This window comes from Aeromonas sp. XH (genome assembly GCF_033348475.1).
Taxonomy (GTDB): domain Bacteria; phylum Pseudomonadota; class Gammaproteobacteria; order Enterobacterales; family Aeromonadaceae; genus Aeromonas; species Aeromonas sanarellii.
This window is the reverse complement of record NZ_CP137630.1, coordinates 3,872,302-3,984,160: the sequence shown is the minus strand read 5'-3', so window position 1 is coordinate 3,984,160 and position 111,859 is coordinate 3,872,302. Positions and strand designations below refer to the sequence as shown.

Annotated in this window: 108 protein-coding genes, 1 pseudogene and 1 riboswitch (2 of these 110 running past the window's edge); of the genes and pseudogenes, 63 read left to right on the top strand and 46 right to left on the bottom strand. The window is 65.3% G+C overall.

All coding sequences use genetic code 11. From position 1 onward, the window contains the following. From mshE to tldD, 18 genes are all read left to right on the top strand, one after another. Positions 1–875, top strand: partial view of an MSHA fimbrial ATPase MshE gene (gene mshE / locus R2B70_RS18410; RefSeq protein WP_318162187.1) — the 3' portion only. The gene continues 838 nt to the left of window position 1, outside the view; only the last 875 of its 1,713 coding nucleotides appear in the window; its start codon lies beyond the left edge, outside the window; its stop codon occupies positions 873–875. A 59-nt stretch (positions 876–934) separates the two neighbouring features. Beyond that, positions 935–2,155, top strand: a complete 1,221-nt coding sequence (locus R2B70_RS18405) for a type II secretion system F family protein (RefSeq protein ID WP_318162186.1) — start codon at positions 935–937, stop codon at positions 2,153–2,155. A gap of 516 nt (positions 2,156–2,671) precedes the next feature. Continuing rightward, positions 2,672–3,130, top strand: coding sequence for a hypothetical protein (locus tag R2B70_RS18400; RefSeq protein ID WP_318162185.1), 459 nt, complete (start codon positions 2,672–2,674; stop codon positions 3,128–3,130). 77 nt (positions 3,131–3,207) lie between these two features. Next, positions 3,208–3,855 (top strand): type II secretion system protein, encoded by a 648-nt coding sequence (locus R2B70_RS18395; RefSeq protein ID WP_318162184.1) that lies wholly within the window; start codon positions 3,208–3,210, stop codon positions 3,853–3,855. An 18-nt stretch (positions 3,856–3,873) separates the two neighbouring features. Then, the gene (locus R2B70_RS18390; RefSeq protein ID WP_209793778.1) at positions 3,874–4,311 is read left to right on the top strand and encodes a prepilin-type N-terminal cleavage/methylation domain-containing protein; all 438 of its coding nucleotides are present in this window, start codon (positions 3,874–3,876) and stop codon (positions 4,309–4,311) included. Positions 4,312–4,379: 68 nt separating this feature from the next. Continuing rightward, the gene (locus tag R2B70_RS18385) at positions 4,380–4,856 is read left to right on the top strand and encodes a prepilin-type N-terminal cleavage/methylation domain-containing protein (RefSeq protein ID WP_318162183.1); all 477 of its coding nucleotides are present in this window, start codon (positions 4,380–4,382) and stop codon (positions 4,854–4,856) included. Beyond that, entirely contained in the window at positions 4,843–5,415 is a 573-nt protein-coding gene (locus tag R2B70_RS18380) for a prepilin-type N-terminal cleavage/methylation domain-containing protein (RefSeq protein ID WP_318162182.1), read from the top strand. The genes R2B70_RS18385 and R2B70_RS18380 overlap by 14 nt, the downstream gene beginning before the upstream one ends. 110 nt (positions 5,416–5,525) lie before the next feature. Further along, positions 5,526–6,290 (top strand): PilW family protein, encoded by a 765-nt coding sequence (locus tag R2B70_RS18375; RefSeq protein ID WP_244462938.1) that lies wholly within the window; start codon positions 5,526–5,528, stop codon positions 6,288–6,290. Beyond that, positions 6,280–6,747, top strand: coding sequence for an MSHA biogenesis protein MshP (locus R2B70_RS18370; RefSeq protein WP_412055152.1), 468 nt, complete (start codon positions 6,280–6,282; stop codon positions 6,745–6,747). Before R2B70_RS18375 ends, R2B70_RS18370 begins: the two co-directional genes overlap by 11 nt. Continuing rightward, entirely contained in the window at positions 6,744–10,217 is a 3,474-nt protein-coding gene (locus R2B70_RS18365) for a DUF6701 domain-containing protein (RefSeq protein WP_318162181.1), read from the top strand. Before R2B70_RS18370 ends, R2B70_RS18365 begins: the two co-directional genes overlap by 4 nt. A gap of 216 nt (positions 10,218–10,433) precedes the next feature. Continuing rightward, entirely contained in the window at positions 10,434–11,474 is a 1,041-nt protein-coding gene (locus tag R2B70_RS18360) for a rod shape-determining protein (protein WP_005308111.1), read from the top strand. A 41-nt stretch (positions 11,475–11,515) separates the two neighbouring features. Next, positions 11,516–12,403, top strand: coding sequence for a rod shape-determining protein MreC (mreC, locus tag R2B70_RS18355; protein WP_318162180.1), 888 nt, complete (start codon positions 11,516–11,518; stop codon positions 12,401–12,403). Beyond that, a complete protein-coding gene (gene mreD / locus R2B70_RS18350) occupies positions 12,403–12,888 on the top strand; it encodes a rod shape-determining protein MreD (protein WP_010672635.1) in 486 nt (161 codons plus the stop codon). The genes mreC and mreD overlap by 1 nt, the downstream gene beginning before the upstream one ends. A 51-nt stretch (positions 12,889–12,939) precedes the next feature. Further along, positions 12,940–13,527, top strand: a complete 588-nt coding sequence (locus R2B70_RS18345; protein WP_128342118.1) for a Maf family protein — start codon at positions 12,940–12,942, stop codon at positions 13,525–13,527. 79 nt (positions 13,528–13,606) lie between these two features. Next, complete coding sequence (gene rng, locus R2B70_RS18340; protein WP_039040432.1) at positions 13,607–15,076, top strand: ribonuclease G; 1,470 nt, start codon at positions 13,607–13,609, stop codon at positions 15,074–15,076. Further along, positions 15,077–18,979, top strand: coding sequence for a YhdP family protein (locus tag R2B70_RS18335; RefSeq protein ID WP_318162179.1), 3,903 nt, complete (start codon positions 15,077–15,079; stop codon positions 18,977–18,979). Between the two features lie 102 nt (positions 18,980–19,081). Continuing rightward, positions 19,082–19,888, top strand: a complete 807-nt coding sequence (locus R2B70_RS18330) for a carbon-nitrogen hydrolase family protein (protein WP_216991199.1) — start codon at positions 19,082–19,084, stop codon at positions 19,886–19,888. 57 nt (positions 19,889–19,945) lie between these two features. Then, positions 19,946–21,394 (top strand): metalloprotease TldD, encoded by a 1,449-nt coding sequence (tldD, locus tag R2B70_RS18325; protein ID WP_318162178.1) that lies wholly within the window; start codon positions 19,946–19,948, stop codon positions 21,392–21,394. A gap of 109 nt (positions 21,395–21,503) precedes the next feature. Here tldD and R2B70_RS18320 read toward each other — a convergent pair whose 3' ends face one another. The 3 genes from R2B70_RS18320 to R2B70_RS18310 all read right to left on the bottom strand — a co-directional run bounded on the left by R2B70_RS18320 (position 21,504) and on the right by R2B70_RS18310 (position 24,036). Further along, on the bottom strand, positions 21,504–21,707 hold the full coding sequence (locus R2B70_RS18320; protein ID WP_042077957.1) for a hypothetical protein: 204 nt from the start codon (positions 21,705–21,707) through the stop codon (positions 21,504–21,506). A gap of 159 nt (positions 21,708–21,866) precedes the next feature. Next, positions 21,867–22,586 carry a MarC family NAAT transporter gene (locus R2B70_RS18315; RefSeq protein WP_209793770.1) on the bottom strand — a complete coding sequence of 240 codons (720 nt, stop codon included), beginning with the start codon at positions 22,584–22,586 and terminating at the stop codon, positions 21,867–21,869. A gap of 133 nt (positions 22,587–22,719) precedes the next feature. Then, positions 22,720–24,036, bottom strand: a complete 1,317-nt coding sequence (locus R2B70_RS18310) for an MFS transporter (protein WP_318162177.1) — start codon at positions 24,034–24,036, stop codon at positions 22,720–22,722. Positions 24,037–24,237: 201 nt separating this feature from the next. On the opposite strand from R2B70_RS18310, the gene R2B70_RS18305 reads away from it, so the two are divergent. Next, positions 24,238–24,915 (top strand): adenine nucleotide alpha hydrolase, encoded by a 678-nt coding sequence (locus R2B70_RS18305; RefSeq protein ID WP_128271402.1) that lies wholly within the window; start codon positions 24,238–24,240, stop codon positions 24,913–24,915. Between the two features lie 66 nt (positions 24,916–24,981). Here R2B70_RS18305 and R2B70_RS18300 read toward each other — a convergent pair whose 3' ends face one another. Continuing rightward, positions 24,982–25,827, bottom strand: a complete 846-nt coding sequence (locus tag R2B70_RS18300; protein ID WP_128271401.1) for a neutral zinc metallopeptidase — start codon at positions 25,825–25,827, stop codon at positions 24,982–24,984. A gap of 73 nt (positions 25,828–25,900) precedes the next feature. Continuing rightward, positions 25,901–26,164 carry a hypothetical protein gene (locus tag R2B70_RS18295; protein ID WP_042077947.1) on the bottom strand — a complete coding sequence of 88 codons (264 nt, stop codon included), beginning with the start codon at positions 26,162–26,164 and terminating at the stop codon, positions 25,901–25,903. Positions 26,165–26,316: 152 nt separating this feature from the next. Here R2B70_RS18295 and R2B70_RS18290 point away from each other — a divergent pair, with 152 nt between their 5' ends. Next, a complete protein-coding gene (locus R2B70_RS18290) occupies positions 26,317–26,838 on the top strand; it encodes a GNAT family N-acetyltransferase (RefSeq protein ID WP_209793766.1) in 522 nt (173 codons plus the stop codon). 65 nt (positions 26,839–26,903) lie between these two features. Here the strand turns inward: R2B70_RS18290 and R2B70_RS18285 are convergent, their stop codons facing one another. Together R2B70_RS18285 and R2B70_RS18280 are read right to left on the bottom strand one after the other, a co-directional pair. After that, complete coding sequence (locus R2B70_RS18285) at positions 26,904–27,080, bottom strand: hypothetical protein (RefSeq protein WP_010672653.1); 177 nt, start codon at positions 27,078–27,080, stop codon at positions 26,904–26,906. A 476-nt stretch (positions 27,081–27,556) separates the two neighbouring features. Further along, positions 27,557–28,834: a cation:proton antiporter gene (locus R2B70_RS18280; RefSeq protein ID WP_042077943.1), complete on the bottom strand. Its 1,278-nt coding sequence runs from the start codon at positions 28,832–28,834 to the stop codon at positions 27,557–27,559. A 205-nt stretch (positions 28,835–29,039) separates the two neighbouring features. Here R2B70_RS18280 and metH point away from each other — a divergent pair, with 205 nt between their 5' ends. Both metH and rimK read left to right on the top strand, forming a co-directional pair. Beyond that, a complete protein-coding gene (gene metH, locus R2B70_RS18275) occupies positions 29,040–32,735 on the top strand; it encodes a methionine synthase (RefSeq protein WP_318162176.1) in 3,696 nt (1,231 codons plus the stop codon). A 238-nt stretch (positions 32,736–32,973) separates the two neighbouring features. Continuing rightward, positions 32,974–33,870 carry a 30S ribosomal protein S6--L-glutamate ligase gene (gene rimK / locus R2B70_RS18270; RefSeq protein WP_042077940.1) on the top strand — a complete coding sequence of 299 codons (897 nt, stop codon included), beginning with the start codon at positions 32,974–32,976 and terminating at the stop codon, positions 33,868–33,870. Positions 33,871–34,097: 227 nt separating this feature from the next. Here rimK and R2B70_RS18265 read toward each other — a convergent pair whose 3' ends face one another. Then, positions 34,098–35,360 carry a HAMP domain-containing sensor histidine kinase gene (locus R2B70_RS18265; RefSeq protein WP_318162175.1) on the bottom strand — a complete coding sequence of 421 codons (1,263 nt, stop codon included), beginning with the start codon at positions 35,358–35,360 and terminating at the stop codon, positions 34,098–34,100. After that, a complete protein-coding gene (locus R2B70_RS18260; RefSeq protein ID WP_318162174.1) occupies positions 35,357–36,025 on the bottom strand; it encodes a response regulator transcription factor in 669 nt (222 codons plus the stop codon). Before R2B70_RS18260 ends, R2B70_RS18265 begins: the two co-directional genes overlap by 4 nt. A gap of 90 nt (positions 36,026–36,115) precedes the next feature. Here R2B70_RS18260 and R2B70_RS18255 point away from each other — a divergent pair, with 90 nt between their 5' ends. The 9 genes from R2B70_RS18255 to R2B70_RS18215 all read left to right on the top strand — a co-directional run bounded on the left by R2B70_RS18255 (position 36,116) and on the right by R2B70_RS18215 (position 45,960). Further along, the gene (locus R2B70_RS18255; RefSeq protein ID WP_318162173.1) at positions 36,116–36,544 is read left to right on the top strand and encodes a hypothetical protein; all 429 of its coding nucleotides are present in this window, start codon (positions 36,116–36,118) and stop codon (positions 36,542–36,544) included. Between the two features lie 78 nt (positions 36,545–36,622). Beyond that, complete coding sequence (locus R2B70_RS18250) at positions 36,623–37,108, top strand: hypothetical protein (protein ID WP_318162172.1); 486 nt, start codon at positions 36,623–36,625, stop codon at positions 37,106–37,108. A 66-nt stretch (positions 37,109–37,174) separates the two neighbouring features. Further along, a riboswitch (TPP riboswitch) is annotated at positions 37,175–37,288 on the top strand. A 261-nt stretch (positions 37,289–37,549) separates the two neighbouring features. Continuing rightward, positions 37,550–39,592, top strand: coding sequence for a phosphomethylpyrimidine synthase ThiC (gene thiC / locus R2B70_RS18245; protein WP_318162171.1), 2,043 nt, complete (start codon positions 37,550–37,552; stop codon positions 39,590–39,592). Then, positions 39,589–41,208, top strand: coding sequence for a thiamine phosphate synthase (thiE, locus tag R2B70_RS18240; protein WP_318162170.1), 1,620 nt, complete (start codon positions 39,589–39,591; stop codon positions 41,206–41,208). Before thiC ends, thiE begins: the two co-directional genes overlap by 4 nt. Beyond that, complete coding sequence (locus R2B70_RS18235; RefSeq protein ID WP_318162169.1) at positions 41,198–41,956, top strand: HesA/MoeB/ThiF family protein; 759 nt, start codon at positions 41,198–41,200, stop codon at positions 41,954–41,956. The genes thiE and R2B70_RS18235 overlap by 11 nt, the downstream gene beginning before the upstream one ends. Further along, the gene (gene thiS / locus R2B70_RS18230; protein ID WP_318162168.1) at positions 41,953–42,159 is read left to right on the top strand and encodes a sulfur carrier protein ThiS; all 207 of its coding nucleotides are present in this window, start codon (positions 41,953–41,955) and stop codon (positions 42,157–42,159) included. The genes R2B70_RS18235 and thiS overlap by 4 nt, the downstream gene beginning before the upstream one ends. An 85-nt stretch (positions 42,160–42,244) precedes the next feature. Beyond that, on the top strand, positions 42,245–43,012 hold the full coding sequence (locus R2B70_RS18225; protein WP_318162167.1) for a thiazole synthase: 768 nt from the start codon (positions 42,245–42,247) through the stop codon (positions 43,010–43,012). Next, a complete protein-coding gene (thiH, locus tag R2B70_RS18220) occupies positions 43,009–44,280 on the top strand; it encodes a 2-iminoacetate synthase ThiH (RefSeq protein WP_318162166.1) in 1,272 nt (423 codons plus the stop codon). Before R2B70_RS18225 ends, thiH begins: the two co-directional genes overlap by 4 nt. Before the next feature lie 639 nt (positions 44,281–44,919). Continuing rightward, positions 44,920–45,960 carry an IS481-like element ISAs19 family transposase gene (locus R2B70_RS18215; protein ID WP_318161979.1) on the top strand — a complete coding sequence of 347 codons (1,041 nt, stop codon included), beginning with the start codon at positions 44,920–44,922 and terminating at the stop codon, positions 45,958–45,960. A 94-nt stretch (positions 45,961–46,054) separates the two neighbouring features. On the opposite strand, the gene R2B70_RS18210 is transcribed toward R2B70_RS18215, so the two are convergent. The 4 genes and pseudogenes from R2B70_RS18210 to R2B70_RS18195 all read right to left on the bottom strand — a co-directional run bounded on the left by R2B70_RS18210 (position 46,055) and on the right by R2B70_RS18195 (position 48,702). Beyond that, on the bottom strand, positions 46,055–47,362 hold the full coding sequence (locus R2B70_RS18210) for a DUF3644 domain-containing protein (RefSeq protein WP_201901666.1): 1,308 nt from the start codon (positions 47,360–47,362) through the stop codon (positions 46,055–46,057). Positions 47,363–47,621: 259 nt separating this feature from the next. Next, positions 47,622–47,843 (bottom strand): annotated as a pseudogene (locus tag R2B70_RS18205) (GNAT family N-acetyltransferase); the annotation flags it as partial. An 81-nt stretch (positions 47,844–47,924) separates the two neighbouring features. After that, positions 47,925–48,386, bottom strand: coding sequence for a hypothetical protein (locus tag R2B70_RS18200; protein WP_318162165.1), 462 nt, complete (start codon positions 48,384–48,386; stop codon positions 47,925–47,927). Next, positions 48,367–48,702, bottom strand: coding sequence for a hypothetical protein (locus R2B70_RS18195; protein ID WP_104451985.1), 336 nt, complete (start codon positions 48,700–48,702; stop codon positions 48,367–48,369). Before R2B70_RS18195 ends, R2B70_RS18200 begins: the two co-directional genes overlap by 20 nt. Positions 48,703–48,844: 142 nt before the next feature. Between R2B70_RS18195 and R2B70_RS18190 the strand changes: the two genes are divergently transcribed. The 3 genes from R2B70_RS18190 to R2B70_RS18180 all read left to right on the top strand — a co-directional run bounded on the left by R2B70_RS18190 (position 48,845) and on the right by R2B70_RS18180 (position 51,097). After that, positions 48,845–49,165 carry a hypothetical protein gene (locus R2B70_RS18190; RefSeq protein WP_104453191.1) on the top strand — a complete coding sequence of 107 codons (321 nt, stop codon included), beginning with the start codon at positions 48,845–48,847 and terminating at the stop codon, positions 49,163–49,165. 215 nt (positions 49,166–49,380) lie between these two features. Continuing rightward, the gene (locus R2B70_RS18185) at positions 49,381–49,965 is read left to right on the top strand and encodes a penicillin-binding protein activator LpoB (protein ID WP_219143379.1); all 585 of its coding nucleotides are present in this window, start codon (positions 49,381–49,383) and stop codon (positions 49,963–49,965) included. Positions 49,966–50,206: 241 nt separating this feature from the next. After that, positions 50,207–51,097, top strand: coding sequence for a sensor domain-containing diguanylate cyclase (locus R2B70_RS18180; RefSeq protein ID WP_209793755.1), 891 nt, complete (start codon positions 50,207–50,209; stop codon positions 51,095–51,097). Positions 51,098–51,172: 75 nt separating this feature from the next. Here R2B70_RS18180 and R2B70_RS18175 read toward each other — a convergent pair whose 3' ends face one another. After that, positions 51,173–51,811, bottom strand: coding sequence for an exopolysaccharide biosynthesis protein (locus tag R2B70_RS18175; protein ID WP_318162164.1), 639 nt, complete (start codon positions 51,809–51,811; stop codon positions 51,173–51,175). Positions 51,812–52,033: 222 nt separating this feature from the next. Here R2B70_RS18175 and R2B70_RS18170 point away from each other — a divergent pair, with 222 nt between their 5' ends. Further along, the gene (locus tag R2B70_RS18170; protein ID WP_412055171.1) at positions 52,034–52,630 is read left to right on the top strand and encodes an outer membrane beta-barrel protein; all 597 of its coding nucleotides are present in this window, start codon (positions 52,034–52,036) and stop codon (positions 52,628–52,630) included. 12 nt (positions 52,631–52,642) lie between these two features. Here the strand turns inward: R2B70_RS18170 and R2B70_RS18165 are convergent, their stop codons facing one another. Then, positions 52,643–52,948 (bottom strand): monooxygenase, encoded by a 306-nt coding sequence (locus R2B70_RS18165; protein WP_318162162.1) that lies wholly within the window; start codon positions 52,946–52,948, stop codon positions 52,643–52,645. 120 nt (positions 52,949–53,068) lie between these two features. Between R2B70_RS18165 and R2B70_RS18160 the strand changes: the two genes are divergently transcribed. Next, entirely contained in the window at positions 53,069–53,425 is a 357-nt protein-coding gene (locus tag R2B70_RS18160; RefSeq protein WP_318162161.1) for a helix-turn-helix domain-containing protein, read from the top strand. Here the strand turns inward: R2B70_RS18160 and R2B70_RS18155 are convergent. The 3 genes from R2B70_RS18155 to R2B70_RS18145 form a co-directional block, all read right to left on the bottom strand. Beyond that, the gene (locus R2B70_RS18155; RefSeq protein ID WP_318162160.1) at positions 53,397–54,431 is read right to left on the bottom strand and encodes an acyltransferase; all 1,035 of its coding nucleotides are present in this window, start codon (positions 54,429–54,431) and stop codon (positions 53,397–53,399) included. The two genes, R2B70_RS18160 and R2B70_RS18155, sit on opposite strands and share 29 nt — an antisense overlap. 161 nt (positions 54,432–54,592) lie before the next feature. Next, positions 54,593–55,213: a PepSY-associated TM helix domain-containing protein gene (locus R2B70_RS18150; protein ID WP_318162159.1), complete on the bottom strand. Its 621-nt coding sequence runs from the start codon at positions 55,211–55,213 to the stop codon at positions 54,593–54,595. A gap of 56 nt (positions 55,214–55,269) precedes the next feature. Then, positions 55,270–57,312, bottom strand: coding sequence for a TonB-dependent siderophore receptor (locus R2B70_RS18145; protein WP_318162158.1), 2,043 nt, complete (start codon positions 57,310–57,312; stop codon positions 55,270–55,272). Between the two features lie 272 nt (positions 57,313–57,584). On the opposite strand from R2B70_RS18145, the gene R2B70_RS18140 reads away from it, so the two are divergent. Further along, the gene (locus tag R2B70_RS18140) at positions 57,585–58,064 is read left to right on the top strand and encodes a GNAT family N-acetyltransferase (protein ID WP_318162157.1); all 480 of its coding nucleotides are present in this window, start codon (positions 57,585–57,587) and stop codon (positions 58,062–58,064) included. An 88-nt stretch (positions 58,065–58,152) separates the two neighbouring features. Here the strand turns inward: R2B70_RS18140 and R2B70_RS18135 are convergent, their stop codons facing one another. Further along, the gene (locus R2B70_RS18135) at positions 58,153–59,211 is read right to left on the bottom strand and encodes a porin (RefSeq protein ID WP_318162156.1); all 1,059 of its coding nucleotides are present in this window, start codon (positions 59,209–59,211) and stop codon (positions 58,153–58,155) included. Between the two features lie 219 nt (positions 59,212–59,430). On the opposite strand from R2B70_RS18135, the gene glpX reads away from it, so the two are divergent. Together glpX and R2B70_RS18125 are read left to right on the top strand one after the other, a co-directional pair. Further along, positions 59,431–60,441 carry a class II fructose-bisphosphatase gene (glpX, locus tag R2B70_RS18130; RefSeq protein ID WP_039040467.1) on the top strand — a complete coding sequence of 337 codons (1,011 nt, stop codon included), beginning with the start codon at positions 59,431–59,433 and terminating at the stop codon, positions 60,439–60,441. A 141-nt stretch (positions 60,442–60,582) separates the two neighbouring features. Further along, positions 60,583–60,834 (top strand): YkgJ family cysteine cluster protein, encoded by a 252-nt coding sequence (locus R2B70_RS18125; protein WP_318162154.1) that lies wholly within the window; start codon positions 60,583–60,585, stop codon positions 60,832–60,834. Positions 60,835–60,989: 155 nt separating this feature from the next. Here the strand turns inward: R2B70_RS18125 and R2B70_RS18120 are convergent, their stop codons facing one another. From R2B70_RS18120 to hemC, 4 genes are read right to left on the bottom strand one after another with little or no spacing between them, the layout of a single operon-like run. Continuing rightward, positions 60,990–62,153 (bottom strand): heme biosynthesis HemY N-terminal domain-containing protein, encoded by a 1,164-nt coding sequence (locus tag R2B70_RS18120; RefSeq protein WP_318162153.1) that lies wholly within the window; start codon positions 62,151–62,153, stop codon positions 60,990–60,992. 10 nt (positions 62,154–62,163) lie between these two features. Then, positions 62,164–63,240: a uroporphyrinogen-III C-methyltransferase gene (locus R2B70_RS18115; protein WP_219143387.1), complete on the bottom strand. Its 1,077-nt coding sequence runs from the start codon at positions 63,238–63,240 to the stop codon at positions 62,164–62,166. Continuing rightward, positions 63,237–63,971 carry a uroporphyrinogen-III synthase gene (locus tag R2B70_RS18110; RefSeq protein WP_219143388.1) on the bottom strand — a complete coding sequence of 245 codons (735 nt, stop codon included), beginning with the start codon at positions 63,969–63,971 and terminating at the stop codon, positions 63,237–63,239. The genes R2B70_RS18115 and R2B70_RS18110 overlap by 4 nt, the downstream gene beginning before the upstream one ends. A gap of 46 nt (positions 63,972–64,017) precedes the next feature. Further along, on the bottom strand, positions 64,018–64,947 hold the full coding sequence (gene hemC / locus R2B70_RS18105) for a hydroxymethylbilane synthase (protein WP_318162152.1): 930 nt from the start codon (positions 64,945–64,947) through the stop codon (positions 64,018–64,020). 322 nt (positions 64,948–65,269) lie between these two features. Here hemC and R2B70_RS18100 point away from each other — a divergent pair, with 322 nt between their 5' ends. After that, a complete protein-coding gene (locus R2B70_RS18100; protein WP_318162151.1) occupies positions 65,270–67,789 on the top strand; it encodes a class I adenylate cyclase in 2,520 nt (839 codons plus the stop codon). Between the two features lie 89 nt (positions 67,790–67,878). Here the strand turns inward: R2B70_RS18100 and R2B70_RS18095 are convergent, their stop codons facing one another. Together R2B70_RS18095 and cyaY are read right to left on the bottom strand one after the other, a co-directional pair. Next, positions 67,879–68,532: an alpha/beta hydrolase gene (locus R2B70_RS18095; RefSeq protein ID WP_318162150.1), complete on the bottom strand. Its 654-nt coding sequence runs from the start codon at positions 68,530–68,532 to the stop codon at positions 67,879–67,881. Further along, positions 68,529–68,843 carry an iron donor protein CyaY gene (gene cyaY, locus R2B70_RS18090; protein ID WP_042077902.1) on the bottom strand — a complete coding sequence of 105 codons (315 nt, stop codon included), beginning with the start codon at positions 68,841–68,843 and terminating at the stop codon, positions 68,529–68,531. Before cyaY ends, R2B70_RS18095 begins: the two co-directional genes overlap by 4 nt. A 73-nt stretch (positions 68,844–68,916) precedes the next feature. Here cyaY and lptM point away from each other — a divergent pair, with 73 nt between their 5' ends. The 7 genes from lptM to R2B70_RS18055 all read left to right on the top strand — a co-directional run bounded on the left by lptM (position 68,917) and on the right by R2B70_RS18055 (position 74,332). Beyond that, positions 68,917–69,123 (top strand): LPS translocon maturation chaperone LptM, encoded by a 207-nt coding sequence (gene lptM / locus R2B70_RS18085; RefSeq protein ID WP_219143391.1) that lies wholly within the window; start codon positions 68,917–68,919, stop codon positions 69,121–69,123. 20 nt (positions 69,124–69,143) lie between these two features. Continuing rightward, positions 69,144–70,394 (top strand): diaminopimelate decarboxylase, encoded by a 1,251-nt coding sequence (gene lysA, locus R2B70_RS18080; RefSeq protein ID WP_318162149.1) that lies wholly within the window; start codon positions 69,144–69,146, stop codon positions 70,392–70,394. A 64-nt stretch (positions 70,395–70,458) separates the two neighbouring features. Then, the gene (gene dapF, locus R2B70_RS18075; protein WP_209793743.1) at positions 70,459–71,289 is read left to right on the top strand and encodes a diaminopimelate epimerase; all 831 of its coding nucleotides are present in this window, start codon (positions 70,459–70,461) and stop codon (positions 71,287–71,289) included. 81 nt (positions 71,290–71,370) lie between these two features. Beyond that, on the top strand, positions 71,371–72,051 hold the full coding sequence (locus tag R2B70_RS18070) for a DUF484 family protein (protein WP_042077897.1): 681 nt from the start codon (positions 71,371–71,373) through the stop codon (positions 72,049–72,051). Beyond that, positions 72,044–73,018 carry a tyrosine recombinase XerC gene (gene xerC, locus R2B70_RS18065; RefSeq protein WP_042077896.1) on the top strand — a complete coding sequence of 325 codons (975 nt, stop codon included), beginning with the start codon at positions 72,044–72,046 and terminating at the stop codon, positions 73,016–73,018. The genes R2B70_RS18070 and xerC overlap by 8 nt, the downstream gene beginning before the upstream one ends. Positions 73,019–73,110: 92 nt before the next feature. Further along, a complete protein-coding gene (locus R2B70_RS18060; protein ID WP_318162148.1) occupies positions 73,111–73,821 on the top strand; it encodes an HAD-IA family hydrolase in 711 nt (236 codons plus the stop codon). A 106-nt stretch (positions 73,822–73,927) separates the two neighbouring features. Further along, positions 73,928–74,332 carry a hypothetical protein gene (locus R2B70_RS18055; RefSeq protein WP_042077893.1) on the top strand — a complete coding sequence of 135 codons (405 nt, stop codon included), beginning with the start codon at positions 73,928–73,930 and terminating at the stop codon, positions 74,330–74,332. On the opposite strand, the gene R2B70_RS18050 is transcribed toward R2B70_RS18055, so the two are convergent. The 3 genes from R2B70_RS18050 to R2B70_RS18040 form a co-directional block, all read right to left on the bottom strand. Next, on the bottom strand, positions 74,329–75,099 hold the full coding sequence (locus R2B70_RS18050; RefSeq protein WP_042077892.1) for a gamma-glutamyl-gamma-aminobutyrate hydrolase family protein: 771 nt from the start codon (positions 75,097–75,099) through the stop codon (positions 74,329–74,331). The genes R2B70_RS18055 and R2B70_RS18050 overlap by 4 nt on opposite strands. 365 nt (positions 75,100–75,464) lie before the next feature. Next, a complete protein-coding gene (yidA, locus tag R2B70_RS18045) occupies positions 75,465–76,274 on the bottom strand; it encodes a sugar-phosphatase (protein WP_042077890.1) in 810 nt (269 codons plus the stop codon). Positions 76,275–76,399: 125 nt separating this feature from the next. Next, a complete protein-coding gene (locus R2B70_RS18040) occupies positions 76,400–78,064 on the bottom strand; it encodes a FapA family protein (RefSeq protein WP_318162147.1) in 1,665 nt (554 codons plus the stop codon). 393 nt (positions 78,065–78,457) lie between these two features. Between R2B70_RS18040 and R2B70_RS18035 the strand changes: the two genes are divergently transcribed. Continuing rightward, positions 78,458–78,973, top strand: a complete 516-nt coding sequence (locus R2B70_RS18035) for a metal-dependent hydrolase (RefSeq protein WP_318162146.1) — start codon at positions 78,458–78,460, stop codon at positions 78,971–78,973. A 9-nt stretch (positions 78,974–78,982) separates the two neighbouring features. On the opposite strand, the gene R2B70_RS18030 is transcribed toward R2B70_RS18035, so the two are convergent. Together R2B70_RS18030 and R2B70_RS18025 are read right to left on the bottom strand one after the other, a co-directional pair. Further along, entirely contained in the window at positions 78,983–80,146 is a 1,164-nt protein-coding gene (locus R2B70_RS18030) for a CinA family nicotinamide mononucleotide deamidase-related protein (protein ID WP_318162145.1), read from the bottom strand. 28 nt (positions 80,147–80,174) lie between these two features. Beyond that, positions 80,175–81,413, bottom strand: coding sequence for an HD-GYP domain-containing protein (locus R2B70_RS18025; RefSeq protein WP_209793737.1), 1,239 nt, complete (start codon positions 81,411–81,413; stop codon positions 80,175–80,177). 144 nt (positions 81,414–81,557) lie between these two features. Between R2B70_RS18025 and metA the strand changes: the two genes are divergently transcribed. Next, positions 81,558–82,508, top strand: coding sequence for a homoserine O-acetyltransferase MetA (metA, locus tag R2B70_RS18020; protein WP_042077510.1), 951 nt, complete (start codon positions 81,558–81,560; stop codon positions 82,506–82,508). A 4-nt stretch (positions 82,509–82,512) separates the two neighbouring features. Here metA and R2B70_RS18015 read toward each other — a convergent pair whose 3' ends face one another. Beyond that, positions 82,513–83,031, bottom strand: coding sequence for a tyrosine-protein phosphatase (locus R2B70_RS18015; protein ID WP_318162144.1), 519 nt, complete (start codon positions 83,029–83,031; stop codon positions 82,513–82,515). Positions 83,032–83,186: 155 nt separating this feature from the next. Between R2B70_RS18015 and R2B70_RS18010 the strand changes: the two genes are divergently transcribed. The 3 genes from R2B70_RS18010 (at position 83,187) to R2B70_RS18000 (ending at position 85,868) form a co-directional block, all read left to right on the top strand. Next, complete coding sequence (locus tag R2B70_RS18010; protein ID WP_042077514.1) at positions 83,187–83,657, top strand: Lrp/AsnC family transcriptional regulator; 471 nt, start codon at positions 83,187–83,189, stop codon at positions 83,655–83,657. Between the two features lie 197 nt (positions 83,658–83,854). Then, positions 83,855–84,127, top strand: coding sequence for a DUF2442 domain-containing protein (locus R2B70_RS18005; RefSeq protein WP_318162143.1), 273 nt, complete (start codon positions 83,855–83,857; stop codon positions 84,125–84,127). A 124-nt stretch (positions 84,128–84,251) separates the two neighbouring features. Then, positions 84,252–85,868: an alpha-amylase family protein gene (locus R2B70_RS18000; RefSeq protein WP_318162142.1), complete on the top strand. Its 1,617-nt coding sequence runs from the start codon at positions 84,252–84,254 to the stop codon at positions 85,866–85,868. A 57-nt stretch (positions 85,869–85,925) separates the two neighbouring features. Here the strand turns inward: R2B70_RS18000 and R2B70_RS17995 are convergent, their stop codons facing one another. Continuing rightward, on the bottom strand, positions 85,926–87,365 hold the full coding sequence (locus R2B70_RS17995) for a RimK family protein (RefSeq protein WP_318162141.1): 1,440 nt from the start codon (positions 87,363–87,365) through the stop codon (positions 85,926–85,928). A gap of 186 nt (positions 87,366–87,551) precedes the next feature. Between R2B70_RS17995 and R2B70_RS17990 the strand changes: the two genes are divergently transcribed. From R2B70_RS17990 to R2B70_RS17975, 4 genes are all read left to right on the top strand, one after another. After that, the gene (locus R2B70_RS17990) at positions 87,552–88,025 is read left to right on the top strand and encodes an N-acetyltransferase (protein WP_318162140.1); all 474 of its coding nucleotides are present in this window, start codon (positions 87,552–87,554) and stop codon (positions 88,023–88,025) included. Beyond that, positions 88,022–88,258, top strand: coding sequence for a DUF3624 domain-containing protein (locus R2B70_RS17985; protein ID WP_318162139.1), 237 nt, complete (start codon positions 88,022–88,024; stop codon positions 88,256–88,258). Before R2B70_RS17990 ends, R2B70_RS17985 begins: the two co-directional genes overlap by 4 nt. Before the next feature lie 42 nt (positions 88,259–88,300). Then, on the top strand, positions 88,301–89,047 hold the full coding sequence (locus R2B70_RS17980) for an SDR family oxidoreductase (protein WP_318162138.1): 747 nt from the start codon (positions 88,301–88,303) through the stop codon (positions 89,045–89,047). A gap of 194 nt (positions 89,048–89,241) precedes the next feature. Further along, positions 89,242–89,670: a hypothetical protein gene (locus R2B70_RS17975; protein ID WP_042077531.1), complete on the top strand. Its 429-nt coding sequence runs from the start codon at positions 89,242–89,244 to the stop codon at positions 89,668–89,670. Between the two features lie 102 nt (positions 89,671–89,772). Here R2B70_RS17975 and R2B70_RS17970 read toward each other — a convergent pair whose 3' ends face one another. Continuing rightward, the gene (locus R2B70_RS17970; RefSeq protein ID WP_318162137.1) at positions 89,773–90,357 is read right to left on the bottom strand and encodes a hypothetical protein; all 585 of its coding nucleotides are present in this window, start codon (positions 90,355–90,357) and stop codon (positions 89,773–89,775) included. Between the two features lie 191 nt (positions 90,358–90,548). On the opposite strand from R2B70_RS17970, the gene R2B70_RS17965 reads away from it, so the two are divergent. Beyond that, positions 90,549–91,724, top strand: coding sequence for an iron-containing alcohol dehydrogenase (locus R2B70_RS17965; protein WP_318162136.1), 1,176 nt, complete (start codon positions 90,549–90,551; stop codon positions 91,722–91,724). Positions 91,725–91,855: 131 nt separating this feature from the next. On the opposite strand, the gene R2B70_RS17960 is transcribed toward R2B70_RS17965, so the two are convergent. From R2B70_RS17960 to R2B70_RS17950, 3 genes are all read right to left on the bottom strand, one after another. Beyond that, entirely contained in the window at positions 91,856–92,485 is a 630-nt protein-coding gene (locus R2B70_RS17960; RefSeq protein WP_318162135.1) for a glutathione S-transferase family protein, read from the bottom strand. A gap of 106 nt (positions 92,486–92,591) precedes the next feature. Then, entirely contained in the window at positions 92,592–93,860 is a 1,269-nt protein-coding gene (locus R2B70_RS17955; RefSeq protein WP_318162134.1) for an O-acetylhomoserine aminocarboxypropyltransferase/cysteine synthase, read from the bottom strand. Between the two features lie 138 nt (positions 93,861–93,998). Then, the gene (locus R2B70_RS17950) at positions 93,999–94,175 is read right to left on the bottom strand and encodes a hypothetical protein (RefSeq protein WP_084202829.1); all 177 of its coding nucleotides are present in this window, start codon (positions 94,173–94,175) and stop codon (positions 93,999–94,001) included. 100 nt (positions 94,176–94,275) lie between these two features. Between R2B70_RS17950 and sgrR the strand changes: the two genes are divergently transcribed. Genes sgrR through R2B70_RS17935 form a run of 3 tightly spaced genes read left to right on the top strand, consistent with a single transcriptional unit; the run spans position 94,276 to position 97,190 of the window. Beyond that, positions 94,276–96,015 (top strand): HTH-type transcriptional regulator SgrR, encoded by a 1,740-nt coding sequence (sgrR, locus tag R2B70_RS17945; protein WP_318162133.1) that lies wholly within the window; start codon positions 94,276–94,278, stop codon positions 96,013–96,015. A gap of 50 nt (positions 96,016–96,065) precedes the next feature. Further along, on the top strand, positions 96,066–96,461 hold the full coding sequence (locus R2B70_RS17940; RefSeq protein WP_042077546.1) for an acyl-CoA thioesterase: 396 nt from the start codon (positions 96,066–96,068) through the stop codon (positions 96,459–96,461). 30 nt (positions 96,462–96,491) lie between these two features. Continuing rightward, a complete protein-coding gene (locus tag R2B70_RS17935; protein WP_209793725.1) occupies positions 96,492–97,190 on the top strand; it encodes a hypothetical protein in 699 nt (232 codons plus the stop codon). Between the two features lie 51 nt (positions 97,191–97,241). On the opposite strand, the gene R2B70_RS17930 is transcribed toward R2B70_RS17935, so the two are convergent. Both R2B70_RS17930 and R2B70_RS17925 read right to left on the bottom strand, forming a co-directional pair. Then, a complete protein-coding gene (locus tag R2B70_RS17930) occupies positions 97,242–97,997 on the bottom strand; it encodes a lipase secretion chaperone (RefSeq protein ID WP_318162132.1) in 756 nt (251 codons plus the stop codon). Next, on the bottom strand, positions 97,994–98,905 hold the full coding sequence (locus R2B70_RS17925; RefSeq protein ID WP_318162131.1) for a triacylglycerol lipase: 912 nt from the start codon (positions 98,903–98,905) through the stop codon (positions 97,994–97,996). Before R2B70_RS17925 ends, R2B70_RS17930 begins: the two co-directional genes overlap by 4 nt. A 280-nt stretch (positions 98,906–99,185) precedes the next feature. Between R2B70_RS17925 and R2B70_RS17920 the strand changes: the two genes are divergently transcribed. Beyond that, positions 99,186–99,611, top strand: a complete 426-nt coding sequence (locus tag R2B70_RS17920) for a hypothetical protein (protein WP_318163376.1) — start codon at positions 99,186–99,188, stop codon at positions 99,609–99,611. A 21-nt stretch (positions 99,612–99,632) separates the two neighbouring features. Continuing rightward, a complete protein-coding gene (locus tag R2B70_RS17915; RefSeq protein WP_318162130.1) occupies positions 99,633–100,247 on the top strand; it encodes a superoxide dismutase in 615 nt (204 codons plus the stop codon). Between the two features lie 58 nt (positions 100,248–100,305). On the opposite strand, the gene R2B70_RS17910 is transcribed toward R2B70_RS17915, so the two are convergent. The 8 genes from R2B70_RS17910 to R2B70_RS17875 form a co-directional block, all read right to left on the bottom strand. Next, positions 100,306–101,268, bottom strand: a complete 963-nt coding sequence (locus R2B70_RS17910) for a vancomycin high temperature exclusion protein (protein ID WP_318162129.1) — start codon at positions 101,266–101,268, stop codon at positions 100,306–100,308. A 166-nt stretch (positions 101,269–101,434) separates the two neighbouring features. After that, a complete protein-coding gene (locus tag R2B70_RS17905; RefSeq protein ID WP_318162128.1) occupies positions 101,435–104,179 on the bottom strand; it encodes a collagenase in 2,745 nt (914 codons plus the stop codon). A gap of 177 nt (positions 104,180–104,356) precedes the next feature. Continuing rightward, positions 104,357–105,775, bottom strand: coding sequence for an o-succinylbenzoate--CoA ligase (gene menE, locus R2B70_RS17900; protein ID WP_318162127.1), 1,419 nt, complete (start codon positions 105,773–105,775; stop codon positions 104,357–104,359). Further along, positions 105,768–106,697, bottom strand: a complete 930-nt coding sequence (menC, locus tag R2B70_RS17895) for an o-succinylbenzoate synthase (RefSeq protein ID WP_318162126.1) — start codon at positions 106,695–106,697, stop codon at positions 105,768–105,770. Before menC ends, menE begins: the two co-directional genes overlap by 8 nt. Then, positions 106,697–107,557, bottom strand: coding sequence for a 1,4-dihydroxy-2-naphthoyl-CoA synthase (menB, locus tag R2B70_RS17890; RefSeq protein WP_209793719.1), 861 nt, complete (start codon positions 107,555–107,557; stop codon positions 106,697–106,699). The genes menC and menB overlap by 1 nt, the downstream gene beginning before the upstream one ends. Beyond that, complete coding sequence (gene menH, locus R2B70_RS17885; RefSeq protein ID WP_318162125.1) at positions 107,550–108,311, bottom strand: 2-succinyl-6-hydroxy-2,4-cyclohexadiene-1-carboxylate synthase; 762 nt, start codon at positions 108,309–108,311, stop codon at positions 107,550–107,552. Before menH ends, menB begins: the two co-directional genes overlap by 8 nt. Beyond that, positions 108,301–110,034, bottom strand: coding sequence for a 2-succinyl-5-enolpyruvyl-6-hydroxy-3-cyclohexene-1-carboxylic-acid synthase (menD, locus tag R2B70_RS17880; RefSeq protein WP_318162124.1), 1,734 nt, complete (start codon positions 110,032–110,034; stop codon positions 108,301–108,303). Before menD ends, menH begins: the two co-directional genes overlap by 11 nt. Before the next feature lie 34 nt (positions 110,035–110,068). Further along, on the bottom strand, positions 110,069–111,400 hold the full coding sequence (locus R2B70_RS17875) for an isochorismate synthase (protein WP_318162123.1): 1,332 nt from the start codon (positions 111,398–111,400) through the stop codon (positions 110,069–110,071). A gap of 209 nt (positions 111,401–111,609) precedes the next feature. Between R2B70_RS17875 and R2B70_RS17870 the strand changes: the two genes are divergently transcribed. Then, positions 111,610–111,859: the beginning of a 1,4-dihydroxy-2-naphthoate polyprenyltransferase gene (locus R2B70_RS17870; protein WP_318162122.1), read on the top strand. 656 nt of this gene lie beyond the right edge of the window; 250 of the gene's 906 nt are visible here — the first part of the coding sequence; the start codon lies at positions 111,610–111,612; its stop codon lies off the right edge, out of view.

Genomic DNA, 111,859 nt, shown 5'->3' with positions numbered 1-111,859 from the left:
ACGGCGAGTCCGTGGTGATGCGCCTGCTGGATCAATCCTCCGGCATACTGTCCCTGATCGAGACCGGCATGCCGCCGGCCATACTGACGCGCTTTCGCCGCCAGTTGCGGCGTCCCCACGGCATGATCCTGGTGACGGGCCCCACCGGCAGCGGCAAGACCACCACCCTCTATGGCGCGCTCTCCGAACTCAACCAGGCGAGCCACAAGATCATCACGGTGGAGGACCCGGTAGAGTACCGATTGCCCCGCATCAACCAGGTGCAGGTCAATCCCAAGATAGGCCTGACCTTCTCCCAGGTGCTGCGCTCCACCCTGCGCCAGGATCCGGACATCCTGCTGGTGGGGGAGATGCGTGACAGCGAGACGGTGGAGATCGGCCTGCGCGGCGCCATCACCGGCCACCTGGTGCTGACCACATTGCACACCAACGACGCCGTCACCAGCGCCCTGCGCCTCATCGACATGGGAGCCCCCGGCTACCTGGTGGCGAGCGCCCTGCGGGCCGTGGTGGCCCAGCGCCTGGTGCGGCGAGTGTGCGAACACTGCGCCTGCGAGACGGCGCCGGACGAGGGTCAGGCCACCTGGCTCTCCGTATTGTCTGGGGAGGCGCCCGGCCAGCACAGCTATCGCAAGGGGCGCGGCTGCCAGAGCTGCAACTTCACCGGCTACTCGGGCCGGATCGGGGTCTACGAGCTGCTGGAGCTGGATCAGCCCATGATGGACGCCCTGCGGCGCAATGACGCCGAGGGCTTCGCCCGGGCGGCGCGGGAGCACGAACACTACAGGCCCCTGGCCCTCACGGCGCTCGACTATGCCCGGGAGGGGATCACCTCGGTGGACGAGGTGCTCAGGCTGGCGGAGGATCTGGGGTAAGTCATGACTCACACCCATAGCAGTGAATCACAGTGCCCCCCGGGCGATCGAGGTCGCCCATGAGCCGCTTTGCCTACAAGGGGCGCGACAGCCAGGGGCAGGCCGTCAGCGGCGTGGTGGAGGCCGCCAGCGAGCTGGCCGCCGCCGAGCAGCTGATGCGCCGCGGGGTCATGCCCACCGAGTTGAAGGCCGGCCAGGCCAGGTCTGCCGCCATCGACTGGTCCCTGCTGCTGGAGGGGAGCGTCAAGCTGGAGGAGCTGGTGGTGTTCAGCCGCCAGATGTATGCCCTGACCCGGGCGGGCATTCCCATACTGCGCGCCATCGCCGGGCTGGAGGAGAGCGCCCACAGCAAGCCCCTCAAGCGGGCGCTCCACGCCCTGGGAGAGGATCTCGGCAATGGCCGGCCGCTCTCGAGCTCCATGCAGGCCCACCCCAGGGTGTTCAGCAGCCTGTTCGTGGCCATCATCCACGTGGGGGAGAATACCGGCCAGCTGGAGGAGGCCTTCCTGCAGCTCGCCAACTACTTCGATCTGGAGCTGGAGACCCGCAAGCGGATCAAGACCGCCATGCGCTACCCCAGCTTCGTGATGATCGCCATCGCCGTCGCCATGGTGATCCTCAACATCATGGTGATCCCGGTCTTTGCCAACATGTTCGCCAAGTTCGGGGTGGAGCTGCCGCTGGCGACCCGGATCCTGCTCGCCACCTCCCACTTCTTCGTCCACTACTGGTGGCTGCTGCTGGCCATCCTGGTGGGGGCTGTCGTCGGCTGGCGCCGCTGGGTTGCCACGACCAGGGGCAGGCTGGCCTGGCACAGATGGCAGCTCAGACTGCCCATCGTCGGCTCCATCATAGAGCGCTCCCTGCTGGCCCGCTTCGCCCGCAGCTTCTCCATGATGCTCAAGGCGGGGGTGCCGCTGAACACGGCGCTGACCCTGGTGGCCGATGCGGTGGACAATGCGTATATGGCGGGGCGGATCCGCGACATGCGGGGCGGCATCGAGCGGGGTGAGAGCCTGCTGCGCACCGCCGGGGCCAGCGGCCTGTTCACCCCCCTAGTGATGCAGATGATCGCGGTGGGGGAAGAGACGGGCCAGGTGGACGAGTTGCTGCACGAGGCGGCCGAATATTACGAGCGGGAGGTGGACTACGACCTCAAGAGCCTCACCGCCCGCATCGAACCCATCCTGATCGGCATAGTGGCGGTCATGGTGCTGGTGCTGGCGCTCGGCATCTTTACGCCCATGTGGGACATGATGCGTGCCGTGCGCGGTCAGTGATGTGGTCCGGCATCTTCACTCCTCCTGGTGGGGGACATGATGCGTGCCGTGCGCGGTCAATGATGTGGTTCGGCATCTTCACTCCTCCTGGTGGGGACATGATGCGTGCCGTGCGCGGTCAATGATGTGGTCCGGCATCTTCACTCCTCTTGGTGGGGGTCATGATGAGGGCCGTGCGCGGTCAATGATGTGGTCCGGCATCTTCACTCCTCTTGGTGGGGGACATGATGCGAGCGGTGCGCGGTCAATGATGTGGTTCGGCATCTTCACTCCTCCCGGTGAGGGGCATGATGCGAGCGGTGCGCGGTCAGTGATGTGGTCCGGCATCTTCACTCCTCCTGGTGGGGGTCATGATGCGTGCCGTGCGCGGTCAATGATGTGGTCCGGCATCTTCACTCCTCTTGGTGGGGGTCATGATAAGGGGCGTGCGCGGTCAATGATGTGGTCCGGCATCTTCACTCCTCCTGGTGGGGGACATGATGCGAGCGGTGCGTGGTAGACAAGGGGCGGGAAGGCATGAGCAGACAGTCGGAGCAGGATCAGCGTTGGCTGGGAGGATACAGGCGGATGGTCGCCCTCGTCCTGCTGCTGGTCATCCTTACCACCCTGGCCACGAGCTATCGCAGCCACCGGGAAGAGGCGCTGGCGGTCAGCCTGAGCCTGCTCGGGGAGCAATTCGCCGAGCGGGTCCAGCGGCTGCACGGGCGCTGGCTCGATGAGCGGCGCCCCGCCGTGCTCCATGCCGAGGGGCTGGCCTGGCAGTTCGACGATCGGGGCTGGCCCCTGGCGGTCCTGCCGCTGGGCTCGCCATCCGAGAACTGCCGCCGGTTGTGGCTGGCCCTGATCGGCCCAGAGGATCGGGCCCTGCCAGCCTGGCAGGCCCTCGCCAGCCGGGATGGGGGGGGGTGCGAGTTTGGCTGGGAAGGCCAGTGGCTGAGCTACCGTTTTCGCGATGGCCGGGTGGGCAAGCCTTGAGCCGGTACGCTCAAGTGCTTCAGCGGCATGATTTTTTTCTGTTCACATGAAATAATGCGGACCATTACGGAGGCAGCATGGCAGCAAAGAGAGTGAGTCCTGGCCGGATGGCCGGTTTTTCCCTGATCGAGCTGGTGATCGTCATCGTGATCCTGGGGATCCTGGCCGTCACCGCCTTGCCCCGCTTCCTCGACGTGACCGACGAGGCGAAGAAGGCGAGCGTGGAGGGGGTGTCCGGCGGTTTCGCCACCGGGGTCTCCCTGGTGCGGGCCCAATGGGAGGCCGAAGGACGGGCCAAGCAGGACGGGCTCAATACGGTGCTCTATGACGGCTCCCGTTTTTACCTGACGACGCCAACCGACAGCCAGGTCAGCAATGGCGAGCTCTCTCCGGGGTATCCCATGGACACGGCGGCGAGCGGCGCTCCCGATGTGGATCCGGCCAATCTGACGGCGGCCCGCTGCCTCAATATCTGGGAGGGACTGCTGCAGAATCCTCCCAAGGCGACTGCCAGCTTTGACGAGGTGCGCGGTAGCGGCAATGACCTGAAGTTCTATGCCACCGTGAGCAACAACGGGCTGGATTCGGTCTGCCGTTACTATCTGGTCAACAGCCTGAGCAAGGGCAGTGATGGGCGCTATCAGGACCCGCAAGGGAGCACCGATGCCTACATGAGTTTCAGTTATCGCCCGGCCTCAGGCCAGGTGACCACCCATATCAATTGATAAACCGAGGAAAACGCAATGAAGAAGCAATCGGGTTTTACCCTGATCGAACTGGTGATCGTGATCATCATCCTGGGCATTCTGGCGGTCACCGCCGCGCCCAAGTTCCTGAATCTGCAGGATGATGCCAAGAAGTCTGCCGCGCAGGGCGTGCAGGCTGCCGTAAGCAGCTCCGCTCAGCTGGTCTATAGCAAATCTGCGTTGGAAGGTGAAGAGCGAGTGAGTAGTGCGTCTGTAACCGGTTCTGATGGTACGGCCATTGAAACAGCTTATGGCTATCCGAAAGCATCTGATGCAGGGATCAAGAATGCGGTGACAATCGATGGCTCCTGGAGCGGCAAGGTTTCCAGTGCTCCGGGTAACTATGTCTTCTCTACCAGTAGCTCCAAATGCACCGTGAACTACAAAGAAGCGAGTGATACCTCTGCTGCCGTAACAACGCTCAGCGGTTGCTAATCGTTTTGCTCTGGCGAGGCTTCGGCCTCGCTTTTTCTTTATCCCTGATATTCCCGATGAGAGCGTGAATGACGACAACCAAGGGTTTCACCCTGATTGAACTGGTGATCGTGATCCTGTTGCTCGGGATTCTGGCCGCCTTTGCCGTGCCCAAGTGGCTGGGCAAAGGCGGCTTTGAAACCCATACGCTGCGCGACGAGCTGGTGGCCCGGCTGCGGCTGGTGCAGACCATGAACATGCAGGAAGGGGAGGCGCGCTGCACCCAGCTGGTATTGGAGGCGGGGCGCTTTGGCCATCTGACCAGGGCGAGCTGCGCCCCCGCCCCCATCTCCGGCTGGAGTGCGGATGAGCAGACCCGTGGGCGTCTGGTCACGGCCTCCGGTGGCGTCTCCCTCCCCCAAGGCAGCTTCTCTTTCGACAAGCGAAGCGGTCGTCCGCTCTCACCCTCAACCTGCATCAATGGCTGCAATCTGGTGGTGAGCAGCGGGCAGGAGAGCGCCCGGCTGCGCATCGAGCCGGAAGGTTATGTCCATGCGATCCCTTAAGGCCCGGCGCGGCTTCACCCTGATAGAGTTCGTGGTCGGCATGGTGCTGCTGGCCGTGGCGTTGACCGGTATTCTGGGGCTGCTCATCAACCAGGCGCCCCAGTCGGTGGATCCGGTACAGCAGGTGCGGGCGGCCCAGCTGGCCCAGCGCATCCTGAACGAGGTGCTGGAGAAGTCCTTCGATGAGCATTCCGATCACAACGGCGGCCGTTTTCGCTGCGGCGAGACCGCCGGCACGCCTCCCATAGCCCATGCCCCCTGCACGGCGAGTGCCGACTATGGCCCGGACGGCGGCGAGACCCGTCCCTATGAATTCAACGACGTGGACGATTTCGACACCGGGGGCAGCTGGGTGGCGGCCAACCGCTTTACCCAGACCGCGGCCGGTGTCAGCGAGGAGGAGTATCGCCACTATCGGGTGAAGATCGCGGTCGTGCCGGACGCGCTCTTTGGCAGCACGGGCCATGGTGCCGAGTCCATCGGCAAGCGCATCGAGTTGGCCGTGCGGCTGCCGGATAAGAGCGAGCTGGCCTTTGCCCTCTATCGGGGGAACTATTGATGGACAAGCCGCATTCCCCTTATGCCGCGTCCGATTGCGCATTGGTTACCACAACCCGTTACCGCGTCCGATCAGGCTTCGCTCATCGAACCTGCGCCCAACCCAGGCGTATGCAGGGCTTCACCCTGGTCGAACTGGTGATGGTGATCCTGCTGCTCGGGGTCATGGCCACCTTCTCCAGCCAGTTCATCGGCATCGGCACCCAGATCTACGGGGACGCCAGCCGCCGCGAACAGCTGATGAGCGATGCCCGCTTCGCCCTGGAGCGGCTCAATCGCGAGGTGCGGGACGCCGTGCCGGGCTCGGTGCGCATCGAGGACGAGGGTGGCAGCGCCATGGAGCAGGGGGTCTGCCTGCGCTTCTGGCCCATCGTCACCGCCAGCCGCTACCTGGGCACCGGCCTCGGCAGCGATCTCGCCATAGTGACGCCGACCGTGCTTCCCAGGCAGGATCAAGACCTTGCCATCGTCTATCCCCTCGCCGATCCCCTGCTGACCCTGGATCAGGGCTGCCTGCACGGCAGGTGCGTGGCCAAAGTCGATACCGTGGGGAGCCCGGTCTCGGGGGCGCTGCCGCTGACGGTGCAGGGCACCTTCGCCAAGGGCTCCCCGGGGCAGCGCATCTATTTTGCCAGCCGGCAGGTGCGCTACTGCGTGGCGGGAAGCCGGCTGATGCGGGCCAGCGCCGCCATCGGAACCGATATCGCCGCCAGCACGCCGGTTTTGATGGCCGAGCATGTCCGCCCGGCGGCTCACTACTTCTACCGGGAGCCCGCCGCCTTCAGCCAGAGCGAGGTGGGGCTGAGGCTGGAGTTCGAGCAGCGCGGCGAGCGCGTCCTCTTCAACCACAAGCTGGAGACGCTCAATGTCCCCTGACGCCCGCCCCCTTCCCCCCGGCACCCAGCGTGGCAGCGCCATCATGATCGCCCTCTTCGTCATCGTCATCATGGCGCTGCTGGCCGCGGCCATGGGGCGCTTCCTGGTGGACAGCGGCGAGAAGCACGGGGTGGAGGTGCGCGGAGTGCGGGCCCTGATGGCGGCCCAGAGCGGGCTGGAGATCGCGCTGTACCGGCTCTATCCCAATGACGAGTGGACCGCCCAGCGGTGCGATGCATCGACCACGACCGCCTTTGCGCTGCCCGGACTGGCGGATTGCGAAGCCGAAGTGAGCTGTCAGCAGATCACCGTGAGCGCGGCCGGCGGGACCCAGACCGGCTACAGATTTCGCAGCGAAGGGCGCTGCGGCGATCCGGGTGTGAACAGTGGCCCCAACCCGGACTTTGCCGTGAGCCGTACCCTGGTGGCGGAAGCCTTCGATGGAGGGAATCCATGATCCTGCGTTTCTGTGGCGCCATGCTCCTGTTACTGTTCGACCTGCCGGCTCATGCGGTGCTGAACTGCAATAGTGTCTTTCCTGGCCCTATTCAGAGTCACGATGCGGCGGGCACCCTCTACATGCAGTCCGGCGCCCGTGTTGAGAGTTACAAGGGGTTAGAGGTCTGTTTCAAGCGGGTAACGGGTTACGACTATGAGATGAGCCCGCAGGCCTGCGGCACAGGCAAGTGCCAAGTGACCGGGGTAGCCAGCCTGAAGCAGAGCAGACCCACCTTCCCCGGCAGCACGGATCCCGCCAGCTATACCGTCGCCAACTGGACGACCCCCAGCGTCATGCTCGGGACCACCCCCAACTACGGCAAGGCGGCCAGCAGTAGTCGCTGGGATCTCGGCAACCTGACCATAGACGGCTCGGTCGCGGCGAATGGCTCGGGAGAGGTCAGTTTCTCGGACGCTTACTCAAGCTATGTGATGAAGAACGTGACGTTGCAAAACAACGGTGTGATGACGTTGACTGCGGGCAAGACCTATATCATCGAGGGGGATCTGACCCTGAGTTCCGGCACCATCAGGTTGGTGGGCCTGGGTATCACCTCGCTCTATATCAAGGGAAACTTCACAGTTCACAACGACGCGCGATTCCAGACTGGCGCCGGACTCAATGTATATGCGGTTGGTAATCTGCTGTTTACCGGCAATGGCCAGCTGGAGGGGCGTTATTATGCGGAAGGGGACGCTACCTTCGAGAATCAGGTGGTGCTGAGAGGCCAACTAAGTGCCAGGCACGTCAACTTGAAGGGCGACAGCAGGGTCATCTACGACGTGGCTTCCTCCACCTGCAAGGATATCTTTACCGATCCCCCGACGGAGGGGGCCAGCATGACACCGCCCCCCGGTGTGCTGGTGCCCCCCCTTGGGGATCTGGTGTGCAGCAAGCAGGGGAGTGGCACCAGCTGCACCGGCCACAGCGGCAACAGCTTCGGACCCGGGGATCACGACTTCGACGACGGCACCATCAGCAACCAGGCCGAGATCATCGCCACCGGCGTGACGGCGAGGCTCTATTTCAACAACCTGGATCTGAACAACGCCAGGCTCAACCTCCAGAATCCGCCCGAGCATCTCTTCATCTACGTGAAGGGGGATCTCTCCATCGCCGGCCAGAACCAGATCAATGCCGTCGTCTATGTGGCGGGCAATGTCCGCATGGCCGGCAACGCCACGCTCGAAGGGGCGCTGGCGACGGGAGGCAATGTCGATATCAGCGGAAACGGTGACTACTACTTCGATCAGGATGCCGTCGACAAGGTGGACCTCGGTGGTAACACCTGCGGGGGGAGCACGGGCGGGTCCCAGATCGATCACTTCGAGCTCAGCCACTCCGGCCAGGCGCTCACCTGCAACCCCGAGACTGTGGTCATCAAGGCCTGTGCCGATGCGAACTGTTCCCGGCTCGTCGCCGAGCAGGTCAGCGCGTCCCTGAGCCTCACCCCCGATACCGCCAGCAATGGCTGGGTGGGGGGCAGCCAGCTGACCTTCAGCGGCGGCTCGACCACGACACGGCTGCACAACAACACGGCGGGCACGGTGACCATGGGCGTGGCCAGCTCGACGCCGGCATTCCAGCACCCGACCCTGTGCCAGGCGGGCGGCGGAGTGCCTAGTGTCGCCGCCTGCACACTCAGCTTCGCCGACAGCGGCTTCCTGTTCGATGTGCCGGATACCCTGGCGAACAAGCCGCAGGATGTGGTGATCAGCGCCGTCAAGAAAGACGATGCGACCAAGCAGTGCGTCCCCGGCTTCGCCGGCGTGAGCAAGCCGGTCAGCTTCTGGGGGTCTTATGTCACCCCCAATGCCAATGCATTTGGCAGTCAGATCCGGATAGATGGCAACCCTGTCTCGACTTATGCCGCCAATGTGGCTTCGCCGGCGGGCACTGTCATCAACGTGAACTTCGACAGCCAGGGCAAGGCGACGCTGAAGCGAGTGAACTACCCGGATGCGGGCCAGATGCGGCTCAATGCCCGCCACGATGGCAGCGGCGACACGGCAGGCCTGGTGATGACGGGGTCGGATCTGTTCGTGAGCCGCCCGGTCGGGCTCTGCATCACGCCAACTCAGGGGGCCTGCGCGGCAGGGGATGCCAGTTGTCCGGTGTTCAAGAAGACGGGGGAGGATTTCCAGCTGAATATCGCGGCCGTGGCCTGGCAAGCGGACGATGACAAAGACTTGTGCCGCGACAACCTGGCGACCCCCAACTTCGCGCTGGCCAATATTGCGCTGGGCAGCGAGCTGGTGGCCCCCAAACCAGGGGAAGAGGCGGTGGTCGGTACGGCCAGTTATGACCACTCAAACGCGAAAGGCAGCAACAACCTCAACCCCGTCGGCCAATCGGTCAACGAGGTCGGGGTCTTCCGGATGACGGCGACCCCCCCGGCAGCAGGCTATTTCAACTACACCATCCCCGCCGCGACCAGCGTGCCGTTGGGGCGCTTCGTGCCCTGGGACTTCCACCTGGTGAGCGGCACCGTCACCCCGGCCTGCGGCGGCTTCAGCTACATGAGCCAGCCGTTTGGGGTGCAGACGACGGTACAGGCGCGCAACAAGGAGGGGGGGATTACGAAGAACTACCGTGGGGCCTTTGCCAGGGGCACGCTCTCCCTGGTGGCCGCCAACGACCAGGACGGGGTGGATCGCTCCAACCGGCTGGATCCCCTGGTGACCAGCTGGTCCGCTGGCGTGGCGGACTTCACCGGCCAGAGCCGCTTTATGCGATTGCGCGAGCTGACCCCGGGCCTGACAGCACCAGAGGAGCCCCTGCGGGCTCTGCGGCTCGGCCTCAGGGTGGCGGACGGTGAAGCTCCCGAGACCAGCTTCCTCGCGGATCGGGACATGAATCCGGCCGTGACGGGTGACTGCCAGGCCGGGGTGAGCTGCACCGCGAAGCAGCTGCAGATCCCGCAGGGAACGAGCGACACCATGATCGCCTACTACGGCCGGCTGCTCGCCAGCACTCGTCAGGGGGAGGCCAGCGCCCCGCTGGCGCTGCCGCTCCAGGTGCAGTATTTCGAAGGGGGCCGGTGGCGCGTCAACCAGCAGGATCTCTGCACCCGGCTGTCCCTGGCGGGGGACGGCATTCTCTTCACCGATCCCGAGCAGCATTATGACGCCGCGACCGGGGACCTGAGCCTCAAGGATGGCACCCGGATCCGCCTCGGCCTGGGTCAGGTCGCTCCCGGCGGCAGCCAGGCCAGTGTCGAGGGCGGGGAGACCCGGTTCCACTTCGCCGCGCCGAACCAGAGCGTGCGCATTCCCTACCGGATACAGCTGGACAAGCTGCCATTGCAACCCCTGGCTCCGCTCTGGCTGGCGGACCCGGCCACGGCGGATCACCTGCTGGGAGAGGCCATCTTTGGCCGGGATAGGGGCAATGACCGCATTATTTATCGCCGTGAAGTGATGCCCTGACATCCGTGCGGCGGCGGGGAGAGAGACGCATTGCTGTACAGCCGCGTCTTATCTCCTTGTTTCTTAGTGTTTGTCGGCCTGAGCGGGTGAGTGATGACTCGCATTTTTGTCGCGCCTGATTGACTGGCGACAGTTTGAGCGCTTGCCCATTGGGGTGGGCATTGGTAAAGTTAGCCGGTTTTCTGCACCTCCAAATTCTTAGGATTTCCCGTAGCCATGTTCAAAAAGCTCAGAGGCGTCTTTTCCAACGATCTGTCGATCGATTTGGGAACTGCCAACACCCTGATCTACGTAAAAGATCAAGGGATCGTCCTTAACGAACCCTCAGTTGTCGCCATTCGCCAAGAGCGCGGGAACGCCAAATCGGTCGCTGCCGTCGGTCATGCCGCCAAGCAGATGCTGGGTCGTACCCCTGGTAACATCTCCGCCATTCGTCCGATGAAGGACGGCGTGATCGCCGACTTCTACGTGACCGAGAAGATGCTGCAGCACTTCATCAAACAGGTTCACGACAACAACTATTTCCGCCCCAGCCCGCGCGTGCTGGTGTGCGTGCCGTGCGGCTCCACTCAGGTCGAGCGCCGTGCCATCAAGGAATCCGCTCTGGGCGCCGGCGCCCGCGAGGTCTACCTCATCGACGAACCCATGGCTGCCGCCATCGGTGCCGGCCTGCCGGTCTCCGAAGCGACCGGTTCCATGGTGGTGGACATCGGTGGCGGTACCACAGAAGTGGCCATCATCTCCCTGAACGGTGTGGTCTACTCCCAGTCCGTGCGCATCGGTGGCGACAAGTTCGATGAAGCCATCATCAGCTACGTGCGTCGCAACTACGGCAGCCTGATCGGTGAAGCCACCGCCGAGCGCATCAAGCACGAGATCGGCTCCGCCTACCCGGGCGAAGAGGTGCGCGAGATCGAAGTCCGCGGTCGCAACCTGGCCGAAGGGGTGCCGCGCAGCTTCACCCTGAACTCCAACGAGATCCTGGAAGCGCTGCAAGAGCCGCTGTCCGGCATCGTCTCCGCCGTCATGGTGGCCCTGGAGCAGTCTCCGCCCGAGCTGGCGTCCGACATCTCCGAGCGCGGCATGGTGCTGACCGGTGGTGGCGCCCTGCTCAAAGACATCGACCGTCTGCTGATGGAAGAGACCGGCATCCCGGTCGTCGTGGCTGAAGATCCCCTCACCTGTGTCGCCCGTGGCGGTGGCAAGGCGCTGGAGCTGATCGATATGCACGGTGGCGATCTGTTCCACTACGAATAAGACCCAAAGCCGGCCGAGCGCCGGCTCTTTTTTGACGACTCATGAAACCCATCTTCGGTAGAGGCCCTTCGCTTCAGTTACGGTTGTTTCTCGCCGTCATCATCTCCGTCGCTGCCATCGTCGCGGATTCCCGCTTCGGTGTGTTTGCGCACGCCCGCGTCTATCTGAGCTCCCTGGTGAGCCCGCTGCAGTACATCGCCAACGCCCCCGGCACCCTGCTCGACACCATGTCGACCCAGGTGCAGACCCGTGCCGACCTCATCGAGCAGACCAAGCAGCAGGAGCAGCAACTGTTCACCCTGCGCTCCCGGCTGCTCAAGATGGATCAACTGGAGCACGAGAACCAGCGTCTGCGCGAGCTGCTGGGGTCGCCGGTGCACAAGGAGTCCCGCAAGATGGTGGCCGAGCTGCTGTCGGTGGATTCCGACCCCTTCAGCCATCAGGTGCTGATCAACAAGGGGGCGCTGGACGGCGTCTACAACGGCCAGCCGGTGATCAACGATCAGGGGGTGGTCGGCCAGGTGCTGCACGTGGGATCCACCACCAGTCGCGTCCTGCTCATCACCGACTCCAGCCACGGCATCCCGGTGCGGGTGCTGCGCAACGACCTGCGCGCCATCGCCTCCGGCAGTGGCGAACTGGACAAGCTGGAGCTGCGCAACCTGCCGCGCAACACCGACGTCCAGGTCGGCGATCTGCTGGTCACCTCGGGCCTGGGCGGCCGCTTCCCGGAAGGCTATCCGGTGGCGACCGTAACCCGCTCCGACTACGTGGAGGGCAAGCCTTTCGCCCAGATCGAGGCCAAGCCCCTGGTGGCGCTGGACCGTCTGCGCTACCTGCTGCTGCTGTGGACCGACAAGAAACCGGAAGTGCACGACAAGGATGAGGAGCCCGCGGCGAGCGCCTCGGCGGCGGGGGCGACGCGCTGATGCTGCAACCCGCCAGCGGCAGGATCTGGATCTGGTGTTCGATCCTGCTGGCCCTGTGTCTCTCCATCCTGCCGCTTCCGTTCCAGTTCGAGCCCTTCCGGCCGGACTGGCTCGCCATGGTGCTCATCTACTGGGCGCTGGCGCTGCCGCACCGCACCAACGTCGGCACCGCCTGGGTGGCGGGCCTGCTGCTGGACGTGCTGCTCGGCAGCACCCTCGGGGTGCGGGCCATGGCCATGGCCATCACCACCTATCTGGCGGCCTTCCAGTTCCAGAAGATCCGCAACTTCTCCCTCTGGCAGCAGGCGCTGATCATCGGCCTGCTCTCCCTGGTGGGGAAGATCACCGTGTTCTGGGCCGAGCACCTGTTCAGCCGGGCCAGCCTCAATTTCGCCTATTTTTGGTCGACGTTGACGACGATGTTAATATGGCCCTGGATTTTTATGGTCTTGCGCAAGGTGCGGCGTCGCTTCAATATCAAGTGAATGTGAGCAAAAACAACGGATTGTGACCACGCCTCGCCCCATTGAGTGAATATGAACAAGCACAACGAACTGCAACTCTATCTCGCCTCGGGCTCGCCCCGCCGGCACGAACTCCTGACCCAGCTGGGCTACCGCTTCGAGGTGCTCAGGCTGGATGTGCCCGAGCAGCGCGGCGAGGGGGAGAAGCCCCAGGACTACGTCTGCCGGCTCGCCCGCGACAAGGCCATGGCCGGCGTGGCCGCGGCGCCCACGGCGCTGCCCGTGCTGGGGGCGGACACCATAGTGGTGCTGGGGGAGCGGGTGCTGGAGAAGCCCTCCGACCTGCTTGACGCCAAGGACATGCTGGAGGCGCTCTCCGGACGGGTGCACCAGGTGATGACGGCGGTGGCCCTGGCCACCCCGGATCGCTGCGACGTGCGCCTGGTCACCACCAACGTGGCGTTTCGCAAGCTGGACGAGTCCGAGATCGAGGCCTACTGGCGCACCGGCGAGCCGTGCGACAAGGCCGGCGCCTACGCCATCCAGGGCATTGCCGGCAAGTTCGTCAGCCGCATCGAGGGGAGCTACAGCGCCGTGGTCGGCCTGCCCCTGCTGGAGACGGATCTGTTGATCAAGCAGCACGTCGAGCAGACCCGGTAATCCTCCCGTCAGCGGTGCGCTGCTGAGTTACCCGTCGTTCGTCGTGCCAGAATTCAAAACTAGAAAGGCAAGGTAACTTATGTCGGTAGAACTGCTGGTGAACGTCACCCCCTCCGAGACCCGGGTCGCCCTGGTCGAGAACGGCCTGCTGCAGGAAGTGCACGTGGAGCGCCAGGCCAAGCGCGGCATAGTGGGCAATATCTACAAGGGCAAGATCAGCCGGGTGCTGCCCGGCATGCAGGCCGCCTTCGTCGACATCGGCATGGACAAGGCCGCCTTCCTGCACGCCTCCGACATAGTCCCCCACACCGAGTGCGTGGCGATCAAGGAGAAGGAGCAGTTCCAGGCCGGCAACATCGCCGAGCTGGTGCGCCAGGGGCAGGACATCATGGTGCAGGTGGTGAAAGATCCGCTGGGCACCAAGGGGGCCCGCCTCACCACCGACATCACCCTGCCTTCCCGCTACCTGGTCTTCATGCCGGGGAGTGCGCATGTGGGGGTGTCCCAGCGCATCGAGTCGGAAGCCGAGCGGGAACGCCTCAAGCGCACCGTGGCCGGCTATGTGGACGAACTCGGTGGCTACATCATCCGCACCGCCGCCGAGGGGGTGGGGGAGCAGGAGCTGGAGCAGGACGCCGCCTTCTTGAAGCGCCTGTGGCGCAAGATCCTGGAACGCAAGCAGAAGTACCCCCCCTGCAAGATCCTCTACGAGGATCCCAGCCTGGCGTTCCGGGTGGTGCGCGACTTCGTCGGGGCCGAGCTCGACAAGATCCGGGTCGACTCCCGCCAGAGCTTCGATCAGCTCAAGCGCTTCACCGAGGAGTACGTGCCCGAGCTCGCCAACAAGCTGGAGTACTACTCCGGCGAGTCGCCGATCTTCGATCTCTACGACGTGGAGAACGAGATCCAGCGCGCCCTGGAGCGCAAGGTGGAGCTGAAATCCGGCGGCTACCTCATCATCGATCAGACCGAAGCCATGACCACGGTGGACATCAACACCGGCGCCTTCGTCGGTCACCGCAACCTGGAAGAGACCATCTTCAACACCAACGTCGAGGCGACCGCCGCCATCGCCCGCCACCTGCGGCTGCGCAACCTCGGCGGCATCATCATCATCGACTTCATCGACATGCAGTCCGAGGATCACCGCCGCCGGGTGCTGCACAGCCTGGAGCTGGCGCTGGCCAAGGACAGGGCCAAGACCAACGTGAACGGCTTCTCCCAGCTCGGCCTGGTGGAGATGACCCGCAAGCGCACCCGCGAGAGCCTGGAGCACGTGCTCTGCGCCGAGTGCCCCGAGTGCAAGGGGCGCGGCCGGGTCAAGACGGTGGAATCGGTCTGCTTCGAGATCCTGCGGGAGATAATCCGGGTCAACCGCGCCTACGACGCGGATCAGTTCACCGTCTACGCGGCGCCCTCGGTGGCGGACTACCTGAGGGGCGAGGAGTCCCACAGCCTGGCGGAGCTGGAGGTCTTCATCGGCAAGCAGGTCAGGGTGGTGAGCGAGCCCCTCTGCGGTCAGGAGCAGTTCGACGTGGTGATGATGTAATTGGTCTATCGCTGGCTGAGTCGGGGCTGGTTGGCCCTCGGAGTCCTCTTCGTGCTGCTGGCCGTCCTGGTCAGCGTGGTGCGCCTCGGCGGCCCCCTGCTCAACCAGCACCGACAGGCCGTGATCGCGACCCTGCTCGGGGAGAGCCAGCTGGAGGTGAGCGTCGAGCACGTCGGGCTGGACTGGACCCAGCGCGGCCCCGCCCTCGAACTCGAAGGACTCGTCATCGCCCCGGACTCGGGCCGCTTCTCCCTGCGGCTCGGCAAGGTCTGGGCCCACCTCGACTTCTGGCGTTCCCTCAACGACTGGAAGCCGGTGTTCGGCCAGCTGCTGCTCAGCGACGGCGACATCGCGCTGGATCTGACTAAGCCCGCGGACCCCGCCAGCGGCAAGGGTCCGAACCAGCAGGAGGCCCTGCTGCGCTTCCTGCTGACCCAGCTCTCCACCTTCGACATTCACGACAGCCGCCTGAGCCTCACCACGGCGCTCGGGGAGGTGCGCGCCCTCAACATCGCCCAGCTGCGCTGGCAGAACCGCGGCAAGCGCCACCAGGGGGTCGGCAAGGCCTACCTCATCAACGGGGTGGGCGAGAGCACCCTGGACCTCATCATCGACGTGGATGCCCCGCAAGTGCGCCTCGACAGGCTCAAGGGGCAGCTCTATCTCGGGGCCAGCGAGCTCGACATCAGCCCCATGCTGGCCAGGATCCACGCCGGTGAACCCAGGGTCACCGGCCAGCTCGACTTCCAGCTCTGGAGCGAGTTCGAGGGGGGCCGGCTCGGCAACTCCCTGCTGGCCTTTGGCAACAACCACCTGATCTGGCAGGACGAGGTCAAGGGAGAGCCGCACCGCCTCGATCTGCGGGGCGGCAAGATCCAGCTGCGCCGCGACGGCGAGGAGTGGCAGCTCGCCAGCCACGACGTCACCTTCAAGCTCGACGGCGCCACCTGGTTGCAGAGCCGTCTGCAGCTCGAACGGATGGGGGATCGCATCCAGGGCTATGTGCCCGCCATCGATCTCGACCAGGTGGCCAACCTGAGCCAGCTGGTCTCTGGCCTCTATCCCGAGCTGACCGAGACCCTCAAGCGCACCCGGCCCAGGGGCCAGCTGCAGGATCTGCTGCTGCAGGCCGACGGGGACTGGCAGGGACTCTCCCTGAGCGGGCAGCTCAGGGGCTTCGAGACCCGGGCCTGGCACGACGTGCCCGGCCTGCAGAAACTGGACGGCGACTTCTGGCTGACCCCGACCGGCGGCAGCGCCCGCCTGAGCCTGGGCAAGGGCAAGGTGGATCCGGCGCGCCACTTCAAGGTGCCGATCCCGGTGGACAGCCTGAGCGCCAGGCTCGACTGGTGGCAGACTCCAGAGGGGTGGGTGCTCTACGGCCAGGACATCGCCCTGGAGAACCCCGACCTGCGCCTCGCCAGCCGTTTTCGCCTGGAGCTGTTCGATCATCCCTTCCTCGCCCTGACCGGCCGCATCGACGTCAAGAATGCGGCCCATGCGGATCGTTACTACCCCCTTGCCGTGATGAGCGATGGCCTGGTGGACTACCTGAGCGGGGCCATCAAGGGGGGCAGGGCCAAGGGGGCGGATCTGCTCTGGTACGGGGAGTTCCGGGACTTCCCCTATGACAATGGCAAGGGGATCTTCCAGGTGGCGGTGCCGCTGGAACAGGCCACCTACGAGTTCTTCCCCGGCTGGCAGCCGCTGACCGACCTGCAGATCGATCTCCTGTTCCAGAACGCGGGGCTGGACATGCGCAGCCGCTCGACCCGGCTCGGCAAGGCCAGCTCCGACTCGGTCCACGCCTGGATCCCGGATCTCTCCCCCGGCGCCCACCTCTATGTGGATGCCAGGGTCGAGGGGGAGGGGCAGGCCGTCAGCGACTACCTGCAGGACTCGCCCCTCGGCGGCTCGGTGGGGAAGGCGCTGCAGGAGGTGGAGATCCGCGGCCCCATGAAGGGCACGGTCAAGCTGGACATACCGCTGGACGGCAAGGGGGAGGTCCAGGCCAGGGGGGACGCCAGCTTCCACGACAACAGGGTCAGGATCGCCGCCCTGGATCTGCCCCTGGAGAAGGTGGCGGGCAGGCTCGAATATGACAATGAACACACGCGCATTCACAACCTCAAGGCCAGCCTCTGGAACCAGCCGCTGACCCTGGACTATGAGGGCAGGCTGCTGCCCCGTGGCTATCAGGCCGACCTCAAGTTCAGGGGCAGCTGGGACAGCCGCCGCCAGCGCCGGGACATCCCGGCCCTGGAGCTGCTCCAGGGGAACAGCAACTGGGCGGGCAGCCTGGGGCTGACCCTGCCGGAGGACAAGCCTTTCAGCTTCCAGCTGGCGCTGGACTCCAGCCTGCAGGGGATGGGGCTGGATCTGCCCGCGCCGCTCGCCAAGGCGGCCGGCAGCCGGCTGCCGCTCAAGGTGACCGCCCGCGGTCGCGATGGCAGTGCCGACATCCGCGCCGTGCTCGGGGCGGACGTGGACATGCAGGGCCGCCTGGTCTACGGCGAGGGGGCTCCCTACATGAGCCGGGTGAGGGTCAACGTCGGCCAGCCCGGCGCGCGCGTGATCCAGGACAGGCCCATGCTGCTCGCCATCAACCAGCAGCAGGCGGACGTGGCGGGCTGGCTGGGCAGGCTCACGCGCTGGCTGCCCGGCAAGGGGCAGGAGACGACCGGCAATGCGGTGGTGGGCCCCGCCTTCCTGCCCCAGGAGTGGTGGGTGGACGGCCAACTGGCCCGGGCCGACATCGGCACCGCCACCCTCAAGGCGGTGCACTTCACCGTGGGGCCGGTACAGCAAGCCACCGAGGTGATGATCGACAGCCCGGACGTGATGGGGGTGGTGCGCCTGCCGCTGACCGACCGCCAGCCCATCGACGCCAGGTTTGCCCGCATCCACTGGTCCGGCAAGGGGTCGGACCTGAGCCCGGATCCCGATGCGCGCCAGGACAAGGCCATCATGGACGCCATCCCCTGGCTGCGCTTCAGCTGCGTGGACTGCCGCTTCGGCGAGCTGCCCCTGGGCGAGGTGAAGGGGGAGCTGGTCCCAGGTGCCAACCGGCTCGATCTCAAGGGGCTGGAGATGCGCCTGGCCGGCAGCACCCTGCGCGGCGGCGCCGAGTGGCTGGCGCGTGCCGGCCAGATGCAGACCCGGGCCCGGCTCCACCTCGACACCCCGAACAGCGAGCTGCTGCTCAAGCGGCTCGGTTTTACCTCCCCCATCGGCGATGCGCCGGGCAAGCTGGCGCTGGATCTGAACTGGCGCGATACCCCCTACCGGCTGAGCCTGCCGACTCTGGCCGGCAGCGCCGACTACCAGCTGGAAGGGGGGACCCTGCGGGAGGTGAACGACAAGGGGGCGCGGCTGCTCTCCCTGCTCAGCCTCGACTCCCTGCTGCGCAAGCTGCGCCTCGATTTTCGCGACGTCTTCGACAAGGGCTTCTACTTCGAGTCCATGTCCGCCTCGGCCAAGGTCAGCCAGGGGGTGGTGGAGAACAAGGACTTCTACATGAAGGGGGCGGCGGGCAACCTGCGCGGGGAGGGGATCGCCGATCTGGTGCGCTGGCAGCTCGACTACGATCTGAGCTTCTCGCCGAACCTGGGGGGGACCCTGCCTGTGGTGGCGGCCTTCTCCCTGACCCCGATCACCGGACTCTACGTGCTGGCGCTCTCCAAGCTGCTGGAGCCCGTGGTGGATGTGGTGACCCGCATCGACTTCAGGGTCTCGGGCCCGCTGGACGATCCCAGGCTGATCGAGGCGGGGCGCAACCGCGCCCGCATCAAGCTCAACCAGCAGCAGAAGGAGGCGGTGGACGCGGTGGCGCCCAGCCTGCCCGCCGAGGAGGTGACCCCCTTCCTGCTCACCCCCAAGCACGGCGGGCCGGCCCAGCGTTGAGCCGGCCATCTTCCGCGCCGGGCGGCGAGGGGGCATAGTGCTGCCTGATACCCTGGATGCGATGTGCATCCCGGGGGGCCAAACAACGACAAGGAGCGAGTCATGTGGTTAGCCGCAATACAACTGGTGTCAGGCCGTCACTGGCAGGACAACCGGGCACGGATTGACGCCGAGCTGGCGGCCCTGCCGGCACGGCGTCCCCTGCTGGCCCTGCTGCCGGAGAACTTCGCCCTGTTCGGCGAGCGCCAGGGTTATCTGGACGGTGCCGAGACGATAGGGGAAGGCCCCATCCAGCAGCAGCTGGCCGCCTGGGCCAGGGAGCACGGGATCTGGCTGGTGGCCGGGGCCATGCCGACCCGGATCCCGGGGTCGGACCATATCCACACCAGCTCCCTGGTGTTCGACCCCAGCGGTGAGCTCAGGGGTCACTACCACAAGATCCACCTGTTCGACGTGGACGTGGCGGACAATCACGGCCGCTACCGGGAGTCCGAGACCTTCAGCCCCGGCGAGGTGCCTGTGCTGGTGGACTCCCCCCTTGGTCCCCTCGGCCTGTCGATCTGTTATGATCTGCGCTTTCCCGAGCTGTACCGCCAGCTGGCCCGGGCCGGCGCCCGGGTGCTGCTGGTGCCTGCCGCCTTCACCGCCGTGACCGGCGAGGCACACTGGGAGCCACTGCTGCGGGCCCGCGCCATCGAGAACCAGTGCTACGTGGTGGCCGCCAACCAGGGGGGCACCCACGAGACGGGGCGCCAGACCTGGGGCCACAGCATGGTGATCGACCCCTGGGGCCGGGTGCTGGCGTGTCGGGAGACCGGACAGGGCACAGTGCTGGCGCAGATGGATGCCGGCCTTGTCGAGGAGTTGAAGCGCACCATGCCGGTGCTGGATCATGCCCGCCTGCTGTGAACCTGCGGCCGTGGATTTAACCGTTACGACATCTCGCATGAGAGTGGAGAGAAAGATTTGAGTCTATTGAGCCAGGTTAGTGCCGCATTGTTGGCCCCGAACGACCTCGACGAAGGGCGCCTGCAGCAGCTGCTCGGCAGCCTGATGAGCCATGAGGTGGAGTTCGGCGACCTCTATTTCCAGCGCAGCTGGCACGAGTCCTGGATGCTGGAGGACGGCATCGTCAAGGACGGCAGCTACAACATCGATCAGGGGGTGGGGGTACGCGCCGTCAGCGGCGAGAAGACCGGCTTCGCCTACTCGGACGAACTGAGCCTGCTGGCGCTGCAGCAGTCGGTGACCGCCGCCCGCGGCATCGCCGCCGCCGGGGCCCGGGGCAAGGTGAAGGCCTGGGCCAGAACCGAAGCGAATCTGCTCTATCCGGCCATGGACCCCCTGCAGACCCTCGACAAGCAGCAGAAGATCGCCCTGCTGGAGCAGATGGACAGGTTCGCCAGAGGCCTGGATCCCGCCATCAATCAGGTGATGGCCTCCATCAGCGGTGTCTACGAGGAGATCCTGGTGGCTGCCACCGACGGCACCCTGGCCGCCGACGTGCGCCCCCTGGTGCGCCTGTCGGTGACCGTCATTGCCGAGAAGGGGGATCGCCGGGAGCGCGGCAGCGCCGGCGGTGGCGGCCGCTTCGGCTACGATTATTTCCTCGAACTGGACGGGCTGGAGAGCCGGGCGTTTGGCTATGTACGCGAGGCGGTGCGCCAGGCCCTGGTGAACCTGGAAGCCATAGACGCGCCGGCCGGCACCATGCCGGTGGTGCTCGGCGCCGGCTGGCCCGGCGTGCTGCTGCACGAGGCGGTGGGCCACGGTCTGGAGGGGGACTTCAACCGCAAGGGCTCCTCCGCCTTCGCCGGCCGCATCGGCGAGCAGGTCGCCTCCAGACACTGCACCATAGTCGACGACGGCACCCTGCCGGGTCGACGCGGCTCCGTCTCCATCGATGACGAGGGGACGCCGGGCGGCTACAACGTCCTGATCGAGAACGGCATCCTCAAGGGCTATCTGCAGGACAAGCAGAACGCCCGCCTGATGGGGGTGCCGCTCACCGGCAACGGCCGCCGCGAATCCTACGCCGCCCTGCCGATGCCGCGCATGACCAACACCTACATGCTGGCGGGCCAGTATGATCCGGCGGAGATCATCGCCTCGGTGAAGAAGGGGATCTATGCCCCCAACTTCGGCGGCGGCCAGGTGGACATCACCTCCGGCAAGTTCGTCTTCTCCGCCTCCGAGGCCTACCTCATCGAAGACGGCAGGATCACCGCGCCCATCAAGGGCGCGACCCTGATCGGCAACGGCCCCGAGGCCATGAGCCAGGTCTCCATGGTGGGCCGTGATCTCGCCCTGGATCGCGGGGTCGGGGTCTGCGGCAAGGAGGGGCAGAGCGTGCCGGTCGGCGTTGGCCAGCCTACCCTCAAGCTGGATCAACTGACCGTGGGTGGCACCCAGTAAGGCTCACTCGCCCTCTCGAACCCCGGCCCGGTGCCGGGGTTTTTTATTGGCCGGGGAAAAGGCAACAAAAAGCCCCGGACAGGGCCGGGGCTGGTGAAGGGGGCTCGGATCAGTTGACCGAGATGGCGCGGGCGTCGATGAAGAACCGGGCGTGGCCCTGGGCATCCACCCTTATCTGGGCAACCAGACGATCCTTCTGCTTGAACTCCCACCTCGTCTTGATCCGGGTCAGGGCGGGGCTGGCGGCCCCGACCACGTTCAGATATTCATGAAACAGGCTGTAGCTTCCAATCTCGGTCAGCATCTTTTCCATTTGCATATCTCCTCAAGTGACGGGGTCTGCGTCAGTCAGGCTAACGACGACCCTCTGAACCCTGCCTGTACAAAAATCAGACTACCTCACCTGTGGGTGGGCAACATGATCGGGCGCAAGATCCAGGGCGATTCTCGAGACGGATGACAGCGTTTTCAGTCAGGGCTGGCGCGGCAGGGAGAGATGATCCAGGGTGCCGGCGCCGGCCTGGGGCGAGGCGGGCGCCGTCTGCGGTGCCGGGGCGCCGTGGAACACGGGATCCTGGGCCACCTCCTTGACGCCGTTGATGCAGAACTGCATGCCCATGCACACCAGCAGGAAACCCATGATCCGGGTCATGGCGTCGATCCCGGTGGCGCCGAGGATCTTGCACACCGGATCCGCCAGCTTGAGCACGCCCCAGCTGATGAGGCTCATCAGGGCGAAGGCGGTCACCATGGCGGCATAGATGACGAAGCGGTCGGCCTCCGCCGGCAGCTCGGCTATCTGGGCCGCACCGCTGATCACCAGGGCCATGGTACCGGGCCCGCACATGCTGGGCATGGTGAGCGGCACGAAGGCGATGCTCTGGTTGGTATCGACGCCGGCGGCCTGGCTCGGCGCAGGGAATAGCATGCGAAAGCCGATGAAGGCGATGATGAGGCCACCGGCCAGGCGCAACCCCGGGATGGAGATCCCGAACAGATCCAGGATGGAGGATCCGATGAAGAAGCTGACGCAGAGGGTGGCGAACAGATAGATGGCGGCCATGTTGATCTGGCGGCGTATGTGCTCGCGGGACATCCCCTTGCTCAGACCCAGCAGCAGGGTGGCCGTGGTGGGGGGGTTGACCATGGGCAGCAGGGCCAGCAAGGCGATGAAGACGACCTGGAAGAACATCGTGTACCTCGGGGTGGTTGGCAAACAACAGGGCCAGACGGGGGTCTGGCCTCAAGGGGGGGGCTACTCTATGGGAGCCCGGCTGAATATAGCCGGAATGAAGGAGCCCCGACAGTGCGGGGCTCCATGGTGATCAGGCGGTTTGCGGCGTGACCTGACGCTGACCGCGCTGGCGCAGCCAGAGCCAGAGGCCCAGTACGAAGCCGAGGCCGGCCAGACTGACCACATAGTGGGACGGGGCCAGCACGTCGCTCTTCATCCAGAGGGTGACCAGCATGGGCGTCAGGCCGCCGAAGATGGCGTAGGCCACGTTGTAGGAGAAGGACAGGCCGGAGAAGCGCACCACTGCCGGGAAGGCATTGACCATGACGTAGGGCACGGCGCCGACTATCCCCACCGCGAAGCCGGCCAGCATGTAGAGGGGCACCAGCTGCGCCATGCCGGCCGCCAGGCCGTGGTAGAAGGCGTAGGTCGATCCCGCCAGCAGCAGGGAGCCCAGCACGAAGGTGGGGCCGCTGCCGAGGGCGTCGATCAGGCGGCCGTAGAAGATGCAGCCCAGGGTGAGCGCGACTATGGCCAGGGAGTTGGCGGTCAGGGCATCGGCGGGGCTGATGCCGTGGACCTTCTGCAGATAGGTCGGGGTCATCAGGATCACCACAACGATCCCGGCGGAGAGCAGCCAGGTCAGCAGCATGGAGACGATGACGCTGCCCTTGTGCTCGCGCAGCACCGTCTTGAGCGGCAGCTCCTCGGCCAGCGACTTGTTGGCCTGCATCTCGGCAAAGACCGGGGTCTCGTGCAGCCAGCGGCGCAGGTACATGGCGACGATGCCGAACACGCCGCCGAGCACGAAGGCCAGGCGCCAGCCCCAGTCGCTCACGTCGCCCGGGCTCATGCCGCGGTTGATGGCGGTGGCCACCAGGGAGCCGAGCAGGATGCCGGCGGTCAGGCCCGCCGTGAGGGTGCCGCAGGCGACGCCGACCCGGCGGGCGGGGACGTGCTCGGCCACGAAGACCCAGGCCCCAGGTACTTCACCGCCGATGGCGGCTCCCTGCAGGATCCGCAGCAGCAGCAACAGCAGGGGGGCGGCGATGCCGAGCACGGCATAGGTGGGCAGCAGGCCGATCAGCAGGGTCGGCAGGGCCATCAGGATGATGCTGAGGGTGAACATCCGCTTGCGGCCGATGAGATCGCCGAAGTGGGCCATGATGATGCCGCCGAGCGGGCGGGCCAGGTAGCCGGCGGCGAAGATGCCGAAGGTCTGGAACTGGCGCAGCCACTCGGGAATGTCCGCCGGGAAGAAGAGCTCGCCGATGACCACGGCGAAGAAGACGAAGATGATGAAGTCGTAGAATTCGAGGGCGCCGCCGAGGGCCGCCAGGCTCAGGGTCTTGTAATCCTGTCGGTTGAGGGGGCGACCGTGGTCGTGCGATGTGCTGACTGTACTCATATCCTTATGTTTCCCATCGTTTTTTTAGTTATTCTCCCCCAGGCTCTGCGGGGATACGCTCGATCACGAGGGTATGCTTTTGTGTCCCGCGATGTAAATCGCACAATTCGCAACACTGTCTTGCAGCATCCTGGTGCAACGAGACAGGAGAGCGGCTGACGGCGAGCGGCCATTGGCCCGGGAAACACAGTGGGAGAAACCATGACCAAGACCAAAGTGCTGCTCTCCTGGAGCAGCGGCAAGGACAGCGCCTGGGCGCTGCACAGATTGCGGCAGGATCCGGCCATCGAGGTGGTGGGCCTGTTCACCACCCTCAATCAGGCATTCGAGCGGGTCGCCATGCACGGGGTGCGCAAGAGTTTGCTGGCGCGGCAGGCCCAGTGCGTGGGATTGCCGCTGATGACCATCGACCTGCCCTGGCCCTGCAGCAACGAGGAGTACGGCCGCATCATGACCGGCTTCATCGGGGAGGTGATGGCCCGGGGGATCCGCCATATGGCGTTTGGCGATCTCTTCCTCGAGGACGTGCGCGCCTACCGGGAGCGCCAGCTCGCGGGAACCGGCATCACGCCGCTGTTCCCGCTCTGGGGCAGCGACACGACCGAGCTGGCGCAGCAGATGATGGCCGCCGGGCTCAGGGCCAGGGTCTGCACCCTCGACCCCAAGACGCTGGACATGAGCCTGGGGGGACACGAGTTCGATGAGGCCCTGCTGGCCGCCCTGCCCGCCGGGGTGGACCCCTGCGGCGAAAACGGCGAGTTCCACACCCTGGCCTGGGACGGCCCCATGTTCCAGCGGCCCCTGGCCATCCGGGTGGGGGAGACTGTGCTGAGGGACGGCTTCGTCTTCACCGATCTGCTGGCGGACGAGATCGCCTGAGGCGGGCCGCCAGCGCCCAGAGAAAGGGCCGGATCCTCGGGGATCCGGCCCTGTCGTTGCCGTGTGTCAGCGGGCGGCGAAGGTGTCGCAACTGGCGGGCTTGCCGCTGTCAAAGCCGCGTTTGAACCAGGCGAGGCGCTGGGCCGAGGTGCCGTGGGTGAAGCTGTCGGGCACTACCCGGCCCTGACCCTGCTGTTGCAACCTGTCGTCGCCGATGGCCTGGGCGGCGTTGAGCGCCTCTTCCAGATCGCCGCGCTCCAGCACCTGCTCTTTTTCCATGTAGTGGCCCCAGACCCCGGCGAAGCAGTCCGCCTGCAGTTCGAGCCTGACCGACAACCGGTTCTGGGCCACCTGGCTCAGCCCCTGTTGTTGCTGGCGCACCCTGGTGGAGATGCCGAGCAGGTGCTGCACGTGGTGGCCCACCTCGTGGGCGATCACATAGCCCTGGGCGAAGTCACCGTCGGCCCTCAGCTTGTCGCGCATGTCCTGATAGAAGGAGAGATCGATGTAGACGGAGCCGTCCGCCGGACAGTAGAAGGGCCCCATCACCGACTGGCCCTGGCCGCACCCGGTGCGGGTCGCGCCGCGATAGAGCACCAGCTTGGGGGCCTGATAGTGGTTGCCGCTTTGCTGGAAGATCTCGCCCCAAGCATCCTCCGTGGAGGCGAGCATCACCGAGGTGAAGCGGGCGAGGGGGTCGCTGGCGGCCTGGGACGGGTTCTGACGCTGGGGCTGGCTCTGCGGGGCCGGCTCGTCGAGCAGGGGGCTCAGGTCAACGCCGTAGTAACCCGCGACCATGACCACGACCAGCAGGACGAGGCGCCCCTTGCCGCCGATGGGCAGGCCGCCGCCCCCGCCCTGCTGGCGCCTGTCTTCCACGTTGTTGCTCTCACGGCGATCTTGCCAGCGCATATCCCCATACTCCCGTCATCTTTGGTGGCAGTAATGATAATGGCGGGTCCCGCGCCTTGCCTAACCAGGGGCCTTATTCGGCCCAGGGCATCTCGGGCAGGCTGTCGAGAAACTCGCCGTAGCGGGCGAGGTTGAAGGGGCCCTGATCGGCCTCCATGGCCATGAGTTCGGCGCCCAGGGCGCAGGCGATGTATTGCAGCGCCTCTTCCCTCGGGGTGCCCTTCATCACCAGCCGCATCAGGGTGGCTTTCACCTGCAGGGGATGGCCGTCGGCGAGCTGGTTTTCCACCATCTCCAGCAGCGTCGCTTCATCAAAAAATTCGGTGGTGTCCGTCATGGTGGTGTCCTGTCTGTTGCATGGGGTTGTCATGGGGTGGGCAGTATAGCGGGGACGCCTGCCGTCGGGGCAGAAATGTCTGCCCGGATCTTGCCAAGATCGGGCGACGGGGGCAGTCTGGGTGACCCGTTTTTGTCAACAGAGCCTCCGTCATGATCCTCTCCGAGCGCCTGGAACTGCGCGAACTGACCACTGCCGATGCCCCCTTCATTCTCGAACTGCTCAACGACGGCGACTTCCACCGCTGGATCGGCGATCGCGGGGTGCGTACCCGGGACGATGCCGAGAACTACATCCAGCAGGGGCCGGCGGTCAGCTATGCCCGCCACGGTCACGGCCTCTATCTGGTGGCCAGGCGCAGCGACGGGGCCAGGCTCGGCATCTGCGGTCTCATCAAGCGCGACACCCTGCCGTGCGAGGACATCGGCTACGCCTTCCTGCCGGCCTGGCGCGGACAGGGCTATGCCCTGGAGGCGGCGCGGGCGGCGCTGAAGGATGGTCGCGAGCGGCTCGGCATCGAGCGGGTGGTGGCCATCGTCACCCCGGGCAACGAGCGCTCGGTCCGGCTACTGGCCAAGCTGGGGCTGAGTCAGGGCAAGCGGGTCAGGCTGGGGGAGAGCGAGGAGGAGTGCCTGCTGCTGGAGGCGCCGGATAAGGCGCCCTGCCGGGTCTAGGTCTGGGCAAGGGAGGCCGCCGTGAGCTGCGGCCTGTCTGCATCGGACACTGCCGTCAGGCAGGGTCAGTTGAGCTCTTCGATGGAGAACTCGCCGGCGATGCCATCGCAGGAGATGGCGAAGCCGCCGCTGAAGCGGGTGCTGAACTGGATCAGAAACGCATCATCGTCGTGTTCTTGCACGGGCAGGTTGATGGGCTTGCTGCGACGCAGGGGTTTGCGGATTTGTACGTGTTTCATCATGGTATTTCTCTATATAAATTAAGTGTTTGCTCCTTGTGTTGGCAAATGTCAGGTCGATGGGCGCGGTCAGCGTTCTGGCTGACGGGCGCGCAGGAATACCCAGCCCGGATAAGGGGCGTCTGCACTTTCAAGGAAGGCGCCAAGACCTATGCGACATGCATAGACCAATGGATGGGCAGATCGGGTCTGCACCGTGAGAGCCGGGCAACGCAGGCAGACAGCCTGAACGGTTCTCAAGGCGAGTAAATCAGAGGGAGCTTATGTAGGTACTGGCAGGATTCATCGTGAGGTGAAGCATTGCGAACATAATCAGGGCTGATTGACTAGCCGGCGCGCATTCTCTCTTCAAAATGCATAAAAAGCAAACACTCATTGTGCTGCCATCCGGCATTCCCTCATTTTTCACTGTCGTGGTGACGACAAAAGGGCTCCATAGGGAGCCCTTTGTGCCTTGTCTGTCAGGGGATGCGGGCGACTCAGGCGTCGCCGCAGGCCCTCTTGGCGGCGGTGATCATGGGGGTGATGGTCATGCCCTGTACCACGATGGAGAACATCACCACCGAGTAGGTCATCACCAGGATCACTTCCCGCAGGTCGACGCCGTGCTCCGGCAGCACCATGACGCCGGAGGGCAGCGCCAGGGCCATGGCCATGGCCAGGCCGCCGCGCAGGCCGCCCCAGGTCAGGATGCGCACCGAGAAGGTGTTGTAGCTGCGATAGCGGCGGAAGGCCACGTAGGGCAGGGAGACGCTGACGAAGCGGGCGGCCAGGCAGAGCGGCACCGCGATGACCAGCAGGATCCAGTCTTGCCAGGCGAGATCCAGCAGCACCAGGGCCAGGCCGATCAGCAGGAACAGCAGGGCGTTGAGGAACTGGTCCATCAACTCCCAGAAGTGATCCAGGTGGTGGCTGCTCTGCTCGGAGAAGCCGCTGTGGCGGGTCCAGTTGCCGATCATGATGCCGGTCACCACCATGGCCAGGGCGCCGGAGACGCCGATCATGTTGGCGAAGGCGAAGCCCGCGGTGGGGATGCAGAGGGTCAGCAGCAGCTCCAGGGAGCCGTCGTCGGTGGCGCTGATCATCACGTGGGCGATGAGGCCCAGCACGGCACCGAACAGGATGCCGCCGAGGGCCTCGTGCAGGAACAGGCCGGCCACGCTGGTGAAGGTGGGCTCGACACCGCCAAAGGCCACGGCAAACACGGTGGCGAAGATCACCAGGCCGACCCCGTCGTTGAACAGGGATTCCCCCTCGATCTGGATGGCGATCTGGGGCGGCGCCTTCATCTTCTTGACGATGGCCAGCACGGCGATGGGGTCGGTGGGGGAGATCAGGGCACCGAACAGCATGCAGTAGACCAGCGGCAGCTCCCAGCCCAGCAGCCTGGCGATGAACCAGAAGCCGTAGCCGATGATGAAGGTGGAGAGCAGGGTCGCCACTATGGAGAGAATGGTGATCTCCCACTTCTGGCTGCGCAACGCCTTGAGGTTGATGCCGAGGCCACCGGCGAACAGCAGGAAGCCCAGGATCCCCTTCAGCAGGAAGTTCTGGAAGTCGATGCTCTCCATGGTCTCGACGGCCAGAGGTTCCAGGTTGAACCATCCCAACTTACCAAACAGCACCATCAGAGCGGAGATCAGCATGGATCCCGCGGTGATGGCGATGGTGGTCTGGATCTTCACAACATACTGGTTGGCAAAGGCGATGAAGATCGCCAGGGCTGCCAGGAAGCAGAGTGTGTAGTAGACGCTCATAGTTATTTTTTCTCTTTAGTAAACAGCAAGCACGTATCCCTATTGAGGACGGGCATAGGGTACTCCCGGGCTAGTGCCCGCTCATTACCTATTTATGGTTATATTTAATCGCCGATACGGACAGATAGACGGCTAGATTTCCATTTAATTTGATTGCTGCTAGGATGGGCATCACGCAGTTGCATGGATGTAAGGGGTACGAGTGGTGTCGAGCAGAGAGTCGAACAAGAAAGTGGATGTCACAACCAGGCTGGAAGCCTGTCTCAGGGAGCGGATCCTGATCATCGACGGGGCCATGGGCACCATGATCCAGGGCTACAAGCTCGGCGAGTCGGACTATAGAGGCGAGCGGTTTGCGAACTGGCATACCGACATCAAGGGCAACAACGACCTGCTGGTGCTGAGCCGTCCCGCCGTCATTCGCGAGATCCACGACCAGTACTGCGCCGCCGGTGCCGACATCCTCGAGACCAACACCTTCAACGCCACCCGCATCGCCATGGCCGACTACGAGATGGAAGCGCTCTCGGCCGAGATCAACCGGGAGGCGGCCCGCCTGGCCCGCGCCGTGGCGGACGAGTGGACGGCCAAGGATCCGGCGAAACCGCGCTTTGTGGCAGGGGTGCTGGGCCCCACCAACCGCACAGCCTCCATCTCGCCGGACGTGAACGATCCGGGCAAGCGCAACGTCACCTATGACGAGCTGGTGGCCGCCTACACCGAATCGACCCATGCCCTCATTGAGGGGGGGGCCGACCTCATCCTGATCGAGACCATCTTCGATACCCTCAACGCCAAGGCGGCCGCCTTCGCGGTGGACCTGGTGTTCGAGGAGCTGGGCTACAGCCTGCCGGTGATGATCTCCGGCACCATCACGGACGCCTCCGGTCGCACCCTCTCGGGCCAGACCACGGAAGCCTTCTACCATTCCCTTCGCCACGTGAAGCCCATCTCCTTCGGCCTCAACTGTGCGCTCGGCCCGGACGAGCTGCGCCAGTACGTGGAGGAGCTCTCCCGCATCAGCGAGACCCATGTCAGCGCCCACCCCAACGCCGGCCTGCCCAATGCCTTCGGCGAGTACGATCTCGACGCGGTCGAGATGGCGGAGCATATCCGCGAGTGGGCCCAGAGCGGCTTCCTCAACCTGGTGGGGGGCTGCTGCGGTACCACCCCGACCCACATCCGCGCCATGGCGGACGCCGTCGCCGGCATCAAGCCCCGCGCCTTGCCGGATCTGCCGGTTGCCTGTCGCCTGTCGGGCCTGGAACCCCTCATCATCACCCCCGAATCCATGTTCGTGAACGTGGGGGAGCGCACCAACGTCACCGGCTCGGCCAAGTTCAAGCGCTTGATAAAAGAAGGGCTCTACGACGAGGCGCTGGACGTGGCCAAGCAGCAGGTGGAGAACGGCGCCCAGATCATCGACATCAACATGGACGAGGGGATGCTGGACGCCGAGGCGGCCATGGTGCGCTTCCTGAACCTCATCGCCGGGGAACCGGACATCGCCCGGGTGCCCGTGATGATCGACTCCTCCAAGTGGGAGGTGCTGGAGGCGGGTCTCAAGTGCGTGCAGGGCAAGCCGGTGGTCAACTCCATCTCCATGAAGGAGGGGGAGGAGAAGTTCATCGAGCAGGCGAAACTGCTGCGCCGCTACGGCGCCGCCGTCATCGTGATGGCGTTCGACGAGGTTGGCCAGGCCGACACCCGGGCCCGCAAGTTCGAGATCTGCCAGCGCGCCTACCGCATCCTGGTGGACCGCGTCGGCTTCCCGCCGGAAGACATCATCTTCGACCCCAACATCTTCGCGGTGGCGACCGGCATCGACGAGCACAACAACTACGCGGTGGACTTTATCGAGGCGGTCGGCGACATAAAACGCAACCTGCCCCACGCCATGATCTCCGGCGGCGTCTCCAACGTCTCCTTCTCCTTCCGTGGCAACGAGCCGGTGCGCGAAGCCATCCACGCCGTCTTCCTTTACCACGCCATCAGGAACGGCATGGACATGGGGATAGTCAACGCGGGCCAGCTCGCCATCTACGAGGACATCCCGGCCGAGCTGAAGGAGAAGGTCGAGGCGGTGGTGCTGAACCTCAATGACAACGCCACCGAAGAGCTGCTGGCCATCGCCGAGAAGTATCGCGGCGCGGGTGCCCAGGCCGAGGATCCGCGGGATCAGGAGTGGCGAGGCTGGCCGGTGGGCAAGCGGCTCGAACATGCGCTGGTCAAGGGGATCACCGACTTCATCGAGGAGGATACCGAGGAGGCGCGCGCCCAGGCAGAGAAGCCGCTGCACGTCATCGAGGGGCCGCTGATGGACGGCATGAACGTGGTGGGCGATCTGTTCGGTGCCGGCAAGATGTTCCTGCCCCAGGTGGTGAAGTCGGCCCGGGTCATGAAGCGGGCGGTGGCCTACCTGCAGCCCTACATAGAGGCGGAGAAGTCCGGCGGCTCCAGCAACGGCAAAATCGTGCTGGCCACCGTCAAGGGCGACGTGCACGACATTGGCAAGAACATCGTCGGCGTGGTGCTGCAGTGCAACAACTTCGAGATCGTGGATCTCGGGGTCATGGTCTCCTGCGAGACCATCCTCAAGACGGCCCGGGAAGTGGGGGCCGACATCATAGGCCTGTCGGGCCTTATCACCCCGTCGCTGGACGAGATGGTGCACGTGGCCAAGGAGATGGAGCGTCAGGGGTTCAAGCTGCCGCTGCTCATCGGCGGTGCCACCACTTCCAAGGCCCACACCGCGGTGAAGATAGAGCAGAACTACTCCGAGCCCGTGGTCTATGTCTCCAACGCCTCTCGCGCCGTGGGGGTGGCCCAGAGCCTGCTGAGCCCGGAGCTCAAGCCCGCCTTCGTCGCCCGCATCGACAAGGAGTACGAGATCGCCCGGGATCAGCACGCCCGCAAGCAGCCGCGCTCCAAGCCGGTTTCCCTGGCCCATGCCCGCGCCAACCGCCACCAGCTGGACTGGGTGGGCTATGAGCCCCCCGCGCCCCGGGAGCCCGGCGTACAGAAGTTCGAAAACGTGCCCATCTCTGTGCTGCGCCCCTACATCGACTGGACGCCGTTCTTCCTCAGCTGGGAGCTGGCGGGCAAGTTCCCCCGCATTCTGGAGGATGAAGTCGTAGGGGAGGAGGCGACGCGCCTCTACGCCGACGCCAACGCCATGCTGGATCGGCTGGAGAAGGATCGGAGCGTGCGCTGCGCCGGCATCATAGGCCTGTTCCCGGCCAACGCCGTGGGGGACAGCATCGAGGTCTACACCGATGAGTCCCGCACCCGGGTGCGCAAGGTGCTGCACCACCTGCGCCAGCAGAGCGAGAAGCAGGGCTTCCCCAACTACTGTCTGGCGGACTATGTGGCCCCGAAGGAGAGCGGCAAGCCCGACTGGATCGGCGCCTTCGCGGTGACCGGCGGCATCGGCGAGGAGGCCATCGCCAAGGCCTACAAGGCGGAGCACGACGACTACAACGCCATCCTCATCCAGGCGGTGTGCGACCGCCTGGCCGAGGCCTTTGCCGAATACCTGCACGAACAGGTGCGCAAAGTGCACTGGGGCTATGCCCCGGACGAGGCGCTCAGCAACGAGGAGCTGATCCGCGAGAACTATCGGGGCATCCGCCCGGCCCCCGGTTATCCGGCCTGCCCCGAGCACACCGAGAAGGGGAGCATCTGGGAGCTGCTGGACGTGGAGCAGGCCATCGGCATGCAGCTCACCGAGTCCTACGCCATGTGGCCGGGGGCGGCGGTGTCGGGCTGGTACTTCTCCCACCCCGAGAGCAAATACTTCGCGGTGGCGCAGATCCAGCCGGACCAGGTGGAAGACTATGCCCAGCGCAAGGGCATGACCCTGGCAGAAGCCGAGCGCTGGCTGGGGCCCAACCTGCATTGAGGCGTGGCAATCGGGTCAATCCAGATTGATCTTTGACGAACAACGGCGGCATCCTGTGCTGGGGGACAGACCAGTCTGGTGCCGCCGTGTGACATCTGGATGACAACGGGATGGCATAGCGGAGTTCTGCGTGGTTTGCCTTGTTGTCAGGATAAACAATTGGCGTTGTCTTGGCGCTGTGGCACTTTATACTCTCCCGCCCCATCCTGCCCAGGTACAGCCTTCTAGCGGAATCGCCATGAATATTGCCATCTTATCCCGCGAGCCCAACAACTACTCCACCCGCCGCCTGGTCGAGGTGGCCCGGGCCCGCGGGCACCAGGTCGAGGTGCTCGACACCCTGCGCTGCTACATGAACATCGCCTCCCACAATCCCTCTATCCACTACGAAGGACGGGAGCTGGAGAGCTATGACGCCGTGATCCCGCGCATCGGGGCCAGCATCACCTTCTACGGTACCGCCGTGCTGCGCCAGTTCGAGATGATGAACACCATGGCCCTCAACAGCTCGGTGGCCATCTCCCGCTCCCGGGACAAGCTGCGCGCCATGCAGCTGCTCTCCCGTCACGGCATAGGCCTGCCCATCACCGGCTATGCCCACAGTACCCACGACGTGCCCGACCTCATCACCATGGTGGGCGGGGCGCCCCTGGTGGTGAAGCTGCTGGAGGGGACCCAGGGGATAGGGGTGGTGCTGTGCGAGACCCAGAAGGCCGCCGAGAGCGTGATCGAGGCCTTCATCCAGACCAACAACAACATCCTGGTGCAGGAGTATATCCGCGAGGCCAACGGCGCCGACATCCGCTGCCTGGTGGTCAACGGCAAGGTGGTGGCCGCCATGCGCCGCCAGGCCCAGCCGGGGGAGTTTCGCTCCAACCTGCACCGGGGCGGCGAGGCCTCGGCCATCAAGATCACCCCGGAGGAGCGGGCGACCGCGGTGCAGGCCGCCAAGATCATGGGGCTGGACGTGGCTGGGGTGGACATACTGCGCAGCGCCCGCGGCCCCCTGGTGCTGGAGGTGAACTCCTCCCCCGGCCTGCAGGGGGTGGAGGCCGCCTCCGGCAAGGACGTGGCGGGCAAGATCATCGAGTATCTGGAGCTCAAGGCGAGTCGCAAGCACAAGCCGGCGGAATGAGTCCCAAACGAGTGTCAGACAGATAAAACAGGGCGCCCTCGGGCGCCTTGTTGCTATCTGGTTGGTGCCGCAGTGCCCTCTTTCGAAGGGAGAGAGCACTGTTCGGTGGTGCTGGGTAATCGTCGTTGGTCTGCGGTTGTCACCGCGAGCCGTGATGGTTTACCAGGGGGAGTCTCCCTTCTCCCACTCTGTTGAATCGCCGGGGAGAAGGGCCGGGTATTAGGGGGCTATGCCGCCCCGGGGTCGCTGGGGCTCATCGCCAGCCGGGCGCTGAAGACCCCATCCTCCAGCCGGGTCTCTATCTGCCAGCCCAGCTTCTCGCAGATGCGCTGGATGATGGTGAGGCCACAGCCGTAGCCCAGGATCTGATCCGGTGCGGCTGTCGTGGGGTTGCTGATGGTGAGCACCCGTTCGTGCAGCGCGATCTCGATATGGCCCTCGGCGTAGCTCAGGGCGTTTTTCAAGAGGTTGCCGAGCGCAATGGCGAGCAGGGAGAGGGGAGCCTCTACCTCGCTCTCCTCGTCCAGTTGCAGCCAAATGTCCAGCGCCTCCCGTTGCAGCAGGGGGGCGAGGCGGGTCAGCTCCTGACGAATGAGGGGGGCCACCTGCTGGGGCGTACGCTCCACGGCCTCCTTGCGCCCCAGCAGCAGGAAGGTCTCGGTGAGCAGGGCCATCTCGTCGGCGGCGGCGCGGATGCGGGCGGTGGCGCGGGCCGCCGGGGCGGGCAGGTCCGCCACCTTGCCGAGCAGGGCGGCGGAGCCCTGGATCACCATGTTGGGGGTGCGCAGCTCGTGGCTCGCGAAGCGGCTGAACTCCTGTTCGCGGGCGAACACGGCGGCCACCTCGTGCTTACCCGCCAGTAGCGCCAGCTCGATGTCGCGCAGTTCCTGCCAGGGGGCATCCGGCACGAAGTCCCCCTGATCCGGGGTGAGGTGGGCGACGCGCTGGCGCAGCCTGTCCAGGGGGCGGGTGATGTGGCGCACCAGCCAGATGCCGAAGGCGAGGCTCCCCAGCAGCAGGGCCAGGCCGATCAACCGGGTGACCAGATGCAGCTTGTCTTCGTAGGGGTCCAGATAGTCGTCGGCGTCGTCGTTGAACACCAGATAGAGCAGCCCCTGACCGGACGGATGGGGCCGCACCAGGAAGTGCTTGTCCTCCTCTCCCAGCTGGTGTTCGAAGAAGCCGGGGCTCCGGTAGGTCTTGAGCCAGGCCGGCAGGCGGCCCGCCTCGGTCCAGTAGCTGGAGAACTGGCGCGGGCTGGGGGCGGGGGCCCCAGGTCCCAGGCGCAGCCAGTCATCGCCGTAGCGGGTCGCCTCGGCCTCCAGCCAGTGGCGCAGGCTCAGCTCCTCCATCTTGTCCTCGGCCACCACCATCAGCAGGCTCAGGATCATCAGCAGCAGCAGGCCGGCCCCCCCCAGCGCCAGCACCAGGCGCCGGCGCAGGCTCGGCAGGCCCGGGGCCTGCTGGTCTGGCGGTGGCAGGGCTCTCATGGTTTCACCAGCCGGTAGCCCTGGCCGTGCAGGGTCTCCAGCATGGGGACGGGGAAAGGCTTGTCGAGGGCGTTGCGCAGGGCATAGATGTGACTGCGCAGGGCGTCGGAGTCGGGCTCCTCGTCCCCCCAGACGGTGTCGAGCACCTCCTGACGCGTCACCAGCTGGGGGGCGCGCCTCACCAGCAGGCTGAGGATCTGGAACGGGATCTTGCCGAGTTTGAGCTCCACCCCGGCGCGGGTGGCGCGACCGGCGGCGGTGTCCACCGTCAGGTCGCCGAAGCTGAGGGCGCCCATGTCACCTCGGGGGCCGCGCAGGCCCAGGGCCTGCAGCCGCACCTCCAGCTCCTCCATGGCGAAGGGCTTGACCAGGTAGTCGTCCCCTCCCGCCTTGAAGCCTGCCAGCTTGTCCTCCAGGCTGTCGCGGGCGGTGAGAAAGATCACCGGGGTCGAGATGCCGTCCGAGCGCAGCCGCTCCACGGTGCGCAGGCCGTCCAGGCGCGGCATCATGACATCCATGATGATGACGTCGAAGCGCTGCTCGGCGAGCAGTTGCAGGGCGGCCTGACCGTGATAGGCGCAATCCACCCTGTGCCCGGCCAGCGCCAGATAGTCCATGATGGTCTCCGCCACCTGGGGACTGTCTTCCACCACCAGTATTTTCATGCTTTGATCTCCTGGTTCTGGCCGGCATTTCACGGCCATTTCACACCGGATGCGTCATCCTGTGTGCCAGTGTAACCCCGAGGATCCCCGATGAAGAAGTCTCTCCGCGCCTTCTGGTTATTGATTCTATTGTCTTTTGGTCTGGCGCAGGCGGCCGAGTTCAAGCTCACGGGCCGCACCAGCTGGCAGCTTGGCCAGTTGATGGTCAACGGCATTCCCTTCGTGATCGACGAGCGCACCCGCTTCAAGGACGGGCTGGATGAGGACGATCTCGGCGGGACCTGGGTCGATCTGGAAGGGGTGGTGCAGGAGACGGCGCAGGGGGCGCGGCGGCTCGTTCGCGAGGTGGAGCCGCTGGAAGAGGAGGACGAGATGGAGCTGGAGGGACCGGTGGAGGGGGGGCGCATCTGGGGCTATGTCACCTCGGATGGGAGTCTGGATCCGTTCGAAGGGCGCTGGCTGGAGCTGGAGTGCAGGTTTGACGGCATGCGCCTGAGCCAGTGCCGGGAGGATGACTGAGCCGGTCGCGGGAGACCGGAAAAATTGCCCGTCCAAGCCCATAGTTAAACCTCATCCCCTGACCCTGGACCGCCAGCCATGACCAGAACCGCACTCTGCCTGCTGCTGTTGCCCTTCTGCACCCTCGCCGACGACGCCGAGCTCTGGCTGGTGGAGCTGGAGCACAACGACGGGGTGCGCCTGCAATTCCAGGGGGCCGAGCTGGAGCTGGGCAGTGCCGAGCTGCACGGTGTGACCCTGCCCGACGGGCTCGTGCCCGGCATGCGCCTCGCGATCCAGAGCCGTTACGGCGTGGCCGAGACGATCCGGGTGCTCGACGGGGCGCCGGATCCGGCGCTCGGGGCCAACTGGCGGCGAGCGGAGGATCGACTGCTCACCCACTCGGGACAGGCATTGCTGCTGCAGGATCTCGGCGTGCTGGTGTTTGATGCCGACACTCGCTGGATCAACGGCAGCGTCGCCGATCTGCAACCGGGTCTCCGCCTGGTGCTGAGCCGGGATGAAGAGGGCCTCCTCACCGACATCCTGATCCCCAATCCGGAAGATGATCCGAACGAACCCTGAGTCAGCCGCGCCCACAGGTCTGACTTGTTAAAACCTTGTACTTTCAAATTCCCCACTTATACTGGCGCCATCTTGTCGGAGTGCTGACCGTCGAACGACGCTAAGCTGAGACCGTTAATTCGGGATCCGTGGAACCTGATCAGGTTAAGACCTGCGAAGGGAAACAAGGGTAACTTGCGGGTTACCGCGCCGGGGAAGGAGCACCTTCCCGCCAGCCGGAGGCAGACCGCCTCTGGCTGGCACAGGCGCACAGAGGGGGAGGCTGTCCCGTCCGGTTGTCCATAGGGCGCCGGGTTTCCAGACTAGGGAAACACCGGGACGGCAGGGCAGGGAAAATCCATCCCCCGCTCCCCCGAACACATCCCGCCGCAAGTTCATCTTCTCCTCGAACTCCAGACAAGCAAATACCCATAACTTCAACCAGTTAATGTGAGTTTTGCTATGTCTACCAATGTTTCTGATACCACCAAATCCAGCCGCCGCGAGCAGCGCTCCAGCGCCCAGGCCTTTATCGACAGCCTCAAGGGGATGGCCCACCCCAACTCCCGCCGCATCTTTATCGAAGGCTCCCGCGCCGATATCCGGGTGCCGCTGCGTGAAATCCAGCTGGCCGACACCTTCGTCGGCGGCACCAAGGAAGCTCCCCAGTTCGAGCCCAACGAGCCGGTGCCGGTTTACGATACCTCGGGCCCTTATGGGGAAGAGGCCGCCCCCATCGACGTGCGCCGCGGCCTGCCGCGCCTGCGCGAGGCCTGGGTGCTGGAGCGCGCTGACACCGAGGCACTGGAGGGGCTGAGCTCCACCTTCACCCAGGAGCGACTGGCCGACGAGGGGCTGGATCACCTGCGCTTCGAACATCTGCCGAGCGCCCGCCGCGCCAAGCCGGGCCGCCGGGTCACCCAGCTGCACTACGCCCGTGCTGGCATCGTCACTCCCGAGATGGAATTTATCGCCATTCGCGAGAACATGGGGCGCGAGCGGGTGCGCTCCGAGCTCCTGCGCACCCAGCATCCGGGCCAGGGCTTTGGCGCCAGACTGCCCCAGAACATCACCCCCGAGTTCGTGCGCGATGAGGTGGCCGCCGGTCGCGCCATCATCCCCAGCAACATCAACCACCCGGAAGCTGAGCCCATGATCATCGGCCGCAACTTCCTGGTGAAGATCAACGCCAACATCGGCAACTCGGCGGTCACTTCCAGCATCGAAGAGGAAGTGGAGAAGCTGGTCTGGTCCACCCGCTGGGGCGCCGACACCGTGATGGATCTCTCCACCGGCCGCTACATCCACGAGACCCGCGAGTGGATCCTGCGCAACAGCCCGGTGCCCATCGGTACCGTGCCCATCTATCAGGCGCTGGAGAAGACCAACGGCATCGCCGAAGACCTCACCTGGGAGCTGTTCCGCGACACCCTGCTGGAGCAGGCCGAGCAGGGGGTGGACTACTTCACCATCCACGCCGGCGTCCTGCTGCGCTTCGTGCCGATGACCGCCAAGCGCCTCACCGGCATCGTTTCGCGCGGTGGCAGCATCATGGCCAAGTGGTGCCTGTCGCACCACAAGGAGAACTTCCTCTACGAGCACTTCCGCGAGATCTGCGAGATCTGCGCCGCCTACGACGTGAGCTTGTCGCTGGGTGACGGTCTGCGTCCGGGCTCCGTCTACGACGCCAACGACGAGGCCCAGTTCGCCGAGCTGCGCACCCTGGGCGAGCTCACCAAAATTGCCTGGGAATACGACGTGCAGGTGATGATCGAGGGCCCCGGCCACGTGCCCATGCACATGATCGAGCGCAATATGACCGAGCAGCTGGAGCACTGCCACGAGGCGCCCTTCTATACCCTGGGTCCGCTCACCACCGACATCGCCCCCGGCTACGATCACTTCACCTCCGGCATAGGCGCCGCCATGATCGGCTGGTACGGCTGCGCCATGCTCTGCTACGTCACCCCCAAGGAGCATCTGGGGCTGCCGAACAAGGAGGACGTGAAGCAGGGGCTCATCACCTACAAGATCGCCGCCCACGCCGCTGACCTTGCCAAGGGCCACCCCGGCGCCCAGATCCGCGACAACGCCATGTCCAAGGCGCGTTTCGAGTTCCGCTGGGAGGATCAGTTCAATCTGGCCCTGGATCCCGACACCGCCCGCGCCTATCACGACGAGACCCTGCCCCAGGAGTCCGGCAAGGTGGCCCACTTCTGCTCCATGTGCGGGCCCAAGTTCTGCTCCATGAAGATCACCCAGGACGTGCGCGACTATGCGGCGAAACTCGAAGCGGTGGAGATCAAGCTGGTCGGCATGGACGGCCAGCAGGAGCGGGTGGTGGCCGAGGTGGAAGGCGGCATGGCCCACAAGGAGCCGGAGACCTTCAAGAAGGTCGATGTTGAGAGCGGCATGGCCCGCATGGCGGAAACTTTCAAGGAGACCGGCGGCGAGATCTACCATCAGGCTGCGACCCTGAAGCAGGCCGCAGGGGAGGAGGCGTGAGCAGCGAGCGCGGGGCTGTCAGCCCCGCCGACCTGTCCGCCGTGACGGCGGCCCCGCGCCCCGTGGTCTGGACCATCGCCGGGTCCGACTCCGGCGGCGGGGCCGGCATTCAGGCCGACTTGCACACATTGCACGACCTCGGCGTGCACGGCTGCTCCGTCATCTCCGCCATCACGGCCCAGAACTCGGTGGCGGTGAAGATGGTCGACCCCGTGTTGATGCAGACCTTCACCGCCCAGATCGACGCCCTGGGGCTGGATCTGCCACCCGCCGCCATCAAGATCGGTCTGCTGCCGACCCGGCTCCATGTGGAGGTGCTGGCCCGCAGGTTGTCGACTGTCGAGGCTCCCTTCGTGGTCTACGACCCGGTGGCCATCGCCAGCACCGGCACCCCCATGGCCGAGCCCGGCATGCTGGCGGCGGTGCGCGAGCACCTGCTGCCGCGCCTCTCCTTGATCACCCCCAACGGCCCCGAGCTGGAGGCCCTGACCGGACTGCCCGCCACCAGCCCCGAACTGGTGCGCCTCGCCGCCCGCCGCCTGCGTGAACTCGGTGCCCGCGCCGTGCTGGTGAAGGGGGGGCACCTTGAGTGGGGCGGGGATCTCTGCCTCGACTACTACCAGGACGAGACTCGCGAATTCTGGCTCGCCGCGCCGCGCCTCGATACCCGCCATGGTCACGGCACCGGTTGCTGCTACGCCAGCGCCATCGCCGCCGTGGTGGCGCAGGATTATCCGGTGGAGGACGCCATCACCCTGGCGCGTGCCTACCTGCAACAGGGGCTGGCGGCGGCGCAGGGGGTGGGGGCGGGCCCGGGGCCCATCGCCCATCTCGGCTGGCCCGCCGATCTTGCTCACTTCCCCCGTGCCGTGCTGGCGAGCTCAACCCTGGATCGCCGCTTCGGACTGTATGAGACAAGCAGCGCCCGTCTGCCGCAGGGTCCCTTTGCCGCAACCGAACAGCATCTGGGCCTCTATCCCGTGGTGGATTCGGTCAAGTGGCTCAAGCGCCTGCTGGGGGCCGGGGTCAAGACGATCCAGCTGCGGATCAAGAATCTGCCCGCCGCTCAGGTGGCACAGGCCATTGCTGAGGCTGTGGCACTCGGTCGCCGCCATGGGGCGCGGCTCTTTATCAATGACCATTGGCAGCAGGCCATAGCGGCGGGTGCCTGGGGCGTACATCTGGGGCAGGAGGACATGGAGACCGCCGATCTCGCCGCCATTCAGGCGGCCGGGCTGCGCCTTGGCATCTCCACCCACGGCTACTTCGAGCTGATGCGGGCGCGCGAGCTGGCCCCCTCCTATGTCGCGCTGGGTCATATCTTCCCGACCAACACCAAGGCGATGCCTTCGCGCCCGCAGGGGCTGGTGCGTCTGCACCGCTACCGCGCCCTAATGTGCGACTGGCCGACGGTGGCCATCGGCGGCATCAGCGAGGAGCGGGTGGCGGCAGTCAAGGCAAGCGGGGTCGGCAGCATTGCGCTGGTCTCGGCCATCACCGCCTGCGACGACTGGCAGGGGGCGACCGAGCGGCTGCTCGCTGCCGTGGGGGCAGGGGATGAGCCACGCTCGGCGCAACTTATGACCGACATGCAGGAGGTAGTCCATGCTCTCTGATGCTGAGTATTTGCGATACGGCCGCCAGCTGATGCTGGCGGAAGTAGGGGAGGCGGGTCAGGCGCGGCTGAAAGATAAGTCCGTGCTGATCGTCGGTCTCGGCGGGCTCGGCTCGCCGCTTGCCCTCTATCTGGCGGGGGCCGGGGTGGGCACCTTGTGGCTGGCCGATGGCGATACGGTGGATTCCAGCAATCTGCCGCGCCAGATCCTGTTCGATAGCGAGGCGGTCAACCACTCCAAGGCGGAGTTGGCCCGCGAGCGGTTGGCCGCCCACAACCCGCTGGTGGAGCTGATCGCCATCAACCAGCGGCTCGATGCCGCCAGCCTGCCGGAGTTTGTGGCCGAGGTAGATCTGGTGATCGACTGCTGCGACAACCTCGCCACCCGCCAGGCCATCAACGCCGCCTGCGTGGCTCAGGGCAAGCCCTGGATCTGTGCCGCCGCCGTGGGCTGGCAGGGACAGCTGATGGCGCGCACAGGTACGGATCACGCCTGCTACGCCTGCCTCTATCCGCAGGATACCGAGATCAAGGAGAGCTGCGAGACCAGCGGCGTCACCGGCCCGCTGGTGGGGGTGATGGGCTCCTTGCAGGCGCTGGAGGCACTGAAACTGCTGCTCTGTATGCCGAGCCCGGTGGCCGGCACATTGCGCCGCTTCGATGCTTTGACCCATCAGTGGCAGACCCTCACTCTGGCCCCCGATCCCGATTGCCCGGTTTGCGGGCCGCACAAGGAAATCACCCCATGACCCTCACCATTCGACTCAACGATAAAGATCAGCCGCTGGCGGCAGGGCAGAGCGTGGCCGACCTGCTGGCCGCGCAAGGGGTCAATCCCCAGGGGGTGGCGGTGGCCCTTAACGGCGCCGTGCTGCCCCGCAGCCGCTGGCCCGAGACCCGTCTCAATGACGGGGATGAACTTCACCTCTTCACCGCCATTGCGGGAGGCTGACCCATGATGCTCGCAGTCCCATCTTCGAGCGCTCTGCCTTGCGGCGGGGCCTCATCTCTTCTTATCGCAGTGGCCGGAGGCTGACATGCTGACAATTGCCGATCACTCCTTCTCCTCGCGCCTCTTTACCGGCACCGGCAAGTTTGCCCGTCCGGACCTGATGGCCGCCGCCATCGAGGCGAGCGGCTCCCAGCTCGTCACCATGGCCATCAAGCGGCTCGAACCCGGCAAGGCCCACGACGATATCCTGAGCCCCTTGCAGCAGCTCGGGGTCAAGCTCTTGCCCAACACCTCAGGCGCCAAGACCGCCGCCGAGGCGGTGTTTGCCGCCCACCTCGCCCGCGAGGCGCTGGGGACGAACTGGCTGAAACTCGAGATCCACCCCGATCCGCGCTATCTGCTGCCCGATCCCATCGAGACGCTGAAAGCGGCCGAGCAGCTGGTGAAAGAGGGTTTTGTGGTGCTGCCCTACTGCGGGGCCGACCCCGTGCTCTGCAAACGGCTCGAAGAGGTGGGCTGCGCCGCCGTGATGCCGCTCGGCGCGCCGATTGGTTCCAATCAGGGGTTGGTGACCCGGGAGTTTCTCTCCATCATCGTCGAGCAGGCCAATGTGCCCGTGGTGGTGGATGCGGGGATAGGTGCGCCGAGCCATGCGGCGGCGGCCTTTGAGCTCGGTGCCGATGCCGTGCTGGTCAACACCGCCATCGCGGTGAGCGGCGACCCGGTCGCCATGGGCCGCGCCTTTGCGCTCGCCTGCTCCGCTGGTCGCAGCGCCTATAAGGCGGGCCTAGGGGCGCGCGGCGTGCAGGCCCAGGCCTCCAGCCCGCTCACCGATTTTCTGGGGGCGCTATGAGTCAGCATGCCAATGACCCCACCCCGACCCTCCCCTTGCCAGGGGAGGGAGTGTCGACTCCGCCCTCTTGTGAAGTAGGAGACCGGGGGGGCGGATTAACACCTCCCCCTTGTGAAGGGGGAGGCCGGGAGGGGGTTGAGAGAAAGACAGAGAGTTTTCTCGATAGATGGCGCGAGCTGGAGTGGGACGATATCGGCATGCAGATCCGCGCCAAGACCGCCGCGGACGTGGCGCGGGCCCTGAGCGCCCCCCGTCGCACCCTGGCCGACTTTATGGCGCTGATCTCGCCGGCCGCCGAGGCGTATCTGCCGCAGATGGCGGCCGAGGCCGAGCGGCTGACCCGCCAGCGCTTTGGCAACACCATCGGCTTCTATGTGCCGCTCTATCTGTCGAACCTCTGCGCCAACGACTGCACCTACTGCGGCTTCTCCATGAGCAACCGCCTCAAGCGCAAGACCCTGAATGCAGAGGAGATTGAACGCGAGTGTCTGGCCATCAAGGCGCGCGGTTTTGACAGCGTGCTGCTGGTGACCGGTGAGCACGAGCACAAGGTGGGGCTCGCCTATTTTCGCGAGGTGATGCCCATCATCCGCCGCCACTTCAGCACGGTGGGGATGGAGGTGCAGCCCCTCTCGCAGGCCGACTATGCCGAGCTGAAGACCCTCGGCCTCGATTCGGTCATGGTCTATCAGGAGACCTACCACGCCCCCACCTATGCCCGCCACCATCTGCGCGGCAACAAGCGGGACATCGCGTGGCGCCTCGCCACGCCGGATCGGCTCGGCCGCGCCGGTATCGACAAGATAGGGTTGGGGGCGCTGATCGGTCTCTCTGCGGACTGGCGTGCCGACAGCTACTTCGTCGCCGAGCACCTCGCCTGGCTTGAGCGCCACCACTGGCAGAGCCGCTACTCGCTCTCCTTCCCGCGCCTACGCCCCTGCACCGGTGGGCTGGAACCTGAAGTGGTCATGTCGGATCGCCAGCTGGCCCAGCTTATCTGTACCTGGCGCCTCTTCTCGCCGACCCTGGATTTGTCGCTCTCGACCCGCGAGTCGGCCACCTTTCGCAACGGCGCGGTGCGCCTTGGCATCACCCAGATGTCGGCCGAGTCGCGCACCCAGCCGGGTGGCTATGCCGAGGGGGATGCAGAGGAGCTGGAACAGTTTGCCATCCACGACGACCGCCCGGTGGGGGAAGTGGCCGCCACCGTGCGGCAGGCCGGGTTGCAGCCGGTGTTCAAGGACTGGGAACCGTTTTTGGGCCGATAGGGGCGGCCACGCCCCCCCTTTGCTGGGCAGCCCCCCCGGCATGGCGGCCGGACTCCGCTGCCTGCGGCAAGTCTGATGGCACGGCGTCGCCGTGCCGTCGTAGGTTTGATTAGCGAAGCGTAATCAGACGTTCGCGGAGTTTGTCGAGGTGACTAGCCGTAGGGTCGATTAACCGTCAGGCGTAATCGTCCGCTCCGTGTGATAGGGGAATGGCACGGCCTTGCCGTGCAGGACGCGAGGCCGTCGGCCTCGAAGGGGTTTCGCCCGCCCTTCGGGCTTGGGCGAGTAACTTTTCTTTGCGTGGCCAAAGAAAAGTCACCAAAAGAAAGGCCACCCCCGCCAATCCGACCGCTACGCGGTTTCCCTCGGGTCAGGTGCAAGGTCGGACGGACCGCCGCAGACGGCACATCCCTGTGCCGGCTGCGTCTGCGCCATCATCCCTGATGGCGCTCCTTACCTTGCCCCTTCCCCTCGGCGGATTGGAGGGGGAACAAATACCGGGCCCACCATAACCTCAAGGGGAATGCAGGTTGTATGGAGACGGTATTCACCTGACAGTTGCCCACAAAAGGGAGTGGTCATACGGCTTCAAACCGGATAACAAAACGGTACCCCTACCGTGTTATCTGGAGTCACCGTATGACCACCAACGAGAAAGTAGCACGTCGCAAACTCAGCCTGCTAGAGCTCGCCAAAGAGCTCAATAATGTCAGCAAAGCCTGCAAGCTCATCGGCTACAGCCGTCAGCAGTTCTACGAAATTCGCCGTAATTACCAGACCTATGGCGCCGAGGGCTTGCTCGACAAATTGCCCGGCTGTAAAGGGGCTCATCCCAATCGGGTCGCTCCCGAGATTGAACACGCCATCCTCGATTACTCCCTCACCAGACCAACTCATGGCCCGCTGCGGGTCGCGCAAGAACTGGCTCTGCAAGGCATCAATGTCAGTGCGGGCGGTGTGCGTGGCGTGTGGCAACGGCACGACTTGCTCTCCAAACACGACCGCTTGCTGCGCCTTGAGAAAACTCACCGGGAGCAGACCATTGAGCTCAATGACGAGCAGATTCGCCTGCTCGAACGCTTCAGCCCCGAGTTTCGCGAACGCCAGATTGAGGTTCACTACACCGGAGAACTGGTGGCGGTCGACACCTTCTTCGTCGGCGCGCTCAAGGGGGTTGGCAAGGTGTATCTGCAAACCGTGCTGGACTGCTATAGCCGCCACGCCTGGGGACGGCTCTACACCAGCAAGCTGCCGGTGACCTCGGTTCATGTGCTCAATGAAACGGTACTGCCGTTTTTCGAGGCCCACGAGGCACGGGTCTATACCATCCTGTCGGATAACGGGCGCGAGTTCTGTGGACGAGCTGACCACCATCCCTACGAGCTGTTCCTGCAACTGGAGGGGATTGAGCACCGGACAACCAAGGTACGCAGGCCGCAGAGCAACGGCTTTATCGAACGGCTGCATCGCACACTGCTGGATGAACACTTCCGTATCAAGGGGAGGACGACCTGGTATGAGTCGGTAGAGCAGATGCAGACAGACCTGGATAGCTACCTGGAACACTACAACACCCAGCGGCCACATCAGGGCAGGATGATGGAGGGACAGACGCCTTACAGCATGTTCAAGAAGGGTCTGAAATTGATACCGAAGGAAGTGCGCACTAAAGTAGCGTAAACAAGACACCGGTTTGAGGCCGGTGTCAGGTGATAACTAGATCTGTACATGCAGGTGATAACTAGATCTGAACAAACTAGACCTGTACAGATTGTTAATTTTTTTGTTTTCTTGCGAGGTTATAGCTCCTCTTGGCATTTATTAAATAGTCACAGTGTTCCATTATTTTTTTGATAAATTCTTCAACTAGTTCAATGGAGTAATAGTGTAGTTCTGGGTTTGCATTTTTGTAATGGAACTTGTTGTTGCATGACTTCCACGAATTCTTGAATGCGACAGCATCGAAACAATTTTTATTTATTAGTGGGGCTCCTGTTTTATTGTTATGTGATAAATGCTTTTTAAGAATCGCTTCATCATATCTGTCTTGTAGGCGAGAGTTTATTTCATTGATTGCATCCTTCTGTAAGAACGGGTGGGTCTTTTCTCTGTCGGTTGGTTTTTCTATTATTAGTGCTTGCCTGAGGGCTTCAATGCCATCCTCAGCTCTGGTTAATGCTATTGTATTCCCTTGAGCATCATCGGTAGCAAATATAAGTTTTACATTAAGTGGGATGGCAAACTCAATGTCATTGCTTTGATTTACCTCATTCTCGATAGATGTTGCTAATTCTAGGATGTCATCAGCTATGTCACCATAAGTTGATTTCATTATGGATATAGGTGGTGATTTAAACTCACCAACTAAAGAGATCATGCCCGTGTGGCTATTATTTATAAATGACACCTCAGTGAAACTTTCGAATTGTGAAGTGTAGTTAAGGACGCCAGACTGAAATACTCTGGAAATAATTCCTTGTATCTCAGGCATAAGTAGATGAACAGCCTGATCTCTAAAATAAGCAACCTGCTCTATATTTTTTCTTATCTTAGAGTTGGAAGGATAATACCTTTCTAAGCACTCTCGTAAGGATATAGTTTCTTTGAATCCTTTAGTCTTAGTTCTAAAGATAGATTTTTCACCATCTCTTTCTATTAGTGCAGCTTTTAAAAATTGCTCCCACGCTGTGCAAAAACACATTGAGAAAGCATCCATCTTGTTTTCTAAGGATGGTCTGTTGTATAACTCCAAGGCAAGGAGCATGTTGTCTTTTGATTTTGCCAATAATGCTTTGGCTAACTTTGATCTGCAGTTGTGACCTAGTCCCCTCCTGTTTTTGGATTGGGATAGCAATTTTGAAAACTCTACTTCTGATATATTTTGGCAGTTAGATGCATCATATAAACCATCAGGAGTTTCACTGATGAAGTCTGCTAGCTGACCTTTTATCCAATAAGTTCTGAATGTTGTTGCTTTCCATCCTGTCGCAGAAAGAACATCTTCTAGGGAGAAAGGGACTCCATTTTTTTCTTTTTCTTGAAGAAACAGGAACAAAGAAGAAAGGGACTTACTTATTTTCATAAACACCCCGATTCAATGATTATCTATTATGTATTCAAAATTGTCTTGTGGCAGTGTAGCTTTAACGATTCGTAAGCTGAAGCATTTGAGCCTTTTAATGTGAGGTGGTGCACCTTCTAGATCGTCTATGCGAAATGATGGAATGTGGATTCTGAGGTATTCTCCCTTTTTATTGGGGGCCGAAATTCAATCTGTAGGGCTGAGATCTAAATTACGATGATCATCACTCACCTCAGATAATCCTGTAGGGTTATCTCCGTTAAGAAATTTTGTCTGCGGTAACAAGGGTATAAATATGCGCATCAAGAGGCTGACCATGGAGGAATATGCGGTTCCTCGCCCGACACTCAAAGGTAGCCCCTACAGCGATGGCAACAGCTTTGTTGGCGATGTTGCCAACCCCCATCACGCTCTCCAGTCGAAATAGGCCCAACTGCTGCAAACCAAAGCCACACAGCAGGGTGGCCGCCTGCCGGGCGACCCGTTGCCGATGTTCATGTCCGACATAATCCGCACCTTATCACCCATGCAGACATAGTGACCTACGGTACTACTTCTCTTGTCAGGGCGTGGCGCTGCCCAGTTGCTTGAGGTAAGCGGTCAGTGAGAATGGCTGAGCAAATTCCTGCATGCCTGCCAGCCTGTCCAGCTCCGCCTGCCCCATCTGCTGCAACTGGGTTTGCTGGGCTGGCGTCAGGGTGGTAGTCCTCGCCTTGATCAAGGTGTCGAGAAAGGTGCGGTCTCCCTCTACCGCCTGATGGAACGCCTTGAGCGCCAGCACATCGACCTCTGCTGCAGTGCAGCGCTCCATGCTTTTCTCATGCAGATAGATCAGCACGGTCACTTGTTGTCCCCTCTCCAGTGACCAGAAGGGGTCGCTTTTCGCGGGCAGAGTGGCGCCGTGTTGCGACTTGATGGCTTCGCACCGCTCAAACGCCGGGTCCAGATCGTGCAGTGACAGCGCCATGGCGCCTTGGCAGGCGAAGAGCAGCAGAAGGGCAAATTTACTTGTTGTATGAGGCATGGACACATTTCCAGAACTGGGATTCTTTACCTGCTGAAGACCATGCCATGGGTTCAACAACCTGATTCAGTTTGTGGCGCAGGATATTGGGGATGCCTTCCATCGCCTGGCCATACAACTCCCAATCGTAATCACTGATGTTGTAGGCAACGTCCTTGGCACTTCTCGGGTCGCTGAAAATCGTATAAAGCGGTGTGGCGGAAACGGCGACAGCCAGTTGATTGGCGCTGTCTACAAGCTGGTCCATTTGCTCCAGGGCATCGATTGAACGGGAGCTCAATGTCAGTCCTTTGATCGGACATGTAGCTATCCCCATGATACTCTCCTGCTTTATCGGACATGAATGAGGCCAAATTGGATATCATTTATGCAACCGATGATCAAATTAAAAGCTGAAAAATGAGAGTCATATCGCCCTGTGTCGCGTGATGCCGAGCATGAAGAGATAGGCATTGATCATGATGTTATTGGTTGTTGGGCTTGTTGCAGGTAGCTACCTCTTGTCGGGTTGGGGGCGCTTTGCAGAGAGGCGTTTTGTATGTGGGTCATTCTTGATGCTCCTGTATCTTGCCCTCTATTACCTTTTTCCTTCTGATCTCGTCGGTAGCTCCATCCATCAAGGGCGTCTGGGGCAATATCTGCCGGTCTTGTCCTACGCCGCCATCTTGTTTGGTGAAGCCATTTTTCCCTTCGACAAGGGAAGGTATATCCCTTGGGTAGGTGTTGGTGGGTTGATCGCCGCCTCTCTCTATCACCTGGTGTTCTTCGCTATTCAGTAGCGCAATATGGTCACAACGGCGGTGTTGCGCTCAGGCCTCATTTGATTCGAGGTATTCTCTGGCACTGTCTGTTCGCCAGTCTCTGTCGCCCCCTGACCATGTGCGCATCGACCCGGGGCGGGTTTGTCTCTAGCATGGAGGGGAGGCGGAGCCGGGCTCCGTCAAACTGGATGATGGACGAAGTGCGCCTTGCGGACTTCTGGCGGAGAGAAAAGATGAAGCTGCGTTCCTTGTTGATGGTGGGTGCCCTGTTGCTGGGCGGTTGTGCGGTCAATCCCTATGGGGGGACGCCTGCGCCAGTGGGAGAGCCGGACAAGCCGGTGACCAAACCAGAGAAACCCGTGGCCGAGCCTGACAAGGCCGAGCCGGTGCCGGCGCCCAAGCCGGTGGCGCCGACGGGGCTGGCGGTCTCCATGGCGGACGCCTTCCTGAAGTCTGCCGAGGTGCAGTCGATCGCGGGCAGCAGCCCGGTGCTGCTGCTGATGGCACCCCAGAACGGTACAGGTGAGCCCTTCAGCACCCAGCCCATGGCGGTGGCCATGATCCAGCGCATTCAGGCCAACAGCGGCTTTCGCTTCGCCGACCCGGGCCAGGTGGCGGCCATCACGGGTCAGCTCGAATACCAGCAGGGGGGCATGAATCCCGCCTCCCTGGTGCGCCTGGGTCGCCAGACCGGGGCGGGCTACATGCTCTACGGGGATCTCGTCTCCGAGGGGAGCCGCTACCGGCTCGCCATGAGCCTGATGGATCTCAAGAGCGGCGAGCTGCTCTGGAACGCCAGCCGCTCCGCCGCCCGCTGATACCTCTCGCCGGATCCCGCTCGGGCGGGATCCGGCCTCGCCCGTGATATCCCCCGGCCTGTCCTGCGACCGGGGCCGGCTTGCCGATGTTGCAGGCGGCCTCCTCCGCCTTTCCCATGCGCCGTCGATGCGCAGTACGAACTGATCGATCATGGCCCGGCGGCGGATCTTCCCTTCTGTGCGATACTCCGTGAGTCCTGTATAACAGGGGGAGCCTCCCCTCAGATAACAAGGAGCACGGATGGCGCTCTCAGTGGCACAACTCTATGAAGTGATGGCCCAGCTGCCGGATCCCGTCTTCATCCTCAGCGAAGACGGTTATTACATCGAATACATCGGCGGGGTGGAGCAGCAGTCCTACCAGAACGGCAATCCGCTCATCGGCAGGCGACTGCTGGACGTGCTGCCCGAGGACAAGGCCCTGTGGGTGATGGCGCAGGTGGCCCAGGCCCTCGCCAGCGGCCAGGTGCAGGTGGTGGAGTATGACCTCTCCCCCGCCGAGGTGGACGGCATCGATGCCGAGGCGGGCCCCCAGGGGATGCAGCGCTTCGAGGGCAAGATAGCGCCGCTGCCCTCCCTCTACGACGGCAAGCGGGCGGTGGCCTGGGTGACCCGCAGCATCACCCGCCAGCACGAGCTGCAACAGCGGCTCAAGCGGCTCGGGGAGACGGATCAGCTCACCGGCCTCTACAACCGTCACTTCTTCTTCGAACACTATCACCACAGGGTGCAGGGGCAGCAGCTCACCGGCCTCATCATGCTGGATCTCGACCACTTCAAGCAGATCAACGATCGCTTCGGCCACCAGACCGGGGACAGGGTGCTGTGCCGCGTCTGCGACTGCGTGGCCGCCCAGCTGCGGGGGGAGGATCTGTTCGTGCGCAGCGGCGGCGAGGAGTTCCTGATCCTGCTACCGCAGATAGACGAGGGGATACTGCTGAAGGTGGCTGAGCGGATCCGCGCCGCGGTGGCGGCCCTGGCGCCGGATCCCGCCCCCGTGACCGTGAGCCTGGGCACCACCCTGATCCGGCCGGGAGAGGATCTCGGCACCGTGCTGGCCCGGGCGGACGAGTGGCTCTATCGGGCCAAGCGGGGCGGGCGCAACCGGGTGGCCCACGCAGGGGATCCCTGAAAGGCACCCAGGCTTGCAACGAAAGAGGGCGACATAGTGTCGCCCTCTTTCATTTGTCTGCGTCTGGGCGCCGTTTCAGCCAAACAGCGTCGAGATATTCTGGCCCGCCATCAGCAGGCCGATGGCCAGCGCGCTGAACCAGACCAGGGTGGCACTCACCAGGGCGTAGCCGAGGGCGACGAAGAGACCGTCCCGCTGCAACATGCCGATGGCCAGCAGCAGGATGGCCCAGGCGGGCATGGCGTTGGTGAAGGGAATGGCGCCAAGGGGCAGCATCAGCAGCAGGGCCGCCAGCATGATCAGCAGACCGTTGCAGCGGTTGATGGCGTAGCTGCCGGTCAGGATCAGCAGGCGCGGCCGGATGAGGCGGTCGATGCGGGCCAGCAGATCCGCCCCCTTGTGCAGGGCCGGTTTGATGTGCTCGGCGGCGAAGCGGCGCTCCATCAGGACGGCGGGCAGCCAGGGCACCCGGTTGAGGGTGATGCCGATGCCGATGAAGAGGATCAGCAGCCCGAACGGGGTGCTGACGCCGGGGATGGAGACCGGCAGCAGGAAGGGGACGGTGAGCAGCACGCAAAACAGCAGCATGCCCTGCTCGCCCACCAGGGCCAGCATCTGGCGCAGGCTGATGTGGCTCTCATCGATGGCGTGGGCGGTGGCCCTCAGAGTATCGGCAAGTGTGCTTTGGGGGTCGTTGAGTTGCGCGGCAACCATTCCTGGGATCCTCATCCTGTTGACGCCACCTCTGTGGCGCCGCCAGCTTACGCAGCAGAGGTTAATCCCAGATGAATAATGTGAACCGGCGCAAGAAATGGATCTCGGGGCCGGGGACCCAACGGGGTGATACAGGCCCCATCAAGGGCGAGCGTCGCGGGCTCTGATATGCTTTTCGCATATTTTTGTCGAAGGGAGAGGACCATGAGGGGAGCGAAGAGGATGGTGTCGGGGTTGTTGCTGCCCCTGGCGGGCTGGGCTGCCGAGCCCCCCGCGCCTGGCTGGCAGCTGACGCCCTTTGCGGGATACAGCTCGTCCATCGACTTCGAGGCCATGGACGAACCCGAGCCCACGCCCCATGGCGGCGACCTCGACAGCCTGCAGGGGGAGAGCTCGGGCAGCTGGGGCCTCTTCATCAGCAGGGAGGTGGACGATCCGGGCATGATAGAGCTGCTCTACAGCCACCAGTCCACCCGGGTGTCCCCCGAGCTGCCCGACAGGCTGGCGGTGGATACCCTGCACTTCGCCGGGGCCCTGTTTCTCTCAGACAACCTGATGGCGCCCTATCTAGGCGCGGGGATAGGGGTGACCCGCTTCGACGCCTACGACAGCGAGACGGCTCCCTCCATGTCCCTGGCGCTCGGGGTGCAGCCGCGCCTGGCGGAACACCTGGCGCTGCGGGCCGAGGTGCGCGGCTACGGCTCCCTGGTCAACGACGACAGCGCGTTTCTCTGCAACCCCGAGGTCTGCGCCTTCCGGGTGCGGGGAGAGCTGATCACCCAGTGGCAGGCCAATATCGGCTTGACCCTGAGGTTCTGAGCCCCGCTCGGGCTAGACGATGCCCTTGGTGAGGCGACTCAGGGGCTCGTTGACGTCGAACACCTTGTACTGCACCGAGCTGGCGCCCATGGCGAGCACCCGCTGCTCGTGCATGGTGGCGTAGGCGAGGGCGCTCCCCTCATCCTCGAACAGATAGATGCCGCCCGCCTCGCCGGTGCGCGGGTTCTCGGTCCAGATCTTGGAGATGAAGCCCGGCTCCCGGGTGATGGACTCGGCCAGCGGCATGGCCGCGGCGGTGAGGGCCGGCCCCATCATCTCGGCGGGGAAGTTGAAATGGATCTGCAGCAGGCTGGGCATGATAAACCTCTCGTGGCGTTGATTGACGGAATCCGCATCATAGGAAGCCGGCATCTTGGCTGCAAGAAGGCACATTTTCGTGGCATAGTTACCGCAAAGTAACCACTCTCGAGCCATCCCGTGTCCCCACTGCCCTGTCCCGCCTATCGGGTGTTACGCCTGCTGACCGGCAAATGGAAGCCGGCCATCCTGTTTCATCTGCGTGCCCAGACCCTGCGCTTTGGCGATCTGCGCCGCTGCCTGCCCGAGGTGAGCCAGAAGGTGCTCACCGCCCAGCTCAAGGAGCTGGAGAGTGACGGCGTCATCACCCGCACCCTCTACCCGGACGTACCGCCCAGGGTGGAGTATGCCCTGAGCCCGCTCGGCATCGCCCTGATCCCCCTGCTCCAGCAGATGCACGATTTTGCGCTGAACCACGCCGACCTGCTGGCAGGGGAGGATCCTGCTTCTAGCGAGCCCGCAGCAACCGGCGGCTGAGGGCGGTGACCGCCAGCAGCCGGTAGCCGAGCAGGGTGAGCGCCAGCAGCGCGGGCACCTTGAGGAGTTCCCACCACACCAGCTTGCCCTGGGGGCCGAAGATCATCAGCCACACCACCAGCATCATGTGCAGACAGTAGAGGCCGAGCACCTTGGGCGCCTGGCGCTCCAGCCAGCTGCCTTTGCCCCACGCCGGGTTGGCCAGCAGCAGGCCGAACAGCCCCAGCGCCCAGGGCAGGGAGCCCAGCAGGAAGTCGTGACGAGCGAGGGGGACGGCGGCAACGCGCAGCAGGCCTGCGGCCTCCAGGGCGTAAAGCCCCATCCCCGCCACCATCATCAGGGCGCAGCGCCTGGCGTCCGGCTGCCAGGTGCGCAGGCGCAGCTCGGCGCCCAGGGCCACGAAGAGCAGGGAGAAGAAGGGGCCGTTGCGGGTCAGCAGGGCCCATTCGCCCCCCAGCAGCGGGCCATAGGAGCCGCCGATCAGGGCAAGTCCGTAGAGCAGGGCGCCCAGCAGCAGGGCCAGTCTCGGCAGGCGGGCCCGCTGGCAGAGCCCCAGGATCAGCACAGCCACCATCAGGGCGGGCAGGAACCAGAGGTGGATCATGCCGCCCACCCACCAGACGTTGAGCGGATCCCCCAGTTGCATCTGCCACTGGCCCGCCATGGCGGGCAGATAGCCCTCGCTCACCGCCGCGACCGGATTGAAGGGCACCAGCAGATAGAGCAGGCTCCAGGCCAGCCAGAGCCCCAGCAGGGGGCGGCAGTAGCGCAGTGCGACCGTCAGTGGGTGACCCGCGGCGAGGACGGGTTGCAGGAAGTAGCCGGCGCACAGGAAGAAGAGCGGCACCGCGAAGCGGCAGAGCTGATTGATGACGGCCCCGAGCAGGGGGTAGGGCGTGCCGTCCCACAGGGCGGGGTCGAACGGATTGCTGAAGGGGGAGAGATGAATGGTCATCACGGCCAGGATGGCCACCACTCGCCCGCATTCGATGCTGGAGATGCGCATGATTCCTCGCGGTGTTCGGGATCTGGGCGCACCCTATCAGCCGCAGGCGCTCCCTATCCAGCCGCCTGGTCGCCAACTGTGACCCTCATCGGCGGCCGGTTACCCTTTGTTACCTCGGCCGACGGGGTGTTACTCCGTGGATGCCGGTCGCGGGCTGCGGCTCAGAGCAGGGCCACCAGCACCGTGGTCAGGGCGCCCAGCAGCAACAGGGCGATGCCGCGGCCGGCGGGGCCGTGCAGCTTGTTCCACATCAGCAGGCTGGTGAGGGCCAGCAGCAGCATGGCCAGGGCCGCCAGATCCCCGAACAGCTGCCAGGGCAGCCCGGTGCCCATGCCGCGGTGCAGCCGGTTGAGGCTGGCGGCGAAGTTGGCCTGCTGCAGCTCGGTGCGCACCAGCAGGGTGCCTTCCACATAGCTGGCGGCCACGCTCTGGCTGAGGGTGACGCCGCGCAGCTCCCAACGGGCCGGCAGGGTGAGGGATCCGGATGGTGTGGGCAGGGTCTGGGGCGGGGTGATCTGGGGTCGCCCCTCCTCGAACATGTCTGCATAACGCTGTTGCAGCAGGGCTTTCAATTCATCCGGGCTGGCCAGCGGCGTGCTCAGCACTATCTCCTCGCTGGATTTCCCGGTGTGGGGGCCGGGCAGCGGCAGCACGGCCCTGTGTTGCAGCCAGAGGCCGGTGAGGCCGTAGAGCAGCATCAGGGTGAGGGTGGCAAAGCCGGCCCAGGCGTGGATGCGGCGCACCCACTTGTTGTTGTGCAGGGGGAGTCTTCTGCGTGTCATTGCTCGTGTGTCACAGAGAGCCTGGCCAGCGAAAGGCTGGCCAGGGGAGGGGAGAATTAGAAACGGTAGGCGGCGGTCAGGTGCAGCTGACGGGGCGTGCCCGGCATGATCTGGGCCGCGCTGGTGGCGCTGACGAAGTAGTCGTGATCGGTCAGGTTCTCCACGCTGAGCTGGGCTTCCCACTGGGGCCAGCGGTAGCCGGCACGGGCGTCGAAGCGGGCGTAACCGGGCAAGGTGGTGGTGTTGGCGTTGTCGGCGAAGCGATCCCCCACCGCCGTCACCCCGGTCTCGCCGAACCAGCCCTGCTGGCCGCTCTGGTAGCCGGCGAACAGCTGGCCGTTCTGGCGGGAGACGTTCATCGGCCGCTTGCCTTGCAGGTCCGCGTCCGCCTTGACCTGCTCGGCGTCCTGGATGGCGACGCCGCCGCGCAGATAGATCTCGTCGGTCAGCTGGGCACGGGCGCTCAGCTCGATGCCGTCGGTGCGCTGCAGACCGGTGAGGATCACCCGGGTGGGCTCCAGCGGATCCTTGCTGCGCTTGTTGTACATCTCCAGCCGGTAGAGGGAGAGGGTGGTGGCGAGGCGGCCGTTCAGCCAGTCGCTCTTCACGCCCCCTTCATAGAGCCGGGTGTGCTGGGGATCCAGGTGGTTGTTCTTGTCCCCCGGGGTGATGCCGATAAGCTCCCCGCCCACCGGGGTGAAGGTCTTGCTGTAGGAGGTGTAGAAGGCGTGCTCCTCGATGGGGTTCCACACCAGGCCCAGGCGCGGGCTCAGGCTGGTGACCGAGAGGGTCTCCTCCTTGTCGAGGTCGTTGCGGCGGCTGGTGACGGTGAAGTCATCCCGGCGCAGGCCCGCCAGCAGGTGCCAGTCGCCCAGGCTGAGCTGATCCTGCACGTAGAGGCCATAGCCGCGCACCCTGTGATGGGCGTCGCTGGAGAGCTTCATGGCGCCGTCATAGGTGGGCAGGGAGCCCGGATCGTAGAGATCGCCCGGTGGGATCGGGCTGGCGTTCTGGTAGAGCTTGGGGGTGCGCTCCTGCCAGCCCTGCTCCAGGCCCACCAGCAGACGATGGGCGATGGGGCCGGTCTGCAGCTGGCCTTCCGCCTCGGTGTTGCTGGTGAGGCTGCTGGCCTTGAGATCCTGCTGCCAGCGGGCGCGGGTCACCTTGTCACCCTTGGCGCTGGTGACATAGGTGTTGTCGAACTGGCTGTCGAGGGTGGTGTAGCCGAGCTGCTGGCGCAGCTGCCACTGATCGTTGATGTCCCAGGTGAAGCGGGAACGGGTGGATTGGGCCAGGTCGTCGATGAAGTCGCGGCGGGTGTCGCTGTAGACGCTCTCGATGGGCACGTCCGCCGGGCGACCATCGACGCCGGGGATACCGCGATCCGGGGTGCGATCGTGCTCGTTGCGCTCGTACTGCACCAGCCAATTCAGGGCGTCGGTGATCTCCCAGTTGACGGAGGGGGCCAGCAGGGTGCGCTTGCTGGTCACGTCGTCGCGAAAGCTCTCCTTGTCCTCCTGGGCCAGGTTCAGGCGCAGCTGCACCCGTTCACCCGCCTCGCCGTTGAGATCGGCGGCCAGGCGTCGGCTGTCGAAGCTGCCGACCCGGGCGCTGACGCTGGAGGCCTGCCCTTTCTGGGGGACCTTGCTGACCCGGTTGACGATGCCGCCCGTGCTGCCACGGCCGTAGAGCACGGCGGCGGGGCCCTTGAGCACTTCGACCCGCTCGATGTTGCCAAGGTCGCGGGTGTACTGCATGTCGTCCCGCAGGCCGTCGAGGTAGAAGTCGTTGCTGGCGCTGAAACCGCGGATGGTGACGCCGTCGAAACGGGTGTCACCGCTGGCGTTGACGCCGGGGATGCCGGTCAGGGCTTCACTCAGGGTGGGCTGACCGAAGGCGGTCAGCTCGCTTGCCTTGACGCTCTCGATGCTCTGGGGCACCAGCTTGGCCGGGGTGGCGGTACGGGTCGCGGTGGCGACCTCTTCATGTTGGCTGCGTTTGCCGACCACGGTCAGGGTTTCGTCTTCGGCACGGGGGCTGGTGCAAACCGCCAGCAAGGCGACGCCCAGCAGGGCGCGCGGGGGGGGGGAATGGTTCATCTGGGTGTGACTCTTTGTCGACCAATCGGCCTGAACTTGTTGATTTATTTGTAATTATTGATTTCTCTCATCGCGAGAGGTTGCTAATGATATTGATTTTCATTTGCCTTGCAAGGAGAAGATGCAAGAAAAAGAGATCATTGGCGGGCAGGCACTGAGGGGGCTGGAACCTCGGGGAAAAGGCCGGGGTAACCTTGGTTCGGTTCGGGGGGGAGGCTACCATGGTGGCCTCGCGCCTTGGCGCACCATCCGGCATACACAGGGAGAGAAACATGGTCGAGATCATCAGGGCGGATCTGCACAACCCTCGTCACGGCGAGGCGCTGATCGCGATGCTGGACGCATACGCCAGGGACGAGATGGGGGGAGGCAGTGCGCTGGCGGACGAGGTGAAGGCGAATCTGGCCGCAGCCCTGGCCGCGCGACCCGGTGCCCACGTGCTGCTGGCCTGGGTCGATGGGGAGCCTGCTGGCGTTGCCACCTGCTTCGAGGGCTTCTCGACCTTCGCCTGCCAGCCCCTGCTCAATATCCACGATCTGGCGGTGCATCCGGCCCAGCGCGGCCGCGGCATCGGCAAGCGGCTGCTGGCGGAGGCGGAGCGGCTCGCCCGGGAGCTCGGTTGCTGCAAGCTGACCCTGGAGGTGCTGGAGGGGAACAAGGTGGCTCAGGCCGCCTACCGGGCCAGCGGTTTTGCGGGCTATGAACTCATTCCCGAGGTGGGCCGGGCCCTGTTCTGGCAGAAGAAGCTCTGAGCCGCAGTGACAATGCGATCTCGCCAAATGAAAAACGGCGCGCAGAGGGTTCTGCGCGCCGTTTTTTGGGGTTCAGCTTGGGGCCGACTTAGAAGTCGTAGCGGGCCGCCAGCTGGAAGTCATCCTTGGTGTTCAGCTTGCCGCTGTCATTGCTGTCGAGGTTGTTGATGCGGTACTCGCCGATGACGCGCAGATTCTTGTTGAACTTGTACTGGGCACCCAGGGTGTAGTAGTCGATGGAGTCGTAGTCGGACTTGCCGCTCTGCTCCACCTTCTGCTTGTTCCACAGGGCCATCAGGCCGAAGCCGTTCTCGAAGTTGTAACCCAGCGCCCCTTCCCAGCCGGTGTGATCCTTGCCGGTGGCCAGGAAGTCGCTGCCGTCGGCATAGCTCAGGGCGGCGTAGACGGCCTTGTTGTCGTACTTGGCGGAGAGCAGCCACAGCTTGGCATCCTCTTCACCGCTCTTGTCGCGGATCCCCACGTTGTAGGCGGTACCCAGGGCCAGGTTGAACGGGAAGGTATAGGCCAGGGCGGCGCCGTAGGCGGCATCGCTGTCCTTGCTGGTGGTCTCTTCGGTGTCACCGCCGTCGAACTTGTAGCTGGTGTCTACCTGGAAGCCGTTGAACAGGCCGGAGTACTTCAGCACCGAGCCGGCACGGTTAGTAGCGAAGGTGTCGGTCTTGGCGCCCAGCGCCTCGTTGCCGTAGCCGTCGGAGAGGGAGACATCGGTCCAGTCAGCCAGGAAACCCGGGGCCCCCTTCTGGCGACCGAAGGTGACGTTGCCCCAGTCGGCACCCACCCCGGCGAAGGCCAGACGGGTGCGCATGTTGTCGGAGTTTTCGCTGACGGTCTTCTCGCTGTCGTTGATGTAGATCTGCAGCTCGTACTGGGCCAGCGCCTTGAGACCCGGGTTGATCTCGCTCTCTGCCTTGGCACCCAGGCGGACAAACTGGTTGGCACCCTGCTTGTCGCTGTACTCGTTCTTGATGTCGCCATTGGCATCCAGCTCCTTCTTCTCGCCGAAGAACTGGCCGGCGTAGATGCGACCGTAGAGGTCGAGCAGGGTGCTTTCGTTCTTGTAGACTTCGACGGCTTGGGCCTGGAAGGCGGCGGTGAGAGCCAATGCCACTACTGTGAGCTTTTTCATCATGATCCCTTGTGTTGCAAGCTGCTGTTTTAAAAGACGGGGCCATGCTAGAAGCGGCAGATGACGGCGGGGTGACGGTGCGGTGAACAAGCCGTGGCAGTTTGGTGTCAATTGGATGAAAGTCCGCGATTTATATGGCTGGCCGCCACTTTTACGCGCAAAGGTTTGCCCTTGTGATAGAATGCCGCCCGTTTTCGAGCTCCTAAGGTTGGATATGCGATGAGACGTGAACTGGCAATCGAATTTTCCCGAGTGACGGAAGCGGCTGCACTGGCCGGCTACAAGTGGCTCGGACGTGGTGACAAGAATATCGCCGATGGCGCGGCCGTGGCGGCCATGCGCCACATCCTCAATCAGATCCAGATCGATGGCGAGATTGTGATCGGCGAAGGGGAGATCGACGAAGCCCCCATGCTCTACATCGGCGAGAAGGTGGGCACGGGTCAGGGCGACGCCGTGGACATCGCGGTCGACCCCATCGAGGGGACCCGCATGACCGCCATGGGTCAGGCCAATGCCCTGGCCGTGCTGGCGGTGGGCGACAAGGGATCCTTCCTCAAGGCCCCCGACATGTACATGGAAAAGCTGATCGTGGGCCCGAAGGCGAGAGGCGCCATCGATCTCGATCAGGCCCTGGAGCTGAACCTCAAGGCCGTGGCCAAGGCGCTCGGCAAGCCCCTCTCCCGTCTGACCGTCATCACCCTGGCCAAGCCGCGTCATGACAAGGCGATCAAGGAGATGCAGGGTCTGGGGGTGCGGGTGTTCGCCATTCCCGACGGCGACGTGGCGGCCTCCATCCTCACCTGTCTGCCGGACAGCGAAGTGGACATGCTCTACGGCATTGGTGGCGCCCCGGAAGGGGTGATCTCGGCCGCGGTGATCCGCGCCCTGGACGGCGACATGCAGGCCCGCCTGATCCCCCGTCACCAGGTCAAGGGTGACAGCCCCGAGGTGCGCGCCCTGGGTGAACAGGAGATCGCCCGCTGCGAGGAGCTGGGCATCGACGTGAGCAAGGTGCTCAAGCTCGAAGATCTGGCCAAGAATGACAACGTCATCTTCTCCGCCACCGGCATCACCAAGGGTGATCTGCTGGAAGGGATCACCAGCGACGGCGTCATGGCGACTACCGAGACCCTGCTGATCCGCGGCAAATCTCGCACCATTCGCCGTATCAAGTCGATCCACTTCCTGGATCGCAAAGACAGCGTGGTACGCGACATCATCCTGTGATGTGCTGACTCCCGCAGCAAAAAGCCCGGCAGTGCCGGGCTTTTTGCGCTCTGCAGGGCGCCAGGGTGCCCGGGCAGGGATAAGGCTTAGGAGAAACCGGACTCCTTGCTACACTGCGGTGCCCCACAGAGGAAAAATCACATGGAATGTCGTCAGGGATGCGGTGCCTGCTGCATCGCCCCCAGCATCAGCAGTCCCATTCCCGGCATGCCGGACGGCAAACCGGCCGGGGTGCCCTGCGTGCAGCTCGATGTGCACCTGGGGTGCAAGATCTTCGGCCAGCCCGAGCGCCCGGCGGTGTGCGGCGGCTTTCAGCCCATGGCGGATGTGTGCGGCTCTCACCGCCAGGAGGCCATCTGGCTGATCGGCGAGCTGGAGCGGCTGACGGCCTGAGCCCTTGACCCTCTCCCTCAGGGAGAAGGGGGGCTTGTACCCCCTCATCCCCAACCCTTCTCCCGCGAGGGGAGAAGGGAGAGCCGCCATTCGGCGCCATCCCAATAAAAAGAGGCCGCAATTGCGGCCTCTTTTTGTTCCGTGACGGGCAAGGGTCAGACGTCCGCCAGTTGCAGAGCCTGACGGTAATACTCGTTGGCCTTGTTGGTGAGCCTGCGCTTGTCCATCACCTGGCCGAGGGCGTGGTAGAGGGCGGCATCCGGTGCCTTCGCCACCTCCTGCTCCAGCAGACGCTGGGCTTCGTCCAGCTGACCGGCCAGCAGGCAGACCCGTGCCAGCGCCGCTTCGGCGCCCGGCTGATCCTGGATCTTTCTGAGCAGGGCCAGCATGGGCTGGTAGTCGTCCAGCTTGAGCCTGGGCAGACGGGCGAACAGCTCGGGGGTGGGATCCTTGCGCAGGGCCTCCAGCCAGAGATCGGCGGCCTCGGCATCGGCGCCCAGCCGGCGCAGGTGATCCCCGTAGCTGGCCAGCAGCACGGGCTCCTGGCGCAGCTTGCGGGGCATCCCCTGCCAGACCGGGCGCAGGGTCTCCAGCGCACCGCTGGCGGCCTCCAGCCGGCCGGTCCAGGCCTGGTGCAGCAGGGCCTCCTCCTGCTGGGCCGTCAGTTTGCCCACCTTGCGCAGGGCCGGGGCGAGATCGATCAGGGCCGTCCAGTCCTCACGGGCTAGGTACACCTGACGCAGCTGATCCAGCACCATGGGGTGACGTGGATGCAGGGCATAGATGGATTCGAGGCGGCCGAGGGCGCTGTCGTACTGGCCCTGCTCGATCTGCAGCTGGGTCTGGATCAGGGTCAGTGCCAGCTCCGCCTTGGGGTTCTCTTCCTGGGCTTTCTGCAGGTAGTGATCCCGGCGCACGTCATCGCCACGGGCCTGGGCCACCCGGGCGGCGCTCAGGTAGTTGAGCAGCGGGGTGTCGCTGTTGTCGGCGCCCTTGATGAGCAGCTTCTCGGCCTGGTTGTAGTGCCCCTCGGCCATGGCCAGGGTGGCGTTGACGGTTTGCAGGTTCGCCTTGCGGCGACGGCGGGAACCGAACCAGCCTTGCGTCTTGCGGCGCAGGCCGAACACCCGGCCGAGCAGCCACTCGACGATGAGCAGGGCGCCGTAGAACAGCACCGCCAGGATCACCGCGCTGGTGACTGAGGACTCCACCGTGTAGTTGCCGAGCGAGATGAGCACATAACCCTTGTTACCTGAGGCTTCGGGACCGAAGACGAGGCCCGCCACCATGACGGCGACTATGACGATCAGACGAATCATGGTCTCCTCCTCAGTTGCCGGCCAGGATGCGTTGCAGGCGCTCGGTCAGCACCTGCTCCAGCATGGCCTGGGTCTTGAACTGATCCGGATAGTCGAACTGGATCTGCTCCCCTTTGAGCTTGTCGAGCTCGGTCTGCATGTAGTGGGTGGCGCTGTTTTCAGTGTCGAAGTATTGGGTCAGCCAGCGCTGGGCCTTCTCCAGGCTGTCGGTGTAGAGCGCCTGCTGCTCCCGATAGACGGCGAGCTGGGCCTGCAGCAGCTTGGTCTTGAGGTTCTCCCGCAGGAAGATCTCCTGCTGCGGGGAGAGCAGGGCCTCCACGGCGCCGTCGCGGCGGCGGATGGTGATGAAGTTCTCGGTGAACTTGACCCAGTTCTTCTTGAGATTGCTCTGCCACTCGTCCGGGTTGGTGCTGACGGTCTGGTCGGGCTCGCTCTTGGCTTCGGGCATGCTGACGGTGGAGAGGGGCAGCAGCTCGATCTGATCGGAGAGGGCGGCCAGCTTCAGGGTCAGCCCCTCGCGATCGACCCGCGGCATCCCCTTGAGCTGGGCGATGTCTTCCGCCAGCGCCTTGCGAATGGGCATCAGGCTGGGATCGTTGAGCGCCTTGATTCGCTCGTCGGCATTGCCGAGCAAGGTGATGGCGGAGATAAGGTCGTGTTCGAGCCACAGCTTGCGGCCCGCCATGCGGACCAGGTATTCGGATTCGGCCAGCATCCAGTCGTTGGGCCTCTTGTCGTCGAGATCCAGCACCTTGGTCTGCAGGGCGCCCAGGGCCTCCTGCAACTGCTGCTGGCTCTTGCCGAGGGCGCCGATCTGTTCGGCATCCTTGCTGCTGCTCTGCTCCAGCTTGCCCATGACCTCGGCCAGCTGCTGCTTGAGGGCGCCTATCTCCCCCTGCTGGGTGACGGCATTCTTGTGGCCGTGCAGGTAGAGGCCGCCGGTCAGCCCCAGGGCCAGCAGGATTGCGATGCCGCCGAGCACGGCGCCGGAGCCGCCTTTCTTGCCGGCAGGGGCCTTCTGGCCTGGCTTGTTGTTGTCGGCCACGGGGGCCGCGGCACTCGGCTGGACTTCTTGCTGTTCAGTCATTCCATCTTCCTCAGTTCCAGGGCGGCCACCAGAGCCTGGTTGGATGCACCTTGGGCAATCACGATACGGGTAAAACCAGCTCCCTCGGCCATCTCGGCCACCCGGGGACTGGGCACCACCAGCAGGCGGTCATGGAGCCAGGGGTGCTGCGGGCCGGGCACCAGGGCCAGCAACCGCTGCAGCAGTTCACCGCTGGTGATGAGCAGGCTGTCGAGGCCGGCCGCCTGCCAGCGGCGGGTCAATGCGTCCCCGTCAAGATCGGGGTAGTGGCGCTCGTAGGTGGCACAATAGTGCACCAGTGCGCCGCGTGAGGCCAGCGTCCGGGCGATGAGATCCCGCCCGTCGTTGCCGCGCAGGATCAGTACCCGCTTGCCGTTCACCTGTTGCAGGCCGGGCAGGGCCAGCAGGCCTTCGCTGCGGGGATCGTCCGGGCGCAGCGCCTGGATGCCCGCCTCGGCGAAGGCGTCCGCGCTGGCCTGGCCGACCGCAAAGTACTCAATATGTGGCCAGGTCTGACCAGTTTGCAACAGAAAATGATGAGCAAAATGAACTGCATGCACGCTGACGGCGATAACGAGGTCGGCATTTTGCAGCATGTCAGCCAGGCGGGGGAGGTCGCTGCCCGCCACGGTTTCCAGCAGCGGGCAGCAGAGCGGTGCGTGGCCCTGCTGGCGCAGCAGTGTCGCCAGCTCGGCGGCCTGGGCGGCCGGGCGCACCACCAGGGGGACCATCAGATCTTCCCCATCGCCAGGGACCGGATGGCCAACCGGTCCGCGCTCATGCCCGGTAGACCTCGGCCAGGATGGCATCGGCCCCGTAGGCCAGCAGGCGCCGGGCCAGCCGCTCCCCCAGGGCCTCGCCCTCGGCCAGGGGCCCGCGGATCTCGTCGCGGATGACCCGGGTGCCGTCCGGGCTGCCCACCAGGCCGCGCAGCCAGACTTCCTCCCCCTGCACCAGGGCATAGGCTCCGATGGGGACCTGGCAGCCCCCCTGCAGGGCGCGGTTCATGGCCCGCTCGGTCAGCACCCGGATGCGGGTCTCGGCGTGCTCCAGCGGCGCCAGCAGGGCGTGCAGCTCAACATCGTCCAGGCGGCATTCGATGCCAACCGCCCCCTGGCCGTTGGCGGGCAGGCTCTGCTCCGGCTCGATGAAGGCGGCGATGCGATGGGCCATCTCCAGCCGTTTCAGGCCGGCGGCGGCGAGGATGATGGCGTCGTAGTCACCGGCGTCCAGCTTGGCGAGGCGGGTGTTGACGTTGCCGCGCAGGTCGCGGATCACCAGGTCCGGGCGGGCGGCCCGCAGCTGGCACTGGCGGCGCAGGCTGGAGGTGCCGACCACGGCCCCCTGGGGCAGCTCGTCTATCTGGCTGAAACGGTTGGAGACGAAGGCATCGCGCGGGTCTTCCCGCTCGCAGATGGTGTGCAGGCCAAGCCCCTCGGGAAACTCCACCGGCACGTCTTTCATGGAGTGGACCGCGATGTCGGCCCGCCCCTCCAGCATGGCAGTCTCCAGCTCCTTGACGAACAGCCCCTTGCCACCGACCTTGGCGAGCGGGGTATCCAGGATCTTGTCACCCTGGGTGCTCATGGGCACCAGTTCGACCTGCAGATCGGGATGGAGTGCCTCCAGCCGATCTTTCACAAAGTTGGCCTGCCACAGGGCCAGTGGGCTCTTGCGAGTGGCGATTCTCAGGGTTCGGGCTGCCATATCAATCAGTTGTTTCATCTTTAGAGAGGAAAACGATCTTACCACCCTTTGCAGGGGCTTTCATGGCGCAGCCCGCAAAAGCGGGGCCAAGCTCAAAAACGGTGGCCGAAATTAATTTTCATTCCGCCTGGAATTGATTTTAATATATTGAAATTAAAGTGTTTTATTGCTTTCCAATGATACCTTTGCGAGACCGCCCAGAAATAATCCGGTGATTGTGTGCGGGCTTGTTTACCACTGCTGTTTGCATTGTTAACATGATCACACTTTTTTGACGTCTCCCCGTTTTGGTGCGTCATTTCTATCCCCGATAGGTAGGGCATTGCTGGTAAAACTCGACACGCTGGTGGCGCGCTACGACGAACTCAATCGTCTCAAGACGCAACGGGCGCTGGATCTCATGAGTCGCTACGGGCAGCAGGTTTTCCACCTGCTGCCCGTCATGCTGCACTTCAACCATCCCCTGCTGCCCGGTTATGTGGCAGGGGACGTGCCTCATGGCATCTGGAGTTTCGTCGCCAACGACGCCCAGCAGGCCTTCATCCAGGATCTCTGCCAGAACGCCAACTGCCAGGGGGGGCTCAGCACCCACGACAAGTCGATCCAGGGCCTCTACACCATGGGGAGCACCTCCTCCATCGGCCAGTGCTGCCACTCGGATCTCGACATCTGGGTCTGCCACGTGGCCGGCCTGTCCCAGGATCGCCTCGCCCTGCTGGAGCAGAAGTGCCAGCACCTCTCCCTCTGGGCGGAGCAGCGGGGGGTCGATCTCAACTTCTTCCTGATCCCCGAGGACAAGTTCCGCCAGCGCAACGATGCCCAGATGCAGGGGGAGAGCTGCGGCAGCGCCCAGCACCTGCTCTTGCTCGACGAGTTCTACCGCAGCGCCATGCACATCGCCGGCAAGCGGCTGCTCTGGTATCTGGTGCCCGGCGAGTATGACGATCACTACGACGACTACGTGAAGGGCCTGTTTGCCCACGGCAAGCTGAGCCAGGATGACTGGCTCGATCTCGGCGGCTTCAACCGCATTCCGGCCGAGGAGTATTTCGGCTCCGCCCTCTGGCAGCTCTACAAGGGCATCGACTCCCCCTACAAGGCGGTGCTCAAGTCGGTGCTGATGGAGGCTTACTCCCACGAGTATCCCAACACCCGGCTGCTGTCGGTGACCAGCCGCGACTGGTTCCAGCACAACGAGGGGATGCACTACCGCCTCGACAACTACTGCCTGATGCTGGACAAGGTGACCAACTACCTCAAGTCCATCGGCGACATGCAGCGCCTCGATCTGGTGCGCCGCTGCTTCTACCTCAAGGTGTGCGACGGCCTGAGCCATCCCAAGGAGGATCACTCCCCGGACTGGCGCCGGGAGCAGATGGCCCAGCTGGTGGCCTACTGGGGCTGGAGCCCGGAGCGGCTGCACCACCTGGATCACCGCCAGGAGTGGAAGGTGGAGGACGTCAAGGTGGCCTACGCCGAGTTGCTGGAGGCCCTGATGCAGAGCTACCGCAACCTCATCCAGTTCGCCCGGCGCAACAACATCAGCGAGTCCATCAACCCGGAAGACATCGGCATCCTGTCGCGCAAGCTCTATGCGGCGTTCGAGAGCCTGCCGGGCAAGGTGCAGCGCATCAACCTCAAGATAGCGCCGGATCTCGGCGAGCCGGACCTCAGCCTGGTGCAGGTGCCCCATGGCCGCCTGAACCGTGCCGGCTGGTATCTCTACAAGCATTCCCTCGAGCCCGCCGACATCATAGGTCGGGCGCCGCTCGAATATAACGGCTACATCAGCAAGCTGGTGGCCTGGGCCTATTTCAACGGCCTGCTGACCCCCCAGTCCCGGGTGCACCTGTTCAACCAGGGCTCGGATCTGCACATCGACAACCTGCACCAGTTCTGCCGCGATCTGTCCGGGACCTTCCCGGTCAAGTACCCGCGCGCCACCAATCTGGCCCTGAGCCGGCCGTGCGAGATCCGCCAGCTCTCCATCTTCCTGAACCTGGAGACGGATCCGTCCAGCCACTGGGTGGGGCAGGTGATCGAGTTTGACGCCAACGCCGCCGATGTCTTCTCGTTCGGTCGCAACCAGGAATGTCTGGTGGGGTCGGTGGATCTGGTCTATCGCAACTCCTGGAGCGAGATCCGCACCCTGCACTTCGAGGGGGAGGAGGCGGTGGTGGACGCCCTCACCACCATACTCGGCAAGATGCACCAGGACGCCGCGGCCCCCGAGATGATAGAGGTGTTCTGCTACAGCCAGCACTTCCGCTCCCTGGTGCGCACCCGCTTCCAGCAGCTGGTGGCCGAGTGCATCGAGCTGCGACTGGCCCGGGACAAGCAGCAGCTGGTCAAGACCCTGGCGCTCGGCAAGGAGAAGTACGGCATCTTCTTCGAGCGGCGCGGGGTCTCGGTCAAGAAGCTGGAGAACGCCATCGACTTCTACCGCCACATCTCCCACAACAAGCTGGATCACCTGCCGCTGCGCCTCGACAAGACCCACAGCCAGCACCTGCCCGGCATCGTCGACGCCTACGCCAGCGAAGGGCTGGTGCAGTTCTTCTTCGATACCCGGGATGCGGGCACCAACATCTATATCCTGGACGAGGCGAACCGGGTGGAGATCTACCAGCACTTCGCCGGCAACAAGGACGAGCTGGTGCAAGGGGTGAACCGCTTCTACACCTCGGGCCACGAGCGGTTCAGCAATGCGGGCCAGTTCAGCAACTTCAACCTGCCCCAGTACTACGAGATCGTGCAGGTGGGCGACAAGCTGGAGGTGATCCCCTACCGCAGCCAGAGCCCGCAGCGGGACAATCCGGGGGCGGCCCGGGAAGTGGGGTGATGAATGCGGGGTGAGGAGCCACGCATCGCCATAAGGGATAAAAGCAAACGGCCTGCATGATGCAGGCCGTTGTCGTATTTGGGGGGCAGTCAGGCGCTTAGGCAGGCCAGCAGCCAGCGACGGATGTCGTCGAGCTGCGGGCGGCAGATCTCGTGGCGCATGGGGTACTCGTGCCACTCGGGGCTGAGTCCCGCCGCCTCCAGCCGGTTCTTGGCGTCCCAGCCCATGGAGAGGCTCACCACGTCGTCGTAGATGCCGTGCATGTAGCAGATGGGCAGGTCGCGGGCGGCCTCGCTCATCTCCCCCAGCAGGGTATCGGGGGCCGCCAGGTAGGTGGACATGCAGAGCAGGCCCGCCAGGGGAGTCGGATAGCGCAGGGCGGTCTCGGCGGCGATGACGCCCCCCTGGGAGAAGCCGGCCAGCACGATGCGCTCGGGGGCGAAGCCCTCGGCCACCAGCCGATCCAGCAGGGCCGCGATCCGGTCGGCGGATTCGTGCACATGGGAGGCCACGGCGCGATCCGCCGGATCCTCGAAGCTCTTGATGTCGTACCAGCCGCGCATCCGGTAGCCCATGTTGATGGTGATGGGCCGCTCGGGCGCGTCTGGCAGCAGGTGGCGGATGGGCAGGTCGCTGGGCAGGGCCAGCGCCTCCACCAGGGGGGCGAGGCCGGCGCCTGAGTCACCCAGCCCGTGCAGCCACACTACCGCATGGCGGGCACCCTGGGGGTGCAGGTCGATCATGGGAAGACCACGGGCTCACCGGCCTGGCTGGTACAGGCCCGGGTCAGCAGGGTCTTGAGCTCGTCGCCGAAGCGGTTGTCGATCCAGCTGTCGCCGCGCAGCTCGAAGTGGAAGCCGTTCTCCCGGGTGGCGACCCAGATCTGGTGCAGGGGTTCCTGCTTGTTGATGATGACCTTGGTCTTGTTCTCGAAACTCAGGGTCAGCACGCCGCCGGCCCGTTCGCAGTCGATATCCGGATACCCCTCGTCGATGACGTCTTCCACATACTGGAAAAAGGCGTCGGTCAGGGCGTGATACTCGTGATCCTTCATCGGTTTATCCTGTTGCTTTTAACAATGTGAGTGCGATTATAGAGGGCCAAAAATTTTTTCGCAGCGAACCATTATGATTACCCAGTTCACCAAATGCCTGTTTGCCGCGTCGCTGTCGCTCGGGTTGGCCGCCTGTGGCCTGACGGGGCCGCTCTACATGCCGCCGGCCGAACAGAGCGCGCCTGCCGAGCAGGCACCGGCACAGCCCAAGACAGAGAGTACACCGCAAGCCGTCTCGCCTGCGACCGCCAAACCGGCCTCAGAGGCCGCGCCGCAATAATCTAGGAAGGAACCGCCCCCTTGGATCACTTTAACTACGACGCAGACGGTCAGCTTCAGGCCGAACAGCTTCCCCTGCAACGGCTTGCCGAGCAGTACGGCACACCGCTCTATGTCTATTCCCGCGCCACTCTGGAACGCCACTGGCACGCCTTCGACCAGGCGGCGGGCGACATCCCCCACCTGATCTGCTACGCGGTCAAGGCCAACTCCAACCTTGCCCTGCTCAACCTGCTGGCGCGCCTCGGTTCGGGGTTCGACATCGTCTCCGGCGGCGAGCTGTCACGGGTGCTGGCGGCGGGCGGTGATCCGGCCAAGGTGGTCTTCTCCGGCGTCGCCAAGAGCGAGGCCGAGATGCGCCTCGCGCTGGAAAAAGAGATCCTCTGCTTCAACCTGGAGTCGGAAGCCGAGCTGGAGCGCCTGAACCGGGTGGCGGGCAGCATGGGCAAGAAGGCGCGGGTCTCGGTGCGGGTCAACCCCGATATCGACGCCGGCACCCACCCCTACATCTCCACCGGTCTCAAGCAGAACAAGTTCGGCATCCCCATCGAGCAGGCACCCGCCATCTACCGCAAGGCGGCGGCCATGGCCCACATCGAGATCAAGGGGGTGGATTGCCATATCGGGTCCCAGCTCACCGAGCTCAATCCCTTTATGGAGGCGGCGGACAAGCTGCTGAGGCTCATCGACGAGCTCGCGGCGGAAGGCATCCACATCCATCACCTGGACGTGGGCGGGGGCCTGGGAGTCAACTATGGCGCCGAACAGCCGCCGCACCCCACCGAGTACGCCGAGGCGCTCAAGCAGAAGCTGGCGGGTCGGGATCTGACCCTGCTGTTCGAGCCGGGTCGCGCCATCGTCGCCAATGCCGGCGTGCTGCTGACCCGGGTGGAGTTCCTGAAGCCCGGCGAGACCCGCAACTTCGCCCTGATCGACGCCGGCATGAACGACCTGCTGCGCCCCTCCCTCTACGGTGCCTGGATGAACATCATCGAGGTGGACAGCCGCGCGACTCACGAGAAGGCGCTCTACGACGTGGTGGGCCCGGTGTGCGAGACCGGCGACTTCCTCGGCAAGGAGCGAACCCTGGCGATCGCCGAGGGCTCCCTGCTGGCGGTGCGTTCCGCCGGGGCCTACGGCTTCACCATGTCCTCCAACTACAACACCCGTCCCCGTGCGGCCGAGGTGCTGGTGGACGGCGACCAGGCCCACCTCATCCGGGAGCGCGAGCAGTTGGCCGATCTCTGGCGCGGCGAACACCTGCTGCCTTGATCGATATGGATTTTCTGCGTTCCTCCATGTGAGAGCGTGATTAACGGTGAGACAGGAACGCGCGATGTTGATTGAGTTTTCCAAAATGCACGGCCTGGGGAACGACTTCATGGTGGTGGACGGCGTCACCCAGAAGGTGTTCTTCAGCAGCGACATCATCAAGAAGCTGGCGGATCGCCACTTCGGCATCGGCTTCGACCAGCTGCTGCTGGTGGAGCCGCCCTATGATCCCGAGCTCGACTTCCACTACCGCATCTTCAATGCGGACGGCAGCGAGGTGGAGCAGTGCGGCAACGGGGCCCGCTGTTTCGCCCGCTTCGTGCGCCTCAAGGGGCTGGTCAACCGGGATCGCATCGCGGTCAGCACGGCCCGTGGCCGGATCACATTGCAGCTGGAGGGGGAGAACCAGGTCACGGTGAACATGGGGGTACCCCAGTTCGAGCCGGGCAAGATCCCGTTCCGGGCCCAGAAGGCGGAGAAGACCTACCTGCTGCGGGCCCAGGAGCACACTGTGATGTGCGGCGCCGTTTCCATGGGCAATCCCCACTGCGTCATCGAGGTGCCCTCGGTGGCGGACGCCCCGGTGGAGACCCTGGGGCCCATCATGGAGCGCCACGAACGCTTCCCCGAGCGGGTCAACGTCGGCTTCATGGAGATGGTCAGCGCCAGCGAGATCAAGCTGCGGGTGTTCGAGCGCGGGGTGGGGGAGACGCTCGCCTGCGGCACCGGGGCCTGTGCGGCCGTGGTGGTCGGCATCAGCCAGGGCAAGCTCAAGGAGCGGGTCACCGTCACCCTGCCGGGTGGCAAGCTGACCATCGCCTGGAAGGGACCGGGCCAGCCGGTCTACATGACGGGACCGGCCGAGCACGTGTTCGACGGCCAGATAGAGTTATAGCGAGCGAGCCGGGGCAACCCGGCTCCAACAACGGATCATATCGGGGCCCTTGGCCCCTTTTTCGGATGGATCAACCAAGTTATGAGCGAACTCAAACGGCAGGAATCACTGGTGGATGAAGCCACAGTGCTGGAGTACCTGGCCCGTTACCCCGAGTTTTTCCAGCGCCACGGGGCCATGCTGGACCGGATCCGCATCCCCCATGCGCAGAAGGGCACCGTCTCCCTGGTGGAGCGCCAACTGGACAGGCAGCGCGAGCGCATCGAGCAGCTGGAGCAGGAGATCACCGAGCTGATGGGGGTCGCCAGCGAGAACGAGCGGATCTTCCGGGTCTACGCGGATCTCTACGGGGAGATCTATGGCTGCCAGACCCTGTTCGAGCTGAGCGCCGTGATGGGCAAGGCCTTCGTGCAGCGGCTGCGGCTCACCGGCCTGCGGCTCTGGCTCAGTCCGAAGCATTTCCAGCTGAGCGGCCCCGAGCAGCGTTTCCTGGCAGAGGGCCGGCAGCTCGATCAACTGCTGGGCCAGCGCCTGCCGGGCACTGACTACTACTTCGGCCGTCTCAACCAGGGCGAGAAGCAGGCGCTGTTCGGCAACGACGTCCTGGTCAACTCGGTGGCCCTGATGCGGCTCGGCGAGCTCGGCGTGCTGGCCTTCGCGAGCTCGGATCCCAGCCACTTCACCCCCCACAACGACACCCTGCTGCTGGGCCAGCTGGGTCGCCTGCTGCAACTGCGCCTGCCCGAGCTGGCCCGTGGCTAAGGTGCCGACCCGATCCACCCAGGTGCCGTCAGCCGCCGAGCCCCTGCCGGCGGCACTGGCCGACGAACTGGCGGCCTTTATCGAATACCTGAGGGTCGAGCGTCAGCTCAGCCCACACACCCGCAGCAACTACCAGGCGCACCTGGAGGCCATGACCGCCGAGCTGGTGCGTCTCGGCCTGACCGACTGGGCGCACCTGGAGGGAAGCCAGGTGCGCAGCCTGGTGACCAGGATGCACAAGGGGGGGCTGGCCCCCCGTTCGCTCGCCACCAAGCTCTCCGCCCTGCGCAGCTTCTGTGACTGGCAGGTGCGCCAGGGGCGGATCACCGCCAACCCGGCGCGGGGCATCGCCACCCCCAAGCTGGGGCGGCCGCTGCCCAAGAACCTGGACGTGGACGAGATGTACCAGCTGCTCAACATCACCGACGAGCAGGACCCGCTGGCGGTGCGGGATCGCGCCATCATGGAGCTGATGTACTCCTCCGGCCTGCGCCTCGCCGAGCTGGTGGGGCTGAACCTCGCGGACGTGAAGCTGGACGAGCGCCAGCTCAGGGTGATCGGCAAGGGAGCGCGGGAGCGGGTGCTGCCCATGGGGCGGATGGCGGTGGAGTGGCTGCAGAAGTGGCTGAAGGTGCGCCCCCTGCTGGCCGGCGACGAGGCAGAGGCGCTGTTCGTCTCCCAGCGCAAGCGGCGGCTGTCGGCCCGCTCGGTGCAGGAGCGGCTCGACGGCTGGGGCAACAAGCAGGCCCTCAACGCCCACGTCCATCCCCACAAGCTGCGCCACAGCTTCGCCACCCACATGCTGGAGTCCTCCGGCGATCTGCGGGCGGTGCAGGAGCTGCTGGGCCACGCGGATCTCTCCACCACCCAGATCTACACCCACCTCGACTTCCAGCACCTGGCCAAGGTGTATGACAATGCCCACCCGAGAGCCAGGCGGGATCCCGCAACGCCGGAGGATGAGTGATGTGGTGGGTTATCTGCGGGTATGACAATGTCCACGTTGCCAGGGCCTGGCGGGACTCCGCCGTGCCGAATGAGGAGTAGAGAGGAGTAGCCATGCAGTTTTACCGTCGCTGGCAGCCGGTGGCCGCCATCTCGTTCGATCTGGACGATACCCTCTATGACAACGGTCCCGCCATCGCACGGGCCGAGCAGTGGATGTTGAGCCACCTGCGCAGCGAATATCTGGCCACCGCCATGCTGGACAAGCCGCGCTGGCTGGAGCTCAAGCGCCAGCTGCTGCTGGCCCGGCCCGAGTTGCGCCAGGACGTCAGCCTGGCGCGCCGGCAGGGCATTCGCGAGGCCCTGGTGCAGGGGGGCATGGCCCCCGCGCTGGCGGAGCAGGAGGCGGCGCGGGTGTTCGCGGCCTTCCTCGCCGAGCGCTCGAAGATAGAGGTGAGCGAGGGGACCCATCGCCTGCTGGCCAGACTTGCCGAGCGTTATCCCCTGGCGGTGATCACCAACGGCAACCTGGATCTGGCGCTGGCGGGTCTGGCTGGCTACTTCACCCTGGTCTGCAAGGCCGGGGCGGGCGCCAGGATGAAGCCGGCGCCGGACATGTTCGTGCAGGTGCAAGAGGCCTTCGGCCTCGCCCCAGGCCGGATCCTGCACGTGGGGGATCACCCCGAGACCGACGTGCTGGGGGCTGGGTTGCACGGCTTTCGTGCCGCCTGGCTCAACGACCGCGGCCAGCCCTGGCAGTCGCTGTCGCTGCTGCCGGACGTGGAGCTGGGGGCGCTCTCCGAGCTGGCCGACTTGCTGCTGTGACCGGGGGCGTTGGGATGAACAGGCGGAGACAGGGAAAAAGATGCGCGGGGACGGCGGTTTGTTTGTCCTTGGCGCGAACTGACAAGGGAGTGCAGAGGTGAGTGGAATGAAGGGCGTCATCTGGCTGGCCATCCCCATGGTGCTGGCGGGGTGCGATCTGCTGCGCGACAGCTATCGGGTGGAGTTCAGGGATGGCTCCTGGCGGGAGATATCCATCTCTCCTTTCTCGGATGAGGCGCACTGGCGCGAGGGGTGTGCCACCGGCGAGATCCTGGTGGACATGACCCTGCCCCTGAAGCGGGGCAAGGTGGTGGAGGGGCGGGAACAGCTGCTCATCGGCGGCGAGCTGTTCGAGCTGGAGGAGGCCCGCCTCTATCGCGGCAACGGCGCCGTGCTCGGGCAGGCGCCTGACCATATCCAGCGAGGTCTCAAGGGGCTGGATGTCTGCCGTACCCTGCGTCCTGCCCGCGGTGCCCTGCCCAAGCTCAAGGGCAAGGGATTCGGCGATTAGCCCGCCCGCTGCCGGTATTGGCGGCAGGCGTCACCGAACGCCTTGAACAACTTGACGGAGTGGGGGTTCTCCGTCGCCTTCCACTCCGGGTGCCACTGCACCGCCAGGGTGAACTGGGGCAGCGCCGGCGCGTGGATCGCCTCGATCAGGCCGTCCTCGGCGTGGGCCAGTGGCGCCAGCCCGGCCCCCAGCCGCCGGATCCCCTGGCCGTGCAGGGAGTTGACCGGGATCTGCGGCTCCCCCATCAGTTCCGCAAACCAGGTGCCGGGCACCAGGCTCACCCTGTGGCTGTGGCCATACTGCTCATCCACGGGATCGTCCGCATCCTCCCTGTGATCCGCATAGCCGGGTTCGCAATAGACCTTCTGATGTATGTCCCCGCCGAGGGCCACGTTGATCTCCTGCATGCCGCGGCAGATGCCGAGCAGTGGCAGCCCCCTGTCGATGGCGGCGCGCACCAGGGGAATGTCGAACAGATCCCTGTCCCTGTCCTGGGGTTTCTCCGGGGTGAGGTTGTCCTGGCCGTAGAGGGTGGGATCTATGTTGGAGCCGGCACCGCTCAGATAGACGCCGTCGGCGAGATCCAGATACTGCTCCAGATCCTCGGTGCCGCAGCAGGTGGGCACCAGCAGGGGCACGCAGCCGCTGATCTCCACCAGGGGGGTGATGTATTTGTGGGTCATTACCTGGTAGGCGTGGCCGCTACGGGCCTGGGCTCCCATGGTCATCAGTACGACGGGTTTGGAATGGGAACTGGGGTTGGGCATAGGTCACCTTGACTATCCTTGTCGGTCTCATCCTGCGCCTTGGGAAGGCCCTTGCCGTGGGGTGCTCGCAAAGGCATGCCTCAAGGCATGGTCATGGGATCAGGGTCGTGCCGTGGTGCCAGAATCGTCGGTCAGCCTGGGCAACGACAGCCTGGATCCTGACTCCAGTCTGCCAAGGCCGTTCAATATGTCAAACGAAATGATGCAACTATGTTAACCGGTGGCGTGGCTCAGCCAAGTTGAGTCCCATTTTCAGGGGGTTGTAGAGAGGCGGACGGGGATCCAGGGTATTTCATGGTGGATATATTAAACATTCGGCCCGGATGGCCGGATAGCAGAAGGGCCCCGCAGGGCCCCTCGTCGACTCAGGCTGTCAGGATGAACTCTTCTATCACCCTGGCCACGCCGTCCTCGTCGTTGCGGCTGGTGGTGTGCCGGGCCAGCGCCTTGATCTCGTCGGTGGCGTTGCCCATGGCCACGCCGAGCCCGGCATATTCGATCATGTGGCGGTCGTTGCCCGCATCCCCCACCGCGATCACCTGGGCGGCGGTCAGGCCCAGGTGCTCCGCCAGGGCGGCCACGCCGGTGCCCTTGTTGCTGCGCTTGTTCATGAACTCGAGGAAGTAGGGAGAGCTGCGCACCACCGTATAGCGCTCGTAGAGCTCGGCGGGCAGCCGGGCGATGGCGCGGGAGAGCAGGGGCTCGGGGTCTATCATCATCACCTTCATGATCTGCTCGTCGGCTGGCAGGGTGGCGAAGTCCACCAGGTTGATCGGCATCTTGATCAGCCGTGACTCGTGCTCAGTGTAGGGGCTGACCCTGGGGCTGATGAGACCCTGGCTCACGGAGAAGCCGTGAACGTTCACCCCCAGCTCGCTGGCCAGGTGGGCGATGGCGCTGGCATCGCTGCCGGTCAGCAACTGGCTGCGGATGATGCGCTGCTCCGCCACCTGCTGCACCAGGGCACCGTTGTAGCAGATGACGTAGTCATCCTGGCCGGTGAGACCGAGCTCGGCCAGATAGGCCGTCATGCCTTCCAGCGGACGACCCGAGGTCAGGACCACGGTCACGCCCCTGGCGCGAGCCGCCGTGATGGCGGCCTGGGTGCGGGGGGAGATCCGGCCCTCTGGGGTCAGCAGGGTGCCATCCATATCCAATGCGATCAGCTTGTACATCTTCTCACTACCTGAGTCTGGCCGGCCCGCCCTGTGGGGCCATGGGGAGGCCGAGTGTAGCGAAAATTGCCGCCGGGATCACGAGTTGAAGGGTTGCATAGGCGGTGCTGCCTCTGACTGGCGCCTCAGCGCTGGCCCTGATAGGGGGTCAGTTGCAGTTGATCCTCGCGGATGGCGAAGTGGATGGGGCCGTGCTCGATGTCGACCCTGTTGTGGTGATGAGCCATCTCCACCTCGACGCCGGGGAAGAGGCGCTGGGTGGCGATGATGTCCATGTTGGCCATGAGCGCCTGCAGCGCTTGCTGCGCCTCGACCAACTGCTCGTCCAGGGATCTGCTCTCGTCGAGCTGGCGGGTGCGCAGCGCCTTGATCTTCTGCAGCGTCTCGGGATTGCGCTTGTCGCCGGGCAGTTGCAGCAGCCGCAGGATGAGGTCCTGCAGCTTGTCTATCTGCTCCCGGCAGGCCTGCTTGCGCTGGCGCAGGGCCAGCTCCTGCTCCTTCTGGCTGAAGTAGCCGCCGAGGATCTGCAGCCTGGTCCGGTTCGCCGCCGAGGCCCCGAGCACGGGGGCCATGATGAGCCGGTTGGCGATGTTGACGCCACCGATGAGGTGACCCTTGCGCATGGCGCTGTCCCCCACCTTCAGATCCTGGCCGCTGCGGCAGTAGCAGTGGCTGAGCTGGCTCAGGATCTGGATGTCACCGTCGGCCTCCAGCCTGGCGTACTGGGCATAGCCGGCGTGGATCTCGCCCCCGGCGTTGAGGTGGCAGAGGTACTCGTCCTCCCCCTGCTTGCGGCCTATGATGCCGTTGCGCACCGTGATGGTGCCGCCTGACTCGATATAGCCCCCCTCGACGAAGCCGCCGATCACCACGTCCCCGCTGGTCTTGACGCGCATGCCGGGCATGACGTCCCCGGTGACCAGCAGGGAGCCCTCGAATTCGACGTGACCATGGCGGATGTCGACCTGCTTGACGCTCAGCACCTCGTCCACCCGCATGCCGGCCCGCTCCTGGCACGGCAGGCCGGGGCGGGTCGCCAGCAGCAGATCCGGATCCTCGGGGGAGAGGCAGGTGCCTTCCCCCGCCGTCATGGCGCTCTCCTTGCCGGACCTGGCCGGCAGCACCTGGCCCGTCACGGTGAAGCCGTCCACGCCCTGGGTGGCGGGGTGGCGGCGCATCAGCGTAGCCCCCGCCTTGACGGTGAGCAGGGTTCCGAGGTCGCGCATGTCCACCTTGCCGTGGTCCAGCTCCTGGGGTGTCAGGATCCGCTCGGCCGCGGTCGCCACCAGCCTCTCCAGGCGGGTATCCAGGCCGTGCTTCGCCGCCTTGCCCAGGGCGATCACGGGGCTGAGCAGGGCGCCGGGGGCCGCCTCGCCGGCAGCCTGGACGGCGGCGGCGAGCAGCCGCTCGCTCACCCCCTGTTTGACCGGGCTGGCCGCCAGGGCTTCCCGCAACTGCGCCAGGGTGAGGGGCTGGCCGCCCCAGTCGGCGGTGATCTGCGCCCTGGCGCTCATCTGGTCCTTGTCCACCTGGATCAGCAGCCTGGCGTCCTGGCGCCGGGCCACGGGCACGGGCGGGTGGGCTGGGGCATCCGGCGTTGACGTCAGGGTGTTGAGCAGGGTGACGGCCTCGCGGATCCCCTCGTCGAGGGGTTGATAGCGCCGGCAGTTGGAGAGGCGCAGCAGGGCCAGGACATCGTCCTCCCGGACGGGCTCGGTGAGGCCAGGGGCGATGCGCAGGCAGACATAGCTCATGTCGGCCGACAGCTGAAACCACGCTTTGCTTAACACCGGGTGCCTCCCTCGTTGCGCCTGTCCGGCTTGCCCGAACGGGGCAGGTCCTTGCCGAAAACCGATGCCGCCGGGGCGGCCCAGGTCGCAGTATTCGGGTATTTTTCCTTCCGGGTCAACGATCTGAATGCAAATGGGTGAACCGGGTTGAGGAAATATCGGCTGACGGGAGAGGGGCGGAGTCGGCACATGCCATGTGCCGCATTGCGGCTTTTTAGCGCAATATGCTGAATTTTTATGCTTTCGCTATCCAGAGTGTCAATCAAGTTGAGAGTGGCAATACGATTCACCTTGCTAGGCAGGAAGAGAGAGATTTTAATTTGCCGCCGCCCCAGGGAGATGGCCCTGGTCGCCACCGACCAGCCCCTTTTTTTGTCCAACCGAACGAGCCCCATGACCGCCCAAGGCCACCTGCTGTTTTCCGTCACCTGCGTCCTGCTTGCCCACAAGGCCGAGCTCACCCCGGCCCTGGCCGATGCCAGCCTCTGGCACCTGGTCCCCATGGCCCTGGCCAGCGCCCTGCTGCCGGATCTGGACCATCCCCACTCCCTGCTCGGGCGACAGCTGCCCTGGCTCTCGGGGCCCCTCTCCCGCCTGTTCGGCCATCGCGGCTTCACCCACAGCCTGCTGGCGGTGGGGATGGGGGTCTGGGGGTTGGCACAGGTGGAGGCCCCCTGGCTGCTGTCGGGGGCGGTGAAGGATGCCCTCATCGTGGGCTATCTCAGCCATCTGCTGGGGGACTGGCTCACCCCCATGGGGATTCCCCTGCTCTGGCCCTGGCGTCGGCGTTTTCGCCTGCCCGGCCTGCCCCTCAGGAGCGGCGGGGGTTACGAGAGGGCCTTCTGCCTGCTGACCCTGGCGCTCGCCGGGTACTGGGTCCACGGGGAGCTGGGGTTTGCCGCCTTCTAGTGCGAAGGTTCAGCCTTGGCGCCTGGCCGTTCTCGTCAGGGTGAGGTAGTCGGCGAGCACCGGCAGCCCCTGCAGGTGGCGGCGCAGCATGTCGAGGGCGGCGAAGGCGAGGATCCGGCGCCCGCTCTCGGGATCCGGGTGGCTGACCTTGAGGGTCTGGCCAAACTGCCGCCCGTCGGCGCACAGCAGCAGCGGCACGCCGTCCGGCCCGGCACGGCCTATGGTGAGGCTCAGGGGCGCGGCGGGCACCGCCAGCTGCATCAGGTCGGCGGGGAGGCTGTGGCTGAAGTGCGCCTCCAGCCCGGGGTGGAAATGGCACATGGCCAGCAGGGCGCCCCGGCTCTCCCCTTCTCGCAGGTGCAGCGGCCGCGCGCCCAGCAGGGCCAGGATCTGGCTGGCCGGCTCCTCGTTGCCCCGTCCCACCAGCCAGGGCGCAATCTCCCCCAGCAGGCGCGCCTCGGCGGCATCCATGTCGGCGGCGCTGGCCCCGTGGCCGATGAGCTTCAACTCGATGAGCGGCATGGACGAGCGGTAGCCCAGCTCTATGCCGGAGGGCCAGGGGGCCGCATCCAGCCGGTCCGAGAGGGCGGATTCCGAGATGCCGAAGGTGTAGAAGCGGCGCAGCTCGGTATCCGTCGCTTCCCCCGCCAGCGCCTTGAGACGCGGCATGATCTGCTCGCGCACCATCTGCTTGAACTCGAACGGCACGCCTGGGGTGAAGAACAGCCGGCTCTGGCCCTGGCCGGCCGGGTGGCAGACCACAAAGCCGCAGGCGGTGCCCACCGGGTTGTCGAGGATCTCGCAACCCTGTGGCAGCCAGGCCTGCTTGGCGTTGCTGGCGGCCATGGTGCGGCCACGGCTGGCGTAGCGCTCGGCCATGGTGGCGAGCCAGTCGGGGAACAGGGTCAGGGGTTGGTCGAACGCCTCGGCTGCCGCCTGGGCGGTGAGGTCGTCGGCGGTGGGGCCGAGGCCGCCGCACACCAGCACCACCTCGGCGCGTTCGCTGCTCTCGCGCAGCACGGCCTTCAGGTCGGCGAGGTTGTCCCCCACGGTGGCGCGGCGGCGCACTTGCCAGCCCTGCTCCAGCAGCAGGGCGCTGAGCCAGGCGGCGTTGGTGTCCACCACCAGGCCGGTCACTATCTCGTCGCCTGTGCTGATGATCTCGATGCGCATGGGGACTCCTTGGGTGGGCGGCGCCCGATCAGGGCTTGCCGTGTTCGAAGTAGTAGCTGATCCGGGTGCGCGGGTTGAGGTACTCGAACACCGCGGGGGGCAGGCGTTTGGGGTGGATCACCTTGGCGATGGTCAGCCCGGCCTCGTCGAGGTCGATGATGGCTGCCTCCTGGCGCGGGATGCGGGGATCATACACCAGTACCGCGGGGTAGAGCAGGCGGGAGGCGTTGACCGACATCACCAGGCCCACCTGGCCGTTGGAGAGCTGCACCACGCTGCCCGGGGGGTAGACCCCCATCAGGCGGATCAGCATGCCGAGGTGATCGGCGTTGAACTGGGCCTTGCGCTGCTTGTAGAGGCTGCCGAGGGCCGAATAGGGTACCTTGGCCTGCAGGTGGCAGAGGTTGTCGTACTCGTTGATGAGGGAGACGATCTGGGTGAGGGGATCGAGCTGGGTGCCCCTGAGCCCCTGGGGCCCGCTGCCATCCAGGTATTCGTGGTGGTGCTGCACGATGAGCTTGGCCGGATCCGGAAAATCCTTGGCCAGGCTCAGCAGCTCCAGCCCGTAGCGCGGGTGCTGGGCCATCAGGTTCAGCTCAGGCTTGGTGAGCGGCTCCGTCTTGCGCAGCAGCTGGCTCGGCAGCTTGAGCTTGCCGATGTCGTGGAACAGGGCCCCCATGCCGACCTGGCGGATCGCCTCGGCCGGCAACTTGCACTCCCTGGCCAGCAGCATGCTGAGCACGCTGACGTTGAGGGAGTGGAACTGGAGGCTGTTGCCGTCCGCGCTGTCCGACACCAGGTGCAGCACCATCTCGTCCACCGACAGCAGCTGCTCCGTCATGGCGTTGATCAGCTCCTGGGCCTCGGAGATGGCGTTGAGGGGGCGGGACTGGATCTTGCCCATCAGGTTGCGCACCTGGGCCAGGGACTGGCGGAACTGTTTCTCGCACTGCTGCAGATCGCGGCGATAGCGCTGCAACTGCTCGATGCGCCGGGTCTTCTCCTGCTCCATCACCTGCTGGCGGGCGACGAGCGCCTCGCCGTCATCCTCGTGGGATGTGTCCTGGCCGAGGGGTTTGGGGGGCGTGTCGCTCTTGTCGGGGATGATGGTGACCAGCTTGAGGCCGAGCCGACGGATCAGCTCTATCTCCTCCTCGCTCTTGAGCTTGAAGCTGGAGAACAGGAAGGGGTGTTCACGCCACCCTAGCGGCAGGGAGACGTAATTGCCGACTTGCAGCCGGTCGACCGAGATCTTGATTCCTGTCATGGGGTTGGGCACGAGATACACACTGAGCCGTATGCTAGTCAAAGGCCGGGGTGAATACAAAAGGTATCTGATGACAGGATGAGCGCTTTATTATAGGCTTCTAGATGTCCAGACATATTTACCGATGCAGTACAGGGAGTCAGCATGCCGATCAAGATCCCGGACCAGTTGCCCGCCGCCGAAGTGCTGGGGCAGGAGAACATCTTCGTGATGACGGAATCCCGGGCCGTCACCCAGAACATCCGCCCGCTGCGGGTGCTCATCCTCAACCTGATGCCCAAGAAGATCGAGACCGAGATCCAGCTGATGCGAATGCTCTCCAACTCGCCGTTGCAGGTGGACGTGGATCTGCTGCGCATCGACGATCGGGAGTCGAAAAACACGCCCCAGGCGCACCTGGAGAACTTCTATCACGACTTCGAACAGGTGCGCGGCAACAACTATGACGGCATGATCATCACGGGGGCGCCGCTCGGGCTGGTGGAGTTCGAGGAGGTGATTTACTGGCCCCGCATCGTCGAGATCATCGAGTGGTCCCATCAGCACGTGACCTCCACCCTGTTCCTGTGCTGGGCGGTGCAGGCGGCGCTCAAGGCGCTCTATGGCATGGAGAAGCAGACCCACGGCGAGAAGCTCTCCGGGGTCTATCGTCACCACCGCCTCGACGAGCACGAGCCGCTGCTGCGCGGCTTCGACGACGAGTTCGTCGCCCCCCACTCCCGCTACGCGGCGTTCGACGGGGATCTCATCCGTGCCCACACCGATCTGCAGATCTTCGCCGAGTCCGAGGAGGCGGGGGTCTATCTGGCGGCGACCAAGGATTGCCGCCAGGTGTTCGTCACCGGTCACCCGGAATACGATGCCCTGACCCTGGACGGCGAGTACCGGCGGGATCTGGCGGCCGGCCTCTCCCCTGTGGTGCCGGTCAACTACTACCCGGACAACGACCCGGACCAGACCCCGCGCGCCACCTGGCGCAGCCACGGTCACCTGCTGTTTTCCAACTGGCTCAACTACTACGTCTATCAGTTGACCAGCTACAGGGTGGAAGACATCGGCAAGGTGTTCACCTACCAGCAGCCCAAGGGGCAGTAACGCCTCAGTCGGCCCCGGCCAGCCGCCGTCCCCGGGTGTCGAGCCAGTGGCGGTGGCTGGCCAGGGTGAAGGCGCGGGGCCGCCTGGCCCGGATGCTGGTCATGGCCTCCTGCTGGGGCTGGCCCTGGCTCATCAGCAGCAGGGCCGCCGCCAGCCCGGTGCGACCGCTCCCCCCGTGGCAGTGAATGGCCAGGTGGCGCCCCTCCCGCAGCAGGGCGAGCAGCTCGGGCAACACCCTGGGCCAGGCCCGCTCGAAGGCGGCGTCAGGGGCCTGATCGTCCGCGACGGGCAGGTGGAACCAGCCCATGCCTCTGGCCTCCACCCGTGAGCCGAGTGTTCCCATGCCGAGGTCGGCCAGCTCGGCCTGCGTCATCAGGGTGAGCACTCCGCCGGCACCGGCCAGCTGCAACTGGGCCAGAGCCTGTTCCATGGGGACCTGCTGGCTGCCGGGGCAGGGGGTGAGCAACAGCTGGCCGTCGAGGCGCAACACCTCCAGGCTCCAGAAGGGGTGGGCACTGAGCATGGGGGGCCTCGTGGTGGCTGGGATAGGCGGGATGGCTTGGCCTCCCGCTGGGGTGCGGCACAGCATAGGGGCGCCGGGGGCGATGTCAATCCGCGTTGTGTTCGTCCCGGTTTACGGGCAGAGTCTAAAAAAATCGAGCGATGGAAGGAGTAGAGATGAGAAACCTGGATCAACTGGACTTGGACATCCTGGCCCATCTGTTTCGCGATGCGGGCATGACCAACAAGGACTTGGCTGCCCTGGTCGGGGTGGCGCCGTCCACCTGCCTGGAGCGGGTGCGCAAGCTGCAGCAGGACGGGGTGCTCAAGGGGGCACACTGCGAGGTGGACTACCAGGCCCTGGGTGGCCACATCCAGGCCATGGTCTCGTTGCAGCTGGCGCGCCACAGCCGCCAGATCATCGATGCGTTTCGCGACGCCATCCTGGCGCTGCCCGAGGTGATCAGCCTGTTCCACATGGGCGGCAAGGATGACTTCCTGGTGCACCTGTGCGTCTCCGACACCGAGCACCTGCGCAACTTCGTGTTCGACCACTTCACCTCCCGCGAAGAGGTGGTGCACCTCGAGACTTCCCTGGTGTTCGAGCACAGGTTCAGCCGCTCCCTGCCCTGCTTCCCCCATGCCTGAGTCTCCTTCGTCCATGGCGAGGGGTGAAGGTGCGCGAGGTGGCCTGACCTGCCTCCGGCGGCAGCCGGAACGGGCGGATCCGGGGCCAGCCCGGGCTACTACGAGATAAACGGCTGAAAAAACTGTGATCCTCCCGGCAAAGCGGGGAGGGTTGCTTGCCTATAATGGCGCCGAATTTCTCAATCGGAGCCGAAGGGATGCCGGTCTTTATCGATGTGGAATATCTGCGGGGATGGTGCCTGTTCGTGGTGCTCTCCGACGGCGTCACGGGCGTACTGGATCTGACCCCCTGGCGCCACCAGCCCCTGTTTGCCGCCATCGACACCGAGCGACGTTTCGCCCGGGTCTTCATCAATCGCCGCCACCAGCTGGAGTGGCCCGCAGGTTGCACCCTGTCGGCCCAGGAGGTCTACCACCTGATCCTGCCCATCGACGAGCGCTATGCCTTCCACGATCGCAATGCGCATTGAGCGTGGCCTGCTAACTCGTTGAGCAGGTAACGTTTTCAGTCACAGACCCGCTCTGCTCCGGCCGTTATCATGGCCTCAAAGGCGGCGCCTTTTGCGCCGACACCACCACAGCGGGAAGATAACAATGAAACAAGGAACGTTGCGTCGTGGCGGCCTGATCGGGGCCGCCCTGTTACTGACGGCTTGCGGCAGCGGGGGCGGTGGCTCCAGCACCGAGACCGAGCCGCCGGTGGTCAATCCTGACCCCCCGGCTGCTGCCCGCGCCTGTTACGGGGATGATCAGCCGGCCTGCAACCTGAGAACCTACCAGGTGATGGTGGAGTCCTTCGTCGATGGCGACGGCAGCGCCAACTACGGCGTCGGCTACGGCCCCTCCCGGCACAACGGCGATCTGCAGGGGATCATAGACAGCCTGGACCACATCAAGAGCCTCAACGTCAACGCCATCTGGCTCACCCCGGTGTTCGACTCCTGCGCCGGCCAGGCCGGGGATGACCGGCTGGACGCGACCGGCTACTTCGCCTGCGACTTCTTCAACGTGGATCCCAACTTCGGCAGCAACGCCCAGCTCAAGACCCTGGTGGACGCGGCCCACCAGCGCGGGCTCCATGTCTTCCTCGACGGGGTGTTCGGCCACGTCAACAAGGTGGGGGTGAGCAAGCCCTCGCCGGAGGGGCGCCTGCCCACCCTCAAGAGCGGTGGCGCCGGCTACCCGGGCCAGCTGGTGGACTACAGCCAGCCCGAGAGCCTGGCCTACTTCAAGGAGGTGGCCCGCTACTGGATCGAGCAGTACGGCATCGACGGCTGGCGCCTCGATCAGGCCTATCAGCTCGGCCTCGACGACTGGCGCGCCATTCGCACCGAGGTGGAGCAGGCCAGCGCGGCACGCAAGGCCGCCGGCCTGCAGTGGGGCACGCTCGGTTACATGGTGGGGGAGGTGTGGAAGGGGGCCGACGACATCCGCAACGAGGCCTATGGCTCGAGCGACAACCCGGCGCTCTCCTCGGCGTTCGACTTCCCGCTGCGCTACGGCCTGGTGCAGGCGCTGGCGGTGGAGGAGTCCGGCAAGGGCGGGCAGGGGGCCAGCGTGCTCGATGCCAGCTGGAACAGGCTGGAGAACTACCCGAACCACGCCATGCCGAACCTGATGCTGGGCAACCACGATCTGGTGCGCTTCGGCGATCTGCTGGAGCGTGGCAACTTCAACCAGGCGGACTACTGGCAGCGCCACAAGGCGGCCTTCAGCTTCCTGGCGGCCCGCTCCGGTCCCATCACCCTCTACTACGGCGAGGAATTTGGCGACGAGGTGCCGGGCTTTGCTGCCCAGGTGAGCGGTGACTGTGCGGCCCAGGGATTGTGCGACGATCACGTGGCCCGCAGCGACGGCAAGGTGCCCGGTGTCACCGGCTTCGTCCCGAGCGGCGAGCAGGCCGAGCTCAAGCAGTGGCTGAGTGAGCTGCTGGCCCTGCGCGCCAAGCATCCCGCCCTCTATCAGGGGGAGCGGGTCAAGCTGGTGGCGGACGGCAGCGTCTACGGCGATCTCAAGCAGACGGCGAGCGAGCAGATCGTCTACCTGCTCAACGTCTCCAGCACGCCCCAGAGCTACAGCCTGCCCCTGGCCAAGCTGCGCAGCGGCAGCGCCCTGGTGGATCTGCAGAGCGGCGAGCGCCTGACCCTGGGGAGCAGCAGCCTGACGGTGGACTTGCCACCCCTGACCGGGCGCTTCCTGTTGCTACAATGACGCCTGTCCCGGCAATGAAGAGGGCCCCGTTACGGGGCCCTTCTTGTTTCTGGCGGGTCAGGAGGCGCCCTGCCCCCGGTTCTCCAGCCGCAGGCGGAAGGCCCGGGCGAGGCGCTCGTAGAGGTCCTTGGCCTCCCTGTCTTCGATGTCGCCCCGGATCCAGGGGTTGTCGATGATCTCCAGCAGCACGCAGCCCTGGCCCTGCTGGCGCAGATCCACCCCGAACAGGCCGTTGCCGAGCTGGTGGACGGCGCGGCGGGCGGTCTGCAGCACCCGCTCCGGCACCTCGCTAAGGGGCAGCGCCTCGATCCGGCTCATGTCGAGGGGGTGCTTGCGGCGGCGGATGCGGTTGCCGGGCTCCGGCCGGTAGCGGCGGCAGGCGAACAGTGGCGAGCCGTCGAGAAAGCCGATGCGCCAGTCGAACTCGGCGGGGATCCGGCTCTGCACCAGCAGCAGGGCGGAGCGGGCCAGCCCCTCGTCCAAGAGGCGGGCGAGCTGCTGCTCGTCGCTGGCCATGGCGAGATCTCGCCCCTGGGCGCCGTCGGGGATCTTCACCATCAGTGGCAGGCCGAGGCGCTGCACCAGCTCGTCCACGTGCTGGCGGCCGCGCCGGGTCACCACCATGGTGGGGGGCATGGGGACACCGCTGCGCACCATCAGCTCGTAGAGGTAGAGCTTGTTGCTGCAGGCGAGGATGGCGCGGGAGCTGTCGATCACCGGCATCTTGAGCTGCTCGGCGCGGCGGGCGAATTCGAAGGTGTAGTGGCCCACCGCGGTCTCGGCGCGCAACCAGAGGGTGTCGAACTCCGGCAGCCGCTCGATGGCCGAGGAGGCCAGGATCTCGGCCCGGATCCCCTGGGCGGCGGCCGCCTCGATGAAGCGCTCGAGCGCCAGGGCATCGCTGCTGGCGCGACCATCCCCCTGATCCACCAGGATGGCGAGCTGGTAGCGCGGCGCCGCCTGTTCCTCGTCCCCCGCACCGGCCAGGGCCTGGGCGTGCTGCAGCATCAGCGCCTTCTCGCTCGGGCTCAGTGCCAGCGGCGACAGGCTCTCCTGCTGGCGCACCGACCAGCCGTGGCGGCCACGTTTGAGGGTCAGCTCCTGCAGCGGCAGCTGGCTCAGGCCGTAGTAGTAGCGGGCGAGCCCCGCCAGCTCGCTCTGCTCGCACTGGCCGAAGATGGCGCGCACCCGGATCCTGTCCTCGCTCTGCTGGGCCAGCCAGCCCTGCAGCTTGCGCCACAGCTTGGCGGGGGGCTGCTGGGGTTGCAGCCGGCTGATGGCCTGCAATCCCGGCAGGCAGTGGTGGCCGCGGGCCTGGGCCAGCAGGGAGCAGTAGTAGCCGGCGCTCAGGTGTTCCAGCGAGCGGCAGAGGTTGATGATGCGCGGGCGCCCCCCTGTGGTGGGCAGGCCGTGCTGCAGGTAGGTGCGGGCGGTCAGCAGATAGTCGGCATGGCAGGGCCAGTCGCCCGCCTCCTCGACGATGACATAGGTACTCATATTTTCGGCTCCACAGAAAGGGCTGCCAGAAACGGCAGTATCCCCAGTGGGCTTCGATGCACCGACAAGCACGACAATGGCGCGAGGGGAAACAAGAGGTTACAGTGCCTAATATTCTGCCTTGGTAACTTGTGATACAAGTCGCATTTCTGGTGCTGAGGATAAATAACCGAACAAGGACTCCCCGTGTTGACCGTGCGCGTCGCCCGAACCGACGATCTGGGCGCCATCGTGAAGCTGGAACGCTACTGCTTTCCCCCCGAGGTCGCCTTCGGCCGCAGCCGCTGGCACTATCTGCTCAATCAGGCCAAGGGGCGCACCCTGCTGCTGCAAGACGAGAAGGCGCAGGTGATGGGCTATTTGAGCGTGCTGGAGCACAAAGGCTGGGATCGCCTCATCATCCAGACCCTCGCCATCCGCTGGACGGTGCGCCGCCAGGGCTGGGCACGCCGCCTGCTGGAGCAGGTGATCCGGGAAGGTCGCGAGGCCGGGTGGGGGGCCATCCGGCTCGAAGTCGCCGACGCCAACCCCGAGGCCAGAACCCTCTATCAGGGGCTGGGGTTTCGCCCAAGGCTGCGGCTGCCCGACTACTACGGGCCCGGCCAGCATGCCCACCGCCTGGTGCTGGTGCTGGATGACGAGGGGCAGGACCCATCATGAGCTGCGATGACTGCCTGGCCACGGCCATCAGGGCCAGGCTGGGGCGCTGCCCGGTCTGTGCCGTCCAGACCCTTCTCACCGGGGTCGTCGGCTGGCTGGCGTGGTGGTGGTGCGGGGCCAACACCTCGGTCAACGCCCTGACCGGCCTGCTGTTTGCGCTCGGGGGCTCAGGTCTCTTCCTGCTACATCTGGCGGCCTTTGCATGGCGCAAACTGGTGAAAAGCGACAGATAAGGTGCTGATTTTTCAAGAAGACAAATAACAATGGAGGTTCACATGATTGCAATGGTAACGGGCGCCTCGTCCGGCTTTGGTGAGGCCATCAGCCGTCTGCTGGTGAGTGCCGGCCACCGGGTGATCGGCACGGGTCGCCGCGCCGAGCGTCTGGCCGCCCTGGCCGAGGAGCTGGGCGAGCAGTTCCTGCCCCTGGTGTTCGACGTGCAGGACAAGGCCGCCACCCGCGCCGCCATCGCCGGGCTGCCGACCGCCTGGCAGGAGGTGGATCTGCTGGTCAACAACGCCGGTCTGGCCCTGGGGCTGGAGCCCGCCCACAAGGCAGATCTCGAGGACTGGGAGCAGATGATTGCCACCAACGTCAGCGGCCTCACCCTGATCACCCGCTTGCTGCTGCCGGGCATGGTGGCGCGCAACCGCGGCCACGTCATCAACATCGGCTCCATCGCCGGCACCTACCCCTATCCGGGTGGCAACGTCTACGGCGCGACCAAGGCCTTCGTGAAGCAGTTCAGCCTCAACCTGCGCGCCGATCTGGCGGGCACGGCGGTGCGTGTCACCAACGTGGAGCCCGGCCTGTGCGGCGGCACCGAGTTCTCCAACGTGCGCTTCCACGGGGACGATGCCAAGGCGGCCACCGTCTATCAGGGGGTGCAGGCCATCCAGCCGGAGGATATCGCCAATACCGTGCGCTGGATCAGCGAGCAGCCCGCCCACGTCAACATCAACAGCATCGAGATCATGCCGGTGGCCCAGACCTTCGGCCCGCTGCATATCAGCCGCCGCTGAGGCCGCTCTGGTGACTCACCAACCCAAGAGAGGCGCCCTTCGGCGCCTCTTTTTATGGCGCCGCTGCCGGGTGCCGTCGCCCTGGGTTGTCTGGCGCGCGGTACTCAAGTTGGCCCGCAATTTGCTGCATCCTGGCCATGGCGGGGCGAGGGGCCCCAAAGGCCGGTGCGACCGGCAGTCAGCGTGGAGTCTTCATGGATATCAAACCCTATGGTCAGCAGCTCGCCCAGAGTGCGTCCCAGAGCCGTGCCCTGGCCACCCTTGGCGACAGCGACGACAAGCAGAGCGGCTGGTCTCAGCAGGTCAGTCTCTCCAGCCAGGCGCTGACCGGCAAGGCGCAGCAGGCCCTCACCTATGAGCATCTGGCCAGGAATGGCAAGAGTGCGGCCCTGACCGGCGGCGTCAAGGATGCGCGGGTGCAGCAGATGGTGGACAAGGCCCTGGGCTTCGATCGCAAGAAATTTGACGATCTCGAGAGCCAGATCAAGCGCCTGGCCGACGACAAGACGCTCTCGGACGAGGAACGGGAGAGCCAGACCCAAGGGCTCACCGAGCAGCGCGATGCCATGCTCAAGGCGGCCATGGATCGCCTCACCGGCAAGTCGTCGCCCGTTCAGGCGTGACGGGATTGGCAAGGCTGGCGCCAGGGGACAAGGCGTCGAGCTCCCGGGGGCGCCGGGCCGGATAAAGCAGGGAGGGTCGTGTCCCTCCCTGCCCAGGGGGGATCAGGGCTGTTTCGGCGCTATCCCGATGGCGATGGCCGTGGTCTGCACCGCCTTGATCTGATCCCCCTTGGCGATCAGGGCGAACTGGGCCGGATCCTTCACCTGGATGCTGAGGGTCTTGTCCACCCCCTTGACCCTGATGGTCTGCTGCGCCTTGTCGACGTCGATGACGTCCGCATAGATGGTCACCTGCATGCCGGCGCCCGCTGCAGGTTGTTCTCCCGGAGCGGCCTTGCCCCCTTCCACTTCCACCACCCGCTTTCTCACCCCGGCGGTGCCCTTGAGCAGCGTCAGATCCAGCAGTTGCAGGTATCGCAAGGCCACCACGTCCCCCACCTTGAGGTTCTGGAGGTTGGCCACCTCTTCCCCGGCGACCAGATCGAACGCCTTGCCTTCGGCGTTCTTGAGGCTGACCTTGCGGCCGGCCAGGTCGATGGCGGTCACCGTGGCTTCGGCGGTCAGCTCTTCTGCCAGGCTGGCCTGGCCCGGGGTGACCGCCACATTGGTGGTCACCTGGGCGGCCTGTATCAGGGGATGAGTGCAGAGGGCGAGCGCTCCGGCAATCCATGCGTGCTTCAGTTTCATGATTGAGACCCTGTGGCTGGGAACGGGACCCCGAGAGGGGTCATGACGGCGGGAAGGGCGACACGCCGCTCCCCGCTACCAACATAGCAAAGTCGCACCTGAGTACCATCATGCCGGATGCAGGTCATCGCCGTTTTGACGGCGCGCTCTCGTTTTGACCTGGTGGCACGGCGGGCGCACAATCCCCCTGCATGCATTCAACCGAGGGCTCTGCCGTGTACAACTTCCAATATGCCAACCCCACCCGCGTCTGTTTCGGCGAGGGCCAGATCGCCAGGTTACCGGAGCTGATCCCGGCCGGCAGCCGCCTGCTGGTGCTCTACGGCGGTGGCAGCATCAAGCAAAACGGGGTCTATGAGCAGCTGACCCAGGCGCTGGAGGGGCGGGAGTGGCAGGAGTTTCCCGGCATCGGCGCCAACCCCCAGTACGATCAGCTGATGGAGGCGGTGGCCCTGGTCAAGCGCGAGCGCATCGACTTCCTGCTGGCGGTCGGCGGTGGTTCCGTGGTGGATGGCAGCAAGTTCGTGGCCGCCGCGGCCTGCTTCGAAGGGGCGGACCCCTGGGAGATCCTGCTGCACAAGGCCCCCGTCGAGGCGGCGTTGCCGCTCGGCTGCGTGCTGACCCTGCCGGCTACCGGTTCGGAGAGCAACCCGGCCGCGGTGGTGAGTCGGGGGGAGGCCAAGCTCTCCTTCATGAACCCGCTGGTGCAGCCGGTGTTTGCGGTGCTGGATCCCACTACCACCTACAGCCTGCCGCCGCGCCAGGTGGGCAACGGGGTGGTGGATGCCTTCGTTCACATCATCGAGCAGTACCTCACCTTCCCGGTGGGGGGCGAGGTGCAGGACCGACTGGCGGAAGGGCTGTTGCAGGTGCTGGTGGACAACGGCCCGCGGGCGCTGGCGGAGCCCGCCAACTACCAGGTGCGCGCCAACCTGATGTGGGCGGCCAGCCTGGCGCTCAACGGCCTCATCGGGCGCGGCGTGCCGCAGGACTGGTCCACCCACGCCATCGGTCACCAGCTCACCGCCCTGCACGGGCTGGATCATGCCCAGAGCCTAGCGGTGGTGCTGCCCTCGTTGCTGCGGGAGCAGGCATCCCAGAAGCAGGAGAAGCTGGCTCAGTTCGCCGAGCGGGTATGGCACTCGACCCGGGAGGACAGGGCGCTGCGCATCGAGGAGGCGATTATCCGCACCGAGCAGTTCTTCCGGCAGATGGGGGTGGGCACCCGGCTCGCCGACTACGGCCTGGATGCGCGCTGCATCCCGGGGATCTGCTCCAACCTCAAGCGCTTCGGCCTGACGGCGCTTGGGGAGCAGCAGGACATCGATCCCGACAAGGTAGCCAGGATCCTTTCCCACGCGCTTTAAGTCAGGGGGCCAGCGCCTGGCAACCATAGTGGCGTGGATCCTCTTCCACACCCTCTGATCACTGGCTGGTCAACGAAAAAACGCCCCGATCATCGGGGCGCTTTGCATGGTGTTGCCTGTCGCACAGCCGCTTATTCGGCGCTCTGGTCCAGCTCGCGCTCCAGCGCCGCCGCCTTCTGGCGGGCCGGGTGGGTGTTGAGCCGCTGCCAGTAGGCCTGCAGGTGGGGGAAGTGCGCCAGCTGGTCGTTCTGGGCCAGCAGGTCCACCAGGAAGGAGTTCAGTATGTCGGCGCCGGTGAGGCGATCGGCCACCAGGTAGCGGCGGCTGGCCAGCACCTCATCGAGATAGCCCAGCACCTTGGCGCACTCGGCCCTGGCGTAGCCCGGCAGGAAGCGCATCGGGCTGCCATCCTTGCGCACGAAGATGTCGAGCAGCAGCGGCAGTATGCCGGAGCTCTCGGCGAAGTGGAGCCACTGCAGGTACTCGGCGTACTCCGGGCTGTCGGGGGCCGGCGCCAGCCGCTCGGGGGCGTGGCGGGCGATCAGGTATTCGGTGATGGCACCGGATTCCGCCAGCACGCGCCCGTCAAACTCGATGACCGGCGACTTGCCGAGGGGGTGGATGGCCTTGAGCTCGGGGGGCGCCAGGAAGGTGGCGGCATCGCGCTGGTAGGCCTGGATCCGGTAGGGCAGGCCCAGCTCTTCGAGCAGCCAGATGATGCGCTGGGAGCGGGATTTGTTCAGGTGGTGCAGGACTATCATGGGAACCTCGACGGGGTGACGGAAGGGCATGATACGCGCCGGTACTGAAACTGGTTCACCGGCTCACAGAAGAAAAGAGCGGGGCTGCCCCCGCTCTGCTGCTGGCTCAGGCCTCCAGCGCCTGATCCAGGTCCGCCAGTATGTCCTCAATGGCCTCGATCCCCACCGACAGCCGGATCATCTCCGGCTTGACCCCGGCCTTGGCCTGCTCCTCTTCGCTCAGCTGGCGATGGGTGGTGGAGGCGGGGTGGCAGGCCAGGGACTTGGCATCCCCGATGTTGACCAGCCGCTTGAAGATCTTCAGGGCATCGTAGAAGCGCACCCCCGCCTCGTAGCCCTCCTTCAGACCGAAGGAGAGGATGGCAGAGGGGCGGCCGGCCATGTACTTCTCCGCCAGCGGGTAGTGGGGGTGGCCCGGCAGGCCGGCGTAGCTGACCCAGGCCACCTTGGGGTGATGTTTGAGGTGGTGGGCCACCCGCAGGGCGTTGTCCACGTGGCGCTCCATGCGCAGGCTGAGCGTCTCCAGCCCCTGCAGCAGCAGGAAGGCGTTCATGGGGGCGAGCGCCGCACCGGTATTACGCAGCGGCACTGTGCGTACCCGGCCGATAAAGGCCGCCGGGCCAAAGGCCTCCGTATAGACCACCCCGTGGTAGGAAGGCTCGGGTTGGGTGAGCTGGGGGAAGCGCGCGGCGTGGTCCGCCCAGGGGAACTTGCCCGAGTCGACGATGACACCGCCGAGGGAGTTGCCGTGGCCACCCACGTACTTGGTGAGGCTGTGCACCACGATGTCGGCGCCGTGCTCGATGGGCTTGCACAGCACAGGGGTGGCGACCGTGTTGTCGACAATCAGCGGCACGCCGCGGGCGTGGGCCACCTTGGCGAAGGCCGCCAGATCGACGATGTTGCCGGCCGGGTTGCCGATGCTCTCGCAGTAGACCGCCTTGGTTTTGTCGTCGATGAGGGCGGCGATGGCCTCGGCGCTGTCATCCCTGGCGAAGCGCACCTCGACCCCGAAGCTCGGCAGCATGTGGGCAAACAGGGTGTAGGTGCCGCCGTAGAGCTGGGGCGTGGAGACGATATTGTCGCCGGCGGCGGTCAGCGCCTGGATGGCGTAGGTGATGGCGGCGGAACCCGCCGAGACCACCAGGCCGGCGATCCCCCCTTCCAGGGCGGCCATCCGCTGTTCCAGCACGTCGTTGGTGGGGTTCATGATGCGGGTGTAGATGTTGCCCGGCACCGCCAGATTGAACAGATCCGCCCCGTGCTGGGCGCTCTCGAACTCGTAGGCCACCGTCTGGTAGATGGGTACGGCCACCGCCTTGGTGGCGGGATCGTGGGCAAAGCCGTGGTGCAGGGCCAGGGTCGCATCTTTCATCACACACTCCTTGTTGGATGTCGCCATTATGGATGGATAGCCGTCCAATCTAGCAGGCCCGGCGCCGATGTAAACCACCCAATCCGGTAAAGCAATGCCGGCACGCTGCGGTGGCCATGGGGCCTGTCCGGGGCGGGGTCAGAGGCGGCGGCGATACTCCCTGTCGTCTATCTGGTGCATGTCCCACTGCATCAGGCGGTTGAGCTGGCTCATGGGATCCTCGATCAGGGTCAGGGGACGGGGCAGGATCCGCAGGAAGTAGCGGCGCAGGGTCTGCTGGATCCGGTTCGGCTTGGGGGTGGCGGCTTGGCTCATGATGGTGCTCCTGTGCTGTGGTGTTCACGTTTGCCAGCAGTATTGAGCTAAAATGAGGAAGTAAAAACTGATGACTTTTCTCACAAGGATTTCCTCTTTTATGCCCAGCAGCCGCCTCTATCAGCAGTTTCAACGGCTCGCCCAGCAGCTTGGCGGCGACGAACGGGAGACAAGCCTTGCCGAGGTGGCGGAGCTGCTCTGCTGCACCCCGCGCAACGCCCGTCTGCTGCTGCGCCGCATGCAGGAGCAGGGCTGGCTCGACTGGTCGGCCGAGGCAGGACGGGGGCGGCGCTCCCGCCTCACCCTGCTGGACAACCAGGAGAGCCTGACCCGCCGGCGGCTGCGGGAACTGCTGAGCCAGGGCCAGCTCGCCCAGGCGGTGCGGCTGGCGGAGGATAGGCTGGATCTGCTCACCCCGCTGCTCATCGAGCAGCTCGGTCAGGCCACCCGGGAGGGGCGCCAGATCCTGCGGGTGCCTTACTACCGGCCGCTGCCGCGCCTGCTGCCCACCGACCCCCTGCGCCGCTCCGAGGTGCATCTGAGCCGCCAGATCTTCAACGGCCTGACCCGGCGAAATGAGGAAAATGGGGAAATCGAGGGGGATCTCGCCCACCACTGGGAGTGCCTGGGCCCCTGCCACTGGCGCTTCTACCTGAGGCCGGCGGTGCGCTTCCACCACGGACGCGTGCTGGCGGTGGAGGATGTGATGGAGAGCCTGCTGGCCTTGCGGGATCGCCCCTTGTTTGCCCATCTCGCCCGGCTGGAGAGCCCCTGGCCGCGCACCCTGGATCTGCACCTCGACAGCCCGGATCCCCTGCTGCCGCACCTGCTGGCAGAGCCGGTGGCCGCCATCCTGCCCCGCGAGCTCAAGGGGGAGCCGGGCTTTGCCCTGCAGCCGGTGGGGACAGGCCCCTATCGGGTGACCACCAACGATCCCCTGCACCTGTGCCTAGAGGCATTCGACGACTACTTCGGCCTGCGGGCCCTGCTCGACGAGATCGACATCTGGATGCTGCCGGAGCTGGCGGATCGGCTGGAGAGCCACCTGCGGCTCGGGAGCGACAGCCCCGAGCTTGGCACCATGCGCGGCGAGTCCGAGCTCGAATCGGGTTGCTACTTCCTGCTTCAGGACGACAGATCCCCCCTGCTGCAGGATCCTGCCCTGCGCCAGTGGCTGAGCCGGCTGCTCAACCCCATCGCCCTGATGGCGCGGGTCGCCCCCGAGCTGCAGCGGGGCTGGACCAGCGCGCTGGGCCTGCTGCCCCACTGGCGCGAGACCCAGCCCGCCCCCGAGCCCACGCCGACCCGTTTGCCGGAGCGGCTGGTGCTGGCCTGCTTCAACCAGCACCTGGAGTTTGAGGAGTGCGCCGGCGCCATGGCCGGCCTGCTGGCAGAACAGGGCATCGCGCTCGAGGTGCGCACCCTGGATTACGGCCGCTGGGTGAGCGGGGCGGACGAGGACGTGGATCTCTGGCTCGGCACCCTCAACCTGGAGCACGAGCACGCCTTCGCCCCCTACGCCTGGCTCCAGGGCACCCCCTTGCTGCGTCGGGTATGGGGGGGGCGACAGGCCCTGTGGCAGGGATTGACGCAGTGGCGTGCCAGCGGCGTCGAGCCCGGCCCGCGCGCCCTGCTGGCCGAGGTGCAACGCCAGGGCTGGTTCGTGCCCCTGTTCCACCACTGGCTGGAGCTGGAGAGCCGGGTCGGCGTGCACGGCGTGCGGATGACGGCCCTGGGTTGGTTCGATTTTCGCAGCGCCTGGCTAAGGCCCGAGCAGGGAATGGCGGCGCCGGAAACCGGAGAGGGCTCTCAGCCAAAGCGCGGGATGCTTGAGTCCTGAGGATGGGCGCGCTAGCCTGTGCGCGGTCCCACGACAAGGAGTCGACATCCATGCTGGAAATGCAGATCCAACCCCGTTTTCAAGAGACGGACGCCCTCGGCCACATCAACAACACGGTGCCGGCGGTCTGGTTTGAATCGGCCCGCGACCCGCTGTTTCGCCTCTTCTCCCCCGAGCTGGACGTGCACGACTGGCATCTGATCATCGCGGGCTATACGGTGCAGTTCAAACGGGAGCTGTTCTATGGCCAGCAGGTGTCGATCAAAACCGGGGTACGCCGCATCGGCACCAGCTCCTTCACACTCTGGCAGGAGGCCTGGCAGGGCGGCGAGCTGGCGGTGACCGCCGAGACGACCCTGATCCATTTTGACTACCGGACCCGCCAGTCCATCCCCCTGAGCGAGGCTCACCGGGAGGGGCTGCGGGCCTGGTTGGTAGAGAGTTAATCCGGCCTTCTGGCCCATCACAGGACAACTATGCGCAACACCCTGATCGCTCTGACGCTGGGACTCTGCTCCCTGCCTTCCCTGGCCGCCACCCTGGCCGAACAGTTCACCCTGATGGAGAAGGGGGCCGAGGGCGCCCTCGACACCCGGCTGTTCAGCCACGACGGCGTCGACATCAAGGCCTGGGTCGACGGCAAGCCCGTCATCATCGCCGTGCCCATTCTGAACGAGCAGGGCAAGCAGGAGGGGGAGAGCCGCTACTACTTCAAGGGGGGCAAGCTGTTCGGGGTCAAGGAGCCCGCCGCCCAGTTCGCCTTCGATGACAAGGGCACCCTGACCCAGTGGCTCGACGACAAGGGCCAGCCGGCGGAGTTCGTCAGCAAGATGAGCATGCAGCAGCGGGAGGCCTGGCTTACCAGGCGGGCGGCCGAGCTGGGCAGGCTGTTTGCGCCTAGCCCTGCCGAGGAGCAGGCCGCCAAGGGCGTCAAGCTGAAGGGGGCCGAGCTCGCCCACTGGCTCTGCAACGGCAAGCTGATGGCGCTCGCCGCGGGAGACAAGGTGACCTTCGAGCAGACCAGGCTCAAGACGAGTGCCGAGGGTATCGAGGGGGAGGTCTCCCTGCGCCGGGAGAAGGGGTGGCAGGATCTCTGCCTCACCTGCGAGGTGCAGGGCGCCCGGGTGACCCGCCTCACCTGGCAGCCGCTGCCGGGCGCGAACAAGCCGCTGTAAGCACGGTTGCAGCATGAAGCAAGGGGGCCCAGATCTGGGCCCCCTTTTTATTTATTGCGGTGACGATTCGCCCAGCTTGAGCCGGGCGAGGGCTTCCGCCCGCCGCCACTGCGCTGGCTCGAACCAGCGCGCCAGTATCTCCGGCTGCTGTTCGGCCCGTCGCTCGGCGGGCAGGGGCTTGAGTTCGGCCAGATAGCCGGCCAGCTGCCGCTCGAACCCCTGCTGGCTCTGCGCCAGCTGGTGCAGCCGATCCGCCGCCTCCGGCCCCAGCCGCTCCCGCAGCACGGCGTCGCGCTCGGCCGGCGCGACCTGCTCCAGGCGCTGCAGATCCCCGAGCAGGCGGCCGTTGGCCTCCGCCTCCCGAAACCATTGGGGCTGCTCCGCCAGCCAGAGCTCTAGTTCGCTGGCCAGCAGCGGCTTGTCGGCATCGCCAGCCTCCGCCAGCGCCTTGCGCCTCAGGGTCCACTGCTCCATCAGCCTGTCTTCGGCAAACAGCGGCTCCTGCTCGGCCGGGGAGAAGTGCTGTCGGCGCAGTCGCTCGCGCTCGTCGAACAGCTGCTGCAGGCTGGCAAGGCCAGGATCCGTCGGCACCGTCAGCCCGCCCTCCGCCCGCAGAAACTGCCGGTAGCGGGCGAGCATGGGGTCTGCGTCCCCCGTCTCCCCCTGCGCCAGACGCTGGGTCAACTGGTGGCGCAGGCTCCCCTGCTCGGGGGCCGCCGTCGGGTTGGGGGTGGGCGCCGGCCGGAACAGGACGACCCCCAGCAGGATGGCGCCCAGCACCAGGGTGCCCGGCAGCAGGCCTCTCATAGCCCCAGCCTCTGCAGGCGGTTGGCGTGCTGGCGATACAGGGTCACAGGGTCGGTGTCGAACAGGTGGTGGATGCCGAACGACTGGTTCACCTCGTCCAGATGGTTCATCCGGTAGTCGGTGCCGATCACCTTGCCGAGGTGACTGCTGCAGACCCCGACCAGGCCGTCATTGGGTTCGCCGAAGAAGGTACCGGTCAGCGCCAGCGCCGGATCCACCGGATCCAGGATATTGGTCATGTTGCCGCGCCCGCTCCAGGAGAAGTAGTAGACACCGTTGGCGGCCAGCATGGGCCCTTCGCCACAATGTTGACTGGGGAGCCCCTCCGGATAGCGCTGGTTGAAGCGCTGGGCGCCGGCGCTGGTGAGGGCATCGAGGGAGGCGAGGGGATCCTGGGGGAGGTCGGCGCCTCCGGAGAGCAGGGAGATGACCCCGGAGAGCGCCGAGGCGGCGGCCACCGCCAGCGTTTCTGCCGCCGAGCCCGGCGCCACCTTGGCGCGCACCAGGTCGGCGATCTCAGAGCCCTGGTTGACCCCGCCCACGCTGGTGGCGGAGGCGACCAGCTCGGGGGCGACCGAGGCCACGTAGCGAATGGTGGGGGCGCCGTGGGAGTGGCCGATGAGGTTCACCTTCTCCGCCCCCGTGATGGCGATCACCTGCTGCACCTGCCTGAGCAGCTGCTCGCCGCGCAGCTCCGAGCTCTGGGTCGCCGAGACCTGGGCCACGTAGACCCTGGCGCCATCCCGGGTCAGGGCCTGGGGGATGCCGTAGAAGTAATCGACCCCGAGCAGCTTGTCGAAGCCGAACAGCCCGTGCACCAGCACTATGGGGTAGCGAGTCTGGGTATAACCCGCGCTCTGGCCCAGCATGGGCAGGGCGCACAAGAGCACCAACAACCATCTCTTCATCTTCACCATCCTTGTGAACGTCGGCTGCCCATCCGGCAGCGACCGGCCTCATGCCGGTGACATTAGCATGGTGGTCGAACTCAAATGCATCTGTGGATGGGATCACTAAACCGGGGATTGCAGAAAAACCCTACCCATATGGGCAAAAAAGGCCGCGCCAACTATTCCTTGTGTCCGCCCATCAAATAAGTTAAATAATAATTATTATCATTTGAATGGTCGAGTCATGACGGGAACCTGGGTGAAGGGGTGGGTCGGTACCACCGGAGCGGACAGCAGCATGGCGCACTGGAAGGCGCAGACCCTGAGTGGCAACCGCCACTTCGATGCCGGCGAATATGCCAGGGCGCTCGACTGTTACCAGCAGGCCCTGTGGCTGGCTCGCCAGCAGTTTGCCGACTGGCACGATGCCGACGAAGCGGTAGCGGCCCTGGTGGTGGCCCATCACAATCTGGCGGATCTGCTGGTGGCCATGACCCTGCCGGACAGGGCGGCCGACCTGCTGTGCCACGTGCACGATTGCCTGCTCGCCACCAGCCAGTCCCCCACCAGTTCCGCTGCCCTGCGGGAGGCGGCTCTTTGCCACGCCCGCAGCACCCGGACCGAGCTGCTCGCCTTCGTGCGCAGGCACGGCCACCACGACGGCATCCTGCGCTGTCTCGGTCAGTGCCTGTGCCAGGCCGAGAGAGCCCCGCAACTGCATTAATCACGATAAACAGAGGTGACCATGAGCCATACCCTGCCCGCCCTTGCCTATGCCTACGACGCACTGGAACCCCACATCGATACGCTGACCATGGAGATCCATCACGGCCGTCACCACCAGACCTATGTCACCAACCTCAATGCGGCTCTGGCCGATCTCCCCGAGCTGGCGACCCTGCCGGTGGAGGAGCTGCTCACCCGTTTCGACAGCCTGCCGGCCTGGGTGCAGGGAGCGGTGCGCAATCACGGCGGTGGCCATGCGAACCACAGCCTGTTCTGGCAGGTGATGAGCCCCCGGGGCGGTGGCGAGCCGGGCGGGGAGCTGGCCGCGGCGATCGATCGGGATCTAGGGGGGCTGGATGCCTTCAGGCAGGCCTTTACCCAGGCGGCCCTGAGCCGTTTCGGCAGCGGCTGGGCGTGGCTGGTGGTCGATGGGCGCGGCAAGCTGCGGGTGGTGAGCAGCGCGAACCAGGACAGTCCGCTGATGGAGGGGCTGGTGCCCATCCTGGGGCTGGATGTGTGGGAGCACGCCTACTACCTCAAGTACCAGAACAAGCGTCCCGACTACATAGCCGCGTTTTACAACGTGATCGACTGGCCCGAGGTGGCGCGCCGCTACCAGGACGCGTTGGCATGACCAGCCCGATTGCCAGATGAAAGAGACCCGCCAGTTGGCGGGTCTCTGCTATTGAGGGTCAGTGTGCTTGCGCCCGGGTGGCCGGGGCGTTGCTGGTTGGCGTCGCCGCACTGGTGACGGCCGGGGTGTCCACGGGCGTGGTCTCGCTCGGCAAGGCTGCGCTGGTGGCCAAGGCACTGCTGGTTGCTGCCGCCCCGCTGACGGTCGAGGTTGCCGCGCTGGCCGTTGGTGCGGTGCCGGCTGTCGGCGGCTGGGCCGGCGTCTTGGGGGCGACAATGGGCAGGCAGGGCTGGCCCGTTCCTATGGTGCTCAAGACCTGGCAGGGGGCGGGGGCGCCGATGACGATGGGCTCGCCGAGGAACTTGGGCCCCTTGTCCAGCACGTAGAGGTCGAGCAGCCCCATCAGGCGGGCGAACACCTCGCGCACCCGGGTACGGATGCCCTGATAGGCGCTGGGATCCAGGGCGTTGAAGCCGATGGCCTCTATGCCGAAGTGGCGGGCGATGAAGATGGCGCGCTCGTTGTGAAAGGCCTGGGAGACCACGGTGAAGCGGGCCTGGCCGAACACCTCCTTGGCCCGCACGATGGAGTCCAGGGTGCGAAAACCGGCGTAGTCGCTGTAGATGGCGCTGGCCGGGATGCCGGCCTGGATCAGCGCCCGCCGCATCTGGCGCGGCTCGTTGTACTGCACGGTGGCGTTGTCGCCTGAGACCAGGATGTAGTCCACCTTGCCGTTGTTGTAGAGCTCGGCGGCGGCCTTGATCCGGTATTTGAAGTAGTGGTTCGGGCTGCCCCCGATCAGGTATTTGGAGGTGCCGAGCACCAGGGCGACCCGGTTGTAGGGCACCGCGTTGACGTCGTCATAGGTGTAGTGACGGGCGTCCGAGACGGTCCACTCGCTGTAGCCAAGCAGGGCGGCGGCGGAGGCCAGCAACAGGCAGAGGCAGGCGAGCAGGATCTTGGCAAACTTCTTCATGCGCGGTGCGGTTCGGGTCTGAAGTAAGAGAAGACAGGGGGTCATTCTATTACAAGTTGCCGCCGCGCGTCAGGCTTGATGACAGCCCAGGGTGTCACACGGGCAGAGGTTGTCGCAGGGAGAGGTCGGCTAACTGCTTGATCCTGAGCCGATTAACATCATTCATAAGAAGGGGCGGTCATGGCCGCCCCTTGTCATCCCCGTCTCGCCCTCAGTGGGCAGAGTCGTTGGCCTTGCACTCGTCAGAGTCCTTGTTGGCCTCCCACCAGGGCAGCAGTTCGCGGCCGAGCCACTGCTGGTAGGCCTCGCTGTCGCTTGCGATCAGCGCATCCAGCTCGGCTTCGAAGGCGCTCATCGCCTGCTGCTGATCCGGGCCTCGCAGGGCCCGGGCCATGGCCAGCCAGCTGGCGCCGCGACCGGTCTCGCTGAGGAAGCGGTGCACCGTGTAGGACCAGGAGTAGACCATCTCGCTGCCCTTGTCGTAATCCAGGTGCAGGATGTCGGCCAGAGCCGGACGATCGCTGGCAGGACGGCCGGCGACGTTGTCCAGACCGCGGGCGAAGCACTGGCCGTGGGCGATGAACTCTGCCAGCCCTTCCGACCACCAGGTGGTGCGGTTGAGGGGGTAGTGGCCGAAGCTGCCGTACTGGTTGAAGCGGCCGTCCAGGTAGTGCACGTACTCGTGGCGCAGGTTCCACACCTGGAAGGCGGGGCGCTTCCACTCCGCCTCGTAGGCGAAGAAGCGGGCCTGGTTGCCGGGGCGAGCCGGATCCCCTTCGATGTAGATGCCGCCGTTGTCGGTGGAGACGCCGCCGAACAGGGCACTGCCGTAGCGTTTCCAGTCGGCGGAGGAGTCGAAGACCACCAGTTCCAGCGCCTCGTTGTGATCGTCCGCCACCGGCTGCCAGCCGGTTTCCATCTGTTGATGGAACCGCTGCTCTTCGGCACCCAGTTCACGGCAGATCCCCTCGGCCTGATCCAGGGTCAGATCCTGGGCCCGCAGGCGCAGGGTCGGCGAGCAGGTGTGCTCGAACGGCAGCACGTCCTCCACCCGGACAGGGGTGCAGAGGCCGGCAAAGTCACCGCTGATGCAGGCTTCGCCGGTGCGGTCCGTGTAGGTCAGGTAGTAGGTGGAGAGGGTCAGCGACATGTCTTCCAGCAGATCCTGGCTCTGCTGACCGCCGGGGATCAGGTCGTGGTGGCGAACCAGTGCGATGACGGAGTCATCCAGCAGTTTGCGGTAGCCGTCGAGCTCGTCCGGGCGGGTATAGCGGGCGACCCGGTAGAGGCGGGTGTAGGCATCCAGCACGTTGTTGAGCAGGAACAGATCCTTGCCATCCCTTCCTTGCCACAGCGCGAGCTCGCTCATGCCGAGGGCGTGCAGCTGCTTGCGCAGCTCGCCATCCTGCTGGCGGAAGTCGTTGGCAAAGGGATCGCTATGGTCGCTGGCGAAGTCGAGGAAGTTGAGCAGATCGAACAGGCCGGTCGCCCAGGGGTGCCGGCCGTTGATCTCGCTGGCATGGCGGGTGCTGTAGGCCAACATCTGGTTGAACTCGCCGAGCAGGGTGCCAAAGCGGCTCTGCACTGCCGGGCTCTTGAACTGGCCGTGCAGGGCGATGCTCCAGGCACCCATGACGGCACCTACCTCGTCGCTGGCCTGCTCCGGGAAGAGCAGCGGATGGGCGCCGAGCGCCGTCAATGCCTCGGCCAGCGCCTCGGCGGCGGCCGGGCCGTCTTCCTTGTGCTTGCCGTAGTTGTGGTAGTTGTGGGCACGCACGTATTCCAGCAGCAGCTTCATGGCCGGATGGGCCGGCTGATTGGCCGCCAGCAGGCTCTGGATGCCGCGGGACGCGGCCAGCAGCTTGGTGTCATCGTGACCATAGTTCTCCTGCCAGACCGGCGCGGGCTGGCCACTGGCATCCTGCACTATCCTGGCTGCTTCGGCGTCCAGCAGCTCGGTGCCCGGCAGCTCCGGCTCGGAGCAGGCGCGGCCGTCGGCACGGCGACAGTCGAGCTGCTCTTCCTTGCTGACCAGCACCATGGGGCGATTGAGCACCCGGCTCTCCTGCCACTCGGTTGTCTCCGGCAGGGTCTGCCATTCGCTGCCCCCCACCGGGTATTGATAGCCGGTGTCCTTCAAGACCACCTGCACTTCGCTGCCGGCGGGCAGGGTCTGACGGCACACCCGGTAGCTGATGGTCTTGTCCCCTTCCTGACGGGTCTGGGGTTCATCGCACTCCTGCTGGGTCTTGATCTCGTCCAGCAACCAGGTGTACTGGCGCCAGACGTGCAGCTCGCTCACCTGACGGGCGGCCTGGCTGCCCGCGATGGGCTGCAGGCGGAAGAAGATCTGCTCGAGGCGGCCATCCCGTTCATTGGGGGTCTCTTCCAGCACCTTCAACTGCTGCCAGTTTTGCGGCTGGTACTGCCATGCCTGCTCGGCGCAGCGCCCTTCGGCGTTGAGCTCGCAGCGATCCAGCTCCTGCTCGCTATGACCCAGGATGACCCGCTCCGCCAGCGGCAGGCGATCCTGACGCGGCGCGGTCGGGGTGCCTGCCAGCGGCTCCCAGCGGCCCTGCCTCATGCCGTAGCCATAGTCGTAGCTGCTGGCCGGGACGGCCTTGCGGGCCGGCACCACCTCCTCACAGCTGAGGTAGCGGATCTGCCAGCCCTGCTCGATCCTGAGCTGGGGCTCGCCGCACTGCCGCTCTGCCAGTACGGCCAGGTTGGCATCGCGCCAGTCGAAGCGGCGATACACCCTCAGCTGCTGATAGGGGGCATCGCCGCTGCGGGCGCTCAGCTCGTAGGTCACTTCGGTGAGGCGATCCCCCAGCTGACGGCTGGATTCCCCCTTGAGTTGGTACTGTTGCCAGTCGGAGGAGTAGTTGGCCTGCGCCGAGGTGGCGAGCAGGCAGGGGGCTGCCAGGAGCAGCAGCCGGGTAGAGAGGTGGTTCATCGTGATCCCTTTGGTGGATGGATGGGCGTGGGGACCAGACAGGGTATTGGGCTCCAAAAGAATATCAATGTGCCAGATGGCGAAGCAGAATCCTGCGTTCGGGAGCAAATCGCACAAAAACAGCCCCAAAGGGGGCTGTATTGATAGCAAGGGCTCAGCCCCATATGGGGGGCGGCGTCAGTCGTCTTGCCGCAGGCGCCGGGCGAGCAGGGTGCGGGAGGGTTTGAGGTTGCCGCCGAGATCCGGCCAGGGCAGCCACTGGTCCGGCACCATAAAGCCGGGCAGTGTGTCTCTGATCCAGTTCGCCAGTTCGGCATAAGAAACGGGGGCCCCGAGCCAGTCGATAAAGGCGGCGGGCCTCTGCCCCCACTCCTCGCTCGGCACCGGCACCACCAGGGCCTGGGCCACGGCGGGGTGGTCCACCAGCCGCTGCTCTATGGCCTCGGGCTGGATGTTCTCGCCCCCCGAGATGAAGAGGTTGTCGAGCCGCCCCTCCACCACCAGCTCGCCCTCGGCGGTGAGGCGTCCCTTGTCCCGGGTGTGGAACCAGCCCGCCTCGTCCAGCGGTCGCACCAGCTCGCCCTCCTGGAAATAGCCCGCAAACAGGGTGTCGCCGCGCACGCAGATCTCCCCCTGGCGGATGCAGACCTCCCGCCCCGGCAGCGGACGGCCCACCACGCCGGCGGCGCAGGGCTGGCCGGTACAGACCTGGCTGCCCATCTCCGAGAGGCCATAGCTCACCTTGGGCACCAGCCCCATGGCGGTCAGCCGGCTCACCAGGGGGGCCGGGATGGCGGCGCCGCCGAGCAGCAGTTCGCGCACCCGGGTGCGCGATGGCTCGAACCCCGCCGCCAGCAGCCGCCAGAGCTGGGTCGGCACCAGGGAGAGGTGGGTGATGGGCTGGCGCTCCAGCCGCGCCTTGAGCGGCTGGCTGCGCTCGTCCAGCACCAGGGTGGCCCCCGCCAGGAAGACCCGGAACAGGATGGCGTAGCCGCCGACGTGAAACAGCGGCAGGGAGAGCAGCCAGCCACAGGTCTCGTCCAGGGGGATCAGGGTGGCGGAGCCCCGGGCGGAAGCCAGATGGTTCGCCAGCCGGTGTACCACCGCCTTGGGCGTGCCGCTGGAGCCCGAGGTGAGGATCATGTTGCTGAGTCGGGCAGGATCCAGCGTGCAGTCGTCTTCGTCCGTCGCCGGCTCATGGGCGAAGTCGAGGCTGAGCGCTTGCCAGTCGCCCGTCGGGATCTCTCCCGCCGACCAGCAGGCCTGCACCCGGAGCTGGCGTGCCAGCCCGGCCTGTTTCGCCAGAGGAAAGGCGGGGTTGAGGGGGCAGAAGACCAGGCCGCTGCGCACGCAGGCCCAGGCCAGCAGCACATCCTCCAGGGCGCCGCGCACCACGGCGGCGAGGCGATAGCCCGGCTGCAATCCGGCCCGGGCCAGCTGCTCGCTCAGGCCGTTGAGCCGTCGATCGAGCTCTTGATAGTCGAGGGGGGTGGCTCCCTGGATGGCGATCCGCCTGGGCGCCACCCTGGCCCAGTGGCGTACCGGGCAGGGTTCGACGGGGTGAGGCTCAGGCGACAGCCTCTTCCGGTCAGTCACGGTGGAACAGGGGCTCCATCCGGCTGGGGTCGGGTTGGCCCTGCTTGTCCAGCAGATCCCTGGCCAGCCAGCGGCGGGTGTCGAGGCCGGGGGCCTGATCCGGCGCCCACTCCCCCGCGAGGCGGGCGAGCTGGCCGAGACCGACACCGGACTCGAAGCAGGAGGAGACGATCACCTTGAGTCTCAGCTCCCGGGCCTGTGTCACCAGGGCCTCGCAGTGGGCCAGGGACCCGAGCAGGGTGGGCTTGAGCACCAGGGCGCGCAGCTGGGGGATGGGCTCCCAGGTCTTGCCCTGGGCCAGCAGCTCGTCCAGCGCCACCGGCATGCCGGTGCGGCTGGCGACGAAGGCGATGTCCTCGAAGTCGGCGCACAGATCTTCAAGGTACTCGATGCGGTTCGGATCCAGGTGGCCGCAGAAGGCCCAGGCCTCCTCGCGGGTCCAGCCCTGGTTCGCATCCAGCACCAGCTTGAGGTTGGGTCGCCGGTCGAGCAGCAACCGGATCAGCGCCAGCTCGTCCCGCATGGGGTAGCGGGCCACCTTCAGCTTGGCCTTGGGCGGGGTCTCGTGCAGCCACTGCTTCCAGTTCTTGAGCAGCTCCTGGGGAGAGCCCTGGATGAGCGGATAGGGCTCGGGCAGGGGGGCAGTCTGGGCCGGCCAGGCCCGGCGGGCACAGTCGAGCCCGAACTGCACCGAGGGCAGCCGGGGCGTCATGGCCTGGCCCCTGGCCAGCTGCGCCAGGCAGTCGAGGGCGTCGGTCTGGGCCTGGGCCAGGGTCTCTCTGGAGAAGCCGGGCAGGGGGGCTATCTCCCCCCAGCCGTCATGGATGCGCACCAGCAGGCCCTCGCGCGCCACCTGCACCTGGCCGTGAAAGGTCAGGGGCTGGGTAAAGGGCAGTTGGTAGCGGTAGAGGGCGAGTGTCATCAGGGATTCCGCTTGTATTTGGAGAAGTCGGGACGGCGTTTCTCGTTGAACGCGTTGCGCCCTTCCTGACCCTCTTCGGTCATGTAGAACAGCATGGTGGCATTGCCCGCCAGCTCCTGCAAGCCGGCCTGGCCGTCGCAGTCGGCGTTCAGGGCGGCCTTCAGGCAGCGCAGCGCCATGGGGCTGTGCTGCAGCATCTCGCGGCACCAGCGCACGGTTTCACGCTCCAGCTCCGCCAGCGGCACGACGGTGTTGACCAGCCCCATGTCGAGCGCCTGCTTGGCGTCGTACAGACGGCACAGGAACCAGATCTCCCTGGCCTTCTTCTGGCCGACGATGCGCGCCATGTAGGAGGCACCCCAGCCGCCATCGAAGGAGCCAACCTTGGGGCCGGTCTGGCCGAACTGGGCGTTGTCGGCGGCAATGGTCAGGTCGCACATCATGTGCAGCACGTGGCCGCCACCGACCGCGTAGCCGGCCACCATGGCCACCACGGGCTTGGGGCAGGTGCGGATGTCGCGCTGGAAGTCCAGCACGTTGAGGTGGTGGGTGCCCTCGTCATCGCGGTATCCACCGTAGTCGCCCCGGATCTTCTGGTCGCCGCCGGCGCAGAACGCCTGCTCGCCGAAGCCGGTGAGGATGATGGTGCCTACCCGATCGTCGTAGCGGGCATCGGCCAGGGCCTGCAGCATCTCTTTCACGGTGCGGGGGCGGAAGGCGTTGCGCACCTGGGGGCGGTTGATGGTGATCTTGGCAATGCCATCCCGGGACTTGTGATAGAGGATGTCTTCGTAACCGGCGGAGCAGTCGCGCCACTCGACAGGGGCATAGAGCTCGGCTTCCGTCATTGCTTCAATCATGGATCTTCTCTTCTGGTTGGTTGACCCACTCCCGCAGGAGCCGGGCAAAGGTATCGGGCTGGCCGGCGTGCAGGTTGTGCCCGCCATCCAGAGCCAAGTGTTTGATATTGCAGCCTTGCTTTACCAACTGGCAAGCGAGGGCATGGAATTTGTGATCCCGGTTGCCGGAGACCCAGTGCACCGGCAGCCGGGTCTCCCCGAGCCAGGGGGCGAGATCCGGCTGCCTGCCGAGGGAGGTGGCCCGCAGCATGGTGGCCACGGCCTGCCCGTCGTTGCCAAGGCGGCGGGCGGCCTGGCGGGCGCGGGCCTCCTCGTCCAGGTCGGCGAAGACGCCCTGGCGGTACCAGTCGGCAAGCACCCGGGGCAGGGGCTCGTGCTCGAAACGGCTGGCCCACAGCTCGTCGTGCACGAGGCGGGCCGCCCGCTCGGCTTCCGGCAGGCCCGGATGGCAGTTCTCCAGCAGCAGGGCCTGCAGCCCCGTCGGTGACAGGCTGGCGTGATGAAGCGCGAGCCGCCCCCCCAGCGAATAACCCACCAGCCGGTAGTGGGTGATATCCCGCGTGGCCAGCTCGTCGCAGAGCCAGCGATGGGCCTCGTCGAAGCCACTCACCCGCACAGCCTGGTTGCGACCGTGGCCCGGCAGATCCAGGGCGTGGCACTCGATGCCGGCCAGGGCCTGGATGACGGGCCGCCAGTCCTCGGCGTCCCCCAGCAGGCCGTGCAGCAGCACCAGAGGTACGGGATCAGAGACCACGGATGGCGGCTCCCAGCGCCTTGAGATCCTCGGCGACTTCACTGCTCGGTACCTTGATTTCAATCAGGGTTGTCCCGCTTTGCAGCGCCGCGGCGTAGTCTCGTTCAAATTCGTCCAGGGTGGTCGGCGCCCGGTAGGCGAGGCCGAACATGGCGGCGGCGTGCTCGAAGTGCAGGCCGTGGGGCAGGCAGTAGTAAGTCTCCAGCAGGGCGTCCTGGGTCGGCACCGGCAGCATGCGGAAGATGCTGCCGCCGTCGTTGTTGAGCAGGATCACCACCAGAGGGCGGCTCGCCTTGCCGAGCAGGGCCAGGCTGTTGAGATCGTGCAATGCGCTGAGATCCCCGAGCAGCAGGGTGGTGGGCTCGTCGCTGCACTGGGAGAAACCGAAGGCCGTGGCGATCAGGCCGTCGATGCCGGAGGCGCCGCGGTTGGTCATCACCCGGTTGGGGCCCGTGCCCGCCTCGCCCAGCATGTCCATCAGCCGGGCCGGCATGCTGTTGCCGACGAACAGCTGGCCCTGGATGAGCCGGTTCAGACGGTGGCAGATCCCGAGCTCGGAGAAGCGATCGCAGGCGGCACGGATCTGCTGGCTGATCCCCTGCTGGTGCGCGCCCAGCTGGTGCCAGGGATGTGACTCCCGGCCCAGAGGGTGGGCGGCGGCAAAGGCCGAGGGCGTGCACACCAGGCGGCGGCGCAGCCGATAGTCGGGATCGAGCCGGGCCGGCTGCGGGTCCACCAGCCAGTAATCCTGCCAGGGGTGCTGTTTGATGAACTGGCCGAGGCGTTTGGAGATGAGGCGGGCGCCGAATTGCAGCAGCACCTCGGCGCGGGCCAGCTCGGCCACGAAGTCGCCGTTTTGCAGGGCGAGATCCGCGTGCACCAGGTTGCGGCCGTCGAAGCGGATCTGGCTCTGCAGGTCCGCCAGCAGCGGCCAGCCGAGCCGCTCGGCCAGCTCGGCCACCGCCCTGCCTTGCGCGGGATCCTGGATGCGCCCCGCGACGATGACGCCGCGCTTGCCCTGGAGCTCCTCCCAGTCCGGCTGGCGGGGGCTGGGGGCCTCGGCCAGCTGCCAGGGGCTCCAGGGTTTGCCCGAGTGGAGCCAGTCGCCGAGGGGGGCCAGGTAGTCGGCAAAGTCCAGGTACGCCTCGCCGGGATAGAGGGGTTCGGGGTACATGCAGTTGAAGTGCACCGGCCCAGGGGTGTGCGCCTGGCGGGCCAGGGCCTGATCCACCGAGCTCAGCACGAAGGCGGCCGGGATGCTGGGGGTGGGGCTCGGCAGGTTCTGCTGATGGACGGGATAGCGTCCGAAGATCCCCTGCTGGTCGATGGCCTGGTTGGCGCCGTTGTCGATGAGCTCGGGGGGGCGGTCGGCGGAGAGGATGATGAGCGGCACCCCGGTGAGCTGGGCCTCGGCCACCGCGGGCCAGAGGTTCGCCACCGCCGTGCCCGAGGTCATGATCACCGCCACCGGCCGGCCGCTGCCCTTGGCGAGCCCGAGCGCCATGAAGCCGAGGCCGCGCTCGTCGAAGTGCAGGTGACGGTGAAAGCCCGGGTGGGCGGCGGCGGCCATGGTGAGCGGTGCCGAGCGCGAACCCGAGGCGAGGGCGATGTCCCGCACGCCGAGCCGATAGAGCTCCTCCAGCAGGAGGGAAGACCAGACGTGGTTGAAGGTGGCATGCTGGCTGGCAAACGCGCGGTGCTCAGGCAATTGGCTGGCGGGCATAAGGCTCTCGCAGTGAGGAAACGATGAAGAAACGCTATCCCAGCAGGGAGAGCACGTTGGCGATCTTGTTGTCGAGCTCGGCCCACTCGGCGGCCGGCTGCGACCCCGCCACTATGCCGGCGCCGGCAAACAGGCTGATGCCCCGGGCCGTGATGCGGGCGCTGCGAATGGCGACGGAGAACTCCGAGGTCTCCTGGCTCAGCATGCCGCAGGCGCCGGCATACCAGCCGCGCTGGTAAGGTTCATATTCGCGGATAAAGGCGAGCGCCGCCTCGCGGGGGGCCCCGCCCACGGCGGGGGTGGGGTGCAGGGCGGCCAGCAGTTGCCAGTCGCACACGCCGGGCTGGAGTTCGGCCTCGATGTCGCACTTGAGGTGCTGCAGCAGCCGCAGTTTGAGGATGCGCGGCTCGGTCAGGCTGGTCCGGGTGGTGAGCGGGGCCAGGCGGCTCAGGATGTCCGCGTGGACCAGCCGGTTCTCCAGCCGGTTCTTGCTGTCGGCCAGCAACTCGGCGGCCAGGGCCGCGTCGGTCGCCTCGTCGCCGGAGCGGCGTATGGTGCCCGCCAGCGCCTCGGTGAAGAGGTGGCCCCGCTCCCGGCGATAGAGACGCTCGGGGGAGCAGGCGATGAAGCTCTGCTCGGGGGAAAACTGGAAGCCGAAGTGGAAACACTCCTGGGCATGGCGGGCCCACTGGGTCAGCAGGGACCAGGGACAGAGGGGGGCGCCGCTCTCCTCGCCGGCGAGCAGGCTCTCCCGCGACAGCACCACCTTGGGGGTGTGGGCCTGGAAGTCGGGGGCCGTCACCTGCTCCACCAGGGTTTGCCACTGGGCCGGGCCCGGCAGATCCCGGCGCTGCCAGGGCTGTTTGGTCAGCGCGGGCAGGGGCGCCTCGGGTTGCAGGGCATCGAGCGCCGCCTCGGCGGCCTGCAGCTCGGCTTCGAATTCGCGCTCCTGCTCCCGGGCGGGCAGCCAGAGGTTGAGGCAGAGGCTGGTGCACTCCCCCCGGCGCACCAGCTCGATGCGCGGCAGCACGAAGCGGCAGGGGCCGAAGCCGTCCCAGCCTGGCTGGGTGGGGTCGAACGCCAGGCCGCCGTAGTAGCGGGGGCTGTCTTCACTGTCCGCCCCGGCGAGCGCGCAGACCCGCTGGATATCCTCCGGCCGGGTCAGCTCGTGGATGGCGCCGAGCGCCACGTATTCGGGGCGGCTGGCCCCTCTGGCGCGCCAATAGATCCGGGGGTAGATCGCCTGCGCCGCCAGCCAGCCCGGGAACGCCTCGACGCTGGCCGCCACGCGCAAGCGCACGAAACCGCTGACAGTGCTGTGACGCAGGGCGTCCAGTTGTTGCTTGAGATGGGTCTGAGCCAACATGGATGTCTTGTCTGAGCCGGATTGTCGCAATCACTCTGGGGGAGGATGGCGCAGGTTGATGCCAAAGGGCGACGATTTCCTATATATTATCTGCCCATTCTTCCATGTAAATTGCCCGAGGGAGTCCAGCCCCCGCGGAGCCAAGTATACCGAAATCCGGTTCGATAACCCTTAACACGATCAATATCCGATCGTTTGGCCATCACAATATGACAAATACCTTCTCTGTTTGGTTGCTGGCGGCGCGTTTGCGAACTCTGCCCCTGGCGTGTTCCTCCATCCTGCTGGGCTCGGGGCTGGCAGCCAGCCGGGGGGCCTTCGACGGCACCATCATGGGCCTCTCCCTGCTGACCGCCATCCTGCTGCAGATCCTCTCCAACCTGGCCAACGACTACGGGGATGCGGTCTCCGGCGCCGACAACGGGGAGCGGATCGGACCCCAGCGCGCCGTGGTTTCCG

Coding starts and splice junctions, on each gene's coding strand:
- R2B70_RS18310 (WP_318162177.1), bottom strand. CDS start 24,036: ATGAGTACAGTCAGCACATCGCACGACCACGGTCGCCCCCTCAACCGA.
- R2B70_RS18125 (WP_318162154.1), top strand. CDS start 60,583: ATGGAATGTCGTCAGGGATGCGGTGCCTGCTGCATCGCCCCCAGCATC.
- R2B70_RS18210 (WP_201901666.1), bottom strand. CDS start 47,362: ATGAAAATAAGTAAGTCCCTTTCTTCTTTGTTCCTGTTTCTTCAAGAA.
- R2B70_RS18360 (WP_005308111.1), top strand. CDS start 10,434: ATGTTCAAAAAGCTCAGAGGCGTCTTTTCCAACGATCTGTCGATCGAT.
- R2B70_RS17930 (WP_318162132.1), bottom strand. CDS start 97,997: ATGAGAGGCCTGCTGCCGGGCACCCTGGTGCTGGGCGCCATCCTGCTG.
- cyaY (WP_042077902.1), bottom strand. CDS start 68,843: ATGAAGGATCACGAGTATCACGCCCTGACCGACGCCTTTTTCCAGTAT.
- R2B70_RS18375 (WP_244462938.1), top strand. CDS start 5,526: ATGCAGGGCTTCACCCTGGTCGAACTGGTGATGGTGATCCTGCTGCTC.
- R2B70_RS18135 (WP_318162156.1), bottom strand. CDS start 59,211: ATGAAAAAGCTCACAGTAGTGGCATTGGCTCTCACCGCCGCCTTCCAG.
- menD (WP_318162124.1), bottom strand. CDS start 110,034: ATGCCCGCCAGCCAATTGCCTGAGCACCGCGCGTTTGCCAGCCAGCAT.
- R2B70_RS17875 (WP_318162123.1), bottom strand. CDS start 111,400: ATGTTGGCTCAGACCCATCTCAAGCAACAACTGGACGCCCTGCGTCAC.
- R2B70_RS18280 (WP_042077943.1), bottom strand. CDS start 28,834: ATGAGCGTCTACTACACACTCTGCTTCCTGGCAGCCCTGGCGATCTTC.
- R2B70_RS18190 (WP_104453191.1), top strand. CDS start 48,845: ATGATGTTATTGGTTGTTGGGCTTGTTGCAGGTAGCTACCTCTTGTCG.
- R2B70_RS18200 (WP_318162165.1), bottom strand. CDS start 48,386: ATGCCTCATACAACAAGTAAATTTGCCCTTCTGCTGCTCTTCGCCTGC.
- thiH (WP_318162166.1), top strand. CDS start 43,009: ATGAGTCAGCATGCCAATGACCCCACCCCGACCCTCCCCTTGCCAGGG.
- R2B70_RS18110 (WP_219143388.1), bottom strand. CDS start 63,971: ATGGTCCCCCTGGTGGTGCGCCCGGCCGCCCAGGCCGCCGAGCTGGCG.
- R2B70_RS18345 (WP_128342118.1), top strand. CDS start 12,940: ATGAACAAGCACAACGAACTGCAACTCTATCTCGCCTCGGGCTCGCCC.
- R2B70_RS18035 (WP_318162146.1), top strand. CDS start 78,458: ATGACCGCCCAAGGCCACCTGCTGTTTTCCGTCACCTGCGTCCTGCTT.
- R2B70_RS18385 (WP_318162183.1), top strand. CDS start 4,380: ATGACGACAACCAAGGGTTTCACCCTGATTGAACTGGTGATCGTGATC.
- R2B70_RS17960 (WP_318162135.1), bottom strand. CDS start 92,485: ATGATAGTCCTGCACCACCTGAACAAATCCCGCTCCCAGCGCATCATC.
- R2B70_RS18120 (WP_318162153.1), bottom strand. CDS start 62,153: ATGATTCGTCTGATCGTCATAGTCGCCGTCATGGTGGCGGGCCTCGTC.
- R2B70_RS18165 (WP_318162162.1), bottom strand. CDS start 52,948: ATGCCCAGCCTGCTGCAGATCCATTTCAACTTCCCCGCCGAGATGATG.
- R2B70_RS18305 (WP_128271402.1), top strand. CDS start 24,238: ATGACCAAGACCAAAGTGCTGCTCTCCTGGAGCAGCGGCAAGGACAGC.
- R2B70_RS18010 (WP_042077514.1), top strand. CDS start 83,187: ATGAGAAACCTGGATCAACTGGACTTGGACATCCTGGCCCATCTGTTT.
- R2B70_RS18055 (WP_042077893.1), top strand. CDS start 73,928: ATGAAGGGCGTCATCTGGCTGGCCATCCCCATGGTGCTGGCGGGGTGC.
- R2B70_RS18170 (WP_412055171.1), top strand. CDS start 52,034: ATGGTGTCGGGGTTGTTGCTGCCCCTGGCGGGCTGGGCTGCCGAGCCC.
- R2B70_RS17955 (WP_318162134.1), bottom strand. CDS start 93,860: ATGAAAGATGCGACCCTGGCCCTGCACCACGGCTTTGCCCACGATCCC.
- R2B70_RS18365 (WP_318162181.1), top strand. CDS start 6,744: ATGATCCTGCGTTTCTGTGGCGCCATGCTCCTGTTACTGTTCGACCTG.
- R2B70_RS18050 (WP_042077892.1), bottom strand. CDS start 75,099: ATGCCCAACCCCAGTTCCCATTCCAAACCCGTCGTACTGATGACCATG.
- rimK (WP_042077940.1), top strand. CDS start 32,974: ATGAATATTGCCATCTTATCCCGCGAGCCCAACAACTACTCCACCCGC.
- R2B70_RS18295 (WP_042077947.1), bottom strand. CDS start 26,164: ATGACGGACACCACCGAATTTTTTGATGAAGCGACGCTGCTGGAGATG.
- R2B70_RS18380 (WP_318162182.1), top strand. CDS start 4,843: ATGCGATCCCTTAAGGCCCGGCGCGGCTTCACCCTGATAGAGTTCGTG.
- R2B70_RS17950 (WP_084202829.1), bottom strand. CDS start 94,175: ATGAGCCAAGCCGCCACCCCCAAGCCGAACCGGATCCAGCAGACCCTG.
- R2B70_RS18390 (WP_209793778.1), top strand. CDS start 3,874: ATGAAGAAGCAATCGGGTTTTACCCTGATCGAACTGGTGATCGTGATC.
- rng (WP_039040432.1), top strand. CDS start 13,607: ATGTCGGTAGAACTGCTGGTGAACGTCACCCCCTCCGAGACCCGGGTC.
- thiS (WP_318162168.1), top strand. CDS start 41,953: ATGACCCTCACCATTCGACTCAACGATAAAGATCAGCCGCTGGCGGCA.
- R2B70_RS18180 (WP_209793755.1), top strand. CDS start 50,207: ATGGCGCTCTCAGTGGCACAACTCTATGAAGTGATGGCCCAGCTGCCG.
- R2B70_RS17910 (WP_318162129.1), bottom strand. CDS start 101,268: ATGACCCCCTGTCTTCTCTTACTTCAGACCCGAACCGCACCGCGCATG.
- R2B70_RS18195 (WP_104451985.1), bottom strand. CDS start 48,702: ATGGGGATAGCTACATGTCCGATCAAAGGACTGACATTGAGCTCCCGT.
- sgrR (WP_318162133.1), top strand. CDS start 94,276: ATGCCCAGCAGCCGCCTCTATCAGCAGTTTCAACGGCTCGCCCAGCAG.
- R2B70_RS17985 (WP_318162139.1), top strand. CDS start 88,022: ATGAGCTGCGATGACTGCCTGGCCACGGCCATCAGGGCCAGGCTGGGG.
- R2B70_RS18115 (WP_219143387.1), bottom strand. CDS start 63,240: ATGACTGAACAGCAAGAAGTCCAGCCGAGTGCCGCGGCCCCCGTGGCC.
- R2B70_RS18015 (WP_318162144.1), bottom strand. CDS start 83,031: ATGCTCAGTGCCCACCCCTTCTGGAGCCTGGAGGTGTTGCGCCTCGAC.
- mreC (WP_318162180.1), top strand. CDS start 11,516: ATGAAACCCATCTTCGGTAGAGGCCCTTCGCTTCAGTTACGGTTGTTT.
- R2B70_RS17995 (WP_318162141.1), bottom strand. CDS start 87,365: ATGAGTACCTATGTCATCGTCGAGGAGGCGGGCGACTGGCCCTGCCAT.
- R2B70_RS18235 (WP_318162169.1), top strand. CDS start 41,198: ATGCTCTCTGATGCTGAGTATTTGCGATACGGCCGCCAGCTGATGCTG.
- hemC (WP_318162152.1), bottom strand. CDS start 64,947: ATGGCAGCCCGAACCCTGAGAATCGCCACTCGCAAGAGCCCACTGGCC.
- R2B70_RS17975 (WP_042077531.1), top strand. CDS start 89,242: ATGGATATCAAACCCTATGGTCAGCAGCTCGCCCAGAGTGCGTCCCAG.
- R2B70_RS18155 (WP_318162160.1), bottom strand. CDS start 54,431: ATGCGCATCTCCAGCATCGAATGCGGGCGAGTGGTGGCCATCCTGGCC.
- glpX (WP_039040467.1), top strand. CDS start 59,431: ATGAGACGTGAACTGGCAATCGAATTTTCCCGAGTGACGGAAGCGGCT.
- R2B70_RS18145 (WP_318162158.1), bottom strand. CDS start 57,312: ATGAACCATTCCCCCCCCCCGCGCGCCCTGCTGGGCGTCGCCTTGCTG.
- R2B70_RS17970 (WP_318162137.1), bottom strand. CDS start 90,357: ATGAAACTGAAGCACGCATGGATTGCCGGAGCGCTCGCCCTCTGCACT.
- dapF (WP_209793743.1), top strand. CDS start 70,459: ATGTTGATTGAGTTTTCCAAAATGCACGGCCTGGGGAACGACTTCATG.
- R2B70_RS18330 (WP_216991199.1), top strand. CDS start 19,082: ATGTGGTTAGCCGCAATACAACTGGTGTCAGGCCGTCACTGGCAGGAC.
- menC (WP_318162126.1), bottom strand. CDS start 106,697: ATGACACTCGCCCTCTACCGCTACCAACTGCCCTTTACCCAGCCCCTG.
- R2B70_RS18095 (WP_318162150.1), bottom strand. CDS start 68,532: ATGATCGACCTGCACCCCCAGGGTGCCCGCCATGCGGTAGTGTGGCTG.
- R2B70_RS18070 (WP_042077897.1), top strand. CDS start 71,371: ATGAGCGAACTCAAACGGCAGGAATCACTGGTGGATGAAGCCACAGTG.
- R2B70_RS17965 (WP_318162136.1), top strand. CDS start 90,549: ATGCATTCAACCGAGGGCTCTGCCGTGTACAACTTCCAATATGCCAAC.
- R2B70_RS18300 (WP_128271401.1), bottom strand. CDS start 25,827: ATGCGCTGGCAAGATCGCCGTGAGAGCAACAACGTGGAAGACAGGCGC.
- R2B70_RS18290 (WP_209793766.1), top strand. CDS start 26,317: ATGATCCTCTCCGAGCGCCTGGAACTGCGCGAACTGACCACTGCCGAT.
- R2B70_RS17940 (WP_042077546.1), top strand. CDS start 96,066: ATGCTGGAAATGCAGATCCAACCCCGTTTTCAAGAGACGGACGCCCTC.
- R2B70_RS18255 (WP_318162173.1), top strand. CDS start 36,116: ATGAAGAAGTCTCTCCGCGCCTTCTGGTTATTGATTCTATTGTCTTTT.
- R2B70_RS18030 (WP_318162145.1), bottom strand. CDS start 80,146: ATGCGCATCGAGATCATCAGCACAGGCGACGAGATAGTGACCGGCCTG.
- R2B70_RS18060 (WP_318162148.1), top strand. CDS start 73,111: ATGCAGTTTTACCGTCGCTGGCAGCCGGTGGCCGCCATCTCGTTCGAT.
- R2B70_RS18000 (WP_318162142.1), top strand. CDS start 84,252: ATGAAACAAGGAACGTTGCGTCGTGGCGGCCTGATCGGGGCCGCCCTG.
- R2B70_RS18320 (WP_042077957.1), bottom strand. CDS start 21,707: ATGGAAAAGATGCTGACCGAGATTGGAAGCTACAGCCTGTTTCATGAA.
- menB (WP_209793719.1), bottom strand. CDS start 107,557: ATGATTGAAGCAATGACGGAAGCCGAGCTCTATGCCCCTGTCGAGTGG.
- R2B70_RS18315 (WP_209793770.1), bottom strand. CDS start 22,586: ATGTTCTTCCAGGTCGTCTTCATCGCCTTGCTGGCCCTGCTGCCCATG.
- R2B70_RS18150 (WP_318162159.1), bottom strand. CDS start 55,213: ATGACACGCAGAAGACTCCCCCTGCACAACAACAAGTGGGTGCGCCGC.
- thiC (WP_318162171.1), top strand. CDS start 37,550: ATGTCTACCAATGTTTCTGATACCACCAAATCCAGCCGCCGCGAGCAG.
- R2B70_RS18265 (WP_318162175.1), bottom strand. CDS start 35,360: ATGAGAGCCCTGCCACCGCCAGACCAGCAGGCCCCGGGCCTGCCGAGC.
- R2B70_RS18225 (WP_318162167.1), top strand. CDS start 42,245: ATGCTGACAATTGCCGATCACTCCTTCTCCTCGCGCCTCTTTACCGGC.
- R2B70_RS17920 (WP_318163376.1), top strand. CDS start 99,186: ATGGCGCACTGGAAGGCGCAGACCCTGAGTGGCAACCGCCACTTCGAT.
- yidA (WP_042077890.1), bottom strand. CDS start 76,274: ATGTACAAGCTGATCGCATTGGATATGGATGGCACCCTGCTGACCCCA.
- R2B70_RS18215 (WP_318161979.1), top strand. CDS start 44,920: ATGACCACCAACGAGAAAGTAGCACGTCGCAAACTCAGCCTGCTAGAG.
- R2B70_RS18260 (WP_318162174.1), bottom strand. CDS start 36,025: ATGAAAATACTGGTGGTGGAAGACAGTCCCCAGGTGGCGGAGACCATC.
- mreD (WP_010672635.1), top strand. CDS start 12,403: ATGCTGCAACCCGCCAGCGGCAGGATCTGGATCTGGTGTTCGATCCTG.
- R2B70_RS17915 (WP_318162130.1), top strand. CDS start 99,633: ATGAGCCATACCCTGCCCGCCCTTGCCTATGCCTACGACGCACTGGAA.
- R2B70_RS18140 (WP_318162157.1), top strand. CDS start 57,585: ATGGTCGAGATCATCAGGGCGGATCTGCACAACCCTCGTCACGGCGAG.
- R2B70_RS18405 (WP_318162186.1), top strand. CDS start 935: ATGAGCCGCTTTGCCTACAAGGGGCGCGACAGCCAGGGGCAGGCCGTC.
- R2B70_RS18185 (WP_219143379.1), top strand. CDS start 49,381: ATGAAGCTGCGTTCCTTGTTGATGGTGGGTGCCCTGTTGCTGGGCGGT.
- R2B70_RS18025 (WP_209793737.1), bottom strand. CDS start 81,413: ATGACAGGAATCAAGATCTCGGTCGACCGGCTGCAAGTCGGCAATTAC.
- R2B70_RS18395 (WP_318162184.1), top strand. CDS start 3,208: ATGGCAGCAAAGAGAGTGAGTCCTGGCCGGATGGCCGGTTTTTCCCTG.
- R2B70_RS18005 (WP_318162143.1), top strand. CDS start 83,855: ATGCCGGTCTTTATCGATGTGGAATATCTGCGGGGATGGTGCCTGTTC.
- R2B70_RS18400 (WP_318162185.1), top strand. CDS start 2,672: ATGAGCAGACAGTCGGAGCAGGATCAGCGTTGGCTGGGAGGATACAGG.
- R2B70_RS17980 (WP_318162138.1), top strand. CDS start 88,301: ATGATTGCAATGGTAACGGGCGCCTCGTCCGGCTTTGGTGAGGCCATC.
- R2B70_RS18370 (WP_412055152.1), top strand. CDS start 6,280: ATGTCCCCTGACGCCCGCCCCCTTCCCCCCGGCACCCAGCGTGGCAGC.
- R2B70_RS17925 (WP_318162131.1), bottom strand. CDS start 98,905: ATGAAGAGATGGTTGTTGGTGCTCTTGTGCGCCCTGCCCATGCTGGGC.
- metA (WP_042077510.1), top strand. CDS start 81,558: ATGCCGATCAAGATCCCGGACCAGTTGCCCGCCGCCGAAGTGCTGGGG.
- R2B70_RS17905 (WP_318162128.1), bottom strand. CDS start 104,179: ATGAACCACCTCTCTACCCGGCTGCTGCTCCTGGCAGCCCCCTGCCTG.
- lptM (WP_219143391.1), top strand. CDS start 68,917: ATGATTACCCAGTTCACCAAATGCCTGTTTGCCGCGTCGCTGTCGCTC.
- R2B70_RS17935 (WP_209793725.1), top strand. CDS start 96,492: ATGCGCAACACCCTGATCGCTCTGACGCTGGGACTCTGCTCCCTGCCT.
- R2B70_RS18285 (WP_010672653.1), bottom strand. CDS start 27,080: ATGATGAAACACGTACAAATCCGCAAACCCCTGCGTCGCAGCAAGCCC.
- R2B70_RS18175 (WP_318162164.1), bottom strand. CDS start 51,811: ATGGTTGCCGCGCAACTCAACGACCCCCAAAGCACACTTGCCGATACT.
- R2B70_RS18250 (WP_318162172.1), top strand. CDS start 36,623: ATGACCAGAACCGCACTCTGCCTGCTGCTGTTGCCCTTCTGCACCCTC.